This window comes from Rhodoferax sp. (assembly GCF_044236835.1).
In the GTDB taxonomy this organism is placed as follows: Bacteria; Pseudomonadota; Gammaproteobacteria; order Burkholderiales; family Burkholderiaceae_C; genus Allorhodoferax.
This window is the reverse complement of the sequence record NZ_JBIIGC010000011.1, coordinates 1-110,551: the sequence shown is the minus strand read 5'-3', so window position 1 is coordinate 110,551 and position 110,551 is coordinate 1. Positions and strand designations below refer to the sequence as shown.

Here is a 110,551-nt window from a genome sequence, read left to right as displayed (position 1 = left end):
CAGGGCCGTGACGCTGACTTGCTCACCCCTGCCAAAAGCCGTCTTGGCGATCTCGTCGGCATTGAAGCCTTGCAAGGTTTCCATGCAAGTCAGGAGGCGTGACTCCAGGTCCTGCACCCGGTCGGTGTCGGCGAAGTAGCGCGGCAACTCCAAAAACACACCTTTGACCACACCAGGCCCCTTGCCCAGATCGCACTTTTCGAGGCTGGCTTTCTTTGGGCCTCGGGCCTGCTTCCACAGGCCTTCACCCTTCGCTTCAAACAGGTCGGCCGGGTTGCCGTCCTGCAGCAGGGCACGGTACTCTTCAATGCTCTGCACAGCGCTTTTCTGCGCATAGGCCGTCGTCGCGAGCATGCACGCTAACGCAAATCCCACTGCGATTTTTAACTTCATGTTGTCTCCTGTGGCTGTTGGAATAGCGTCTGTTGGCAGACGCCTGCGCTTACGAAACCGTGGCTTCGTCGGTGCGTGTTTCGCCTTTGTTGTCTTTCCAACTAATACCCACCTTGTCGCCCGCTTTGGCTCCCTTGATGGTGAATTGCAGGAAGGGGTTCTTGGAAACGGCGGAGCCCCACTCCGCTGTCATCACCGCTTTGCCGTTGTGGGTGGCGGTCACTTCGCTGATGAACCAAGCCGGCACCAAATTGCCGGCGGAATCACGGCGTTGGCCGGTTTCCATTTCGTGGGCCATCAAAACCCGAACGGTTGCCTTGTCGCCCGCTGCCTGGGCGCGAATGCGCATTGGATCTGCCATGTTGTTTCTCCTGGAATGGTTTCGATTTGTGTGAAAGCACCGGGGTTTCGCAGGCCTAGCCGCCGCAACCACCCAATGTCACTTTGACTTCTTTTTTGGCGAAGAAGGCTTTGCCGTCGTTCATGACCGCTACCGCGTACACATCCGATGACTGGCCCATCTTGGCGCGGGTGACAAAAGTGGGCTCCACGCTGTCGCTCACATTGAAAAGAGCCACCAACACGGAGGGGTTCTTCTCCACCAATATCAGCAAGTGCTTGACACCAGCCAAGGTGGTGCCTGTGGTCAGTGGGACCACCGCGCCGTTTTCGGCGATGTCGGGGCCGGTGATACTGACGTCCTTGCTCTCTACGGGCGCGGAGGCGCCCAGGGCCTTGAGCGCATCGGCGAGGTTCTTCGCCTCGAAGGCGGATTTGTTGTACGCCATTGCGTACTGCGGAAACAGGCCGGTGCCGGCCAGCAGTCCTACCACCGTGGCTGCGCGCTTGAGTGTTTCGCGTCGTGTTTGCATAGCTTTCTCCTTCAAAAAATTGGGTTGTTTTGTTGCGGACTATTTGCCTGCACCGTTGGCGAGCCAGATCGCCAACGTCGCGGCATCGGCCTCACTCAGGGCTTGTGCTGGCATGGGGATGGAGCCCCACACGCCGCTGCCGCCTTGTTTGATCTTCTTGGCAAGGTAGTCGACCTTGCCCGCATGCTTCTTGGCAATGTCGGTGAACGCCGGTCCAACGATCTTTTTGTCCATGCCATGGCAGGCGGTGCAGGTGTGCTTGTTCAACAAAGCCACTGCCACCTTGCTGTCCACACCGCCTGCCGCGGGAGCCTTGGCTTCTGCCGGTTTGGCAGCAGGCGCGGCACTAGTCAAAGTAACTGCTACTTTGGCCGCAGCGCCCGGTCCTTTGGGCTCGGGCTGAGTGGTATCTGCACCGCGCTGGGCACCCACTGGTCGATTTTGCTCAGCCAAATTGCCGTGCGCATTGCGCGCAAAGTCGGGCAACAGAGACGCAACCTTGGCTTCAGGAGCGCAGTCCTTCATGCAAATGACGTTGCGGGTGTCGGGCTTGCTGGTGCCATTGAACTCTCTGCCGGGCCACATGTTGTGGGCCGTGGTCATGCCGTTGCGATTGGGCATGCGTTGTTGAACCTCACGGATGTTTTTGTCTGACAAGGTGAAGTTGTCGGGCACGATGCCATTGAGGTTCAACAAAAACGCGGTGACGGCATACACCTCTTCAGTGGTCAAGGTTTTGGGGGCCGTCCAGGGCATGGCGCGGTTGATGTAGTCCCAGATCGTGGACAGCGAGCTGACCTTCATGAAGGTGGTGCGTCCGGGGAAGCTGGCATCCGTTAGCTTGGCGACTCGACCGGTTTGAATATCTTCCTTGGTCACTCCGCCCACGAGGGGGCTGAACACCTCGCCCGACTCACCAAAAAATCCGTGGCACTGAGCGCACTTGCCCTCCCACACATCCTGTCCAGTGGCGACAGATCCCGACCCGGCTGGCAGACCTTTGAAGTCGGGACGCACATCGATGTCCCAAGCCGTCACTTCCTTGGTAGTAGCGTCGCGCCCGATGCCTGGAAATGGGCTGCCCACCTGGGCAATTGACAGCGCGCTCCAGCAGAGAGCCGAGAGCAATACAAGCGCCCTATGAAACCTGAACATTCTTCACCTCGCCACTCTCTTGAACCAGCCAAGACTGGATCGCGTTGTTGTGATAAATGGACCGTGTGCCGCGCACATCGCGCAACTGCTTGTAGGTAGGCTGCACGTGGCCGGTACTGTCAACCGCGCGGCTTTGGATGATGGCTGGCGTTCCATCCCACACCCAATCGATGTTAAAGCGCGTCAGCGACTTGGAAAGCACTGGCGACTGCAGCCGGGCGGTGCGCCAATTGCGGCCACCATCGACCGACACGTCCACCCGCTTGACCGTGCCACGGCCCGACCAGGCCAGCCCGGTGATGTTGTAGAACCCTTTATCGAGCAGCACCTGCCCGCCCGATGGCGTAGTGACGACGCTCTTGATTTCCTGGATGCTCGTGTACTGGCGGTGCAAGCCGTTGGGCTGCAAATCGATGTAGTGAATCGCTTCGTCCTTGGTGCCATAGGGCTGGTCCCCCACCTCAATGCGGCGCAAGTACTTCACCCAGCTCACGCCTTGCACGCCGGGAACGATAAGGCGCAGCGGATAGCCTTGCTCTGGACGCAGCATTTCACCGTTTTGGCCGTAAGCCACGAACACCTCGCCTGACTTGATGAGCTCCATGGGGATGGTGCGCGTCATGGAGGAGCCGTCGGCGCCCTCGGCCAACACAAACTTGCCATTCTTCAGATCGGCACCTGCCAACTCCAGCAGCGTAATCAGCGGCACGCCAGTGAACTCGCTGCACGACACCATGCCGTGGGTGTACTGCACGGTAGGTACGGCCACATTGCCCCACTCCACTGCCGTGTTGGCGCCACATTCGATGAAGTGAAAGCGCGACACCGCTGGCAAGCGCATGATTTCGTCCACGGTAAACACCTTGGCCGCTTTGACCATGCCATTGACCATTAGCCGATGCTTGGACGGGTCGATGTCCCACCATCCTTGGTGGTGCCGCTCAAAGTGCAAGCCGCTGGGGGTGACGATGCCAAACAGCGACTGCAATGGCGCAAACGACACGGATGCCTGCGTGGTTTGGGTCAAGCCAGGGCTTTGACGGCGTTGCACGTTGAGCTCGTACTTCGATGGCTTGCCGTAACCTTCAACCGCAACGCCTTGGCCGAGCCCGACGCTGTGCTCTGGCAGCGTCAAGATGTTCGGGTCACCGCCCTGCGAAGGTACCGGGTTCGCTTGTGCCAACGCGGCTGGTGCCGCGGCTGCGGCCGCCGCGGCAGCGAAGGCACTGCGCATGAAGTCACGCCGCCCACGCTTTGCCTCTGCCCACACAGTGGCCACATCGGTCCGGCTGAGAAAATTCTCGGGCGCCTTCAACAACCGACCGGACCTGGATTCCTGATGCATTGCACATGCTCCTCTGGCTTCAACCACACCGCCCCTTCCGCATCCCCGAAGGCTGGCGCTGCGAACTAGCAATTAAATTTATATATTTGCACTTGCAAATATATCGATATCACCACCGACATCCATGCGGACATTCCCGCATCGTCGGCATCACTTGAATCGGTAGTGGTCCCGATTCAACACTGCAGCGATCGACGTCACTTCTTCTGGAAACAAGCCCAAATTGAGCTGCATGTTGCAGGCCTCGACCATGCCGCGAAGTGCGCCTAAGTTGGTTACCCGCTCACCTGGCCGGTACATCGCACTGCCATCGCCACCGACCCGCTTTTGATGGCAGGCGGCGCATTGGTTATCGGCAATGAGTTTTTCGCCTAGCGCCAAATCCGCTCCAGCGTACAGGGCCGGAACTTGGGCGCTCACCAAACCAAAGGCTGTCAAACACGCGCCCGCCAGTGCGATCGACGCCAGCCAACGCGGATACAGCTTGAACTTGGTGTTCACCGTGCAACCTTTGCCGGCAACCACTACTTGCCGCCCGCAAGCACCCACGCGGCCAAGGCCTTGGCGTCGGCGTCGCTCAGCGCGGCTTGTGCAGGCATGGGAACCGGACCCCACTTACCAACACCGCCCTTCTTGATGCTTGCAGCCAACAAAGACTCAGCATCCTTTTGGCCGCTGTATTTTTTTGCAACATCCTGGTAGGACGGCCCCACCAGTTTGCGCTCGCTCGCGTGGCATGCGAGGCATGCGTACTTTTGCGCCAATTCCTTGCTAGCAAATGCCGGGGAGGTCAATGTGGTCAACGCCACCGCAGCAGCCCATACGAGTTTCATAAAGCAGTCTCCTCTGTTTGTTATCAGTACATAACCATACACGAATATATGCGCGACAAGCAACACTTAACTTACAAGATGCCTCAAGAATTCCTTAGCCCCAGCGCGACAGCGCGGCGCGCGCCGCAGTGATCCGCTGGTTCAAGTAGGTGCCGTAGTAGTCCGCGTTGGACACGCCTTGCAATCGGTCCGCCAGCTCGACGCCGCCGGGCCCGAAGAACATCACCGTCGGAGCCACCCGCACGTTCCACTGGCGCACCAAGGCGTCATGGTTGGTCGCCAGCGCCTGGAAATCTTGCACCGGCGTGGCAGTGCGCATGTCGATCTGAACCACGGGCAGTCCCTCGCGTTGCAGCGGCGCTAGGTAATGGCTGCGCGCCACTTTGCAGAATGCACAACCCTCCAGACTCACCATCACCACCAATGGCTGACCCAGGCGCAGCGCCAAGGTCAAGCTCTCGGCCAGGGACTTGGGAACAGGCAAGCTGGCAGTCGTTGCCGCCAACGCAGGCACGGCACCCCAGGCCAGCGCACCCCATGACGACAGGCATCGCAATGCCTGTCTTCGGGCGAGCTTGAACGCATGATTGGTTTGCACAGGTTTGCGAAGCATCAAAGTCATTGGCTTAGGTCACAGGTACCGTCGGCGCATTCGAATTGGCCGCCTCTATCACTAGGATTCTATGGACCTCACTGCCCTTTTGGAACGTTTTGGCGAGCCTACCGTGCTGGGCATGGGCGGCCTGCTCATTGGCGTGCTGTTTGGCTTCTTCGCACAGCGGTCGCGCTTTTGCCTGCGCGCCGCAGTGATCGAGTTCTGGCGGGGCCAGAGCGGTGAGAAGCTGGCGGTCTGGCTTTTGGCGTTTTCAGCAGCGGTGGTGGGTGTGCAGTGGCTGACCTTGGTGGGCGCTCTCGATGCCAGCGGCAGCAGGCAACTCGCCGCACGCGGCAGCATCTCCGGTGCACTCATTGGTGGGACGCTCTTTGGCGTCGGCATGGTCATGACGCGGGGTTGCGCCAGCCGCTTGTTGGTGCTGTCAGCCAACGGCAACCTGCGCGCGCTGCTCTCCGGACTGGTGTTTGCGGTCGCTGCACAAGCCTCGCTGTCGGGTGCAGTGGCACCCCTGCGCACGGCCTTGTGGGGCTGGTGGACGGTTGACGCGGGTGCGGCCCGCGATGTGCTGGCCCTTGTGGGCATGGACCACCGGGGCGGGCTGGTGGTGGGCTTGGTATGGATGGCGGCGGCGTTGTATTTTTCGATGCGCAGCACGCACAGTGTTTGGAAGTGGCTGGGAGGCTTGGGCACGGGCTTGGCAGTGGCCGCTGGCTGGTGGTTTACGTATGCTGTATCTACCGCAACGTTCGAGATCGTTCCCGTGCAAGGACTGACGTTCAGCGGCCCATCGGCCGAGTGGCTGATGCGTGTGTTGGTGCAGTCGACAACCGCAGTGGGTTTTGACTTCGGCTTGTTGCCCGGCGTGTTCCTTGGCTCGTTGATGGGCGCGCTGTTGGGGCGCGACTGGAAGATCGAGGGCTTCAAGGATGGCTACAGCATGGGGCGCTACACCATGGGGGCGGTATTGATGGGCTTTGGCTCGATGCTGGCGGGCGGTTGTGCGGTCGGAGCCGGGATGTCGGGCGGCGCGGTGTTTGCACTTACCGCGTGGCTTGCACTGATTGGCATGTGGGGTGGCGCGGGCCTGGCCGACCGGTTGCTCGATCGGGTTGCGCCGACCAACGGGCCACTGAAAGCACACAGCGCACCCGCGCCTTAGGGTCTACCGAGACCAGGCTGCGCTCACTTGCCGCTGAGGTACTCGGCCACAGCCGCCATCTCAAGTTGCGACATGCTGCTGACGATGGCGTGCATCACGGCGTTGTCGTTGGTGCGCTCACGCTTTCCAAAACTCTTGAGTTGCGTTTCAATGTACGAAGCGTACTGGCCGGCCAGCCGTGGCAGTTGCGAAGTGCCCAGGCCATCTTTGCCGTGGCAACTCGCGCACGCCGCCACTCCGCTGAACTTGTTGCCACTGTGAAAAATGTAGCGCCCCACCAAAGCCAGCTCAGTATCCTTGGGCGGCTCGGTGGGCACGGACATTTTTTCAAAGTACTTGCCCAAAGCCACCATTTCGTCCGGGGTCAGCTTGGCGGCCATGTCCGCCATGGCGGTGCTTTTGCGCTTGCCCGATTTGAAGTGGTCTAGCTGCTTGGCGGTGTACTCCCAATGTTGCCCGGCCAAACGCGGAAACACTTCACTCGACGACTCGCCTTCCATGCCGTGGCAGATGAAGCACACGCCGGCCACAATCTTTTTGGCGCGCGCTTCGTCCGCTTGGCCCCATGCCGGCGCCGCCAGCAAGCACGCTGCCAGCAGCCAGGTTTTTTTGCCCAACGCTCCCATAGCTCAAGCGAGGGTGTCAGCCCAAATGTTGCGCGCCCAAGCCAGGGCGTAGCGACCTTCGAGTTCGTTAGCGGCGCTGGAGACGCCACCTGAACCGGCGACGGTGACCATGGTTTTCTTCTCCGGGTCGTAGCGGTGAACACTGGCAACGTGCACCACATCTTCCTCGCTAACAAAGCTGTAGCAGGTGTTGTTGTAAACCGGCATCGGGTTGGGCTCCTTGCCAGTCAACAGAGCAACCACCGCCGCGGCACAGGTTTTGCCATGTTGGTTGGCCATGTGTCCCGATTTGGGCATGGCCGGTGCGATCTGGATAGAGTCGCCCAGCACGTGTACGTTCTTGGCCGCCTTCGATTCGAAGGTAAGAAAGTCCACTTCACACCACCGCTTATTGGCGGTTGCCAAACCGGCCTTGACTGCGATATCGCCCGCACGCATCGGCGGAATCACATTGAGAACTTGCGCTTTAACATCGTCGTTGAACTCGAACTTGAGGGTATTGGTCTGGGCGTCGACATCGGCCACGGCATGCTTGGGCCGGTACTCAACAATGCCCTTGTAGCGCTCGGCCCACGCCTTTTTGAACAGCGGACCTTTGGACGTGACGTCTTCGTTGGCATCCAAGATCAAAACCTTGCTCTTCGGTTTGGACTTGCTGAAGTAGTTGGCCACCTGGCACGCACGCTCGTAGGGCCCGGGCGGGCAGCGGTACGGCGCCAATGGAATCGACATAGCGTACACACCACCGTCTGGCATGGCCTCAAGCTGTTTACGCAGGGCCACGGTTTGGGCGCCTGCCTTCCATGCATGCAGCACCTTCTCCTTGGCCGCTGCACTGGCCATGCCGGGCAAGGCCTCCCACATGAAATCAACACCAGGAGACACCACCAATCGGTCGTATGGCAGGCTGGCTCCGCTGGCCAAGGTGACAGTACGCTTCTCGACGTCGATGGACGCCACCATGTCCTGCACCATTTGCACGCCGTGGCGTTTGCCCAAATTGTCATAAGGGGTGGTGATGTCTGCCAGTGTCTTGACGCCACCGACCACCAAGTTGGAAATGGGGCACGATATAAAGCTGGGATTGGGCTCGACCAAGGTCACCTGGATGGTGTAGTCCGACCACATACGGATGTACTTTGCGGCCGTGGCGCCAGCGTAACCGCCACCAATGACCACCACCTTGGGGCCCTTGTTGGTGGACATGCTTGCGCAGCCGGATAAAAAAGCGCTTGGGCCAATCAGCGCGCCTGCACTGACGGTTTGGATAAGTTGGCGGCGGTCCATAGCTGCTCCTTACTTTTTGAGGGCAGCAAAGTAGCCTGCCATTTGTTCGAGTTGTTCGTCGGTGTAGCCCTTGGCAAGCTGGTGCATGAGCGTGGCGGGCTTTTTGCCTGTTTTGTAGTCCAACAGCTTGGTGAGCAGGTCATCTTTGGACTTGCCCGCCAAAGATTCCATGCCGGGCTGCGCAACACCGTTGGTGCCGTGACAGGCTGAACACGATGCCGCCAAGCTGCGCACCTGCAGCGCGTCGGCCTGCGCAAAACCACAGGCCAGGCCCAAGGCCCCGGCCGCTATAGATCGAATGAACTGTTTCACAAAAACTCCTCAGTTAGTGACACATGGGGCGCGCTGGCTGGCCTGCGCGCCAGTCCAGATATCCGTCAATACTTATATGCTGAATGATACGGTGCCCCTTGCGGGCCCCGCACGGTACAAACCCGGAGCTTGGGGGTCGATGCGCAGCCCAGGCTCAAGGCGAAACCCAGACCGGCTCCTCATCCTGCACCTGCTGGCACACGGCTTTGCACACGGCGACGATTTGGGCGTTGGCGATCCGGTAGTAAATCTGCACGCCATCGCGGCGCTTGGCCAGTACACCTGAGCGGTACAGCGTGTTGAGGTGCTGTGACATATTGGGCTGGGTGGTGTTGATCTTGCTGAGCAAGTAGTTCACGTTTTGCTCGCCGTCGCACAGGCAGCTGATGATCTTCAGGCGCATGGGCGCCGCCATCACGCGAAACAACTCGGCTGCCTTCACGAAGACATGCTCGGGCTTGTCAAGTTCGGTAAGGATCGGCGGTGCACGCTTAGGCATGGGCGGGGTTGGAGAGCAACGAGGTGCGAGAAACTCAGAGTCTACCTAAGGGGCGAAGGCACACGGTGAGCACGGCGTGCCTAGAACGCCACTTTCTCGGCCTCCAAGTACGCCAGGCTAACGTACTTGCCGATATTGCTGGCAAACCCCTGCATGGAGGCCGCACGCTTGCGCACGCGCGGATCGGCCAGCACGGCTGCTTTGGCGTCGGACTCCGGCATACCGTCGGCCACCGCCTTGAGGCACGGCTCCCAGATGCCCGCCATAAACACCCCATAGGTTTGCAGCAGATCGCTGGCCCCCTCGCCATGGCCGGGAACCCAGAGCTGCGCGCCCGCGGCAGCACGCAACGCGTCGTAGTACTTGAAGGTTCCGGCAAAGGAGCCGTCGTCCATGTTGGCGATACGGTTGGTCATTGCGATATCGCCTACGGCGGTGAGGCGGTCCTGCACCACCTGCACACACAAGTCCGACGGCGTGTGGCAAGTGCCGTAGTGGTGCAATGCCAAGGTGACGTCACCAAACTGCAGAGTCTGCCCGCTTTGTACGGTCTGGTTGGGCGCCACCACTTGGGTTCCCAGGGTGGCTTGGTTGGTCCAGCGCTCCATGAGGCTGCGCCACAGATTGCCCTCGGCGCCTTGAATGCGGTCTCTTGTTTCGCGCAGCGCGTAGATGGGGAGTTGGCGTCCAAACGCCGCGACGAAGGCATGGTTGCCAAGCCAATGGTCACCGTGGTAGTGCGTGTTGAACACGGCGACAACCGGCTTGGTGGTCACCCGCCGAATCATGCGGATCGCCATTTGACCGATCTGCAAAGACCCTCCTGAGTCAATCACCACCACGCCCGCGGTGGTCACCACAAACAACACATTGGCCATCATGCCTTGGTTCTGTGGCGTTGGAAAACCCTCTGGCGCGTACACCACCCACACGTGCGGCGACAGCTGCACAGGCGCAATGTCGGGAACCGGCGGACCCTCGATGAAATCGCCAATCTGCTGCGCCCAACCCATTTGCCCTACCCCACCGGCCAGCGCCCAGCCAGTGACACCCACGCCCGCAGCTAGCTGCAAATACTTACGGCGTGTCAACGCACGGACTGGCGTGGAGCGTGGGGAGATTGGGGTCACGGGCGCACCTGGTAGTTTTATAAGTAAGCGCTGATATTACGATCAGCGCCTGTTCTCGTCCAGCACCCCGTCGGGGCCGCGCAAGTGCGTGCGCTTTCTAACGCGCCAGCAATTGCTCTGGCTTTTGGATGCGGTAGGTGCGCCCGGCCTTGTCCGCCGGTGCCAATACACCAGCGCGCAACAGCTTGCCGAGTTCGCGGCTCACGGTTTCGAGTTTCAAGTCGAGCATGGCACCCATGTCCCCGCGCGAAAAAAGAGTGCAAACGCCTGGGTCCGTTGGCTGGCGCATTTTCAGCACCAGGCCAGCTACGCGCTGGCTTGCGGTGCCGAAGTTGAGGTAGGCCAGCCAGTCGTCGGCTTCCTTTAATGTGCGTTGCCACTTTTGCATTAGCTGCTTGTGCATGTGCTGGCTGTTGGTGCTCAAGTTGTGCATCACCTCCAGCGGAATGCGGCATACGCTGACCTGGGTCAAGGCCACCGCTTCACTGTCATAGCGGTGCGCCGCCAAGGCCTCTAGCCCGGCTACATCACCGGGTCGCAGGATGCGCACAATGCGCTGGCGGCCATCTTGGGTCAGCCGCTGCAGCTTTACCACACCACTTCGCACGGTAAAGATCCCCACGGCCGTCTGGCCCTCTTGGTACAGCACCGAAGCAGGCCGGTACTCCAGATCGTCGATCGGGGTGTGAATCAGCCCGAAATCCGCTTCGGTCAGGTCCGCAAACAGAGCCGTTTCGCGAATGCCGCAGTTGCGGCAATCCGAGGTGCCCTGCCAAGCGGACTCGGTCTTGATAGGAATCATGCAGTGCCCTTCTCTCGATGGATTGGACGCGCACCATTCCGGCTCCCGCCACGGCACGGTGGCTGGCAGCGCGGTGGCGTGAACATGGGATGGCATGTTCCTTTGGGTTGTAGCGTAGATGCGTGGGGGCGTTTGGGTTTCTTCATACGTGGTGACTTTACTGGGCGCAGGCGCGCAATCCAATTGCGCTGCGTGGCCCGTTTGGCCCGAGTACCCACTGCGCCCCCCCCCGCCTTGCCAGCATGGCAGGCGCAGGCTATGTGGCCTGCACAGCCTACATGGCACGAAAGCGGTGCGCGTACAGGCGGCTCACCTGCCAGCGTTCGCTGCGTCCGCGTAACTCAAGACTGAGTTTTCCCGCCTCGTCGCGTTGCACGCTGTCGATGGCGTTGGCGCGCACCACCGTGCCCCGGTGCACCTGCCAAAAGACCTCCGGTTCCAAACGCGGCAGCAGTTCCTTGAGCGGCGTGCGAATCAAGAACTCGGCATCTTGGGTGAGCACCCGCAGGTACTTGTCAGCCGCCTCGAACACCAGTACGTCTTCTACCGGCACCAGCCGGATGTGCTTGCCCACGCTGGCTTGGATCACCCGCAAAGGCTCAGCAGCTGGGGCGTTGGGCACGCCTAGCGCCACCAAGGCGCGCAGTTGCGCCAAGGCTTGTTCCAAGGGTGCAGCCTGGGCTGCGCTGCCAACAGGCTGGATGCGCTGGGCTAGCCGATGTTGCAGGCGCTGCACCGTTTGGTCCAGGCGCGCGCTTTGGACTGGCTTGAGCAAGTAGTCCACGGCCTGCGCTTCAAAGGCCTGCACGGCGTACTGGTCGTAGGCGGTGACAAACACCAGCGCGGGAAAAGGCGCAGCAGCCAGCCCAACACCCTGCGCGTCGGTGGGCCATTCCTCGGCCAGCGTGGCGGCAGCCTCCAGCCCGCTTTGGCCGGGCATGCGGATGTCCAAAAACAAGACATCGGGCCGCAGTGCCAACGCCTGTTCGACGGCCTGTGTGCCGCTGGCCACCGTGGCCAGGATGCGCAGCGTGGGCCAGGCGCGGGCCAGCTCGGCTTGCAGCGCGGCGGCCAGCAGGGGCTCGTCTTCGGCAATGAGCGCGGTGGCGACCAAGGGTTCGTCGTTGGCAGTCAAGGCAGTGGCATCCATCGGAGGGTGAACTGGAGGGTGAACTTTAGGCGCTCGTGGCGGGCAGGAGCGGCAGCCAGACGCGCACGGTGGTGCCTTTTTCTAACGCAGCGACCAGGTCAACGCGACCTCCAGCATACGTGGCCACGCGCTCGCGTACCTGCGCCAAGCCAAAGCCATCGCCTGCCGGGGCTGCGCTGCTGTCCATGCCTACGCCCGTGTCGCTCACCTCCAGCACCAGCCAAGGCCCATCGGCGCGCGCGTCCACCGTGATGCAGCCGCCACCGAGCTGCGGCTCCAGACCATGGCGGATGGCGTTCTCCACCAGCGGCTGCAGCAACAAAGGCGGCACCGGGTGGTGCTGCAACGCTTCGGGTAGCTGCAAGCGGTGCTCCAGGCGCGGCCCCATGCGCACCGCCATCAGCTCCAGGTAGTCACCCAGCCGCATGAATTCTTTTTGCAAGGTGTGCTGGCCGCTGCCGCCCTCGGTGCGCGACGCTGTGAGTGTGGCGCGCAGGTAGTCGTTGAGCCGGTCGAGCATCTGCACGGCGCGCGGCGGGTCGGTACCGATCAGTGCGCGCAGGTTGGCCAAGGTGTTGAACAACATGTGCGGCTCCAACTGGGTTTCCAGCAGCTTCAAGCGCGCTTCGGTGGCCTGCAGCTCCAACGCGCGGGCGCGGTCACGGTGGTAGAAAAAGAACAGAAAACCCGCGCTGATACCCGCCGACCCCAGCAAGAAGCCCCAAAACTGTTGCGGCGCAATCGTCAGCAGCTCCCAGGTCGACCGGCCCGCATAAGCGTCGCCGACGCTGGTGCCGATGGCATAGCCGAAGACGACCCCGGCCAGCAAGACCCAGGTGTTGCGCCACGAGTGCTGCCAGTAGTGCGGCGGCTGCGCGCCCAACCAACGGCGCAGTGCGATGCGCACCGGATCGGTGAAAAACCAAATGCTGGTGCTGATGGCATAGCTGTAAACCAGCGAATAGTCGAGCCGGTGCTGCGCGGGGTTGGCAAAACTCTGCAGCAGCGCAATCACCGCGGCCACGCCCCAAACCACCACTGCGCGGCGCATGACACCCGCGCGGCTCTCGGCGGGCAGCCAGCGCAGCCACCAAGGGCCGGGATTGGAAGTCATGGCAGGTACGGGCGGGTGCGCGATAGGGGGATGCAAGGATTCTGGCATGTGCATCTCCTTACAACAGTCCCAGCCACTGCCCCCAGACCAGCTGGCCCAGGTAGCGGTGCGGTAACAAAGTGAAGGCGCCAGCGGTGATACACGCCCCTACGTACAGACCCACCATATGCTTGCGGTGGCCGGTGATGTTGCCGCGCAGCAGGTGGCGAAACGCCAGGAACAAACCGCCCAGCGTGTAGGGCACAAAGAGATGGATCGGCGTGTAGCCGCCAATGTTGGGCAAGCGGAAATCGTGGATGAACAGGGCTGAAATGGCGCTGGCCAACATCAGGGTGGTCCAGGCGTAGCCTGCTGCACGATGCAGGCGAGCGCGCGTCGGCTGCCCTGCAGCGTGGCCACGGCGCGCCCACAGCACCACGGGCCCGATGGCCAAGGCGGCCAGGGACGCGCTCAGGTGGATGGCAATTACAGGGGTCATTTGCATGGGCGCTCCAGTTAACTTGTGGTGGGGCGCACTGTGCCGGGCCGCTTCGCGACGCACCAGCGGTTTGCGACGAGATTGCGGATATGGGGAGCGAAACGGTATGCGAGGAGTGGGAATGGGGCAATGGCGTTGAACAAGCGTGTGGGCATTTGGCAAACTCGGAGGCAGTGGGCCAATCCATCAACGCACATTGGGGGGTAGCCACTGGTATGCTGGGAAAGACGTCCACGGCGCCCATCGAAAATGCACGACACCGCTTGGTTTATGTTTGATTTGGTTGGCTGAGTCCTCCATAGATCTCACCAAGTTGAAACGCAACCCACTGCGAAGGACTAAATCATGTCGATGAAATCACTTATCTGCTGGCTCAGAAACGGTGGCTGGGGGTTGCCAGAAAGAACCATCGCATTGATGGTTTGGATGGGTATTGGAATAGCACATAGTCAGCCAGTTTTCGACATCAGCCTCGAGGGCAAATCGGCAGGCGTCATCGCAGGCAGTTTTCACTCCCCTGGTATTCAAGTATCGAAAAGTGCGTACGACAGAATTGATCGCGTTATTGGTTCAGTCGATGTTATTTATATGGAGTCCACCGGACCGTTACCCACGGTCCCGCAAGTTGTCGAAATGTTCAATGCGCGCAGTGAGCTCCGAATGCGCACGATGATCACAAAGCACAAGCCACCATGCCTTCGAGAACTTGCAACGCGTTTGGATCGAGGCGGCGTGTTCAGCTCGCACTTGCTTGATCTTCCCCCGTATGCATTCTTTCTCAGATGGTTTGCTCCCATCACAATCCCATCAAGAAAAGGGGCTGTCAGCGCCATTTCCCTTGATGACCACCATCAATACAAGGCGCTACTCAAGGAAATAAAAGTAATTCGAATGGAGGAAGGTGCAGCATCCGCGGATTTCATGCGCAGAATGGACAACGAGGAACTGTTTTGGTTCGCCGAGGCTGCGTGCTTGAAAGTTTCTCAGACTGGTTATCTGACAAATCCTCGAAACTTCGATGATTTTGATTTAGTCGTCAACGCATTTGAGGAAGGAAATGTAGACGAGAGCAGAAGGTTGGTAATCAAGGCTTTTTCAGCGGGGGGTTGGCCAGAGAAACTGCTGTTCGCTTTTCTTCAAGAGAGAGATCGTAGGTTTGCAAGCCAAATTGATAGCGTCATTCGGTCAAAGGATGCTCAGCGCCCGCTCTTTGTTCTTGGCGCCGCACATTTGGGCGGTGCAGACGGTGTTCTTAACTTGCTCAAGAAAGATGGATACACCATAACGCCGAGTAATCAGTAACTCGTGTGGAGCGTATCGCGAACCTATTGGAGCAATTGCGTGGCGATGACACCTTCTTCCATACAGACACTCTTATCGAAGACTTGAGGCTGCTGCGGGATTGCTGCAACAAGTGTTGCGCACCTTACAGCCCCGGTCGACTCATGCGCCTGCGCCAAGCGAACACCGCCGCTTGCGTCCGATGTGCTAGCTGTAGCTTCGCAAGGATGCTGCTGACACGGTTCTTCACAGTCTTTTTGCTGACTGCAAGGCGTTGTGCGATAACCGCATTGGGAAAGCCCGCGTCGATTAGGTGCAGCACCTCGGCCTCGCGTCCGGTCAAAGCATCGACTGCTGACTCACTGCCAGCGGTCGACACTGAGAGAGCGTGCACCATCGCTGCAGCGGCTCTCGGGTGCAATGCCGACTCGCCGCGCGCGGTGCGCTCGAAGGCCAGCACCAGCTCGGACGGCGACGTGCCCTTCAGCAAATAGCTGGTAGCACCGGCCAGCATGGCCTCGATCAGGCGCTCGTCACCTTCGTGGCGGGTCAACAGCATTCAACACAAAATCCACCTCCAAGCCATTGAAATCCCGTCGAATGCCAGTATCATTAGCACTCGATGGAGTTGAGTGCTAGCACCAGCCCCACACATTTGAAAGCCAACCGCCTGGTTGGCTTCGTCTTTGTTTCAAAACCTAGGAGATTCCTCATGAAACTGCGCCCATTGGCAGACCGCGTGATTGTGAAGCGCGTTGAAAGCGAAACCAAAACCGCCTCCGGCATCGTCATTCCTGACAACGCAGCCGAAAAGCCCGACCAAGGCGAAGTCCTGGCCGTTGGTCCCGGCAAGCGCAATGACAAGGGCGAGATCGCCGCGCTGACCGTGAAGGTGGGCGACCGCGTTCTGTTTGGCAAGTACAGCGGCCAGACCGTTAAGGTCAACGGAGATGAGCTGTTGGTCATGAAAGAAGACGACCTGTTCGCGGTTGTTGAGAAATAAAGCCCCCTTTTTGAATTTACTGGAGTCATAAACATGGCAGCAAAAGACGTAGTTTTCGGCGGCGAAGCCCGCGCACGCATGGTTGAAGGCGTGAACATCTTGGCCAACGCGGTCAAGGTAACCCTGGGCCCCAAAGGCCGTAACGTGGTGTTGGAGCGCTCGTTCGGCGCCCCCACCGTGACCAAGGACGGTGTGTCCGTGGCCAAGGAAATCGAACTCAAAGACAAGCTGCAAAACATGGGCGCGCAGATGGTCAAGGAAGTCGCTTCCAAGACCTCTGACAACGCTGGCGACGGCACCACCACCGCGACCGTGCTGGCCCAAGCCATCGTGCGCGAAGGCATGAAGTACGTGGCCGCCGGCATGAACCCCATGGACCTGAAGCGCGGCATCGACAAGGCAGTGACTGCCCTGATCGAAGAGCTCAAGAAAGCTTCCAAGCCCACCACCACCTCCAAAGAAATCGCCCAAGTGGGTTCCATTTCTGCCAACTCTGACGTGTCGATCGGCGAAATCATCGCCAATGCCATGGACAAAGTGGGCAAAGAAGGCGTGATCACTGTGGAAGACGGCAAGAGCCTGCAAAACGAACTCGATGTCGTCGAAGGCATGCAGTTTGACCGCGGCTACCTGTCGCCCTACTTCATCAACAACCCCGAAAAGCAAGCTGCTTTGCTGGACAACCCGTTTGTGCTGCTGTTCGACAAGAAGATCAGCAACATCCGTGACCTGCTGCCCACGTTGGAGCAAGTCGCCAAGGCTGGTCGTCCGCTGTTGATCATTGCTGAAGATGTCGAAGGCGAAGCCTTGGCAACTCTGGTGGTCAACACCATCCGCGGCATCCTGAAGGTGGTGGCTGTGAAGGCACCTGGCTTCGGCGACCGCCGCAAGGCCATGCTGGAAGACATCGCCATCCTGACCGGTGGCAAGGTGATCGCAGAAGAAGTTGGCCTGACCCTGGAAAAAGTGACCCTGGCTGACCTCGGTTCTGCCAAGCGCATCGAAGTGGGCAAAGAAAACACCATCATCATCGACGGTGCTGGCGCTGCTGCTGACATTGAAGCCCGCGTCAAGCAAGTGCGCGTGCAAATCGAAGAAGCCACTTCCGACTACGACCGTGAAAAGCTGCAAGAGCGCGTGGCCAAGCTGGCTGGCGGTGTGGCAGTGATCAAGGTCGGTGCAGCCACCGAAGTCGAAATGAAGGAAAAGAAAGCCCGCGTGGAAGACGCCCTGCACGCCACCCGCGCTGCAGTGGAAGAAGGCATCGTGGCTGGTGGCGGTGTTGCACTGCTGCGCGCCAAGCAAGCCGCCGGCGTCATCAAGGGTGACAACGCGGACCAAGACGCCGGTATCAAACTGGTGTTGAAAGCCATTGAAGCGCCGCTGCGCGAGATCGTTTACAACGCAGGTGGCGAAGCCTCTGTGGTGGTAAATGCAGTTTTGGCCGGCAAGGGCAACTACGGCTTCAACGCCGCCAACGACACTTACGGTGACATGATCGAGATGGGCATTCTGGACCCCACCAAGGTGACCCGCACCGCGTTGCAAAACGCAGCATCGGTCGCATCCTTGATGTTGACCACCGAAGCCATGGTGGCCGAAGCCCCGAAGGACGATGCTCCTGCGGGCGGCGGTATGCCTGACATGGGCGGCATGGGTGGTATGGGCGGCATGGGCATGTAAGTGCTCCGGGCCTGAGACGCCATACCGGCGTTGCCAAAAACAAAAAACCCCGCAGGGCTGGCCTTGCGGGGTTTTTTTGTTGTGGGCGCGCAATGCCTCTGTGCGCTCATCGACAGGCCTACAGCTTGTTCAAGTCCAGCGCTTTGCGTGATGCCAGCGCGGCAGCGCGCACAAAACAGTCTTCCTCGTGGTCGTTGACTAGGCCCATGGCCTGCATGAATGCATAGATGGTGGTGGGACCAACGAACTTCCAGCCACGCTGTTTGAGGTCTTTAGAAAGGGCCACCGATTCCGGACATTGCGTCATTGCGCGCAAGGTTTCGCGGGTGACTCGTTGGGGGCGTGCGTGGGGTGGAGGTTCGAACTTCCAGAAGTAGGCCGCAAGTGAACGCTCGGATTCGAGCAGCTTTTCGGCACAGCGGGCGTTGTGGATTGCCGCTTCAATCTTGCCGCGGTGGCGCACGATACCGGCATCAGCCAGCAAGCGCGCAATATCAGCGTCGCCAAAGCGGGCCACCTGGCCCAGGTCGAAGTTGGCAAATCCGGCGCGGAAGTTCTCGCGCTTTTTCAAAATGGTGATCCAGCTCAAGCCGGACTGGAACCCCTCGAGGCAGATTTTCTCGAACAGCCGGCGGTCGTCTGTCACCGGGAAGCCCCATTCGTGGTCGTGGTAGTCGCGGTAGATCTGCGACCCATCCACCCAAAAGCAGCGAGCGGGTTCGGACTGGGGCTCGCACCCCGACTCAGAAGGTGATGTGTTGGGCTTGGTCATGGCAACAATGTAATCAGGTCTTTGCGCAGCTGCGCAGCCGAGGTGAACTGCAATGCGTTCCACCCGAGCGCCTGGGCTGCCTCCACGCTATCGACCAACGCAGTCACACGCTGCAAATCCAGCGATAGGCGATGCGCGGTGCGTGCGGCAACGCGGTGCCGGTCGAGCACGCCACGGTCAAAGTCCATCCAATCGGCGTTCGCGGCCTGCCGCTTCAGGGCATGTTGCGCAAACACCTGCGCCACCAATTCCAGAGGCCGCCACTTGAACAGCACAGCACCAAAATCAAACAGCACATTCATCGTTAGGCGCTTTCCACAGCAGCACAACGCAGCGCACGTTGGAGGGCCGCCGCCAGTTTGGCGGGCCGGGTTTGCTTGACTTTGACGGTGGTGGTTGCGTGCCAGTTTGCGCAGCGTTGAATGGCATGTGCAACATCAACAATTTGAGACGCGGTCCACGCCGCGCCCGTTTGCACATGCAAGGCTTTGACTTCGAAGATGCCTTGTGCACGGTGCGCTTTGGCGTCGAGCCGGCCGATCAGTTCGCCACGACACAAGATGGGCAGGACAAAGTAGCCGTGAACGCGTTTGGCTTCTGGCGTATAGCACTCCAGCCGGTAATCAAAATTGAACATCGCCAGCGCACGCTCGCGGTCCCAGACGATGGGGTCAAAGGGTGACAGCAGCGCGGTGTGGGTGGCAGCTAACTGGTTGGCAAGCGCCTGCCTCAGCAAGCGCATCTGGCTTGCATGCACGTAGGCGCAAGCTTGCCAACCTTGCACACGCACGCGGTGTAAAACGCCCTGCTCCACCAGCGCGTCCAGGCCCGCATCGTTCAGACGCGGTTTGCTACGGTAATAGTCATGCACCCAGCGCGCCTGCGTGACGCCCAGCGCAGCCACGGACTTTTCAATGAACAACTGCTGCACTTGCCCGGTCGTGCGTACTTCGGCACTTTCAACAAGTTGTGGTGCAACACGCTCGGCCAAATCGTAAACACGCTGAAACTTCTCGCGCCGCGACACCATGAGTTCACCCGTGGCAAACAGTGCTTCCAGCCAGCGCTTTTCGTCCTTCCAGCCCCACCAAGGTGAGCCTTTGCCTCCTGTGCGCTCAAAGTCCGACGCCTTTACCGCGCCGTTTTCGCGGATGTGCTCGAGGAGTTTGTCCAGCTCGGTGCGCTGTTGGGCGTTGGACTTTTGGGCGTGCTCCAGACCCCAATGTTTGCGCACCTCGCGGTTAAACACGCGGTGCGCTTGCAGGTCATCTATGGGTGCAAAGCAAGCCTCATGGGCCCAGGTTTCAAATACCTCACCGTGGTCCAGCGCCTCGTCCAGCCAACTTTGTGGATAGGCGCCCAATCTAGAGAACAGCACCAGGTACGGGCTGCGCGCCACCACGTGAATGGTGTCGATTTGCAGCAGGCCCATGCGTTCAATGCAGGCGCGCACGGCGCTGCGCGTGGCCGCCCGGACGGACGTCCGCAACAGGCCCTGCGCTGCCAGTTGCAGACAACGCGCCTGTTGCAGCGTCAGCTCCATGTTCAGACGCGCAGTTTTGCCAACAGACCTGCTGTCGAGCTGTCCAATCCGCTGACATCGCCGCTGGACAGACGTGCCTCGATGTTTTTGGCCAGCACCTTGCCCAACTCCACGCCCCATTGGTCAAAGCTGTTGATGCCCCACAGGCTGCCGCTCACAAACACACGGTGCTCTTGCAGGGCAATCAATGCGCCCAGAGAAGCTGGTGTCAGATCGTCGAGCAGCAAAAAGGTGCTGGGACGGTTTCCAGAAAAGTGCTTGTGCCCGCCCCCGTCGCTCTTGCCCACCATCAGGGCCTGGGCTTGTGCAAGTACGTTGGCCAACAGCAGTGCTTGGTGCCCTGTCAAGTTGTGCCGTGCCTGTCTGACGGCCACAAACTCCATGGGCACCACGTCGGTACCCTGGTGCAGCATCTGGAAGTAGGCGTGCTGACCGTTGGTACCCGGCTCACCCCACAACACCGGCGAGGTGCCGAATGGGAGCGCCGCGCCCTCGCTGTCCACACGTTTACCATTGCTTTCCATTTCCAGCTGCTGCAGATACGCGGGCAGGCGACGCAGCGCGCTGTGGTATGGCGCGATGCTGCGGCTGGTGAAACCGTGGAAATTGCGATACCAAACATCTAGCAACCCTAAGCGCACCGGCAGGTTGTGTTCCAGCGAGGCTGTGCGGAAGTGCTCGTCCATGGCATGGGCACCGGACAGAAAGTCTTTGAAACCGTCAGCGCCAATGGCAATGGCAATCGGCAAACCGATGGCTGACCACATGGAATAGCGCCCTCCCACCCAGTCCCAAAAACCGAAAGTCGTATCGATGCCAAACGCGTTCGCCGCCGCCACATTGGTCGTCAACGCCGCGAAGTGGCGGGCAATGTCGCTGCCGCCCTGCGCCTCAAACCACGCCTTGGCCGAGTGCGCGTTGGTCGTGGTCTCGATGGTGGTGAAGGTTTTGCTGGCCACCAAAAACAGGGTGCTGCCAGCGCTCAGGTTCTTCAAGGTCGCGGCAAGCTCGTGGCCATCCACGTTGCTGACAAAGTGCAGCCGTTTGCCGCTGGTGGCAAAGGCGTCCAGCGCAAGCACCGCCATTTGCGGCCCGAGGTCCGAGCCGCCTATGCCGATGTTGACCACATCGGTAATGCCGGCGTCCGCACGCACCGTCTCCGCATAGGCCAGCATCCTGTCCAGCGTGGCATGGACCAACTCCTGGTCTGGAGTGCTGCGGTGCGGGTCGCGTAGCAGTACATGCTGCACCGCACGCTCTTCGGTGGTATTGATTTTTTCGCCGGCAAACATGGCGTCGCGGTGGGACGCAAGACCGCACTGGCGGGCCAGTGTCATGAGCAAGCCTTCTGTGGCCGCGTCGATGCGGTTCTTGGACAGGTCCGCGAACACATACGGCGCCTGCTGACTCAGGGTCTGGAAGCGCTGTGCATCGTGTGCGAAGGCGTCGCGCAGGTCGAAGGCTTGCCCGACCGCGTCATAGCGCGCTTGCAAGGCCGCCCACGCGGGCGTGCGGTCACAGCGGGTGCGCGCTGGGAGTGCGGTTGTCGCGGTCGCGGTGGTGTGTGTGGTCGCAGCATCCATGGCTCAAGCCGCCAGGATCAGTTGCTCAAGCTTCACGGCGTCCACGCAAAACGCGCGGATGCCCTCGGCCAGCTTCTCGGTGGCCATGGCGTCGTCATTGAGCGCCAATCGAAATCCTGGTTCGTCATAGGCCACATGCTCCAGCGGTAGCTGCGCGGCAGCGCTGGCGTCCAGTGCCCGCTGCAGTGGCGTTTCGGTGGCGGCCAAGGTGGCCAGCAGTTCGGGGCTGATCGTCAACAGGTCGCACCCGGCCAGCGCGGTGATTTGGCCCACATTGCGAAAGCTCGCGCCCATCACCTCGGTGGCGATGCCGAATTTCTTGTAGTAGTTGTAAATCTGCGCCACCGACTGCACACCGGGGTCGTTGGCACCAGACCGCTCGGCCTCCACCCAAGCTGCGCCAGCAGACTTTTTGTACCAGTCGTAAATGCGGCCGACAAAGGGAGAAATGAGCTGCACCTTGGCCTGCGCGCACGCCACCGCTTGGCAGAACGAAAACAGCAGGGTCAGGTTGGTGTGGATGCCTCTGCGCTCCAGCGCCTTGGCCGCCTCAATGCCCTCCCAGGTGGCCGCTACTTTGATGAGCACCCGGTCGGTCGGGATGCCCTGGCCCTGGTACAGCTCGATGAGCCGCTCGCCGCGGGCCACGGTGGCTTCGGTGTCAAAGCTCAGGCGCGCATCCACTTCGGTGGACACCCGCCCCGGAATGATGGACAGGATTTCGCAGCCAAAGCGCACCAGCAAGCGATCTACCACCTCGTCGAGCGGCTTCCCACTGAACTGCTGGACCGTGGCCTTCAGCAAGGGCGCGTACTCAGGCTTTTGCACCGCCTTGAGGATGAGCGACGGATTGGTGGTGGCGTCTTGCGGCAGAAAAGCGCCGAGTTGCTTGAAATCACCGGTGTCGGCAACCACGGTAGTGAACTGTTTGAGGGCGTCGAGTTGGTGCATATTGGGGGCCGATCGCTTCGGATCGCTTCAGTTGAAAGGTACAAAAAGGCGCTTGAATTATCGATGAAACAAAGTTACATTACAACGTCCTAATTTATGTAACTTTGAACCATGGGCTTTGATCTCGTTCTATTCGGCGGCACTGGCGATCTGGCTTGGCGCAAACTGATGCCGGCTTTATTCCAGGCGTTTCGCCACGGTACCCTGCCCGCTGGCGGCCGCATCATTGGCGTGGGCCGCGACCCGCTCAGCCACGACCAGTACCGCGAACTGATCCGCTCGCGTTTCGAGAAAGTCGAACTCGCTAAACGGCCCAGCGCCGAGGAATTTGCACGGTTTGCCGACATTCTGGAGTTTGTCCGGATGGACCTCTCCAAACCCGACGACTACGCCACCCTCGCCGCATCGCTGCGCGCGCGCAATGCCGACACCGTGGTGATGTACGTTGCCACCGCACCCAGCCTCTTCACCACCGTTTGCGAGCAGTTGGCAGCCGCCGGGCTCAACACGCCGCAAACCCGCGTGGTACTGGAAAAGCCCTTGGGCAACGACTTAGCCTCCAACCGTGCCATCAACCACACGGTGCGCCGGTTTTTTGAGGAAAAGCAGGTCTTTCGCATCGACCACTACCTGGGCAAACCGGCGGTGCAAAACTTGTTTGCGCTGCGCTTTGGCAATGCGCTGTTCGAGCCGCTGTGGCGGCGCGAGCACATTGCCAACATCCAGATCACCATTGCCGAAGACCTGGGCGTGGAAAGCCGCGGTGCGTTCTATGAAAACACCGGCGCGCTGCGCGACATGGTGCAAAACCACGCCCTGCAGCTGCTGTGCGCCATCGGCATGGAGCCGCCCATCAACTCACACGCCGACGCCATCCGCGACGAGAAACTCAAGGTGCTGCGCTCGCTCAAGCCCTGGACACAAGAGTCCTTGGCGCATGACGCCATCCGGGGCCAGTACGCGGCAGGCGCCATCGCTGGCACCAAGGTGCCAGGCTACCGCGAGGAAGCGGGCGTCAGCACGACCAGCCAAACCGAAACCTTTGTGGCGCTGCGCACTGAAATCGCCAACTGGCGCTGGGCGGGCGTGCCGTTTTACATCCGCACCGGCAAGCGCCTGGCCAGCCGGGACGCGCGCATCGTGGTGAATTTTCGGCCCACACCGCATGCCATCTTCAACTCCAACGTCGGCATGGCCAACCGCTTGGTCATCAACCTGCAGCCCAAAGACGGGCTGGAATTGCACCTGCTCGCGCAGGGCCAGGCCAACCGCAAAGCGGCGCAGTCGCTGGCGCCGGTGCAGCTCGACCTGGACTTTGACAAGCGCTTTGGCACCGAGCGGGTGGGTGCCTACGAGCGGCTACTGCTCGATGTGATCGACGGGCGACTGAACCTGTTTGTACGCAGCGACGAGCAAGAGGAGGCCTGGCGCTGGGTCGAGCCGGTGCTCAACTTCTGGGTCAACGATGCGCAGGGCCCTCGCCCCTACGCTGCGGGCACCTGGGGCCCCAGCGCATCCAGCGCCATGATTGCCCGCGACGGCTTTTGCTGGAGCGAAGAATCTTGAAAGCGCAGCGCCCGCATGCTTGAACGCATCACCGCCTCGCTGCCCTCGTTGGCGCCCGCTGAGCAGCGGGTGGCGCGACTGTGCCTGGCGGACCCGCGCGCCTTCGCCAAGCTGCCAGTGAGCGAGCTGGCCGACCGCGCCCATGTGAGCAAGCCCACCGTGGTGCGCTTTTGCCGCAGTGTGGGCTACGACGGCCTCTCGGATTTCAAACTCAAGCTGGCGGGCACGGTCAACGAAGGCGTGCCCTTCATCCACCGCAGTGTGGACGCCGACGACAAAACCGGCGACGTCATGGTCAAGGTCATCGACAACACGGTGGCCGCCTTCTTGAAGTACCGCAACGACGCCTCCACCGCCGCCATTGAGCGCGCGGTCAACGCCATCGTCGAGGCTTACAAGAATGGCCGACAGATCCAGTTTTTTGGCGTGGGCAACTCCGGCATCGTGGCGCAAGACGGGCAGCACAAGTTCTTCCGCCTGGGCGTGCAGTCCGTGGCCTACAGCGACGGCCACATGCAGGTAATGAGCGCCTCCATCTTGCGGCCGGGCGACTGCGTGCTGGTCATCAGCAACTCCGGGCGCACCCGCGACCTGATGGACGCCTGCGACATCGCCCGCAAAAACGGCGCAACCACCATCGTCATCACCGCCAGTGGCTCACCGCTGGCCAGTGCCGGCAGCATCCACCTCAGCGCAGACCACCCCGAAGGCTTCGACAAATACAGCCCCATGGTGTCGCGCCTGCTGCACCTGATGATCCTCGACATCCTCGCCACCTGCGTGGCCTTGCGCATCGGCAGCACCACGCTACAGCCCTTGCTGAGCGACATGAAGCACAACCTGCGCAACAAGCGCTACGCTTGAGCGGCTACCTGAGCGCAAGCGCGGTCCAACCGCACGCAAAACCACCATAGAAAAAGCCCGCTGTGTTACCACAGCGGGCTTTTAAAACTTGCCAATCTCAAGCTGACGCAAGGTCAGCCATCGATTAGAAGTTGTAACGCAGGCCAGCGGCGTACTTGGTGGTCAGGGATTCGGTAGTGGTGCCAGCAGCAGTCACCTTGGTCTGGAAAGCGCCACCGTAGATAGCAGCTTGCTTGGTCCAGTTGTACACGGCTTGTGCACCGAAGCCGGTGGACTTGCCATCGCTCAGACCAGCACGGGTGGTGGTTTCAGAGGCATAGCCCACAGCCACGGTGGTGGTTGCGCTAACAGGCACGCCCACGCTCAGGGTGTAGCCAGCGTCCTTCCAACCAAAACCGTTGGCATCCACGTTGGCCTGCTGGTAGCCGGCACCGACAGTGGCTACGCCCAGGTTGTACGAAGCGCCAATGATGGAAGCGGTGGTCTTGTCACCGGCCAAAGCGGCACCACCGAGATGTGCGGTGGAAGCAACTTGCTCGAAACCAAAGTTCACGCTCAAAGGACCTGCGGCGTAGTTAGCGCCCAGTCCAACGTAGGGTGGGGGGCTGGTGGTCAGGGTCTTGTCTGCGCTGGCAAACAACACGGTGGCGTTGAAGCCGCTCATGTCAGGGGTGGTGTAGGAAATCGACTTCTTGGCGTTGCCGTTGCCGGTGTTGCCGTTGTCGCCATGCGCGCCCTTGTACCAAGTCTTGTTGGCCGCGGAGAACCCGTTGTACTCCATTTGGTCGAAGCCCCATGCGCTGTCATAAGGAGTCCACTGCAGGCCCATTGCAACGGTACCAAAACCGCCGGTCAAACCCAAGGTCGCCACGCGGTTGGAAGTGATAGCGTCGCCATAACCAGCTGCATTCACGCCAAACTCATACTGAGCAAGTGCCTTGATACCGCCAGACAGGTCGTGGCTGGCTTTGACGCCAAAACGGCTGCCTTCGTAGTTGCCGCTGCCGACTTCCAGGCCTTGGTCAACGCCGCCGGTGGTGGTGGTGCTGGAAACACCCAGATCCACTTTGCCGTACACGGTCACTTGCGCAGAAGCGGCACCAACAGCGGCCAGAGCGGCCAGAGCAACGAGAGTCTTTTTCATGTTCATGTAAACCTCAAAAAAAAGTAGTCCAAACGGGGTTGGAGCGCTTGGGGATCAAGCTGGAGTTATTGAAGCACAGTCGGCACCAGAACCAGCCACGCGCACCGTGTAAACCCTGTGAATTCACCTTTTTTTACTTCGGTTGTTACAAAAAACTGACAGTCGCAAACACTGCAAACGCAAAAAAAGCCCGCTGTGCAAGCACAGCGGGCTTTATGTTCAAACTTTTCGCGCTGGCTTACACCAGCTGGAAATTAGAACGAGTGCATCAAACGAACACGGGTAGACGTTTGTTGCTCAGCAGCGCCAGCAACGTCAACCGAGCGGTAAGACGCGGCAACAGCGGTGCGCTTGCTCAGAGCGTAGTTCACGCCCATTTCGTAGCCCTTGTTCTTGGCAGACGCGCCGGTTGCCAAAGTCTTGGTGTCACGCTCAGCGTAGTTCAAGCCCAAGGAGAATGCGCCCATGGGAACGGACACGCCAGCAATCCACTGCTTCACGTCGGTGGTCGTGTTGTCGTTGGTTTGGTATCCGAAGCCCAGGTTGGCCACGCCCAAGTTGTAGCTACCAGACAGACGCACACGCTCTTTAGCGGTGAATGTTGGGTTAGCTACGTTGGCGTTGCGATCGTAGGTGGTGAAGTCCACATTGGCGCTGATGGGGCCAGCAGCGTAGTTCACGCCCACCACGGTGGCAGAGCTAAACAAGGAAGCAGACTCGAGGCCACCGGCTCCAGGGTCGCCGATGCTGTCAACGATTTGCAGATACACGTTTGCGCCGGAGAACGACGGGCTGGTGTACTGGAACAGGTCAACACCGTTCAACTCGGCATCAACCAGGGTGGAGTCATGGTCCAGACCTTGGAAGCCAGCTGCACCTGCGCTGCCACGGGCAACAATGCCGGAACCGCTTGCCACTGCGCCAGCAGTGATCGAGCCAAATGGGCCGGCCAAGGTGATGCGGGAGTCACGGGCACCGATGCCGTCAGAGGCGCCATCGGAATTGATGTCACGGCCGCGCAAACGGATGCCCATGAAAACTTGTGCCGACATACCTGCACCCAGGTCTTCGGTCATGGCGAAGTTCACGTCACCGTCCGAGGTGTTGAAGCCATTGGCCTTGGCGCCTGCTTGGCTCTTGGTGTCCGAATACTGGTAACCGAACTTGCCGGAAATAGTCACGGTCGACTGTGCGAATGCAGTGCCGGTAGCTGCCAGGACAGCCAAGGCTACGAGGGTCTTTTTCATATGGAAAATCTCCAAAGTTGTACAAAGGGCGCCAAGACGGTCTTGGAGCCAACCTCCTGTTTGGAAGCTCCGGCGATTCGAACAGAGGCGGCTGACGTTTGCATGAAACTGCTCGAAAAAAAGGGATTTATGTCGGTTTTCGTTGCATGAGTGCAACACGTTGTCGCGTGCTTGAAAATGCAAGTCCCGCCTGAAAGCGCAACGAGAGTGAAAACCCTGCCATGGACGCCCTGATCAAAGCCGCCGATTCCGCGCTGCGCACCTTGTTTGCCACCCCCCACGCATCGCATGCCTGCCCCACCGTGCCCGAGACCCATGTGCCGCTCACCGATGACGAACGGCGGCTCTCGGTGGGCCTGATGCGGGTGAACCACGTGGGCGAGGTCTGCGCCCAAGCGCTTTACACCGCGCAGGCGCTGACCACGCCCAACGCGGCGCTGCGGCGGCACTTTGAGAAAGCGTGCGCTGAAGAGACCGACCACCTGGCCTGGACCGCCGAGCGGCTACAGGCCTTGGGCGGTCGGCCCTCTTTGCTCAACCCGCTGTGGTACGCCGGCGCATTTGGGCTGGGCCTGCTGGCGGGCCGGATGGGCGACCGCATCAGCCTGGGCTTTGTGGAAGAAACGGAGCAACAAGTGGGGGCGCACCTACAAGGGCACCTTCACACGCTGCCGCAAAACGACCACGCCTCACGGGCCATCGTGGCGCAAATGCAGAAGGACGAACTGCGCCACGCGAATGCCGCCAAATCGGCGGGCGGCGCCGACCTGCCTGCACCGGCCAAGGCGTTGATGCGCGCAGCGGCCAAGGTGATGACCACCGTCGCGCACCGCATTTAGCGTACCAAGCCGCAGCGACTCGGCCCGGGTGTTACTGCCTACGAGCTGGGGCCTGGGCTAAGCCTCGAGGACTTCGAAGCTGGTCGTGATCTGCGCCGTCTTGGCCAGCATGATGCTGGCCGAGCAGTATTTGTCGTGGCTCATGGCAATAGCCCGCTCGACTGCAGAGGCGGCCAGTGCTTTGCCAGTGACGGTGAAGTGCATGTGGATTTTGGTGAACACCTTGGGGTCGGTGTCGGCGCGCTCCGAGGTGAGCTTGACGCTGCAGCCCTGCACCGCATGGCGGCCACGCTTGAGGATGAGCACCACGTCGTAGGCGGTGCATCCGCCGGTGCCTGCCAGCACGGTTTCCATGGGACGCGGTGCCAAGTTTTGTCCGCCATTTTCCGGCTTGGCGGCATCGGGCGCGCCGTCCATGGTCAAGGTATGGCCGCTGCCGGTTTCGGCGATAAAGCCCATGCCCGAGCGTGCGCCGGTGTGGCCGGTCCAGCTAACTGTGCATTCCATGGTGGTGCTCCTTCAGTGTCGGCCCCACGCGATACACAGAGGCCAGGGTTCAGCGTTGCAAGGGCGCCGATTATCATCCGCGCTCTGCCCTTGACCGCCATGAAGACATCCACACCCCCACGCAAGAAGCCCCTGACCCCCGCCGACTACCTCAAGAAAATTCTGACCGCCAGGGTGTACGACGTCGCCACCGAATCGGCGCTGGAGCCGGCGCGCGCCTTGGGTATGCGCTTGCACAACACGGTGTTGCTCAAGCGCGAGGACCAGCAGGCGGTGCGCAGTTTCAAGCTGCGTGGGGCGTACAACAAGATGGCGCACCTTTCTGCGGCGCAACTGGCCAAGGGTGTGATTTGCGCGTCCGCTGGCAACCACGCCCAGGGCGTGGCGCTGAGTGCTGCCAAGCTGGGCGCGCGCGCCATCATCGTCATGCCGACCACCACACCGCAGGTAAAAGTGGATGCGGTGCGCGGCCTGGGCGGCGAGGTGGTGCTGTTTGGTGACAGCTACACCGATGCGTACAACCACGCCATCACGCTGGAGAAAAAGCAGGGCCTCACATTTGTGCACCCCTTTGACGACCCGGATGTCATTGCCGGCCAAGGCACGATTGCGATGGAACTGCTGCGCCAAGTGCAAACATTGGATGGAGCATCCGGCAAGTCCGGTGGCACGCGCTTAGACGCGGTGTTTGTGGCAATTGGCGGCGGCGGCTTGGTGTCGGGGGTGGCCAACTACATCAAGGCGGTGGACCCGCGCATCAAAGTGGTGGGCGTGCAGATGAACGACTCGGACGCGATGATGCAGTCGGTCTCCGCCAGAAAACGGGTGACGCTTTCTGATGTGGGCCTGTTCTCCGACGGCACGGCGGTCAAGCTGGTGGGCGAAGAGACCTTTCGCATTGCGCGCGGGTTGGTGGATGAGTTCATCAGCGTGGACACCGACTCGGTGTGCGCAGCGATCAAAGACATTTTTGTGGACACGCGCTCCATCGTGGAGCCCTCGGGGGCGCTGGCGGTAGCGGCCATCAAGCAGTATGTTGCCAAGCACAAAACGCGGGGCGAAACCTACGCCGCCATTCTGTGCGGTGCCAACATGAACTTCGACCGCCTGCGCTTTGTCGCCGAGCGCGCCGAGGTGGGCGAAGAGCGCGAGGCGCTGTTTGCAGTCACCATTCCCGAAGAGCGCGGCAGCTTCAAGCGCTTTTGCGGGCTCATTGGCGAGTTGCCCGGCGCGGCCCGCAGCGTGACAGAGTTCAACTACCGCATGAGTGATTCGGCCAAGGCGCACGTGTTTGTGGGCCTGACCACGCACGGCAAAGGTGAATCGAAAAAGATTGCCGCCTACTTCAACAAGCACCGCTTCCAAACCCTGGACCTCACGCATGACGAACTGGCCAAAGAGCACATCCGCCACATGGTGGGCGGGCACTCGGTGCTGGCGCAGGACGAGCGGATCTTGCGCTTTGTGTTCCCCGAGCGGCCCGGCGCGCTGATGAAGTTCTTGAGCCTGATGCGCCCGGGCTGGAACATCAGCTTGTTCCATTACCGCAACCAAGGCGCCGACTACGGCCGCATTCTGGTGGGCTTGCAAGTGCCTAAGGCCGATGACAAAGCATTTGCCACCTTCCTCAAAACCCTGGACTACCCCTACGTGGAAGAAACCCACAACCCGGTGTACCAAATGTTTTTGCAGCAATAGCGCTGCGCGCAGGCCTTTCAATACCACCGACCGCAAGCATCACCACGCACCGCAAGGCAAACCCATGGCAATGACCTTAGACGGCAAACTGGTGGTGGCGATATCGAGCCGCGCTCTGTTCGATTTCGAGGAGGAAAACCAAATCTTCGAAACCGGCGACGACCGTGCCTACATGGAGTTGCAGCGCGCGCGCCTGGACCTGCCAGCCAAACCAGGCGTGGCTTTTTCGCTGGTGAAAAAGCTGCTCGCGTTCAACGAAACACCGTCGCAGCGGGTGGAAGTGGTCATTTTGTCGCGCAACGACCCGGTCAGCGGCTTGCGGGTGATGAAGTCGGCGGCGCACTACGCGCTGCCCATCATCCGCTGCTCTTTCACCCGAGGCGAGCCGCCGTGGCGTTACCTCAAGCCGCTGCGCGCCAACCTGTTTTTGAGCACCCACTTGCGGGACGTGCGCAGCGCACTCGACGCCGGCGTGCCCGCCGCCCAGGTGTACCCGCACTCTGCGCACGCCAGCGACGCGCACCCGACCGAGGTGCGCATTGCGTTTGACGGCGATGCGGTGTTGTTCAGCGACGAGGCCGAGCAGGTTTACCAAAGCCACGGGCTCAACGCCTTTCAACAGCACGAGATGGACAAGGTCGCACTTCCGCTGCCAGATGGCCCGTTCAAGCCGCTGCTGGTGGCGCTGCACCACTTGCAACAGGCGTCCAGTGCGCAGATGCGCATCCGCACCGCGCTGGTCACCGCACGCAGTGCCCCGGCGCACGAGCGCGCCATCCGCACACTGATGGACTGGAAGATCGAGGTCGACGAAGCCATGTTCTTGGGCGGACTCGACAAGGGCGAGTTTTTGCGCGAGTTCGAGCCCGACTTTTTCTTTGACGACCAGACCGGCCACATCGAGTCGGCCGCGCGCCATGTGCCCTCCGGCCATGTGGCCAGCGGCGTGCGCAACTAGCGCCACATCCAAGGCGCCCTTGGCGCGAAAGGCCCTCGCAATGACTCAGCCCCAGCCCACAACACCAACGATCAGCAAACTGCAGGCCACCAAGTTACAGGTACGCCGGGTCTGGGCCCTCTCCAAGCCCTATTTCCAATCCGAAGAAAAGTGGCGTGCCCGCCTGTTGTTGGCTGCCATCGTCACGCTCAACCTGGCGCTGGTGTACATGAACGTGCTGTTCAACGACTGGAACCGCCTGTTCTACGACGCATTGCAAGAGAAAAACAGCGCGGTGTTTTGGGAGCAGCTGGGCCGTTTTACCTACTTGGCATTCGCCTTCATCGCGATCGCCGTGTACAAGTTTTACCTGACCCAACTCCTGGAAGTGCGCTGGCGCGCCTGGATGACACGGCAGTACATGGGGCGCTGGCTGAGCAACCAGTCCTTCTACCATTTCGAGCTGGCCCGTTACGCCAGTGCGGCCCAGAACACCAACAGCCTGGCCAATCCGGACAACCCCGACCAACGGATTCAGGAAGACGTGAGCCAGTTCACCGGTTTGACACTCTCGCTGAGCATGGGGTTACTGAACTCGCTGGTCACACTGGGCAGCTTTGTGGGCATTTTGTGGACGCTCTCGGGTTCGTTTTCCTTCAGCCTGATGGGCAGCGACTACAGCATTCCAGGCTTCATGGTCTGGATGGCCGTGCTGTATTGCGGCGTAGGCAGCGTGCTGACGCACTTGATCGGTCGGCGCCAGATCGGGCTGAACTTCCAGCAACAGCGGGTGGAAGCAGACTTTCGCCACCGCATGCTTCGGGTACGCGAATACGCGGAGTCGATTGCACTGGACAAGGGCGAATCCGTTGAACGCTCGCAGCTCGAATCGCGCTTTGGCAAGGTGCTGACCAACTACCTGGCTTTGTTGTCAGCGCAAAAGCAGCTGGTCTGGTTCACCAGCTTTTTCGGTCAGGCAGCGGTGGTGTTTCCCTTTGTGGTGGCGGCACCGCGCTTTTTTAGCGGAGCGATTCAACTGGGGCAACTCACGCAGATCGCCGGTGCGTTCGCACAGGTGCAAGGCGCGCTCAGCTGGTTTGTGGACAACTTTCCCAACATTGCGATCTGGCGCGCCACCACCGACCGGCTGACCGGATTTGAAGCAGCGTTTGGCAGCGTGGGCTCGGTGGGCTACGCCAACGCAACAGTGCAGGACAGCACGCCCGGCGTTACCGACCTGAATTTGTCCTTGCCCAATGGTGCATTGCTGCTCGCCCACACCGGCTTGCAAACCGCCAACGGCGACCGGATCTTGCTCAAAGGTCCCTCAGGTAGTGGCAAGTCCACCCTGTTTCGGGCGATCGCGGGCATTTGGCCATTTGCTACCGGAGCGGTGCAACGCCCGCACGACGTGATGTTCTTGCCGCAGCGCGCCTACTTTCCGGAGGGCAGTCTGCGCGATGCGCTGGCCTACCCTGCTCCGGCCAATCAGTACACCGACGCGACCCTGCAGGCCGCATTAACCCATGCCTTGTTGCCCCACCTGGCCGACCAGCTCGACACCTCGGACGCTTGGGGCCAAAAGCTCTCTGGCGGCGAGCAGCAGCGCTTGGCGATGGCGCGCGTGTTTCTGAAAAAGCCCGCTTGGGTGTTTGCCGACGAGGCCACCAGCGCGCTGGACGAAGCCGCAGAGGCCACGCTCTACGAGCGGCTGACGGCTTTGGTCGCAGCGCAAAACGGCGGCTTGGTCTCCATTGCCCACCGGCCGGGCGTGGTGGCCTTTCACAACCGGCAATGGTTGCTAGAGCGCCAAGACGAGATGGGCACTCAGGCGCCGGATGGCGCGGCGCCGGTATCGCCCTTGTTCAAACTATCAGAGAAAGCGCTGTAACCCTTGGCCCGCAGCAGGCAGGCCGGGCAGGTGCCGCAACCATAACCCCAGGCATGGCGCTGGCTGCGGTCGCCCAGATAACAGGTGTGGGTGTGCTCCACGATCAGATCCACCATTTTCTGGCCACCACCGGGTTCGCCACTGGCATCGCCCAGACGGCGGGCCATGTCCCAGGTGGCGGCTTTGTCGATCCACATCAGCGGCGTCTCAATCAAAAAGCGCTGGTCCATGCCCAAGGAGAGCGCCAGCTGCATGGCCTTCATGGTGTCGTCGCGGCAATCGGGGTAGCCCGAGAAATCGGTCTCGCACACACCCGTCACCAACACCTGCAAACCACGCCGGTAAGCCAGCGCCGCAGACAGCGTCAAAAACAGCAGGTTGCGGCCGGGAACGAAGGTGTTGGGCAGGCCGTTGGCCTCCATCTTGAATGCAGTGTCGCGGGTGAGCGCGGTCTCGCTGACTGCCCCCAAGACCGAGAGGTCCAACAGATGGTCCTCGTCCAAAGCAGAGGACCAGCGCGGGAACTGGTGGCGCAGCTCACGCAGCACCGACTGGCGTGCCGCCAGCTCGACGTGGTGGCGCTGGCCGTAATCGAAGGCGACGGTTTCCACCCGCTGGTAGCGCTCCAAGGCATAGGCCAGGCAGGTGGTGGAGTCTTGGCCGCCGGAAAACAGTACGAGGGCAGAGGTATGCATTGCGCAATGGTAGACCAGCGCAACCGGCCCAACGCGGCCCGACAGGGCCGTCAGATGCCTTCGTTCTTCCTGACTTTGCTGGGCTGGTAGAGCATCACCTCCTTGGCCAAGTCGCCTGGCACCTGGGATGCTGCGTTCGGGGTGGGCGGCTGCACCTGGTTCTTGACCTGCTCAATCTGCACCGCGCTGGCACTGGCAGTCCACACCGTTTTGAGGTGGTCCATCAGCACTTGCGCCATCGGCTTGGGCGGTGGGTCCTCGGTCTTTTCGGGCGCAGGTCGGCGAATCGTCCAGTCCTTGGGGGCGGCATCTTCGGTGCTACGTTTGCGCATCGGGTCGGGCACGCTGGTGTGCACCGGCTCCCCCTCGTTGGGCGCTGACCGCTTCAGGGCTGGGTTGACCAAGTCGATCACGCTGGGACCAGGGACTGCTTGCGCGGCCGAACTCACCGAAGGATTGACCGGCGCAGTGGGAATCACCCTGTTGGCTCCAGACGAGACCGCCTCGACGCCACTGGGGCGTACGTTGGGGTTTCGATCTATAGAAGGCAACTGCATTTTGGTTTGGGCTCGGTTGGCCCCTCCAGTGACAATGAGTGGTTAACGTACGGTTCTTAACGGCAGATTTGGACGGGGATTTAGGGCTATTTTTAAAAATTTAGAAAAATTTTCGCCACCTTCTCAAAAAAAATGCACCACGAGGGTGCATTTCGAAGAATGGGCCATGCCCAAGGGGGGGTTAGTCAGCTTTGATGCCGTTGTCTTTGACCACCTTGGCCCAGATTTCCATCTGGCGCTCGATGAAGGCACGTGCCGCCTCAGGCGTGCCGCCCATGACGTCTATACCTTGGCTGTCCATGCGCTTGGCAAGTTCCGGGCTGCGGATGGCCTTGTTAATCTCTTCGTTCATGCGCTTGATGACCTCAGGTGGCGTTTTTGCTGGTGCCAAAACCGCCCACCAAGCCGGGGCTTCAAAGCCAGCGAATCCGCTCTCAGCAATCGTAGGCACGTTGGGCAAATCGGGCGATCGCTTGGTGGTGGTCACTGCCAATGGGCGCATCAGTTTGTTATCAATATGCGGCTTGACCAAGGCCACCGAGCCAATTGCCAGCGGAACGTGGCCGGCCAGGGCGTCGTTCATCAGCGGACCGCCGCCTTTGTAGGGAATGTGCTGAAAGTCCAGGTTGTTGTTGCGTCCCAGCAAGGCCATGGCCACGTGGCCCAGGCTGCCCGAGCCGATGGTGCCGAAGCTGGGACCGGGCTTCTTCTTGGCGGCGGCCACCACATCGGCAAAGGTCTGGTACTCCGACTTGGGGTTGGTCGCCAGCACCATGGGTGAGGTGCCGACCAAAATCACAGGGGCCAAGTCTTTTTTGGAGTCGTAGCTCAGATTGGGGATGAGGCTGGGGTTGACGGCAAAAGTGTCAAACACCACCGCAAAGGTGTAGCCGTCTGGGGCGGAGGCTGCCACCGCCGCTTCTCCGATCGAACCCGATGCGCCGCCTTTGTTCTCGACGACCACGTTTTGGCCGAGTTGCTGCTGCAACACCGGCGCCAGCATGCGGGCCACCTGGTCGACCGAGCCGCCCGGCGGAAACACCGCGACCAGCTTGATAGGTTGTTTGGTGGGCCATGCTTGTGCCAGCACGTGGCCTGGGACGATCGCAGCCGCCGCCAATGCGGCAACAGACAGGGTACGCAGGAATGGAAGTTTCAAGTCAGTCTCCAAAGTTAATCGCAGGAGTATGTCGCCAGGGCGTTCGATACGGCACTGCGGAAAGCACCTAGACCCCAACGCGCACCCCGGCTTGCGTAGTCCTACAGACCCGGCGCGCAAGCAAGGGCTGCCCGGCCGCGCGGCAGCACCCCACGCGAGCTGAAGGTGCGCAACGCGAGCCAGAACGGTGCCACCGTGCAAACTAGCCCCCGCAAAGGGATACGCTTGGCACCGCTTTTGCTTGAACTAACATAGCGTTCCCTTCCACCCTGTCCCCATCCCACGGAAACCAATATGCAAAAACGTTCGCTGCTCATTGCCACCGCCGCCCTGGTATGCGCCGGTACCTTTGGCTCTGCCATGGCCCAAACTACACCCATCAAGTTCCAGCTGGACTGGCGCTTTGAAGGCCCGGGCGCCTTGTTTTTGACGCCCGCTGCCAAAGGCTATTTCAAGGCTGCCAACCTCGACGTCACCATCGACTCGGGCAACGGCTCGGGCGGTACCGTCACCCGCGTGGCCTCGGGCGCCTACGACATGGGCTTTGCCGACCTGTCGGCTTTGATGGAGTTCCATGCCAACAACCCCGATGCGCCGAACAAGCCCGTAGCCATCATGATGGTCTACAACGACACGCCCGCATCGGTCATGGCTTTGAAGAAGTCCGGCATCAAAACGCCAGCCGACCTCAATGGCAAGAAACTCGGCGCACCGGTGTTTGACGCCGGCCGCCGCGCCTTCCCGATTTTTGCCAAAGCCAACAATATTTCCGGCGTGCAGTGGACCTCCATGGACCCGCCGCTGCGTGAAACCATGCTGGCCCGTGGCGACATTGATGCCATCACTGGATTCACTTTCACCTCGGTGCTCAACCTCGAAGCCCGCGGCGTGAAGCCCGAAGAGATCGTGGTGCTGCCCTACCCGGCCTTTGGCGTGAAGCTGTATGGCAACGTGGTGATCGCATCGCCCAAGCTCCTCAAGGACAACCCCGCCGCCGTCAAGGCGTTTTTGGCAGCCTTTGCCAAGGGCGTGAAGGACGTGGTGGCCAACCCGGCTGCCGCAGTGGCGGACGTGAAAGCGCGTGACGGCATCATCAACACCGAGCTGGAAACCCGCCGCCTGAAGATGGCCATCGACAGTGCGATCAATACGCCCAATGCGCGCAGCGAAGGCTTTGGTCAGGTCAGCGGCCCGCGCCTGAGCTTGATGGCCTCGCAGGTGTCGGATGCGTTCAACACCAAGACCCGCGTCAACCCCGACGCGGTGTGGAACGGCAGCTTCCTGCCCTCCAAGGCCGAACTCAACGTGCTGCCTGCGGCCAAGTAAGCCACGCGGTAGCGCCACCTTCCGAAACCACCTGGAAACTCCCCATGCAGGACCACGCAGAACCCTGGTTTGTCGACTTCAAAGACGTCTGGTTGGCCTACAACGAACAGTTGCTAGCGCAGAACCACTTTGCCGTCGAGGCCATTGATCTGCAGGTCCGCAAGGGCGAGTTCATCGCCATCGTGGGGCCTTCGGGTTGTGGCAAGTCCACCTTCATGAAGCTGGCTACCGGCTTGCAAAAGCCGTCCAGCGGGAAGATCGTGATCGACGGGCAGCCCGTGACCGGGCCACTGAAAATTTCGGGCATGGCGTTCCAGGCACCCTCCCTGCTGCCGTGGCGCACCACGCTGGACAACGTGCTGCTGCCCCTGGAAATTGTGGAGCCCTACCGCAGCCAGTTCAAGGCCAAGCGCAAAGAGTACGCCGAGCGCGCCCGCAGCCTGCTGCAAAAGGTGGGCCTGGGCGGCTATGAGGACAAGTTTCCTTGGCAGCTCTCGGGTGGCATGCAGCAGCGCGCCAGCATTTGCCGCGCGCTGATACATGAGCCCAAGATGCTGCTGCTCGACGAGCCCTTTGGCGCGCTGGACGCATTCACCCGCGAGGAGCTATGGTGCATCTTGCGCGACCTGTGGACCGAGCAGCGCTTTAACGTCATCTTGGTCACGCACGACCTGCGCGAGTCGGTGTTTTTGGCCGACACGGTGTACGTCATGAGCAAGGGCCCGGGCCGCTTTGTGGTGCGCCGCGAGATCGACCTGCCGCGCCCGCGCGAGCTGGAACTCACCTACACCCCGGCCTTTGGCGAAATCGTGCAAGAGCTGCGCTCGCACATCGGGGCTATCCGCAAAACATCGCCTGGCGCCAGCACCGCACCGGCAAGCACCTGAAGGCAAAACATGAACAAACGTCAGGTTGAAATCTGGTCGCCGTGGATATTGCTGGCGGCATTCATCGTGCTGTGGCAAATCATCTGCTCGGCATTCAATGTCTCTGAGTTTATTTTTCCCAGCCCCTGGCGCATCTGGACGCAGTTTGTGGAATACAAGGCGCTGATCGCGGGCCACGCTTGGCGTACCTTTTGGGTGACGATGGCGGGCTTTGGCATCGCCATCGTGGTGGGGGTGTTACTGGGCTTTGTCATTGGCAGTTCGCGCTTGGCGTACGCAGCGGTGTACCCGCTGATGACGGCATTCAATGCGCTGCCCAAAGCGGCGTTTGTGCCGATCCTGGTGGTGTGGTTTGGCATTGGCATCGGCCCGGCCATCCTGACCGCGTTTTTGATCAGCTTTTTCCCCATCATGGTCAACATCGCCACCGGCTTGGCCACGCTGGAGCCCGAGCTGGAAGATGTGCTGCGGGTGCTGGGTGCCAAACGCTGGGATGTGCTGATCAAAGTTGGCCTGCCGCGCTCCATGCCCTACTTTTACGGCTCACTCAAGGTCGCTATCACGCTGGCCTTTGTGGGCACCACCGTGTCCGAGATGACTGCCGCCAACGAAGGTATTGGCTACCTGCTGATCTCAGCAGGCTCGGCGATGCAAATGGGCTTGGCGTTTGCCGGTCTGGTGGTGGTGGGTGCCATGGCCATGGCGATGTACGAGCTGTTCAGCGCCATCGAAAAGCACACCACTGCCTGGGCCCACCGCGGCAGCCAGAATGCTTGAAGCGCAGGTGCTGCGGCACCTGCGCCACGCCAACGCGGTCGCCCGCCGCGCTAGGGACCTGGGCAAGCACCCTTTCGGCGCGGTATTGGTGGCACCCGATGGCGAAACGGTGCTGGCCGAGCAAGGCAACATCGACACCGTCAACCACGCCGAAAACACGCTGGCGCGTACCGCCGCCACCAACTTCTCTCCCGACTACCTGTGGCAGTGCACGCTGGTGACCACCGTAGAGCCCTGCGCCATGTGCGCTGCGACCCAGTACTGGGCCCACATTGGACGGTTGGTGTTTGGCATCACCGAGGCGCGGCTGCTGGAACTCACCGGCAACCACGGCGACAACCCCACCATGCACCTGCCTTGCCGCACGGTGCTTGCTGCCGGCCAAAAGCACTTTGAAATCACTGGCCCGGTGCCCGCGCTGGAACCGGAAATCGCCGCGCTGCACAGCGGGTTTTGGAAGTAGCGCCACGCACTGGGGGTTGCGGCCGCGTACTCACTGCGGCGCTGGAAACATCTCTCCCAGCAGCTGGCGGGCGATCTTGGAGCTGGCGTAGTCTGAAATATGGTCGCCGTAGCTGTACAAGAAGTTGCGGCCTTCGGTAATGGTGCACACATTGGCGGGGATGTCGCAGAGCAAGGGCGTTGGGTCGAACACCAGCACGTCGGGGTTGCGTGCTTTAAGCCGCTGCACAAACTCTTGGTAGGCACGCGTGCCCTGCAGGTGGTCGGTGTAGCGCACCGTGCAGTACGGGTTGGCCCTGCGCACCAGCAGCTCTTTGAGCAACGGGATGTCGGTCATGGTGCCGCTGACGCAGCTGTTGGGGTCGGGCAGCGACGGGTTGTCCACCACAAACACCGAGCGCTTGCCAGCGCGGGCAAAGCGTGCAAAGGCTCGGCTGTAGGTATCCACATGGCGCTCAATCTCCGCATCCAACACCTCACCTCGGATGAAGCCCGACTGGGGATCGAGCGCGAACATGCCGCGCAGTGCGTTGGCAAACACCACCACCTCCACATTAGGGTCTTGCTCCACCGCCCGGTAGGACTCCAGGCTCAGCGGGGCGGCATCTCCCAGCACGTGCTGCACCGGGCCCAGCAAGCGCCAGCCGCGCGGCCCAGCGGTTTCGCGCGAGAGCCCAAAGAACAGCGATTCGCCCTTGCTGTCGCCCAACACCACGTAAGCGCTGACCGGTTTTTTGTCGCGCGCGCACCACTCAAACAAAGCGTGCTCGGCGGGCGAGAGCAGGCAATCGGCCAGCAATTGGCTGCGGTCGGCACCGTTGACCATGGTGGCGGGATCGGCGTTGAGAAGCGCGTGGTGGCGCGCCTTGAATCCGTGGTTGGCCGTCAGCCCATAGCCCGCCAAAAACACCAACACCATCACCGCGCTCAACGCGGGCACGGTCCAGCGTGACGGCCCACCCGAGTGCACGCCCATGTGTCCGCCAGACCGACCAGCAAAGCTCCCTCCAAACCGAATGGGTCGCTCCAGCCAGCGGTAGGTCCCCCACGCCAAAAGCACGCTGACCAACACCAGCGCTGCACGTACCTCAGCGGGTGGCGTCTCGGCCATCACAATGCGCGCAAAAGACAACATGGGCCAGTGCCACAGGTACAGCGGGTAGCTGATCAAGCCCACGGCAACAAAGGTCTTGCTGGCCAACAGGCGCCGACCCAGCCAGGCAGCATCGCCCGAAAAAATCAGCAGCGCAGTGCCCAGGGTGGGCAGCAGCGCCCACCAGCCAGGAAACGCCGCGCCCTTGTCCAACAGCGCCATCCCCAGTGCAACCAGCAGCAGCCCCAGGTACGCCGCCGCCGGGCGAAAGCGCTGCAGCATCTGCGGATGGCGCCACAGTGCGTAGGCCAACAGGCCGCCCACACCCAGCTCCCAAAAGCGCGGCAGCGGCGAATAAAACGCCATCACCGCATCCACCCGCACCGCCCACAGGCTGTACGCCAGTGACGCCAGCACACAGGCCCCCATCCACAGGCCCACGCGCTGCGGCTTGCGAAACCACCACCACAACAGCAGCGGCCACACCAGATAGAACTGCTCTTCGATACCGAGTGACCACAAATGCAGAAGCGGCTTGGTATCCGCAGCGGTGTCAAAGTAACCGGATGCGCGCCACAGCAAGAAGTTGCTCAAAAACGCAGCGCCGCCCGAAGTAAAAGTGCCCAGAGCCGTGAGCTCCTCGGCGGTCAGCACCAGCCAGCCTAGGCCCATGCACGCCGCCAACACCAAGGCCAAGGCAGGGAAGATGCGCTTGATGCGCCGGGCGTAAAAGTCGCGCAGGGAAAAGGCACCACGGGCATGGTCGCGCAGCAGCACGCCGGTGATCAAGAAGCCCGAGATGGTGAAGAACATGTCCACCCCGGCAAACCCGCCGGGCAGACTGGATGGAAACGCGTGGAACAGCACCACCGCCACCACCGCAATGGCGCGCAGCCCGTCGATGTCGGGGCGGTAGGCAGGGACAAGCGGGGGAGCCAACACGCGCCGGATTTTAATGAGCCACCCGCTGGTGGCTCAGGGCGCGTTGGTGTGCGTGGTAAAGCGCAAAGCCTCGAGTCCAAAGCCCTGGGCCCTCGCCGATGTCAAGGCGGCGTCCAGGAGTTCGGGCGGCAATTGGGGCGTGCGTGACAGCACCCACAGATAGTCGCGACCCGGGTTGCCCACCACCGCCCAGCGGTAATCTGGGTCCAGCCCAATCACCCAGTAATCGGCCCGAAAGGGCCAGAAGAAAGACACCTTCAGCCGCGCATTGCCCGAACCCTCCACCACCGTGGCCTTGCCCGTGGCCGAGATGAAACCGGCGTCGCTGCGGCAGCGGTTGTGCACCCGAATGCCGCCATCGGGCAGCGCGCTGTACTCGGCCGTGGTGTCGCCTACACACTTGCGCTGAAAAAACATCGGGTAGCTGGCGATCTCAAACCAGGTACCCGTGTACCGACCCAGGTCCACCGCGGCCACGCTGCGCACCTGCGCTGTGGCAGGTTCCGCCGCCGCCACAGGCACCGCCGCCTGCAGTGCACACATTCCCGCCAGTACAGGCGCCACCCACGCGCTTGGCAGCCACACCTTTTGAAACCAAGCCATGCCCAACACCTTTCTTTCGTATGACGAGCGCACCGCGATTCGATCCAGGTGCCCCACCGCGCTGCACAATCGGGCACCGCCACCGTTTCACCACGCCCCATGCGCTTCGAAAAACTCTCTGCACAAGGCCTGCGCGACCTGGCCTTGGGCGCCAGCCAGACGCCCTGCAAACACTGCAAAGCCTTGCATTGCCCCGGTTGGGACTCGCTACCTGCTGGCTTTGACCGTGCCGACCTGCGCCAAGTGGCTACCCTGCGCGACGAAGAGAGCGAACACGCCACACTGCTGGAGTACCACCCCGAAGGCACCACCGGCTGGTCGGAGAACGCTCCGATTGCGCCCACGCACTTTCCCTACAACCGCTGCGAGGTGTGGCAGTGCGCGCACTGCACCCGCCTGTTTTTGCGCTACACCGAGTACGGCGGCTACTACGTGGACGAACGCATCCGCGCGCTCAACCCGGCTTGGATCGTAGACGCGCCCTGAACCGGAGCGTCAACCCGGCACCTTCCGCTCGGAGCGACCCAGCATCCATACCAAGCCCAAACCCATCGAGGTGCCGCTGGCCTGCTGGTGCAAAGGGCTATCGCGGTTGGCACCGACGCCGTAGGTGTCTTGTCGCACAAAAGCAAACACCCGCAGATCGGGCGTTAAAGATTTCGACGTGTTGAGCCCCATGCGCATGGCAATCAAGCCGGGCTGCGCGTCATAGGCCGGGCGTGCCGCAGTAGCGTACTCGGGCGTCACGCTGTAGAAAAAGCGATTGAGTTGCGCATCCCCCCACACCAGACCGGCCGAGGCACCTAGGCTCCAGCCGCCACCCACATCGCGCACCTCGTAGGCCAGCTTGGGCTCAATCGCATAGCCCTGGCCGCGCACTCCGCCATTGAGCTCCAGCACCGAACGCACCGGTACCTCCAACTGCCAGCGCGTGCCGGGTGCGGGCCGCGCCAGGGTCAGGTTCAGGCGCGGGCCAAACTCTACCAAGGTCCCCAAGTCCGGCATGCCTTTGCGAACAGCGCTGTCATCGGAATTTGCCGGTAAAGAGGCGGCAAAGCCGACGTCGAACTGCATGTTCTCCGAGCGGTAAAGCCGGGCACCTACGCCGTCGCGGTCAGCGCGAAAAATCTCGCCACGGTAAATGAACACCGGCGCCACCAGGATCCGGGACGCCCGGTCCGATGAGGCCGGGTAGGCCGGTGTGGACACGCCACCGGCAAACACACCGGCTTCCCACAGGGGCTGGCCGGCATCGCGGTCTTGTGCCAACCCGGGGCTGGCTACGCCCAGGAGGGAGAACGCAGCAAAGAAAACGGCCAGGCCAGAGAAAGGGTGCCGCAGAGGTGCAGCATCCAATTCGGTCAGCTTCGCAGGTTGGGTGGCAGGGAGGGTGCGATCGGTGCCGCACACCGGGGGCATTGAAAGAGTGGTTTGGGTCTTCATGGTGCGCCGTATTACGCCACAAACGCCAAAGCCCCACGACAAAGCCAGGCCCTCTCCATAGGCCTAGCGAAACGGCGTGGAAAACTTGGCGTCGGCGACCAGCGCGGTGTCGGTCAAGGTTTGCATAAACGCGACCAGAGCCGCCTTCTGGGCGGTGGTGAGGTTGAGCCGGCGCGGTTGTCCACCCGGGCCGATGAGGCGGTTGTCCAGGGCGGGACCGGCTTGCACGCCGCTGTTGTAGTGCTCCACCACCTCGGTCAAGGTGGCAAAACGACCGTCGTGCATGAAGGCTCCGCTTAAGGCGACGTTCTTGAGCGAGGGGGACTTGAACACGACAGTCTCGCCGGCGTCGAGCCCGTTGGAGCGGGAGTTGGCCGCCAGAGAGAAGGTGGGTGCCACATGGCAGCCCACGCAGCCCGCGCCACCAGCGTTCGGCGGGTTCATGAACAGGGCGCGGCCCTGGTTTTCTTCGGCGGTAAAGCTGGCAATCGGTGTGCCCAGCCCACGGTCGGGGGCGGCAGGCGCGTAGTTGGCGCTGTAGCCGGCGTCCCAGCGGCTGCCGGTGGAGACCATGGCGCGCTCAAACTGCGCCAGCGCGCGCTGCACCCTGGCCTCGGTGATGGCCGCATCGCCAAAGGCAAAGCTGAACAGCGCGGGGTAGTAGCTGAGGTTTTGCAGTTTGGTGATCACCGCCGCAAAGCCGCCGTGGGCGGCGTCAAAACCCATCTCGATGGCGTTTTGGATGGGCTGACTGGCTTGTGCTTCCAGGCTTTCTGCGCGCCGGTCCCAAAAGGTATCGCCTGGCCGGTAGTAGCGGCTGTTACCCAGGCGCATGGCATGGGCGGTGGTGAACGCGTTGCCTTCAAACCCCACACTGAAGCGCTGGGAATCATCGAACCCGTTGGCCTGGCTGTGGCAGGAAGCGCAAGACACGGTGTTGTTGAAGCTGAGCTGCTTGTCGTAAAACAGCACCCGGCCCAGGGTGGCGATCTTGTCGTCCACCGGGTCTTGGGGCGGGGTGTTGTCTAAAGCGCTGACGGTAGCGTCGTAGTACGCGGGCAGCGCGGGCGCAGCATAGTTGGACAAGCTGGCGAAGTCCACGGTAAGCGCCTGGGTGACCGCCACCGGGGTGGTGGTTGTAGAAGTGGCGGGCGCGGTGCTGGACGACCCGCCGCCGCCGCAACCGGCCAGCAATGTGAGCGGCAAGGCCCATGGCAAAGCAAACAGCGAGTAAGAAAGGCTGGAGTTTTTCGGCATTGGCGCACCCAAGATTGTTGTGTTTGGATTTTTGCGGCGCATGCGTCAATCGCGTGTGTGCTTGTGTAAAGTTTTGCGTCGGTCCGGGTTTTGGAGTGGTGCCGATGGCCGCACCGCCCGAACCAAGGGTTTTGCCTAGGTGCACATCGTGGTCAATGAAAAACAATGCCAAAGGCTTCTTTTTCATCCATGGCGACGGAGACACGCGCAATGCAGATTCAACTCAAGATCAACGGCAAAGACACGTCGGTTGACGTGGCGCCCAACACGCTGCTGGTGCAGCTGCTGCGGGAGCACCTCAATATGACCGGCACCCACGTGGGATGCGACACCGCGCAGTGCGGCGCTTGCACTGTCATGAAAGACGGGCATGCCGTCAAGTCCTGCAACATGCTGGCGGCACAGGCGCAGGGCGCTGACATCACCACCATCGAAGGCTTGGCGCAAGCCGATGGAACGCTGCACCCGATGCAAGCGGCGTTCAAAGAGTGCCACGGCCTGCAATGCGGCTTTTGCACACCGGGCATGGTGCTGAGCTCGATTGACCTGTGCAACAAACACCCCAACGCCAGTTCCACCGAAATCCGCGAGCTGCTGGAAGGCAACATCTGCCGCTGCACCGGCTACCAAAACATCGTGAAGTCCGTCCAGCAAGGTCGTGCTGGCATGGCCTCTGCCAAATAAGGAGAACAGCAATGGGTGCCTCAGATTTTTCCAAACTCCCGCACATCGGTGAGTCGGTCCGCCGCAAAGAAGACTACCGATTCCTCACCGGCGCCGGGCAATACACCGACGACATCACCATGCCGGCGCAGAGCTACGCGGTGTTTGTGCGCAGCCCCTACGCGCATGCGGTGATCAAGAGCATCGACACCAGCGCAGCAGCAGCCATGCCCGGCGTCATCCGGGTCTTCGTCGGCACCGACCTTGAAGGCAAGATGGGTGGCCTGCCCTGCGGCTGGCTCATCAACAACCCCGACGGTTCGCCCATGAAGGAGCCGCCGCACCCGGTGCTGGCGCTGGGCAAAGCCCGCCATGTGGGCGACCAAGTCGCCATGGTGGTGGCTGAAACACTGGAGCAGGCGCGCAATGCGTCCGAAGCCGTGGTGGTGGACTACGAGGTGCTCGACGCCGTCACCGATGTGCGCGATGCAGCCAAAGGCACTGCGCTGCACGAGGTGTCGCCCGACAACCATTGCTACAAATGGACCCTGGGCGACAAAGGCCAGGTCGACGCGGCGTTTGCCAATGCGGCGCACATCACCAAGCTGGACCTGATCAACAACCGCCTGGTGCCCAACGCTATGGAGCCGCGCTGCGCCATTGGCAACTACAACCGCGCTACCGAAGAATATGTGCTGTATGTGGCCAACCAAAACCCGCATGTAGAACGCTTGCTGATGACCGCCTTCGTGCTGGGTCTGCCCGAGCACAAGGTGCGCGTGATTGCGCCCGATGTGGGCGGCGGCTTTGGATCCAAAATTTATCTGTACGCCGAAGACGTAGCGCTCACCTGGGCGTCCAAACAGATCAACCGGAGCATCAAGTGGACCAGCGACCGCTCCGAGGCGTTTCTGACCGACGCGCATGGCCGCGACCACGTGAGCCACGCCGAAATGGCCATGGACAAAGACGGGAAGTTTTTGGCCATGCGGGTGCACACCGACGCCAACCTGGGCGCCTACCTGTCGACCTTCTCTACTGCGATTCCCACCATCCTGTACGCCACGCTGTTGGCGGGCCAGTACACCTGCCCGCAGATTTACGTGGAAGTGGACGCCTGGTTTACCAACACCGTGCCGGTAGACGCCTACCGCGGCGCAGGCCGCCCCGAGGCCACTTACCTGCTGGAGCGCCTGGTGACCCGCTGCGGCTGGGAGTTGGGTCTCTCGCAAGACGAGATCCGCAAGCGCAACTTCATCAACACCTGGCCGTACCAGACGCCGGTCGCCCTGCAATACGACATCGGCGACTACCTCGGCTGCATGACCAAAGCGCAAGAGCTGGCCGACGTGGCAGGCTTTGAAGCGCGCAAAGCCGCCAGTGCGGCCAAGGGCCTGCTGCGTGGCATCGGCTACTCCAGCTACATCGAAGCCTGTGGTTTGGCACCCAGCAACGTCGCAGGTGCCTTGGGTGCCCGCGCCGGCCTGTTCGAGTGCGGCGAAGTGCGCGTGCACCCCACCGGCAGCGTGACCGTGTTTACCGGTTCGCACAGCCACGGCCAGGGGCATGAGACCACCTTTGCGCAGGTGGTGGCAGCGCGCCTGGGCATTGCGGTGGAGGCGGTGGACATCGTCCACGGCGACACCGGCCGCGTGCCCTTCGGCATGGGCACCTACGGCTCGCGCTCCATCTCGGTGGGCGGCGCGGCCATCATGCGCGCCCTCGACAAGATTGAGGCCAAGGCCAAGAAGATCGCGGCCCACTTGATGGAATCCAGCGACGCAGATGTCGACTTTGCCAACGGCGAATTCACCGTCAAAGGCACCGACAAAAAGGTCACCTTCGGCCAGGTTGCGCTCACCGCTTATGTGCCGCACAACTACCCGCTCGACAAGCTCGAGCCCGGCCTGGACGAAACCGCGTTCTACGACCCCACCAACTTCACCTACCCCTCAGGAACCTATATCTGCGAGGTAGAAATCGACCCCGCCACCGGCACCACCCGCGTGGACCGCTTCAGCGCGGTGGACGACTTTGGCACCATCATCAACCCGATGATTGTGGAAGGCCAGGTGCACGGCGGTATCGTGCAAGGCATCGGCCAGGCGCTGCTAGAAAACTGCGTCTACGACCGCGAAACCGGCCAGCTGCTGACCGGCTCGTTCATGGACTACACCATGCCGCGGGCAGACGATTTCCCGGACTTCAAAATCGACAACATCTGCACGCCCTGCACCCACAACCCGCTGGGCACCAAGGGCTGCGGCGAGGCCGGAGCCATCGGTTCACCACCCGCCGTGATCAATGCGGTGCTCGATGCCTTGCGCGCAGTCGGTGTCAAAGAGTTCGACATGCCGGCATCGCCGCACCGTGTCTGGGAAGCCATCCAAGCGGCCAAAGCCTAAACCTCAAGGAGTCGACATCCATGTACGCATTCACGTATGAACGTCCCACTTCGGTGGACCAGGCAGCGCGGCTCGCTGCGGGCGGTGCCAAGGTGCTGGCCGGCGGGCAAACTTTGCTGGCCTCCATGAAGCAGCGCCTCTCGCAGCCCAACACGCTGGCCGACCTGGCTGGTATTCCCGAGCTGTCTGGCATCTGCCGCGAGGGCGATGCCTTCGTCATTGGCGCCATGACCCGCCACCGCGAAGTGGCCGACCACGCCGAGCTGCGTTCGGCCATTCCGGCCCTGGCCGATCTGGCAGCCCACATTGGCGACCGCCAGGTGCGCGCCATGGGCACGCTGGGCGGCTCGGTGGCCAACAACGACCCGTCTGCCTGCTACCCCAGCGCGGTCTTGGCGCTCGGCGCCACCGTGCACACCACCCAGCGCAAGATTGCAGCCGACGACTTTTTTTTGGGCATGTTCACCACGGCATTGAACGACGGCGAACTCATCAAAGCCATCAGCTTTCCGGTCGCCAAAGGTGCGGCCTACATGAAGTTTGTGCAGCCGGCCTCGCGCTTTGCGCTGGTGGGCGTGTTTGTGGCGCAAACCGCCTCGGGCGTGCGGGTGGCGGTCACAGGCGCAGGCCAAGGCGTTTTCCGTCACAAAGGGCTGGAAGACGCGCTCAACAAGAGCTTCACGGTACAGTCGGCGGCATCGGTGGCCATCGATGCTTCGGCGCTCAACGCCGACCTCCACGCCAGTGCGGCCTACCGGGCCAACCTCATCAGCGTGCAGACGCAGCGGGCGGTGGCCAAGATACTGGGCTAAGCCGGGCTGGTGTCCGCAAGGGCTCCGCAGCCTCTGGGCGCGGAGCCTTTTTTCCATGGACCTGTTGTATGACGACATTTGCTTCGATTGACGCGCTGATGGCTGCGCTGGCCTCGGTCGGCTACTTCGCTGAGCGCAGGCTGGCCACCGCCGTGTTTCTGGCATTGAAGCTGCAGCGGCCCTTGCTGCTCGAAGGCGAACCCGGCGTGGGCAAAACCGAGCTGGCCAAAGCGCTGTCGCAGGCCCTGGGGCGCGCCCTCATCCGCCTGCAGTGTTACGACGGGCTGGAGCAGCGGGAAGCCCTGTTCGAGTGGAACTATGCAGCGCAGTTGCTGCACATGCGCGCGGCGCAAACCGGGCTGCAAAGCAACGCGCAGGACAGCACCGAAGCACAGGTGGCCCGCATGGAGCAAGAGGTTTACCAGGAGCGCTACCTGGTGCGCCGCCCGCTCTTGCAGGCGCTGCAGGCCCCGGCACCCGGCGCCTTGTTGCTGATTGACGAAGTGGACCGGGCCGACGAACCCTTTGAGGCCTTTTTGCTGGAGTACCTGGGCGAGTACCAGGTCAGCATTCCGGAGCTGGGCACGGTGTCAGCCACGTACAAGCCGGTCACCATTCTGACCAGCAACCGCACCCGCGAACTCAACGATGCGGTCAAGCGCCGCTGCCTGTACCACTGGCTGGACTACCCCGAGCGCGAGCGCGAGCTGGCCATCATCCGCGCCCAGGTGCCGCAGGCCAGCGAGCAGCTGTCCGCGCAGGTCGCCATGGTGGTGACGCGTCTGCGCCAGCAGCCTTTTGCCAACGCCTTTCAGCGCGCGCCCGGCATCGCCGAGGCGGTGGAATGGGCCCGCGCGCTGATCGCCCTGGACACCTTGGTGCTGGACCCCGAGGTGATCAGCGATACGGCGGGCATCATGTTCAAACAGCGTGACGACATTGCCGCGCTCAACATCGACATGGCACAAGCCCTGCTGGCACCCGAAGACCTATGAACCTGGGCGACGCGCGCAGCGGCAAGCTTGCGCAGAACATCGCGGCGTTTGGGCGCACCCTGCGCCACGCTGGCGTGCAGGTGGACAGTGCACGCATTGTGCTAGCCCACGACGCGGCGCTGCTGGTGGGCCTGGCCAGCAAGGCCGACGTGGGGGCCGCGCTCGAAGCGGTGCTGGTCAGCCGCGAGCAAGACCGCATGGTGTTTCGCGAGCTGTTTGACGTCTTTTTCAAAGACCCCAACATGGCCAACAAGCTGCTGGCCCAAATGCTGCCCAGCGCCGAGGGCAAAGCCGAGCCCAGCAAGCGCAGGCCGCGCGTGCGCGAGGCGCTGACCCCGCGCAAGCACACGCCACAGCAGGCGATGCCCAGCAAAGACGAGCACAAGATCGATTTCGACGCCGCCATGACCGCCAGCGCCCTAGAACGCCTGCGCCATGCCGACTTCAACCAGCTCTCCGCCGCCGAGTACCGTTTGGTGGAAGGGCTGGTGCGCGGCATTCCACTGCCCCTGCCCCGTTTTGCCGGACGCCGCACCCGCAAAGCCCACACCGGGCCACGGCTGCATTGGTCGGGCGTGATGCGGCAAACCGTGCGCTTTGACGGCGACGCCGCCGTGCTGCCGCGCAGGCAGCGCCGCAGCGAGTTGTCACCGCTGGTGTTTTTGGTGGATGTGTCGGGCTCCATGGAGCGGTATGCGCGTTTGCTGCTGGCGTTTTTGCACGCCGCCACCCGGCGCCACCCCCGGCGCGATGTATTTGCCTTTGGCACCCAACTGACCGACCTGAGCGCCAGCTTCCAGCGCGCCGACACCGACGACATGCTGCTAGAGGCCGGCACCACCATCGCCGACTTTGGTGGGGGCACCTGCCTGGGCGAATCACTGGCGACACTGCGGCAACACCATGCCCGCCGCTTTGTGGGCGGCCGCACCGTGGTGCTGGTGGTGAGCGATGGGCTGGACACCGGCGAACCGGCTGCGCTGGGGCAGGAGCTGGACTGGCTCAAGCGCCACTGCAAGCATTTGTTCTGGCTCAACCCCTTGCTGCGCTTTGAGGGGTACGCTCCGCTGGCGCGCGGTGCCGAACAGTTGCACCAGCACGCCGACGGCATGCTGGCGGTGCACAACGTAAGCCATTTGCAGCAGCTCGCTGCCAGCCTGTCGGCGCTGATGCGAAGCCGTTAGCCTGCCGTACTTTTTTGAACCACGCCACCGGAGTAGACCACCATGGAAATGCAAGGCAGCCGCCAACTCGCCATCAACCAGCAACAAACCTGGGATGCACTCAACGACCCGCAGGTGTTGAAGCTGTGCATCCCCGGCTGCGACAAGATCGAGGCCAGCGGCGAGAACCAGTACAGCATGGCGGTGTCGCTCAAGATCGGGCCGCTGGCGGCCAAGTTCGCCGGCAAGATTGCGCTCTCCGACATCAACGCGCCGCACAGCTACACCATCGCTTTTGAGGGCCAGGGCGGCCCCGCTGGCTTTGGCAAAGGCAATGCCAAGGTGCAACTCCACCCCAACGCGGAAGGCGTGGCGCTGGAGTACACGGTGCAAGCCAGCGTGGGGGGCAAAATTGCCCAAGTGGGTCAGCGCCTGATCGACGGCGTCGCCAAGTCCATGGCCGAAGATTTCTTCAAGCGCTTTGACCAAGAGATGCAAAAGCGCTACCCAGAGGCCTACGCCGAACGGCCCGCGGCCGTTGCGCCAGCAGCCCAAGATCCCACAGCAGCGCGGGTTCCCACCTGGGTGTGGGTGGCAGCCGCAGCGGTGGGCGTAGTGGCCTACCTGGTGGTGCGCTAAAGCGCCCGCTCCCACCCAGCGCCCACGCCATGGAAAACCTGGACGTTCTGGTTTTGCGAACCTTGCGCACATGGCGCGCGCAGTCGCGGCGCGCCCTGCTCGCCACGGTGGTGCGCACCTGGGGATCTTCGCCACGGCCGGTGGGCTCCATCATGGCGCTGTGCGAGGACGGCACGGTGGTAGGCTCGGTCTCGGGCGGCTGCATTGAAGACGACCTGATTTACCGCTTTACCCGCGCCTACGCACAAGCCGCAGGTGCCGCGCCCCAAGAGCCGCAAGCGCTGCCCCAAGGCGCGCCGCAGTTGGTGAAGTACGGCATCAGCGCCGACGAAGCCCACCGCTTCGGGCTGCCGTGCGGCGGCACCCTGGAGCTGCTGCTGGAATTTGACCCGGACGTGGCCAACCTGGACGAGCTGCTGGCCTGGCTGGACCAGGGCCGCTTGGTGGAACGCAGCGTGGAGCTTGCCAGCGGCAACGCCAGCCTTGCGTTGTGCAGCAAGCCGTCGGACTTGTCGCTGGATGGCACGCGGCTGGTGAATGTTTTTGGGCCGGAATACCGCTTGCTCATCATCGGTGCGGGGCAAATGAGCGAGTACCTGGCCACCATGGCGCGCTTTAGCGGATTTGCCGTGACCGTGTGCGACCCCCGCCAAGAGTACAGCGCCAGCTGGGCAGTGGAAGGCACGCGCTTGGTCACCGACATGCCCGACGACGTGGTGACCAGCTTCAAACCCGACCGCCGCTGCGCCGTGGTGGCGCTGACGCACGACCCCAAGCTCGACGACCTGGCGCTACTAGAAGCCCTGCGCAGCGACGCGTTCTACATAGGCGCCATAGGCTCGCGCCGCAACAACCAAGCGCGGCGTGCGCGGCTGATCGAACACTTTGGCGAAAGCGACGCATCGCTGCGGCGGCTGCGCGGCCCGATCGGCATTTACATCGGCAGCAAAACACCGCCCGAAATTGCGGTGAGCGTGATGGCCGAAATCTTGGCGGTGAAAAACGGGGTGCAACTTCCCCGCGACCTGGAGGTCGGAGCAGCCAAGGATGACTTGGCGGTGCTGCACAACGACCCCGGTGCGGTGGTGTGCCACGCGCCAGGCGGCAAGACCTAGCCTTGGGGCTGCTTCTCGTAAATGACAAAGCGCTTGGTCGTGGTTTCCACCACCTCCCAAGTGCCCACAAACCCGCGCGGCACCACAAACTCATCACCCGCCACCAGCGTCAGCACCGCCCCCGCCTCGCTGGTAAGAATGCTCTTGCCCTCCAGCATGCGGCAGTACTCCTCCTCGGTGTACCTGACGTGCCACGCGCCCGGCTCGCTGCGCCACAGGCCCACAGAAAACTGGCCGCTTGCGTCGGTGTAATGCGACCACACGGTTTGCTTGGGGTTGCCGCGAATCAGCTTTTCTGCGGGGAGGTGGTAGTCCTCGGGGGGTGTGGTGGTGGGGAGTAGTTGAGGTAGTGGAGTGGGCATGGGTTGAGGACTTGAAAGACGGTCAATTAGGCTGCGGCGATCGTAAGGCCGTTAAGGGTCGTGTGACTGGTCTCGCAGCTCTCAAGTGCTGCCCGAATGACGGTAGGGCCGCGGTTGCTGCCAGTCAGCCACTGCCCGACACCCGTCTGCTTTGGGCCACAACCGGTAGCTGGTGAGGGACTGCTCAGGAGACGCGAAAAAAGCTCGGTCAAGGTTCGCTAGAGATTTAGCAATCTTCGGAGTCGGGCTGTTAGCTGACTTTCACGGCGCTCCGAAGCAGGCAAGAAAGTAGAGCCTACGTTACCTCGCCAACGACCTCCGCGAAATTCAATGCAACTCTGCACGGTAGCGAGCGGCGGCTAAACTAACTCGCATGGGCTCCAGCATCAGACCTGCTGTCACGTCTTATCCTGATTACCGATTTTCTGCGATGGATGACCAACAGTTGGACACTCAGCTTGTGCTCTTCGAGGAGATGGCGAACCGCAGGAAGGTGCTCTCATCTGGAAGCCGGGTAGCAACAGGTCCGGGTGCGCAAACTCGCAGTACAACGAGATGTCATGCATTGCGCCTCTTCCATGTATGGTCACTCAAGCCAAACCACTGCGGCAAGAAATGAATACGAAATATGGTTTCCACTGGAAGCGGTGGGTGTCCACATCTGGCGCCACCTGCCTTGACAGCAAATGGCTGAATCAGACTTATCAACTTCGTCCATGGGACCATCAGATTCATCTCGTCAGGAATTTCCCGCTTGCGAGTGCGTTTTATGACTAGTCCAAATCAGGCGGTGCCGAGTGAACTTTGATTCATCGATATACAACGATGCTTTGCGCTCGGCGGTTGTCTGCGTTATGCAGAGTTTCCCTAGCTGCCTGCTATGTGGTGGTGAATACTGTAATCAGATCTGGTTGTTTCTCGGCGGCACCAGCGAAAGCGTACCTTTCATACGTGCCGAATACCTCACTAAGTACTACGGCGCGCTTATTTGGATGAAAAGGGGATGCACGCTGTGTGTCGCTTGTCAATTGGCAGAGGGAAAGGAGCGATAAAATGAGAAAGAACGCATTAGGTGGTTTTATCTTTCTGTTGTTTGTTGGTTTGCTTGTATTTTTTTTCTGGCGCTCTGAAGAACCAAATTCCCCGGCACAGGCATTGCAGCCTGGGGACGTGAACTATCCAGTGGTCAATCCTGCTCCGGAGCAAGTCGTGAAGTTCACGGCAATCATTCCTGATGGGTGGCCGGCTGAGTTCCGTCTCCTTTATATGGTAACTGTTGATCAACAAAATAAATCCAAAAAACTTATTAGTCCTCCAGGCTGTGCATGGAAGCAGAACAAACAGTTTTATGTTGATGTTCCACTTCTTTTGCAAAGGCAAGACAAAGTTTACAAAGGGGATTTCACCGTAGACTACTTTTTGCCGGGCACATGCCAATGGAGCATGTATAACATCAATTCACCGGTCTTGAGATCAGCCCTTGTATTCAGAATTCATTCGTCACACCCTAACTCGCAACCCGGCCTTGGCCTAGATTTGACAAAGCAGAAATTGCATATCTGGTGCACAAAGCATGGAAAAGGTTTGAAAAAGTCCGCCGCATTGAATGAACAATACGATTGCACCCCTTTCGGCATGGTCGAACTTTTCACCGATTTACCAGTAGGTTTCAAAGAGACTGTCCCCGAAGAACAGCGGGATTGGCCTAACACATTCTCGCAATATCTGCGAGAAATGTCAGTAGAGATCCATGATCTTGACCAGTTGATTCCTGAGTATTTGAGTCGTGCTTCTGGGAAACCGGGCAGCAATTAACCTGCCCCTTATAAACCGTGCCATCGCGCGTCCTTCAATCAAAACCTGAATTGTCAAAAAGTAATTCGTGTCTGGTCATTGTTTATGTATTGCCAAGAGGGATTTTTAAAATCGAAACAAACTGGGGCTTCGTTGTTGGAAGACCGCTTTCGCGCCAATCCAGTCGCTCGCCATCACAACTGGCTGCTGATTTCCAATGTCAGCTTTAGGGTGGCTAATTCGAACAACTGGATTTCTGCTTTGGGTCGGGAGCAGTCGATGTTGTGCCAACACCGGAAGACCGCTTTCAGCCTAAACCTGACTACCCACCAGCATTCGGACACTCGCTCACTTTAGAAACTACCATCCGCCGCAACAAGCCATTTTCAAATCCGCCACGCCTCCTTCGCGTCCCCTCACTCCACCGTCACACTCTTAGCCAAATTCCTCGGCTTATCCACATCCGTCCCGCGCGCGCACGCCGTGTGGTACGCCAGCAGCTGCAGCGGCACCACGTGCAGCAGGGGGGACAGGGCGCCGTAGTGCTCGGGCATGCGGATGACGTGCAGGCCTTCTGCGCTGTCGATGTGGGTGTCACCATCAGCCAGCACGTACAGCACGCCGCCGCGCGCGCGCACTTCGTGCAGGTTGCTTTTGAGTTTTTCCAGCAGGGCGTCGTTGGGCGCAACGGTAACCACGGGCATGTCACTGGTGACCAGGGCCAGCGGGCCGTGTTTGAGTTCGCCTGCGGGGTAGGCCTCGGCGTGGATGTAGCTGATTTCCTTGAGTTTGAGGGCGCCTTCTAGGGCAATGGGGTAGTGCATGCCGCGGCCCAAGAACAGCGCGTTTTCCTTTTTCGCAAAGTCTTCGGACCAGGCCATGATTTGCGGCTCCAGCGCCAGCACGGCTTGCAGTGCCGCTGGCAGATGCCGCATCGCTTTGAGGTGCATCGCCTCTTGCGCCTCGCTCAAGTGGCCCTTGCTTTGCGCCAGCGCCAGCGTCAGCAAGAACAGGCCGGCCAGCTGCGTGGTGAAGGCCTTGGTGGATGCCACGCCAATCTCCACACCGGCGCGGGTGACGTAGGCTAGGCTGCACTCGCGCACCATGGCGCTGGTGGCGACGTTGCAGATGGTCAGGGTGTGGCGCATGCCCAGGCTTTGGGCGTGGCGCAGCGCGGCCAGGGTGTCGGCGGTTTCGCCGCTTTGGGTGATGGTGACGACCAGGGTGCGTGGGTTGGGCACCGAGTCGCGGTAGCGGTATTCGCTGGCCACTTCCACTTGGCAGGGCAGCTTGGCGATGCTCTCGATCCAGTACTTGGCGGTGCAGCCGCTGTAGTAGCTGGTGCCGCAGGCCAGGATCAGCACCGAGTCAATCTGCGCAAACACCCGCGCCGCATTGGCGCCGGGGGCGTGGTTCATCTGCTGGTCAAACAGCTCGGGCACGATCCCTTCGACGCCTTCGAGCGTGTCGGCAATGGCGCGCGGCTGCTCGAAGATTTCTTTTTGCATGTAGTGGCGGTAAGGGCCCAGCTCGGCCGCGCCACTGTGGGCGTGCACGGTTTTGACCGGGCGCTGCGCAGGCGTGAGCGCTTTGTGCGCCTTGTCGAGCAGCCAGTATTTGCCCAGCTGCAGGTCTGCCACATCGCCCTCTTCCAGGTACACGATCTGGTCGGTCACCCCGGCCAGGGCCATGGCGTCGCTGGCCAAGAAGTGCTCTTGGCCGTCTTTGCCCACGCCCAAGATCAACGGTGAACCAGCGCGCGCGCCGACCAGGCGGTGCGGCTCGTCCTTGCAGAACACCGCGATGGCGTACGCGCCTTGCAGCTGCGCGGTGGCGGCTTTCACGGCGTCTAACAGATCGCCGTCGTACAAGCTGTCGATCAGGTGGGAAATGACCTCGGTGTCGGTCTGGCTGTCAAAGTGGTAGCCCTTGGCCTGAAGCGCGGCGCGCAGTGCGTCGTGGTTCTCGATGATGCCGTTGTGCACCAGTGCAATGCGCCCCGGCTTGGTGGCGGTGGCCTGCGCGCCGGTGCCGTGGCTGAAGTGCGGGTGCGCGTTGTGCACGGCGGGTGCGCCGTGGGTGGCCCAGCGGGTGTGCGCAATGCCCAGCTGGCCTTCGATTTTTTGGGTGCCCGTGGCCTGCGCAATTTGCTCGGCCAACTCGGCCACCCGCGCGGTGCTGCGTGCGCGGCGCAAGCCGGGCTCGGCGTCGGTGGCATAGATGGCCACGCCACAGGAGTCGTAACCGCGGTACTCCAGGCGTTCGAGCCCCTGCACCAAGACCGGAACGATATTGCGGGTCGATACCGCACCAACAATGCCACACATAACTGCTCTCCCACATCAAAGCGATGGCGGGATGGTAGGTGGCGAGATGCAAAACAAGTGGTCTAAATTTGGTCTTCTTTGGGTTTTTATTTCACAATGTCGCTGCTGTGAATTTTTGTTTAACTTAAGGCTACCTTTATGAACGATTTGTCACTAGATGCCTTGGACCTTCGGTTGCTGGCCTGCTTGCAGCGCGACGCGTCACTGAGCAACCAAGCCCTGGCAACACAGGTAGGCACCTCGGCACCGACCTGCCTGCGCCGGGTGCAGCGGCTGCACACGCTGGGCCTGATTGAGCGGCACGTGGCCATCCTCAACCCGCAACGACTGGCGCAGGCCCTGGGCCACGGGTTGACTGCCATCGTCGAGGTGACGCTGGACCAGCAACACGCGCAAGCGCTGCAAGCTTTTGAGGACAGTGTGGCGGGTGAATCGCGGGTGCAGCAGTGTTACCGGGTGTCGCCGGGGCCCGACTTTGTGTTGGTGGTGCACGCCGCCACCATGCCGGACTACCACCAACTGTCCCAGCGGCTGTTTGGCGCCAACGCGAACGTGCGCAACGTCAAGGCCTACTTCAGCGTGCACCGCAGCAAGTTTGGCGCGGAGTTGCCGTTGACGTAGGTGGTGGGCGATTAGCTAAAAAACGTGGGTTTGGTGGACACCTGGCCTGGCGGCAATCGCGAGACGCATACAGCCTTGGCTGGCCGCATTGACGCGCTAACGGGTGGCAAACACCAGCCGCACGGTGCAGCCCTGGCCCACGGTCGCGTGCACACCGACGCTGCCCTGCATGCGCTGCATGGCTTTGCGGGTTAGCGCCAGCCCCATGCCCAAACCCGCAAACTGCCGCGCCGTGTGCAGGCGCTGAAACGGCTGGAAAAGAGATGCCTGCAAGCTGGGGTTGAAGCCCACGCCGTTGTCCACAATCGTCAGACACACACCACCGTGCGGGCCTGCGCGCTGTGCGGACACGTCGATGGTGGTCTGCGGCACGCCAGCAGTGAACTTGAGTGCGTTGTCCAGCACTTGCTGGAGCGCCAGCTGCACCAGGCCGGGGTCGCCTTGCACCTCGGGCAAAGCGTCTTCGATGCGCCACAGCACGGAGCGGTCGCCAGTCTGCGCAGCGAGTGCAGCGCGCGTCGCCGCGATAGCCGCCTGCAAAGACACCGCCTCGGTGCGCACCGGCTGCGAGCCGATGCGCGAGAGCTGCAGCAGCGCATCCATCTGCACGCCCAGGTGCTTGGCCGATCCCACTACCGTATCCAAAAAGCCGCGCAATTCGTCGTTAAGCTGCGGCCCGGCGTCCTCTTGGACGAGCTGCGCGTAACTGCTGATGTGCCGCAGGCTGGCGCGCAGGTCGTGCGAGACGGCCGAGGTGAAATCCTGCATTTCCTGGCGCTGGGCGGCTAGCTCGGCTTCGAGTTGCGCTATGCGCTCTAGAGGGGTGGGTGCCATGGGTGTGTCCGAGGGCGTCAAGGATATACCAGCCAACTGGCACCCACTGGCTGGCCCAAATCGTGCGCCGCGCCAAAAAACAAGGCGTTGGCGCTTCAGCGCGACAAGCGGCGGCTGCGCATTTTGAGCGCCACCCGCAGGCGCCACACCACCTTGACTAGCAGGTAACCGATGACCGCGCCGCCCACCGCAAACAGGCCCATGCCCAGTAAGGTAGGCACACCATAGGAGCTAAGCCACAGCGCCACTCCGCCACCCGGCGCGATCGCAGCGTCGGTGGCGCTGGCGCTGGCCGGCTCACCCAGCACCCAAGCGCCGAGTTGGTAGGCCAGCAGCAACCAAAAGCCAATGGTCAAGGGGTTGGTCACCATGGTCATGGCCGCCGCCGTGGGGATGTTGCCGCGCCACCAAACGCAGTGCGCTGCGGCCACCACAATTTGTGCCACCGGAATCACAAACGCCCAAAACCAGCCGACTGCCACCCCGCGCGCCACCGCCTCGTGCTGGAAGCGCCACAACTGGGGGTCGAGCACGCGGCGGGCGATGGGCCGCAGCCAAGGGTAAGCCGCCAATGCTTCGCGCGTGGGTAGCGACTCGCGAAAGCGGTCCGTCCAGTGCGGCTCGGGACGGCTCATCGGCGCGCCGCCTTGGCGGCAAACCACAGCGCAGCGTGCAGGCCTATCCCCAAAAGCACCAGCGCTACTGCACCCAGGGCCCAGACAATCCAGGCAGCGATACCCAACCAACCCGAGGTCAACGGCACCCCCGAGAGCATAGATTGCAGCCACGGCACCACTGCAGCGGCGGTGGTTTGAATGTTGCTCACAAGTTCGGCCGGAATCCAGACGGAGATCCAAGCAGGAATTGCTAGCTGGCCCGCCATTTGCGCGGGATTCAATAAGGTGCCGACGTTGACCAAGGACCAGTTAGCAAAGACGTGCAGTAACCACACGCCCGCCGACCAAAACACCAACGCGACGCAGACCACCAACCACGCTGCCAAATACCGCATGTGAGACCCAAAACAGAAGGAGAAGACTGCATGGTGCCCAAGGGCCCTGTGACGGCACAGCAGGGAAATTCGCTGCAATACTCTGCTTTTTTAGAATCAAGTTCCACAGTTAATCAGAATAAACGCGGTCTTACAACCGTACACTGCGCGCCTTGGTGTAACGCAGGTTCGCTGCGCCACACCCATCCAATCCACCCCGGGAGGCCGGGAAAACCCAAGTAAAGGTGTCTATGCAAACAATCGCTCCGCTTTGGCTGTGGGCAACATTTGTTGCCATCGTGCTGGTGTCGCTGTTCGTCGACTTCGTCGTGCTCAAGAAGCAGGGCGCGCATGAGATTGGCGTCAAAGAGGCACTCAATTGGTCCATCGTCTGGGTGGCCTTGAGCTTTCTCTTCAACGGCCTGTTCTGGTGGGCCATCAAGGACACGACCGGCTCCACCGAGATCGCCAACACCAAGTCCTTGGAGTTCCTGACCGGCTACCTGATTGAAAAATCGCTGGCGGTGGACAACATCTTTGTGTTCTTGATGATCTTCACCTACTTTGCAGTGCCTGCGCACTACCAGAAGCGGGTGTTGATGATCGGCATCATCGGCGCCATCGTGCTGCGCACGGTGATGATTCTGGTGGGTGGCTGGTTGCTGGCCCAGTTCCACTGGATTTTGTATGTGTTCGGCGCGTTCCTGATCCTGACCGGCGTGAAGATGTGGTGGGCTGCTGGCAAAGAGCCTGACCTGGACAGCAACCCCGCACTGAAGCTGCTGCGCAAGGTGCTGCCCGTGAGCAAAAACTACGACGGCGAAAAATTCTGGACCGTGGAGAACGGCAAAAAGATTGCCACGCCGCTGTTCATGGTGATCTGCTTGGTGGCGCTGACCGACGTCATTTTTGCGGTGGACTCCATCCCCGCGATCTTCGCCATCACCAGCGACCCGTTCATCGTACTGACCAGCAACGTGTTTGCGATTCTGGGCCTGCGTGCCATGTACTTCTTGCTCGCCGCGATTGCCAGCAAGTTCCATTTGCTGAACTACGGCCTGGCCATCATTCTGATGTTCATCGGTACCAAGATGTGCCTGATCGATATCTACAAGATTCCGGTGGGCATCTCGCTGGGCGTGGTGGTCGGTATCTTGGCGGCGACTATGGTGCTGAGCGTGCGCACCGCGCCAAAGGAACCTGAAACCAAGGGCTGATGGATGGGGCGTGACATGCAAGGTCGCACAACCGAGCCTGGATCACCGAAGTTTGGTAACTAATGGTTGGCCCACCTGCACTACGCGGGTGGGCCACATTCTTTTTGGGGGCGTGAACAGCGCCCGTGGCCTTAGGTTGGCTGGGCAGTCCGCTCCACCGTCGCAGCACGAAAACACCATACAAACTGGCTGATGCGCGCATACACCGCGCAATAGACGAAGGCACACAACAACAAGCCTGCCGCCAGTCCCACGGTGCTGTTACCCACGAAGAGTGCTGTCGACACCGGGAGCAGCGCGGCACCCCACATCACCAAGCCCGTGGCCGAGTTGCGAAACAGTCCGCTCTGGTTGGGAAACCAATGGCGCACCACACGCTTTTTCACCAGGCTGTGCAAATGCAGTCGGTCGGGGTGACCGGTGCTCATGCCACGCCGACGCCGGCGCCACATACTGAAAACCACCTCCAGCACCGGGTAGGCGCACAGCAGCAGGGGAAACCAGGCCGACATCTCGGGGTGGCGGGTGAGCATCAGCACTGCGATCCAGGCGATGCAAAACCCGACAAAGTAGGCCCCACCATCGCCTAAAAAAATCTTGCCCAAGGGCCAGTTGACACACAGAAATCCCAGCACCGCAGCGCCTAGGACGATGCACACCTGGGCCATCTCGGTGTCGCCCACCGACAAAAACGTCCAGGCAAAGCCGCCCAAAATAATGATCACGGTGCCGCCCGACAAACCGTTGAAGCCGTCGATGATGTTGATGGCGTTGGCAATACCACCGACCGTGACCGCGGTGAACAGCACCGAGACGATGGTGAACCCCAACAACCAATCCAGCCCAGGTACGTTCACCCGGTTGATGGCGTACCCCGTGATCGCCCAGCCCAACACCCCACAGCCTATGGTGGCTAGTAACCGGGCCCGCACACTGACGCGCTTGGTGAGGTCTTCAGCTAACCCGAAGACAAAAGCCGGTGTACCGGCAACGATCAAGGGATACAGCAGGCTGTGCAAAGCCTCAGAGGCCAGGTACCACGCCACCAGAAAGCCGCCCGCAATGGGAAGACCACCCACCCGCGGAGTGGGTGCGGTGTGGAACTTCTGAATGCCCACCACGGAGTCCACCGTGAGGTGCCCGTGCCAGCTACGGGACAGCACCAAAGCCAGTGCGCCCAGAAAAGCCACCACAAACGCAGCCAAGGCTGGGGCTCCCGCAAGAGCCCAGGGTGATGAAAGATTCGGCAAATTTCCTCCCTTGGAAGCCTACGCCACCTGCACCTCAGCTCCATCTGCAACGGCTAACGCACCAGCCGAACAAACCACCGAGTGTTCTTGCTTGACACAAAATCTTCGCCATTGTAGGTGTTGACGATCCAGGCGGAATCGACTGCGGCGCGGTTGGGCGAGCCGCTCCAAAACCAACTGGCGGGGTCACCGGGAAACCAGGTGGTGTTGAGCGCTGGCCGGTAGCAAGAGCGGTCGGCCAGCGAGTACAGCTCAGCGTGGCTGGGAAGACGCCAGGCGGTCGCCCCGGCGACCTTACTCGGCACGGCAGCACGCGCCAGATCCAATGCCTGGGTCCAAGTGGCAATCTGCGCCGAAGTCAAGGACCCATCCAATTGGCAGGTTTGTGCCGAATCGTTCCACACCATGCCCAGCGCGCATCGCTGCCAGACCAGCCCAGTGCGTATGTCGCGGACCTCACTGTTGGCAGGTTCCGCGTTTTGCACCACTTCGTAGCGGCTGTCGGGCCGCTCTTTGGGCATGTGGGGCGAACACACCTGTTGCGCTTGCGCAGCCAGAATAGAGAGGCCCAGGCACAGCGCTGCCCCGCCGCGCATCGCAGCGCCTTTGGACAAATCCGTCTGCAAAAACCTCAGGCTGAGTCTCATAGGCCCGTGCGCACAAGTCGAACGGGGTAAGCCACGTTCTTGGGTTCAAAAAAGTCGTCTCCCAGCGTAAAGCTGATGCCCCAGGCAGTTTGCGGATCGCTGGCGTCGGACGAGGCGCTCCAGTAGCGATTGGCTGCGGTATTGGGAAAAAAGACGCTGTCGATGGCCGGAGCCACGGTCGCCCCGGTGTGGGCCACGTTGCGCAACTCCTCCCGCGTGGGAAGCCGCCAATCCCTGAAACCACACAAGGCCTGGCCCGCTGGCAAGCTGTTGACGGCAGCGACATAAGCTTGGGTGTTGCAGGCCGCCCCCCCGAGCCCGGCGCAACTCCCGCCAACCTCGCGGCCCGAGAAGCCGCCGTTGCTAGAAATTTGGGTGTTGTACCAGGTGTATTCGTGAAGCTGGTGGCGCAGGTGCAATGGGTCGTTGCGCTTCACCTCCCAAAACAGGCCGGTGTTGTTGTCGCGCACGCAATCCCAGCGGGTGCCAGTCGCCGCCGAGCCAGTCTCGGACCAAGCGCCGGTCTGGACGGCCAGCGGCTGACCATCTGGCCCCAGCTTGGTGAAGTCAAAACCAGCTGCGCCTGCTCCGGACTTGCCCAGCGTATTGGCCTGCGCCTGCGCATCGCGCCCAAACCACGCGTCTTGCACCGAACCCCACAATTTGGTGAGCCAGGTGACGCTGGAACACACCGCAAAATTCAGCCAGGTGGTACCGGTCAGGTTGGTGCACCAGGTCACGCCGGTGTCGTTCAATAGGCCAGTGGGTGCGTAACTTTGCACCGACACCTGGAACCGGTAAACACCAGTGCCACCCCGGTTGTCTTGAACCACCAACTCCACGGAGTAGGTCCCAGGGGTGCTGTAGCGGTGGCGCTGGACGTCGGGTGTGGTGCTCGACCCCGTGGTTCCGTCCCCCAGGTTCCATGAGAAGAGGATGATCGTTCCATCCGAGTCGGTGCTTCCCGACGGATTGAAAACAATCTCCTGCCCCGTCACCGGCCCAGACAGATTGGCTGCCACCAGGGCCGATGGTGTCGCATTCGGCGGCTGCTGGGCTGCCACGTCCAGCACCAACTCCGCCAAATGGGTGGCACCGTCGTTGTCCACCACCGTCAACTTGGCGGAGTAGCGTCCGGGAGCTGCATAGGTGTGGGTCACGCGGCTGGGCGCGGTGGTTTGCTCAACAGGGGTGCCATCGCCAAAGTCCCACTGGTACAGGGCGATGGCCCCGTCGGAGTCTGCAGAGCCAGTGGGTAAGAACCCAAGCTCTGACTGTGCCTCGCGCACGCCCGACACCGCAATCGACGCGACCGGAGGTGCATTGAGGCGCACCTGAATCTCCTGGGTGGCAGTGGATGTGGCGGCGCGGTCGTCGGTCAAGCTCAGACGAACTGTCTTGCGGCCTGCGCTCTGAAAGGTGTGTGACACCGGCGCAGATGTGGTGCGCTGTAGCTGGATTCCATCGCCAAAGTCCCAATCGAACCGGACGATCGTCCCATCAGAATCTGCACTGCCCTGCGCGCCAAAGGAGATGGGCTTGCCCACGATGGTGGAGGTTTCTGCAGCACTCAGAAGGGCAATCGGTGGGGCGTTGGCCGGAGGGTCGACGGTAATCTGGGTAGTGGCCGACTGCGTCAAGCCTTTCGCATCCTCGGCCGTCAAGGTCAGCGTAAAAACGCCAGCCGAACCGTAGGTGTGCGAGATCGGCCCGGGGTCCGACTGGGATCGCACCGCGCTGCCGTCACCAAAGTCCCAGCGCAGCGCGCGCAACTCTCCCTCTGGGTCGGTCGAGTTGGCGCTGCTAAAGACCAACGCTTGGCCAGACAACATCGCCACCGATGGCAGGTTCAAGATGGCAACGGGCGGGCGATTGGTGGGTGCGGGCATGGCCATCACCGTGGCAAAAGAGAAACTGCTGATTTCGGCCACCAAGGTGTTGCCCACAATTGTGACGGGCGTGATCTCAACAAAGGTCCCGCCGGGCTGCGCCTTGAACAGGCCCACGCTGGCACCTTGCGGAACCAGCGATGCATCAAATGGCACGCGGATGGTGACTGGCACCATGAAAGTCGCGCCGTGCGGCTCGAACTTGAAGATGGTTCCGACTTTGGCCGCGCCGGTGGGCAAGGCCGGCGCGGCAACCTCGGCGACGGGTGTCACAGTAATGGTCTTGGGTTGCTGCATTGCACCGGCTGGCACCGTCAGCTGCAGCCCAGAGCTATTGCTAAGCGTCCCGCCTTTGGCATCCATGGTGGCCGTGACGGTACTGGGTGGTGTGCTGGGCTGCGCGCTTGACCCGCCCGAACCACCGCCGCACCCAGCCAGCAAAACCAACGAGGCCACCCAAAGCAGGCGCATCCGGTTCAACCCAAAAACCCCAAGTTGATGGGGTAGTCGGAGCGCCCAAAGTGCACGATATTGGGCATCACCATCGGCAGGTCTGCGGCAGGGACGCCAAACCAAAGCGCCATGGTGGCGGCCATTTGGTCTACAGAGATGCTGGGCAACAAAACACCAGCCCCTATGTGCCACTGGTCCTCCGCAGCACCGCTGTTGGTGATGCTCACAGGCGGCGGGCGGCCGTAGAAGTTGCGCCCCTGCACTGCTCCACCCACCACAAAATGGTGATTACCCCAGCCATGGTCGGAGCCATCACCGTTGGACGTAAGCGTTCTGCCGAACTCCGAGGCCGTGAACAGGGTGACCTTGTCGGCGATGCCAAGCTGGTTCATTGCGCTTTGAAATGCAGTGATACCAGCGCTGAGCACATCGAGGTTGCTCGATTGCTGGGAAATCAAGTTGTCGTGCAGGTCGTATCCACCTGGGGCAGATACATAAAACACCTGCCGTTTCACGCCCAGAATATCGCGTGCCGCAATCAGCCGAGCGACGACTCGGAGCTGACTAGCCAGCGAGTTGCCTGTGACGGGAAACTGGGAAAAAGGCGCCGTGTTCTCTGGCGCAAAGGCAAGTGCTTGGTCGATGTTGGCCTTCGCATCCAGGGAGCGGGCAGTGACCCGGGTGTACTCGTTTTCAATTGAATGGACGGAGGTTTGTCGCATCAGGGTATTGAAAGCACCTTTGACAGATGCCGACCCGTACATCGTCGCACCGGTCAGGTTCCCAGAAAACGCGAGTCCGGAGGTGCCCACGCGCAAAGGAACGGCGTCGCGCCCCGACAAAAACACCGCATTGCCACTCACGGACATACAAGTGAACATCGCATTGGTGTTGCTGTCCTGCGCCAGGTCGGCGAGGCTGCCACCCCAGCCCACCGTGGAGCCCTCGGGGGACGACGAAAGCCAGATCGACGTCTGGTCGTTGTGGGATTGCAAGCGCGGCGGCCTAGGGTAGAGCACGCGGTTATCGCTGCTGAAATCGCGCCGCGTCAAAGGAACGACCAAGGGCCCCACGTTCAGCAGTACCGCTGCGTCACCCGCGTGAAACAGCGACGCCATGCCCGTCAATTTCGGGTGCAGCGCATACTGCCTGCCCGCTGGCAAGGGTCTGTCGGGGGAGAGCAAAGTCGCCGTGAGAGCATCGCGCGCCAGCGCAATGCCCCCAGCGGTTCGCTCTGGCCCGCCCTCGCGCACCGCGCTGTAGAGGTCGTAGCTGGCGTTGTCGTAGGTGACCACCGTATTCGCATAGTCGGAGCCACCACCCATGTAGACACAAATCAACGCTTTGTAGTCCGTAGCGCCGAACGCCGCAGCTTCACCAATGGCTGCCAAGTTAAGCGCGGTCGGCAGTGCCACGCCAGTCAATGCCAGTTGGGAGCTGCGCCGCAAAAACGCGCGGCGGCTTAATAGATCGGGACGCAAGTAGTGCATAAAAATCCAGGTCCCGCTCTACTTTTGCACCAGATAGTCTGGACTGGCCATGATGAGAAAAATGGCGGCTGCAATCCGGTTGAGTTTGGCGGAGTCACTGCTGGTGGTCGAAACCACTGGCGTGGCCAATGCAGTCAAAATGAGCTGGCGGGTGCTCGCTCTGAGTTGTCCGGCAGTCAACAGCACATCGAGACGATCGAGCAATGCTGGCGCATCGTGGGCCAGCGCGATTTCGGTGGCGTAGTTGGCCTTGATATCGTTGGTTTGGTTGGTGCTGTTCCCAGTCACCGTCTGGGGTAAATGTGCCGACGCAATATTGAACCCATTGCGAATGGGAGCAAACATCGCGCCCAAGTAATCCATCACCTGCTGCTCACTCACGATTTGAAACTCTGGCGCGACCTGACCGCTGGTGGCCATGGCTGTATTGGGCGGAACATAACCAGGCCGGAAAAAGTTGAACACCGAGGGTGCTCGCAGGGGCCCTTGCCCCAATCCCCCACCAAAGTTACCCAACTTCCAAGAACCTGCGGTCGAGGTCACGCCAAAGGTTCTGGCCCACTGAACAAAGCGCAGCATCGGCTCGCGCAATTTTCCAAATGAAGCATCCACGAGGCCCAAGGGCCCGCGCGCCTCGTCGTCCAGCAAGACAGCGCGCCACACTGCAGCAAGGTCGCCGCGGACACCGCTGCCGTTGTTATTGAAAGCGGCTGCTACACGGGCGATGTATGCGGGGCTGGGGTTACTGGTCACCAGCCTTTGGATCATCTGCCGACCAAAGAAGGGGCCCACATTGGGGTGGTTGAATAAGGTGTCCAGCGCGGTCTTTAGGGCCTGGGATGCTGAGGTACCAGCCGGTACGCTCACACCCAAAAACTTGGCCTCTAACTTGGAACGTCGGCTCTCGGTGATATACATCGGCAGGCGCGCGTACTCATGGTTGTAAACAACGTCGGGCGGGATGCTCCTGTCGGCCGCACCACGCACCCGTTCGTCGCGGCGGTATCCGGTAAACACACGCGCCAGATTGCTGACGTCACCGCTGGAATAACTCTCTGTCTGCACACCGTTGCGAACACTACCGTCCTGCTCTAAATCGAACAGGCCGATGGTGAACAGCTGCATCACTTCGCGTGCATAGTTTTCATCGGGAACGCGGCCGGTGGCTGGGTTTTCGCCTTGGTTGCCGTCGGTATTGAGGTACATGCCCATCGCAGGATGCAAAGTCACCGCCTCTAGCAGCGTACGGAAATTGCCGAAGGCGTGCGCACACAAGGTGTCCCACCAGTGGGCAACCAAAAAACTGGGCCAGTGCACCCTGCTACTCAAGCCGGACATTCCCACCACAAAGAACTCCGACAGAGCCAATGCCATGCGCCTGCGCACCGGGTCCGGTGCGGCAATCAACTGTTGCCACAGCATGTTATCAACCGGGTAAAACGTATTTCCCTCGTAGAACTTCGCCGAGGTGATCGCGTAGTAGCCACGCAACTCCAACCAATCCCACCCGGAAATTCCAGGGGCCACCGCGAACTGCTGTGTGAGCCAATCGGAATAACCAAGACCACGCACCGAAGCGATGTCGCTGTCATTCACCCCCAAGCTGGCATGCAGCAAAAACCTGGCCGCCTCCCGCTTGCCAGCCTCGTCGTCTAACTGGGGTGCGCTGTAGGTGTAAGTGGTGCCGCTGGGCGACACACTGGCCGCGCGACTGGTCGCTGGCAGTCGCTGCGTTAACGGACCTTCGCCACCTCCACCACAAGCGCTCAGCCCCGCGGCCACACCGAGGCCGAGCACAGAAGTGCCAGCGCCGGGGCGCGCGCCATCCGTCGGCACCACGGATGCCGAACTAGAGACGCGCTGCAAGGCGCAGGCACCCTCGCACCCGGACGGACTATTTCCCACCAATCGAACCTCTCTACTTGACAACTTTTATTATGTTCGTTGCCGAACAAATCAAAATGTAAATTCCCTACCGGCTAGGCGGAATTAATCACATTTGGGCGCGTATTCAAAGGAGTAGGCAGGAAGGCGTGCAAATACGCGGGCGGAGTTGCCGCGCTTACGGCCTTGGCTGAATAGGCTCATCGCTATGACCAAAGTGTCCGCCGCAGACCACCGCAAACCCGCGCTGCTCCGGGCTCTGCGGCTCGCGCGAGCCGACTTATGTCGTACCGATCACCAAGCCCGACGCGTCCACACGCTGTACGCCTTTGACCTTTTGCGCAATCATCTTCACGAGGTCGACCGCGTCTTGGCTGGGTAATTTGCCTTTAAGCGTCACCACACCGGTCTTGGTTTTCACATGGACCTTGAATGCTTTGGAGATACTGTTTGCCAGAATTTCAGACTTCACTTTGGTAGTGATCCAGCTATCGGACACAACCCGCTCGGCGCTGCTTGCGGCTTTGGATGGAGGCATGGTGGCGTCGTCGGCCGCCGCCAGTGCGATGTTTGAACCAAGCGCCAGGCTTCCAACAAGCAGCATGGCGCCGAAAGTGCTTGCAGGGCGCAAGCTGGTGCGGGTCAGAGATGTTTTGGTCATGGGTCACTTTCGGTTCGATGGCTACCTGTGGCGGCAATGCGACCGAGAAAGCCCCGGCAGCCCACCCTGGACCTCGAGCATGCGATACCGCTTCATGCTGCGTCTGTGGGCCACCGCACAGAACGCTGCACGCTTGACCCGTTGCAGCGTTTAACCCGGAGCAGGACGCTGCCCGATCTCGGGCCAGCGCCTGCGCAAATACATCCATGCGCCCAAGCCCACGCACATCATTCCCAATGATGTCGCTGCCAAGCCCAGTGTGGAATGCATCACCAGCGGCGCGATCAGGCCAGCGACCAAAGCGTTGGCGGTGGAGCCAATACACATTTGCAGGCTCGATGCCATGCCGCGCCGCTCGGGGTGCAAATCCAGCACCAGCAAGGTCACTACCGGCACCATCATGGCCCAGCCCATTGCGAACACGGCAATGGGAACCAAAGCCCAACGTACGTCAGCAGTGAACACCCAATTGGCCGCAAGATTGAGCAGCCCGATCAGCAGCATGATGACAAACCCATTGCGAATTTGCCGCTTGGGCGCGCTGGTACCGGCCACGCGACCACTGATCCACGCGCCGCACATGATGCCCGCGATGGTGAGCAAGAAAAACCAAAAGAACTGCTGTGGCGCCAGACCCAGGTGGTCGCCCAAAAACACAGGCGCGCTCAGCACATACAAAAACATGCCATTGAACGGAATACCACTGGCCAATGCCAGCAACAGAAAACGCGGGTCAGATCCGAGCTGCCAGTAGCCAGCCATCAAATGCTTGACGTGAAAACGCTGGCGCGCGTCCGGGTCCAAGGTCTCCGGCAAGAGCCGAAATATCGCCAACCACAGCGCCACACCCACCAGCGCCAAGAACCAGAAAATCGCATGCCAATTGCTGTGCACCAGCAGCCAGCCCCCCAACATAGGCGCAATCGCAGGCGCCGCGCCAAAAAACAAAGTCACCTGACTCATGACTTTTTGCGCCTCAGACGGTGGAAACATGTCGCGAATCACCGCGCGCGAAATCACGATGCCTGCGCCAGTGGACAGGCCCTGCACCGCCCGAAAGAACACCAACTGCCCGATGCTTTGGGACAGCGCACACCCCACGGAAGCCAGGGTGAACGCCGCCAAACCCCACAACACCACCGGCCGGCGTCCAAAGCTGTCGGAAACTGCGCCATGGAACAAGCTCATAAAAGCGAAGCCAAAAAGATAGGCGGACAGTGTTTGCTGCATTTGCAGCGGCGTGGCGTTGAGCGATTGCGCGATGCCGGAGAACGCAGGCAGGTAGGTGTCAATCGAAAACGGGCCCAGCATGCCGAGCAAGGCCAGCAGAATAGAAAACGTCCAGCGGGGCGCTGTCCACAGGGTGTGCGCATTAGGGTTCATCCCCGGATTGTGGAGGGTATTTGCGGGTGGCGGACCGCCACCCTTCTTTGATAATCGCCCGGCTGAAACCAGAACAAACACGCGGTGCGCAGCCGACGACCGCAACACCAGGAGACCCCCCTATGCAAGCCAAGCTCATGCTGGATTACGTCTATGCCAACGAGGTTGCGCACCGCAACACCATTTACCTCACGCAGCCGCTGGGCGGCGACCGTGTGGCGAATTACACCTGGGGACAGACCCTGGACCAGGCGCGGCGCATGGCGGCCCACCTCAAATCGCTGGGATTCGAGCCCGGTGCGCGGGTTGCGATCCTGTCCAAAAACTGCGCCCACTTCATCCTGGCCGAGCTGGCAATTTGGATGGCGGGCGGTACGACGGTTGCCATTTTTCCGACCGAAACCGAGGACACCGTGCGCTACGTGCTGGAGCACAGCGGCGCCAGCCTGCTATTTGTAGGCAAGCTCGACAACTGGGCGTCGCAACGTGCGGCCGTGCCCAGCACCCTGCCCTGCATCACGCTGCCGCTGGCACCCCCAGACGCCTTGGCGCAAGGAAACCCAAGCTGGGACGAGATCGTCGGCAGCACCGCGCCGCTGACCGAAAACATCCAACGCGGCGCCAACGATCTCTGCATGATTTGCTACACCTCAGGCTCCACAGGCCAGCCTAAGGGCGTGATGCACAGCTTTGGCCGGGCGACCCAGGCGACATTGGCACTGGCTGCGACCTACCGCTCGCAAAAGGGGCTGACCAGCGGACCGATCCGGGCGCTGTCCTACTTGCCCCTGGCCCACATCTTGGAGCGCGCGTGGTTGGGCTACGTTTCGCTGATGGATGGAGAAATCCAACTCTTCTTCGCGGAGTCTTTGGACACCTTTGTGAAAGACTTGCAGCGCGCCCGGCCCACGGTGTTTATGTCGGTGCCACGGCTGTGGCTGAAGTTCCAGCAAGGCGTGTTCACCAAGATGCCGCCCAAAAAGCTGGACCGCTTGCTTGGCATTCCGTTTTTAGGCCGCATCGTCGCGCGCAAGGTGCTGACCGGTCTGGGGCTGGACCAAACCTTGGTGGCCACCAGCGGGTCCGCGCCCATACCGGCCGATCTGATCCGCTGGTACCGCCGATTGGGGCTCAACCTGCTGGAGGGCTACGGCATGACCGAGGACTTCGCCTGCTCCCACGGCTCGACCGCCGAGTTTTGCGAAACCGGCTACGTGGGCATTCCGATTCCTGGCGTCGAAGTGCGCTTGAGCGACGAAGGCGAGATTCTGGTCAAGTCACCGGGGCAGCTGGTGGGCTACTTCAAGCGCCCGGACCTGGATGCCGAGGTGTTCACCGAGGACGGGTTTTTCCGCACCGGCGACCGCGGCGAGCGGCGCGCCAACGGGCTGCTCAAGATCACCGGGCGGGTGAAGGAGCTGTTCAAAACGTCCAAGGGCAAGTACGTCGCGCCCGCGCCTATAGAGAACCTGCTCAACGCCCACCCCTTGGTCGAGCTCAGCATGGTCTCCGGTGTGGGGCAACCGGCACCGTTTGGGATGCTGGTGTTGGCCGAAGGCATTCGCCCGCAACTGGGCGACCCTGCGGTGCGTGCGCAGGTCACCCACGATTTGCAACGCCTGCTGCACGACGTGAACGCCCAGCTGGCCGACTACGAACAACTGGACCGTTTGGTGGTAGCCTCGCAGCCTTGGACCATAGAGAACGGTCTGTTGACACCCACCATGAAAATCAAGCGCAGTCGCATCGAAAAATCTCAAGAACAGGCGCTGGTCGGCTGGTACGCCGACCCCGAGCGCGTCGTCTGGGCTTGAACGCAGTCGCACACCGCCATGCTGTCGTCTGCCAATGGTTTTGACCGCGAAGACTTCGATGCGCAGGTGGCGGTGTTCCAAACCGGTGACTCCGGCGACGCGGCCTACGTCATAGAAACCGGTTGCGTCGAGGTTTTGGTAGGCCCGCCTGAGGCGCCGCGCCGGGTGGCGGTGTTGGCGGAAGGCGCCATGTTCGGCGAGGTGGCACTGCTCGACCGCCAGCCGCGTACCGCCACGGTACGCACGCTCATGCCGACGCGCCTGCTGCGCATTGACCGCGCGCATGTCGAGGGGCTTCTGGAGCGCTCCGACCCCGTCATTCAGTACCTTTTGCGCATCCTGCTGCAGCGGTTTCGCACCACCAGCGGCAACGCCCCCCCAGCCAACACCGACCGCAACGCCACGGCCGACGCGCCAGCGCCCGCTGCCGAGCGCGACGTGCACTCGGCAGCGGTGCGCACCTTGATGCTGGCACACGATCTGGCCAACGCCATCGATGCAGAACAACTCGCGTTGTACTACCAACCCATCGTGACGCTGCCCGCGCGCACCCTGGCCGGATTTGAAGCTTTGGTCCGCTGGCGCCACCCCACCATCGGCATGGTCAGCCCGGACGAGTTCATTCCGGTCGCGGAAAAAACCGGGGTGATCCACCGCATCGGTCAATGGGTGCTGGAGCGGGCCATGCGGGACTGGCCAGCACTGCGCGCCCTGTGCACGGCGCCGCACCAGGCTGCGCCTTTTGTGAGTGTGAATTTGTCAGCCGCAGAGCTGTGCAACCCCGGGACACTGGAGTTCATTTCCGAGCGATTGAAAGCCCATGGCATGGCGCCGCAAGACCTGCACGTCGAACTCACCGAGACCGCAGTGATTGGGAATATCGCCGCCGTAAGTCAGAACCTGCAGACCCTGCGAAGCATGCAGGTGGGCGTTGCGTTAGACGACTTCGGAACCGGCTATGCTGGCCTGGGGTACCTGCAGACGCTGCCGTTTTCGAGCATCAAGGTCGACAAGAGTTTTGTGCAACAGATGCACGAATCCGGGCGGAGTTTCCAAATCATCAAGTCGGCGCTGGAACTCTCACGCACGCTCGACTTGGACACCGTGGCCGAAGGCATCGAAGACCTGCACACTGCCGAAGTGCTGGAGAGCATGGGCTGCAGCTATGCGCAGGGTTACTACTTCGCGCGGCCCATGCCCTTTGACGCGGTTGCCGCCTGGGCCAGCAGCTACGTGCCACGCGAGCAACCCTGAAGACGCGCGCGGCCCAAGCCAGCGCGTGTGCTCACAGCACAAAAGGCAAGGCGCGTTGGCGCTTCTTGGTCAAGACAAACAGGGCGTTAGCCACCGCCGGCGCAATCGGCGGCACCCCTGGCTCACCGACACCGGTAGGCGCTTCTCGGCTGGGCACGATGTAGGTCTGCACCAGCGGCGCCTGCGCCAAGTCCAACATACGGTAATCGGTGAGCTGGGTCTGCTGAACCACGCTGTCTTCGATGTCGATGCGGCCGTACAGCGCTGCGGTCAATCCAAACACCACCGCGCCTTCCATTTGCTGGGCCACCGTTTGCGGGTTGACCACGGTGCCGCAGTCCACTGCGCAGACCACCTTGTGCACCCGTGGCTGGCCACCCTCCATCGACACCTGCGCCACCTGCGCGACGATGCTGCCAAAAGATTTGTGCAAAGCAATACCGTGTGCGTGGCCCGCAGGCAGGGGCTTGCCCCACTCGGCCTTCTGTGCCGCCAAATCCAGCACCGCCAGGTAGCGGGGCGCCTGGGCCAGCAGGCTGCGCCTGAATGCGAGCGGGTCTTGCCCGGTGTGCACCGCCATCTCGTCGATAAAGCTCTCGGAGAAAAAAGCATTGTGCGAATGGCCCACCGATCGCCAAAAGCCCACCGGCACGCCCGAGGTGGTGGCCACATGGGCCATGTGTTGGTGCGCAACGCCGTAAGGCAAATCAAACAAACCCTCAGCGGTCGTTTTATCCGGCATGTCCACGGGCCCCGCCAGCGCGGGCAGTGTGCGTGCCATCCAGCGCGGCGTGATGGCGTCGCCCGCAGACTTGATGCGCAAACTCTGCACCTTGCCTTGGGCATCGAAGGACGCCTTCAAATCAGCCACATGCATGGGTCGGTAAAAGTCATGGCGCATGTCTTCCTCGCGCGACCACGCCAGCTGCACCGGCTGGCCATCGCAGGCCATGGCGACGGCCACCGCCTGGGCCACAAAGTCCACCTCCAAGCGGCGCCCAAAGCCACCGCCGAGTTGCGTGACATGCACGCGCACCTGATCGGCGTCGACCCCGGCAACACGTGCCGCCGCCGCGCGCGTCTGGCCTGGCACTTGCGTGGGCACCCAGACGTCGACCTGGCCCGCCGCAACACGGGCGGTGCAGTTCATGGGCTCCAAGGTAGCGTGCGCCAGATAGGGCGCGGCATAGCGGGCCTGCAAGGTATTGCCCGCCGCCGCCTCGGCCGCTGCCGCATCGCCCTTCTCGTAAAACGCAAAGCCGCTGTCTTGCTCCAGCGCGGTGGAGAGTGCTTTGGCAATGTCCGCCGTGTTGAGCGCACCCTGCGCCCGAGGCCCCCATTGCGCTTGCACGGCGGCGGCGGCTTTGCGCGCATGCCAGGTGCTTTTGGCCACCACGGCAAAGCCCGGTGTTGAGCCGTCCACCGCGGCCAGTTTGACGAGCTTTTTCACACCCGGCATGGCGATCGCCTGCGCCTCGTCAAGGGAAACCAAGCTGCCATCGATCTGGGGACACATCACTGCTGCCGCGTACAGCATGCCGGGCAGACGCACATCCAGCCCGTACACCGCTGCACCTCGGGTCTTGGAGGGAATGTCAGTGCGCGCCAGGCCCTGGCCCATCAGTTTCCAATCTTTGGGGTCCTTGACGGCGACCTCGCTGGGCTGGCTTTGGGCTGCTGCAGCTGCGAGGACACCAAAGTGCGCCTGCTGGCCCGGCCCGCGCACCACACCGTCGGCAATCGACAACTGCGCCACCGCAACGCCCCACTGCTTGGACGCCGCTGCCAACAGCTGCGCGCGCGCCGATGCGGCGGCCAGGCGCAGCGGATCCCAGGCGTCGGCAATGCTGGACGAGCCGCCGGTCACGCTGATGCCCAACTCGCGCGCCACCTTGCCGACCATCCACTCGCCCACGCGCACGCTGGTTGGCGGCTGCTTGCCTTCGGACTCGAGTGGATGAAAGGGCAGCGACGCAACAAACATGGCAACATTGCCGTAAATCTTGTCGTGACCTGCCTGTTCGAGCTGCACCCGATCGAGCGCGACGTCGAGTTCCTCGGCTACCAGCATCGCCAGCGCCGTGTGGACGCCTTGGCCCATTTCACTGCGCGGCATGGCCAAGATCACCTGCCCCTGCGGGCTGATCTTGATCCAGCCATTGAGCCCGATGTCGCCCTGCGTGGGCGGCATGGTCGATGGGCTGCCCAACCGAGAGCGCTGGGGCAACACGCTCCAGCCGACTACCAGCGCACCAGTAGCACCCAGTGCGCTCAGTATCCAGGTGCGGCGCTTCATGTGCTGCTCCCTTGCAAGTTGTTCGCTGCGCGGTGGATGGCCTTGCGTACCCGTTGGTAGGTTCCGCAGCGGCACAGGTTGGTCATGGCAGCGTCGATGTCGCTGTCGGTGGGCCGGGGGGTACGCTCTAGGAGCGCTGCAGCAGCCATCAGCATGCCGCTTTGGCAGTAGCCGCACTGGGGCACCTGCTCAGCGATCCATGCGGCTTGCAAAGCGTGTTGCTTGTCTGCGCTGCCCAGCGCCTCGATGGTGCGGATTTTCTTGCCCTGCGCAGCCGCCACCGGCAGCACGCAGGACCGAACGGCTTGCCCGTCCAGGTGCACGGTGCAGGCGCCGCAGGCGGCAATCCCGCAGCCAAACTTGGTACCCGTCATGTTCAGACCATCGCGCAGCACCCACAACAGCGGCATGTCGGGCTCGGCGTCCACCGTCACGGTGGCTCCATTGATATGCAGTTCCATCCCTTACCTTTCTTCGCGCAAACGCGAGCGCACATAAACCAACACCACGCCCATCGCCGCAACCAGCAGACCGATGGCGTACCAGGCCGTGCCATCAGCGCCCTGGGTGTTCTCCAAAAAATAGCCCACCACCACGGCCAGCAAACCGCCGTAAATCAGTACCCAGACCAGACGCTCCAGGCGCACTAACTTGCGGTTGGTCGTACCTTTGTAAGTCTTGAAAAATGCCATCGGGAATGTCCTTCAGTTGGGGCCAGCCCATGGCCCAAGTGACGCGCGGGGCGCCCACCGCCCAGACCGCGCAGCGGGGACGATTGTGGTGCGTCTGCGCGGCTGCGTCGAATCGACGGCTTACCCCCAGGGAAAAAAGCAACAAAGTGCCAATTTGGCACTCCTACAGGTAGAGTGCTAACATTCGGGCCTGTTTCTTTGGGAGCACTTCCATGAACCTGACGCTTGCCAACTCTACCGCAGTCGCACCTGCCAACCCGTGGGCCGTGATGGCGCCCTTGGGCAACCTTGACGCTTACATTTCTGCGGCCAATCGCCTGCCCATGCTCAGTTTGGAAGAGGAACAACGGTTTGCGCGCAAATTCAAGTTGGAGAACGATCTTGAGTCGGCCAGTAAGTTAGTACTCTCTCACTTGCGGCTGGTGGTCTCGGTTTCACGCCAGTACCTGGGTTATGGCCTGCCCCATAGCGACCTGATTCAAGAGGGCAATGTGGGATTGATGAAGGCGGTCAAGCGCTTTGACCCCGACCTAGGCGTGCGCCTGGTGAGCTACGCCCTGCACTGGATCAAGGCCGAGATCCATGAATACATTCTGAAAAACTGGCGCATGGTCAAAGTGGCCACGACCAAGGCGCAGCGCAAACTGTTCTTCAACCTGCGCTCGATGAAGCAGCGCTTCAAAAGCGACGATGCCGCCGCCGACCTGGGGACCCACCGCGATACCCTCAACCCAGCCCAGGTTGCTGCCATGGCGCGCGAGCTCAAGGTCAAGCCCGAAGAGGTGATTGAAATGGAGGCGCGGCTTTCGGGCGGCGATGTGCTCCTCGATCCCAGCCCCTCTGACGACGGCGAAGAGGCCTTCGGACCCATCGCCTACCTGACCGACACCAACCATGAACCCGTGGCCATGCTGGAGGCGCGCGAGCGCGATGTGCTGGCCACCAGCGGTATCGCCGCCGCACTCGATTGCCTGGACGCCCGAAGCCGGCGCATCGTGGAAGAGCGCTGGCTCAAGGTCAATGACGACAACTCCGGCGGCATGACCTTGCACGACCTCGCTGCCGAGTACGGCGTGAGCGCCGAGCGCATCCGCCAGATTGAAGTTGCCGCGATGAAAAAGATGAAGACGGCCCTGGCGAGCTACACCTGACCGCGGTACGTCCGCAAGGCAGCCAGGTACTTAAGACGCCTGCTTGAGCAGTTGGGCAATGTCCTGGGACAAAGCCGCTGCACCGCTGCCGTAGCGGGTAAAGAGGCGCAACTGCCCCTGGGTGTCAAAGATGTAACTGCCCGCCGAGTGGTCCATGGTGTAGCTGGTGGGCGTTGGGCCCTCGACCTTCTTGTAGTAGGCCTTGAAGTCTTTGGCGAGCGCAGCGAGCTTCTCGGGAGTGGTGTAAGCACCTAGAAACGTCGGGTCGAAGTTGGTGACGTAGGCCTTCAAGACCTCGGGCGTGTCGCGGGCGGGGTCCACGGTGACAAACAGCACCTGCAGGCGCGCGCCATCCTCTCCCAAGGCACGCTTGACTTCGAGCAACTCGGTCATGGTGGTGGGACAAAAATCGGGGCACTGGGTGTAGCCAAAAAACACGACCACAATTTTTCCTGCGAAATCCGGCAAGCGCCGCACTTGCCCGTTGTGGTCGGTCAGCTCAAAGCCCTTGGCGTAGTCGGCGCCGGTCACGTCGATGGACGTGAAGGACGGCTTGGTCTCCGAGCATCCAGGGAGCGCGGCGACCGCGGCCATGGAAGCAGCCAGGAGCACAGTGGTTTTCAGCAGGGTGCGCTTGTGCATGGTGGTCTTAGAAAATGTAGTGGTCTAGCAGCAGGGCCGCAAACAGCAAAGTCAGGTGAATCAGCGAGAACCGAAACGTGGCACGCGCCAGCGCATCCGAGTAGCGCCGCATCAGCACCCACGCGTAGCCGCAGAAAACCAAGCTCAGCCCAGTGGCCACGGCCAGATAAAGCCAGGAACTCATGCCCTGCACAAACGGCAGCAGGCACGCGGTAAACAACAGCAGGGTGTAGAGAAAAATCTGCAACCGGGTGAATTCGCTGCCGTGCGTCACTGGCAGCATGGGCAGCCCGGACTTGCGGTAGTCCTCGACGCGGTACAAAGCGAGCGCCCAAAAATGCGGTGGCGTCCAAAGAAAAATAATCAGAAAAAGAATCAGCGCTTCGGGCCCTACATTGCCGGTCATCGCGGTCCAGCCCAGCACCGGCGGCATGGCGCCCGAGGCACCACCGATTACGATGTTTTGGGGTGTGAGGGGTTTAAGAATCACGGTGTAGACCACTGCGTAACCGACAAACGTGGCAAAGGTGAGCCACATCGTCAAGGGGTTCACCCAGACGTACAGAATGAAAGAACCAGTCAGGCAGAGCACCGCAGAAAACAACAAGGTTTGCCTGTCACTGAGTTCGCCACGCGCAGTCGGTCGCCAAGCCGTGCGCTTCATCTTGGCATCGATGCCTTTTTCCACAATGCAGTTGAAGGCGGCCGCGGCACCTGAAACCAAGTAGATGCCCAAACAGGCCACCGCGCCCAAGCCCAGGTCTGCTGGCGTAGGAATGCCGGGCACTGCCAACACCATGCCAATCAAGGCGCAAAACACAATCAGCTGGATCACGCGCGGCTTGGTCAGCGCATAGAACTGGCGCAGCACAGAAAGCACGCTGGGCGCGGCCATGGTGCTCATTCGCGTACTCCACTGGCGGCAGGGGAAAAACTGGCTTGCGCAGCGCTTGGCACCAGCACGGCAGCGGTGGCGCTGGTGCGGGCCAGCACCCACACCAACACGCCGACCATGGCCGCTGCGCCGCCGGTATGTGCAACGGCGGCCACCAGCGGCCAACCCAGCACGACGTTGCTCAAGCCGGTGGCAACCTGCAAAAGCACCAAGGCCGCCAGCCATTTGGCGGCGGTGCGCATGGTTGGCGTTCTGTACAAACGGGCCGCCAGCGCCAGCAAGACCGTGACCGTCACCACGGCGGCAAGCCGGTGCACAAAATGGATGGCGGTGATGGCCTGAAAGCTGATGGACGCACCTTGCGCGTCCAGCCCCAAGGGCCGCCACCACTGGAACGCTTGCGCAAAGTCCATATCGGGCCACCACACGCCTTGGCACTTGGGAAACTCAGTGCAGGCCAGCACAGCGTAGTTGGTACTGACCCAGGCGCCGGAAGCGGCCTGCAACACCAGCACCAGCACGGCCACGGCGACACCAGCCCGCATCGCGGGCGACAACTCGGCAGGTGCAGCAACCAACCCATACAGGCGGCCACCGCGCACCGACTGCCAAACCAGCAAGGCCAGCAGCGTGTAGCCGCCCAACAGGTGCAGGGTCACAATGGCAGGGAACAAGCCCATGGTGACGGTCAGCGCACCGAACGCACCCTGCACACACACCCAAACCAAGGTGGCAGTTGCCAGCCAATGCATGCCTGGATCACGCCGCCCGTGGGTGCGGCGCATCCACCAAGCCGCACCCGCCAGCAGTGTGATCAAAGCCCCCACGCCCGTGGCCAAGTAGCGGTGCACCATTTCGATCCAGGCCTTGCCGTGGGTGACCGGTCCGCTGGGCAGCGCCTGTTGTGCTGCAGCAATGTGCGCGCGGGCACCCACCGGGCTGGCGCTGCCATAGCAGCCTGGCCAGTCCGGGCAGCCCAGGCCGCTGTCGGTGAGGCGGGTAAATGCGCCAAACAAAATCAGATCAAAAGTCAAAAACAAGGTCACCAAAGTCAAGGCGTGCAGGCGTCCGCCCACCGATGCATGCCGGTGCCTCCAAGCCACCCACAGCACAGGCAGCGCGGCAATGGCCGCACCGACCAGCAGCAGCGGCAAGATGGGCGACAGATCGTAGAGTGAGTCTTCCATGGTGGGTTTAGCGCCCGGATTGGTCCCAGCTCGCTGACGCACGCAGCAAACGGTCCAGATCGCGCTTGAATTTGGAGGCGTTGTCGATCGAGATGCCGGCCGGAAAACGCATCATCCAGTTCGCCATCGGGTCCACCACGTACAAGTGGTCGGGCAAAGTATGGCCCGCATCCGGTGCTAACCACGCTGACAACTCGGCTGACGAGACACGCGCCACGGTCGCGCCCCGCAGTGCAGGCAGCAGCGCCTCGGAAACGGGCGCGTCGTCGGTAATCAGCCAGACCCGGTCCAAGCGGTCTTTCTCGCGACCCAGCGATTCACGCAACTGGCGCTGGAAATACAAGTGGTTTGCGCACTGCGCGTCGCAGGCACCAGACGAGACCGTCACCAGCAGCCACTGCGCTTTGAGCGACTGCAGGGCAAACGGCGTGCCGTCGAGCAGTGTGCCCACCATGGGCGGCATCGGACGCTGTGGCTGGATTAAAGCGCCGTAGTTTCTGCGTCCTTCCGGGCGGATGAGGTAGTAGGTGGTGTACGAGGCGATGACTGGTGCCGCGCAGATCAAGAACACCAACATCATTTTCCAACGGCCCAACACGGTGCGCTTGCGCTCCTGCGCTGGCGGTACGTAGGGCTCTGGCATGGAATGCACCGTCAGCCCCAAGGGGGTGTCGTCTTCAGGGCGGCTGCTAGACATGGGGCGGCAAATCCTTGGTGCGGTGCAAATAGGGTTGAATCACTTGAAACCAGAGGGTCAGGAGGGCAATCAGGGCCGACAAACCAAACCACTGGAAAGCGTAGCCGTAATGCTTGTCGATGCCAGAACCCACGACAGGCCATTGCCGCAACAGGCCCTCGCTATAGCCACCGGTCTGCTGCAAAGTCACCGGCAGCACGGACAAGCCGGTGTGCGACCTGAACTGGTCAAGGTCGAGATTTTGCCGGATGGCACCAGTCGATGCTGGCCCAGGCTCGTAAAGCTTGCTCGGCGGCGGGACTATGCGGCCTTCCACCGTCACCAAGCCATCGGGCGTTTCGATGTTGGGCAGCGCGTTTCGATCTTGAAAGTTGCGCGCCGCCCAGCCCCGCTGCACCCACACGTGGGCGCTGCTGTCTTTGAGCTGCAGTGGGGTCATCACAAAAAATCCGACCTTCGCGTTCATCTGCCGGTTATCCAGAAACACGGTGTACTGGGCCAACCACTGCCCCTGCAGCAGCGCACGCTGGCGGCTAAACACCTTGGCGTCGGGTGCGCCCAGCAACGCCGTCGTGTCAACCACCGGCTTGCGCTCGGCCGCCTGCAGCGATTGCTCCAAATCGCGCTTCTGTGCAGCGCGGTCTAGCTGCCAGTTGCCCAAGGCCAGGGTCACCCCAAAAGCAATGAGAGCCCCCAAGAGCAGCAGCACGGAGCGGTACCGCTTGCTCAATTCATAATCCCATGCATGACATACCTTGTAGCGCTCGCTTTTTTGGCCATTCTCACCAGCCTGGCCGCCGCATTGTTTTTCATGATGCGCGGCAACAAGCCCCAAGACCCCACACAACCCTCGCAGCGCATGGCACGCGCGCTGGCGCTGCGGGTGGCGTTTTCAATTTTGCTGTTTGTTTGCATTTTGGTGTCTTGGCAACTTGGCTGGATCAGCCCAAGCGGCGCTCTGCAGGTCCAATAAACACGCACGCCTAAGCACCCCTGTAAGCGCCTCCAACGCTGCAGCAAAAAAGGCACCGCATGCGGTGCCTTCTGTGCGTGGCGCAGCAGCTTACAGCCAGTACACCAGGATGTAGAGCCCCAACCAGACCACGTCCACGAAGTGCCAGTACCACGCTGCGCCTTCAAAACCAAAATGGCGCTGGGCAGTGAAGTGGCCCTTTTGCAAACGCAGGGTGATGAACAGCAGCATCAGCATGCCGACCAGCACGTGGAAGCCGTGAAAGCCCGTGAGCATGAAAAATGTCGAGCCAAAGATGCCGGAACTGAGTTTGAGATTGAGGTCCACATACGCGTGGTAGTACTCGTAGCCCTGCACCACCAAAAAGACAGTACCCAGCAGCACGGTAAACCACATGAACAAAATCGTGCGGGCGCGGTTGCCGGCCAGCAAAGCGTGGTGGGCGATCGTGAGGGTCACGCCCGAGGTCAACAACAAGGCGGTGTTGATCGTCGGCAAGGGCCAGGGACCCATGGTTTTGAACGGCTCAACGATGCCGGCCGGGGACGCTGTCGCACCAGCCACAACGCTTGGCCAAACCGCTTTGAAATCGGGCCACAGCAGCGAGTTTTCCAGGCTACCCAAAGCAGGAACCGAATGCGAGCGCGCCCACCACAGTGCCGTGAAGAAAGCGCCGAAGAACATCACCTCGGAGAAGATGAACCAGCTCATGCTCCAGCGGTAGGACAGATCGATCTTGTTGCCGTACTGGCCGGCTTGGCTTTCCGCAATGGCGTCGCTGAACCACTGGTACAAGACAAACAACCAACCGACCAAGCCCGCGAAGAGAGCGTACTTGCCCCACTCAACGCCATTGACCCACTGCCCTGCGCCCAGAATGACGAAGAACAGACCCAAAGCTGCCATCGCCGGATGGCGCGATGGGCCAGGCACAAAGTAGTACGGGGTTGTGCCCTGTGTTGTTGAACTCATTTCAGCTCCATTCCTTGCATAACAATCCTTGCCGCCCCAGAACTTGCGCCCTATTTCGCGACAACCCAATTCACCAGTCCGATCAACCCAACCACGATCAGCAGCACCGAGACCAAACCCACCAGCACCACATGCACGGGGTTGACCCGCGACAGGTCGTCTTGGTAACCCTGCTTGCTACGGATGCCCACAAACGACCAGGCAACCACCTTGACACTGTGCATGAAGTCGCCGAACTTACCCCGCGCCATCACGAACCTGACAGACGCGCCGCAGGCGCATCGACTGCCGCAACCGGGGCTGCCGGCGTCTTGCCACCCACCTCAAAGAAGGTGTAAGACAAGGTGATCGTCGTCACATCTTTGGAGAGTTTGGGGTCAATCACAAAGGCCACTGGCCAAGACTTTTTCTCACCCGGATCCAAGGTGTACTGGCTAAAGCAGAAGCACTCCAGCTTGTTGAAATGAGTCTGCGCCTGCTTGGGCGCGTAGCTGGGAATCGCTTGCGCCGCCATGCGGCGGTTTTGGATGTTCTGGAACTCGTACATCACCGTGGCCAACTCGCCAGGATGCACCTGCATCGAACGCATCGCTGGCTTGAAATCCCAAGGACCGCGCGAATTGGCGTCGAACTCCACAGTAATAGTGCGGGTGGTGTCCACCTGGGTGTTGGCTGACAGCTTGGACTTTCCGGTGGCAAAGGTTTGCTCACCAATGGCCAAGATATTGATACCCGTGACTTCGCAAATGGCCTCGTAAAGAGGCACCAGCGCATACCCAAAACCAAACATGCCCACGGTCACCACCGCAAGCTTGCGCAGCATGTATCGGTTCAGGCCGGCCAGATTCATAGCTCAAGTCCCAAAGAGGGCCACCCGGCCAACAAAGCCAGCGAAAAACACTGCCACCACCGAGGCAAGAATCCACCCCAGTTTGGCGTTAGACCGCTTTTGTTCGGGGGTCTTGGTCATGTCAGCCGATCACTTTGGTCGCGGTGGCGTCCAGCTTGGGCGGGTTCTCGAAGGTGTGGAAAGGCGCGGGAGAGGGCACTTCCCACTCCAAACCTTCGGCGCCTTCCCAAGGTTTTTGCGGGGCCTTCTCGCCTTTACCCATCATGGTGGGAATCACGATGAAGACGATGAAGTACACCTGCGCCAAGCCAAACGCAAAGGCACCCCAGGACGCGAGTTGGTTGAAATCGGCAAACTGCATGGGGTAATCGGCGTAGCGGCGCGGCATACCTGCAAGACCCAAAAAGTGCATCGGGAAAAAGGTGACGTTGAAGGCAATCAGCGACCACCAGAAGTGGATCTTGCCGCGAGCTTCGCTGTACATCACACCGGTCCACTTGGGGCTCCAGTAGTAGTAGCCAGCAAACATGGCGTAGAGCGAGCCTGCCACCAACACATAGTGGAAGTGGGCCACCACGTAGTAGGTGTCTTGCAACTGGATGTCAATGGGCGCCATGGCCAGAATCAGGCCGGTGAAGCCACCCATGGTGAACACGAAGATGAAGCCCACCGCAAACAACATGGGGGTCTCAAAGGTCATCGAACCGCGCCACATGGTGGCGATCCAGTTAAATATCTTCACGGCCGTGGGCACCGCGATCAGCATAGTGGCGTACATGAAGAACAACTGACCGGTGACCGGCATGCCCGTGGTGAACATGTGGTGAGCCCACACAATGAACGACAGGATAGCGATGCTCGAAGTGGCGTACACCATGGAGGCGTAGCCGAAAAGCCGCTTGCGCGCGAAGGCTGGCACGATCTGGCTCACGATGCCGAAGGCCGGCAAGATCATGATGTACACCTCGGGGTGGCCAAAGAACCAGAAGATGTGTTGGTACATCACCGGGTCGCCACCGCCAGCCGGATTAAAGAAGCTGGTACCGAAGTGGCGATCAGTCAACGTCATGGTGATCGCGCCCGCCAACACCGGCATCACTGCGATCAACAAGTAGGCAGTGATCAACCAGGTCCACACGAACATGGGCATCTTCATCAGCGTCATGCCCGGCGCGCGCATGTTGAGAATGGTCACGATGATGTTGATCGAGCCCATGATGCTCGACGCACCCAGAATGTGCAGCGCAAAAATGGCCGCATCCATGCTGGGGCCCATTTGCAGGGTCAGCGGTGCATACAAGGTCCAGCCCGCAGCAGGCGCGCCGCCGGGCATGAAGAAGGAACCTGCAAGGATGACCGCTGCGGGGACCATCAGCCAGAAGCTGAAGTTGTTCATCCGTGCAAATGCCATGTCCGAGGCACCGATTTGCAAGGGAATCATCCAGTTAGCAAAACCCACAAAGCCCGGCATGATCGCGCCGAAAACCATGATCAGACCATGCATCGTGGTCAGCGAGTTGAACAGCTCCGGGTTCACGTACTGCAGACCCGGCTGGAACAACTCCGCACGGATGCCCAAGGCCAACACGCCACCGAACATCAGCATGGTCAAGCTGAAAATCATGTACAGCGTGCCGATATCCTTGTGGTTGGTGGCAAACACCCAACGGCGCCAGCCGGTGGGGGCATGGTGGTCATGGTGATCGTCATGGGCGTGATCGTGGTGGCCTAGAACTGCGCTCATAGAGATTTCCTTGTCAATGCACTAATCGGTCGTAGATGGAATGGGCCTGGGCGTCTACTTGCGCATGGCCAACACGTCAGCAGGCTGCACCACTTGGCCGGTCTTGTTGGACCAGTTGTTCTTCGTGTAGGTGATCACCGCGGCAATGTCCGTATTGCTGAGCGTATTCCACGCTGGCATAGCGCCGTTGTTCTGGCCGTTGAGCAGCACCGCGATTTGTTTGGTTTTGTCGGCATCAAGCACCACGGCAGCGCCGTCCAACGCCTTCACGTTGTCTATGGCCTTGCCTTCCGGCTTGTGGCAATTAACACAGTTTTTGGCGTACACCTTTTCGCCAAGCTTGAGGCTCTCCTCCAAGGTGAAAACTTTGCTGGGGTCATCCGCTTTGGCCGCAATCTTCTTCATTTCGGCAGCCACCCATACGGAGTAATCCTCGGGCGAGACCACCTTGACGTGGATGGGCATGTACGCATGCTCCTTGCCGCACAACTCGGCGCACTGGCCGTAGTAGTCACCCACTTTTTCAGCGCGAAACCAAGTGTCGCGCACAAAGCCAGGGATGGCGTCTTGCTTGATACCAAAGGCCGGCACCATGAATGCATGGATCACGTCGTTGGCCGTGGTGATGATGCGCACCTTTTTGCCCACCGGCACCACCAGTGGCTGGTCCACCTTCAACAGGTAGTCGTCCACCGGTTCACCGGCCTTGGGGCCGCCAGCATCCGACAGGGCACGGTGGGCGCTGTCCAAAGTGGACACAAACGCAATGCCTTCGCCCTCGCCCTTGATGTAGTCGTAGCCCCACTTCCATTGCATGCCTGTGACCTTGATGGTCAGGTCGGCATTGGTGGTGTCTTTCATGGCGACCACGGTTTTGGTGGCCATCAAGCCCATCACCACCACGATCACAAAGGGTGCGAGCGTCCAGGCGATTTCAACTGCTACGCTTTCATGGAATTGCGCTGGCTTGTGTCCCACCGATTTGCGGTGCTTCCAGATGGAATAAAACATGACCGCAAAAACCGCAACGAATACCACTGTGCAGACGATGAGCATGAACCAGTGCAACCACTGCTGCTCATGCGCGATTTGGGTGACAGCCGGCGGCAAGTTCAATTGGTTGACAGCGGGCCCACCGGGCAAGTCCTTCACCGCATGTGCCGACGTCAACGCAGCAGACAGCCCCCAAGTGCCTCCTGCCAACATCAATGAAGTCACCCAATTGAAAACGCTCTTCATCGTTCTTACCTCTTTATTGCTTCGAATGTTCTTGTGCTGCGCGTACCGGTTGTCGGCTGCTTTTCACAAACTAGGGGGCTTCGACCCGGGCTGAATCGTGGCCATTGTAGCCGAGCGTTTGGCGCCAAACAGGGCCCAAACAATGCCCCCTCATTTCCTTCCGCGGGCCAATGTTTCGCGCATTTCTTCGAGTGAAAACGCAGTCTGCGGTCCGACCTTGAGCGCGTTTTTTGGCTTGGGCTTGAAGGCATGGCCGTAAATGACTTCAAAGGTCAGCGCCAGACGTCCGGATTCACTGGGCGCAGCCAAACCCTCCTCCAGCGTGGCGCACAAGCGCTCGCGCCAGGCGCGCCCCCGCAACGCAGGAAAGCGCTCCAGATGCAAATTGCGGCCCAAGCCACGCAACTCCGCCAGCAGGTTATGGCCAGAACTGAAGCTCAAGGTGATGCGCTCCATGTCCATCACTGGCTCAGCAAAGCCTGCGCGCACCAGCATGTCGCCCCAATCATGCATGTCGGTGAAAGCATGGCAGGGCGCTGGCCAACCTTGCGTCGCGTAGACGGCTCGCAACTGGCGCAAGGTGTCAGGACCCAAACACGAGAACATCAAAAAGCCATCAACCTCGACCAAGCGATGCCAATGCGACAGCAGCCCCTGGGGATCGGCATCCATGTGCAAGGCCATGTTGGCCCACAGCAAATCCACCGGGGGCGCGTCGGGTCCGAAGTGCAGCTTGGGCCCCATCCACCTGGCCGTGCGCCACCAAGCCGGCTGCAGCCGCTGCTTCGCCAGCGGCACATGCAAGGCGTCTTCGATGACAAAACACGCGGCTCTGGGGTAGCGGCCAGACACCAAACCGTGCGCTTGCGTGCCGCCGTGAAGCGGATGCCAATTGGCCCAGCGCCGAGGCTGTGCGACGATCCATTGGAGCCGGTCTTCCATACGCCGGCCCACTTCCTCGTGCAACCAGGCCGATGGCTGCGGCACCATGCGCTGCCAGCGCGCAGCGGCTTGGGGATCCATGGTGGGCGGTCGCTGGGTGGTCATGGGGCTGCAAAAGGGTGGCCGCGAGTATATTGGTCGCATGCTATTGGCCGCACTCGACCGGGCTCTGAACGGGCTTCCCAGCCAATGCGCGGTCTGCCGCACGTGGCCAGCGCAACCGGTGTGCGAGCGGTGTGTCGCCCGCTTTGCGCAGCCACGCCCGCGCTGTCGGCAGTGCGCCTTGGTGCTGCTCACTGGCGGGCCAGTGTGCGAGCATTGCGCCCACCAAGAACCCAGCGCGACGGACCAAGTGTTGGCGGCGGTGTCCTACGCCTACCCTTGGTCGGCCTTGGTGGTCGACTTCAAGTTCCATCAGCACACCGGTTGGGCTCGCAGCTTTGCCACCCTGATGCGCAGTGTGCCCTGGGTCGAACCAGCGATCGACCGCGCGGACTGGGTGGTTCCCATGCCGTTGGCCGCTAAGCGCTTACAGGAGCGTGGATTCAACCAAACGGCGCTCATGGCCCGCGCACTTGAACCCACCAAAGTGCAATCCGATGTACTTTTGCGCGTGCTTGAGACGCCGCCGCAAAGCGCGCTGGCGCGCCAAGATCGACTGAACAACGTTGCTGACGCATTTGCAATCGAGCCAAGCCGTTACGCCGAAGTGGCCGGCAAGCACATCGTTCTGCTCGACGACGTCATGACCAGCGGCGCGTCCTTGGCCAGCGCCGCACGCGTACTGCGCGGCGCCGGAGCGGCACACATCACTGGCCTGGTGTTTGCACGCACCGAGGCTTGATCCTGTGCCGCGTAAATAATGCGGCATGTTTCACATCGTTTTGGTCGAACCTGAAATCCCGCCGAATACCGGCAACGTCATCCGCTTGGCGGCCAACACCGGCTGCACGCTGCATCTGGTCGAGCCTTTGGGCTTCTCGATAGACGACCGGCACATGCGCCGCGCCGGGCTCGATTACCACGAGTACGCAACCCTGCTGCGCTACCCAAGCTGGCCCGAGTTTCTGGCGAAAGCCCAACCCGATCCCGCGAGGCTTTTCACCCTGACGACCCGGGGCACCCGAAGCCCCTTCGACGTAGCTTTCCAAGGTGGCGACTGGCTGGTGTTCGGCTCGGAAACCCGGGGCATCTCCGACGCGGTACGGGCCAGCTTCGGCCCCGGCCAAAGCCTCAGGCTCCCAATGCGCAGTGGGCAGCGCAGCCTGAATTTGTCCAATGCTGTTGCCATCACGGTCTTCGAAGCCTGGCGCCAAAACGGGTTTGCCGACGGCGCGCAGCGTTAGGGGTACTGCCGGGTAAGTAACTCGGCCACGCACACGGGCTTGCTGGCACCCTCACGTTCCACCGAGACCTCCCACTGCAACTGCACACCCGCCGCATCGACCGGCTCGCAGCCAAGTAAGGTGAGATGCGCGCGCAAGCGGCTGTCCACCGGCACGGGGGCGACGAAACGCACCCGGTTCAATCCGTAGTTCAGTGCCATGCGCACGTTGCGAATTTGTACCGTGGTCTCAAAGAAGTGCGGCAGCAAAGACAAGGTGAGGAACCCGTGGGCAATGGTCGTGCCAAACGGCCCAGAGCGTGCACGTTGGGCATCCACATGGATCCATTGGTGGTCGTCGGTGGCCTGCGCAAACCGATCGATGCGCTCCTGGGAGACCGTGAGCCAGTCGCTGCTGCCCACCCGCTGCCCCACGCAGGCACCCACATCGGCCAGCGATTCAAACACGCGCATCACGGTTCTCCAGCCAGTCGCACAGCGGTTGCCACTGTGCCAAATCGCGCGCTGCTCGGGACGCGGACACATCGAACAGGGTCAGTCCTTGCGCGGCAAGGTGCACGTAGTTCTGGGTATCGCGCAAATAGGTCAGTACGTGCAGGCCAGCGGCATCCACGAAACTGCGCAACTGGTCGGCGGCCAAGGTGCGTGCATCGACGCGGTTTCCCACAATGGCCACCCGCCCTTGCTTGGCGCGCGGGTGTGCGGCCAGGGTATCGAGGAACTCCTGGGTGGCAAAAATGTCAAACACACTGGGCTGCAGGGGAACCAGCACCTTGTCTGCCACTTTCAAAATGTCGGTCAGGCGCCGCCCGTGCAAACCCGCTGGCGTGTCCAGCACCACATGGGTTACCCCTTTGGGCGGCTTGGCAACGCCATCGGTGATATCCCAGCTGGCAATCGGGCGGGCATGCGGCGGTCGCAACCCCAGCCACAGCCGCGAAGATTGCTGGCGGTCGGCATCGCCCAACAGCACCGCATGGCCCTGCGAGGCAAAAAATCCGGCGACCTGGGTGGCGATGGTGGACTTGCCTGCGCCCCCTTTGGGATTGGCGATAACCACAACTGGCATGGCTGACTCCTTGGTATCTGGCTGCGCAAAGACGCGGGCGCTTGCCGCATCTTGCGCTATGTTACGGCCATGCAGATTGACACAACCACACCCCGCAGTACCCAAGACATTTACCTGATTGCGGCCCACAGCCATTGGCGCGAATCCCGTGTCAACCTCCCCTTGCGCAACGCAGCCGCACAACTTGACCGGGTACACCTGTGCGACCTGTACGCGCGCTACCCGGACTACGACATCGACGTGCAAGCTGAGCAAGACCATCTGGCGGCCGCCCAATTGGTGGTGCTGATGCACCCCATCCAGTGGTACGCCATGCCCGCACTGCTGAAGCTGTGGGTCGACGAGGTGCTGACCTATGGCTGGGCCTATGGCGGGGGCACCGCACTGCACGGCAAAGACCTGTGGCTGGCGCTTACCACCGGTGGGCCGCAATCGGCCTACCAACCCAGCGGCTACAACCGCTACCCTTTCGATGCGTTCTTGCCGCCATACGAGCAAACCGCCGCACTATGCGGAATGCGCTTCTTGCCGCCGCTGGTCTTGCACGGAGCCCACAGCGCCGCCCAGCACGACATAGAACAGCATGTACACACCTTCACCGAGCAGCTGCGCAGTTACCCTCACTGGCCAGCGCTGGAAAACCTACCGCCCCGCCCTGCGCACGCCGTACCCTCCACCGACCGCCCTGAGACGCCCTGATCATGGAACACACCCCCACCTGGCTGCTCAACAGCTTGATTTACCTGGGCGCTGCGGTCATCGCCGTGCCGCTGAGCAAGGCCTTGGGCCTGGGTTCCATCATCGGGTACCTGGCCGCAGGCATTGCGATCGGTCCTTGGGGTCTGGGGCTGGTGACGAATGTGGAGGACATCCTACACTTCTCGGAGTTCGGCGTGGTCCTTATGCTGTTCCTGGTGGGCTTGGAGCTAGAACCCAAGCGGCTGTGGAGCATGCGCCGACCCATCTTTGGCGCGGGCAGCGCGCAGGTGCTGGGCTGCACTGTGGCCCTAGCGGCGGTGGCATTGGCCTGCGGAATTGAATGGCGGCTGGCGCTGGTGGCGGCTTTGGGTTTGGCGCTATCCAGCACGGCCATCGCACTGCAGGTGATGGGCGAGCGCAACCTGCTGCCCACCAGCAGCGGCCAGGCGTCGTTTTCCATCCTGCTGTTCCAAGACGTGGCCGCCATTCCGATCTTGGCCTTGCTGCCGCTGCTGGGCGCAGCCACGGTTGCAGCGCACAGCGGCACGCCGGTCTATGTCGAGGTGGCCAAGGTGTTGGGGGTTATCGCCGCCATTGTGCTGGGTGGGCGCTTGCTGCTGCGGCCTGTGTTTCGCTGGATCGCCCGTTCGCGCACGCCCGAGATCTTTACCGCGGCGGCCTTGTTGCTCGTGGTCGGGATTGCGGCCCTGATGCTGTTGGTGGGACTGTCGATGGCCTTGGGTGCGTTTTTGGCAGGCGTGCTGCTGGCCGAGAGCGAGTACCGCCGGGAACTGGAAACAGACATCGAGCCCTTCAAGGGGCTGCTGCTGGGCCTGTTCTTCATCGCGGTGGGGATGAGCATCGACTTCGGGGTTCTGCTGCAATCGCCCGCGCTGGTAAGCGCCATCCTTATGACCTTCATGGTGACCAAGGGCGTGGTCATTTATGCGCTGGCAAGCCGCATCGGGCTGCCTCTGCAAGAGCGACCGGTATTCACCTTGTTGCTGGCACAAGGTGGCGAGTTTGCGTTTGTGGTGTACCAAGCAGCAGCCAGCGCCCGGGTGTTTTCATCACAAACAGCATCGATTCTGATTGGCGCCGTCGCGCTGTCGATGCTGCTGACCCCGGTGCTGCTCGTGGCCATGGACCGCCTGGTGCTGCCACGGTTTGCCAAGCGCAACGGTGCGGCCCTGCCCGAAATTGCCGAACCACAGAACGCACCGACCATCATCGCGGGATTTGGACGCTATGGCCAAATCGTGGCGCGCGTGCTGCTTGCGCAGGGCCTGCCAGCCACGGTGTTGGACCACGACGCCGAGATGATTGAAGCCGCCCGCAAGTTCGGCTACCGCGTGTTTTACGGTGACGCCACCCGGCTCGACCTGCTGCGCACTGCGGGCGCCGAGAGCGCGGCCATCTTGGTGGTGGCGGTCGACGATGTCGAGCAGTCACTCAAGATCGTCGATACCGCACGGGCGCACTTTGCGCACCTGCACATCGTGGCGCGCGCGCGCGACGTGACCCACTGGAACAAGCTGCGCGACCGCGGTGTGGTACTTGTGCAGCGCGAGTTGTTCGAGTCGAGTCTGCGCAGCGCGCGCAGCGTGCTCGAACTTTTGGGCCAGGAACCCTTTGAGGCACGCCGGGCCACGCTGCGTTTTCGTCAGCACAATTTGGCGCTCTTCGAGAAGCAGCATCCGCACTACCGCGATCAGGCTAAACTGATCTCAGTGATCAAGGAAGCCCGCAACCAGCTCGAAAGCCAAATGGCGCAGGAGCGCGAAGACAAGAGCCAGCGCAAGGAAAAGGGTTGGGGTAGCTAAGCGGTGTTCTTGTGCCTTTAAGCCATACCAAGGCTTTCCGATAATGCACCCCAAGTCTTTCCGACCGATACCGATCCAGCGTCCATGAATCTCGTTCCCCTGCCGATCTCATCGATCCGCCTCAACCAGGCTTTGCCCTACCACTTGGTGGACAAGGAGGGCACGCTGCTGGCAAAGAAGGGGTTTGTGATTGAGTCGGAGCGCTATCTGCTTGAAATCGCCAACCGCGGGGGTGGCATCTACATTGATCTGGCCAACCCGGACAACCAGTCTCCCTTCGAGTCACAGCGGGCCTTTGTCGACGAGCTACACACCATGGTGCGCAAAGAGCGTTCGCTTGGGGAAATTGCCAACGCCCGTGCCCCTAAAGATGGAAACCGCAAAGCGGGTGGTGAAACCAGTGATCGCATCGACTGGATGGACCTGCAGGTGCAGTGCAACCTGCTGCTGCGCGGTGGCCCCAGCGACACCTTTGTCGAGCGCCTGGACGCGTTGGTCGCCACGCTGTTGCACCAGATACAACGCAACCCAGATGGCACGCTGTTTGCGCTGTTTTACCTCTCGGCCGGCGAGCTGCGCATGTACAGCGCCACCCACAGCATGTTGGTGGGCGCGATCGGCGTGCTGGCTGCCAAGGAAGTGCTGGCATGGTCCCCTGACGAAGTCGAGGTGCTGCTGCGCTCTGCATTGACCATGAACATTGGCATGACCGCGCTGCAGGACCAACTCGCCCAGCAACGACACCGCCCCGACCCCCACCAACAGGTGCAAATAGACGCCCACGCCGAACGCTCTGTGGAGATGCTGCAAACCACCGGTATCCAAGACACGCTGTGGCTGGAGGCGGTGCGCAACCACCACGCGCAAATTCCAGGCCCGCTGGCCGCGCGCAGCGCACCCGAACGTTTGGCGCGCCTGCTACAACGAGCCGACACCTTTGGTGCGCGTATGGCGCCACGCATTTCACGCCTGCCCTCGCCCTCGGCTGTGGCAATGAAAGCCTGCTACTTTGACGAATTGGGCGGGGTTGACGAAGCTGGCGCGGCGCTCATCAAAGCGGTGGGCTTGTACCAGCCAGGCACCTTCGTGCGCTTGGTGACCGGGGAGATTGCGGTGGTGATACGCCGCGGTGCCAGCACCACCTCGCCCAAGGTGGCGGTGGTGCTCAACCGAAGCGGTATCCCAACCGCAGAGCCTATTTCACGCGACACGGCCGCCAAGGCCTATGCCATTGCAGCCAGCGTGCCCCAGCGCGACGTGAAGGTCAACCTGCACTTGGAACGCATGCTGGCCCTGACCCAAACCACCGGGCTCTGACCACCGCGCTCGTTGAGGGCGCCAGCGCGCGCAGCACTAGGCAAAGGCGTCGCGCAGCTCGGCAATATGCTCCGGTGCAATGCCGCAGCAGCCGCCCACCATCGTCGCCCCTTCCTCCACCCACAATTGCGCCCAACGCAGGTAGGCCTTGGGATGCAAATCGGCGCGGATGTCGAGCAGAACCGCATTGGCCGTGGCCTTCTTGGACTGGGGCGGGAACGCATTGGCATAGACACCAATCTGCACTGGATTTGTGGCGGCCTGCGCCACACGGCGCGCCGCGCGCACCGCATCGAGCATCACTTCAGGTTGGCTGCAGTTGAACAACACCGCCTGGGCTCCCAAGGCCAGTGCCTCCGCGACCGCGTCCGCTACCGATTCACCCGAACGCAAGGTCGCGGGGGCGCTGTCCTCACCGTCGTCGAGAGTGAAGGCAACCCACAACGGCTTGGCGTTGCCAGCCAGCGCACGGCGAGCGGCACGCACCTCCGCAATGGAACTTTGTGTCTCCGCCAACCAAACATCCACACTCTCATCCAGCCCTTCAATCAGGGTCTGGTGGATGCGGATGGACTCGGACTCGACGAACAAATCGGGCCGGTACGACCCCAAGGCGGGTGGCAAGGAGCCCGCCACGAGCACCCGGTGGTCGGCCCGATCAGCGCTTTGTCGCGCCAATTGCCCGGACAAACGGGCGAGCGCCACACCTTCGGCCACAAAGCGGGCTTCGCCAATGTGAAAGGGCACCACTGCGTAGCTGTTGGTCGTGAGAACCTGGGCACCGCTGCGCACAAAAGCGTCGTGCGCCTGCGTCACGAATTGCGGGCCCTCCATCAGCGCCAAGGCCGACCATTCCGGTTGCCGAAAGGGTGCACAGATGCGCTTGAGCTCGCGGCCCATGCCACCGTCCAAAATCGTGAGTTGAGGGGCCATGGCGGTGCATCTCCAAATCAAAAGTTGGTCTGATGGCATGCTAACCTGCCGCCATGTTCAATCCGTCACAAGCCGATGTGCGGCGTTTTTTTTGCTCCGTCTATGGAAAAGCCCGCATTGGCGCACCCTTGGAGGCGATCGAAACCCTGGCTGCACGCTGGATGGACGAGCACCCGGAGTACGCGGCCGAGTGGTCTGACTTGGACGCTGCGCTGACGCGCATGGGCGAGGCCGACCCGGCACGCACCAACGCGTTTTTGCACCTCTCCATGCACCTGTCGATCAGCGAGCAGTGCAGTATCGACCAGCCGCGGGGCATCCGCCTGGCCGTGGAAGCACTGGCAGCGCAGCACAACTCGCTGCACTTAGCGCACCACGCAGCCATGGAGTGCCTGGGCCGCATGCTCTGGGAGAGCCAGCGGGCCGGCCGCCCGCCCGATGGCGAGGCCTACATCGCTTGCGTGCTGCAACATGCCACCCACGACGGGCACAAAAAAAGCCGCTGAAGCAGCGGCTTTTTTTAGGGTATCGCCGCTCAGCGGAAACGGCTTTGGGGCACCACTTTGAGTGTGCCGGGCATCTTGCTCACGTGGTTGGCCAAGAGCTTCAGCTCAGCGTTGGTGAACTGCTTGGCGATGACACCCATCACCGCATTGTTGCGGCCAACTTTTGCGTTGCCCTCAACCTTGTAGGATTTCAGCGCCACAAACAGGTAATCGCCATACTGGCCCGCAATCTTGGGGTACGAGGGTACGCTAGGCGTGTTGAGGTCTACACCATGGCAACCTGCGCAATTGCCTTTGGCCAGCAGCTTCTCCACCGCGTCACTGGCCACAGGGGCTTTGGCCGGCGTGGGTGCTGCTGCGCTTGCACCGCTGGCGGCGTAGTAGGCACCCAGATCGGCCATATCTTGCTCGCTCAGGGACTCAGCAATGCCGCGCATCGACGGGTGCCTGCGCTCACCGGTCTTGTAGGCGCTCAGGGCAGCCACGATGTACTGCTCGTTTTGCCCCGAAATCTTGGGCACTTTGTAGACCTCGGGAAAACTGGCTTGGTAGCCCTCGATGCTGTGGCAGCCAATGCACATCGCATTCTTGGCGGCGCCCGCTTTCGCATCCCCTTTGATGTCCTGCGCTGCAGCGGGCAACACGGTCACACAAGCGACGAGCGCCAAGGAGAGGGTGGAGAGGAATTGGTTCATTTTGCGCGGACAATCAGCCAAGATAGTGGGTAAGCGGACCGGCGCATTATATCGACTGGCCTCCTTGACGAAGACCCCACAGCGAGCCCCTCAACCAGCAAGTCGGCACACCATGCAATTTCACGGAAGTTCACACTACGTCGCAACCCAAGACCTGATGCTGTCGGTCAATGCCGCCATCACTTTGCAACGGCCCTTGCTGATCAAGGGCGAGCCCGGCACCGGGAAAACCATGCTGGCCGAGGAGGTGGCGCAGTCCCTGGGCATGCCGCTCTTGCAGTGGCATATCAAATCCACCACCAAGGCCCAGCAAGGCCTGTACGAGTACGACGCGGTCAGCCGCTTGCGCGATTCGCAGCTGTCCGACGGCGAAGAGGCACAGCGGGTCAAAGACATCCAGAACTACATCGTCAAGGGCGTACTCTGGCAGGCCTTCACGGCAGAGGCACCGGTGGTGCTTTTGATTGACGAGATCGACAAGGCCGACATCGAATTTCCCAACGACTTGCTGCGCGAGATCGATCGCATGGAGTTCTATTGCTACGAGACCCGCGAGCTCATCCGCGCAAAGCACCGCCCCCTCGTGTTCATCACCTCCAACAACGAAAAAGAGCTGCCCGACGCGTTCCTGCGCCGCTGCTTCTTTCACTACATCAAGTTCCCAGACGCCGCCACCATGCAAAGCATTGTGGATGTGCATTTTCCGGGTCTCAAAAAGGAGCTGCTGGCTGCGGCGCTCAAGAGCTTTTACGAGGTGCGCGGCCTGCCTGGGCTGAAAAAGAAACCCTCCACCAGCGAGCTGCTGGACTGGCTCAGGCTGCTGCTGGCGCAAGACATTCCCGCCGAAGCCCTGCACAGCAAAGACGATAAAACCGTGCTGCCACCGCTGGTGGGCGCCTTGCTCAAGAACGAGCAAGACGTCACCCTGTTCGAAAAACTCATGTTCATGCAACGCAACAACCGGTAACACCCATGAAAAACAATTTGTTGATGGAAGGCCTGAGCGACGCCGTCGGCTTTGTAGGGGGTGCGCTGCTGGGCTTTTGGCTGGGGCAGCTCGCTGGCTTGGATGTGTTTGCCGCTGGCTACGGCGGTGCCAGCATTGGCGGCATCGTGCTGGTCGGTCTGGGTGGCGGCGCGGGTCTGCAGCTGGCCCGACGTTGGCGCATTCGGCGCCAGGAATCGAATGGCACCAACCACAGCACAGACAGCGACAGAAAGGGTTGACCATGGCATTTGTCGAAGCAGTTCAGCTCCAGGCGCGCGGCGTACAGCTGGTGCCCCTGGGCCTGGAGCACGAGGCGGGCCTGCGATCAGCGGCGGCGGACGGCGCGCTGTGGGAGGTGCGGGTGACCTCGGTGCCCCAGCCGGAGCAAACCCGCAAGTACATCGAAGACGCGTTAGCGATGCGCCAAGCCGGCAACCGGTTTGCATTTGCAGTGCTGGACGCGCAGGGCAAGGTGCTGGGCAGCACCAGCTTTCACGATATCTTGCCAGCGGTGAAGCGCGTGGAAATTGGCTACACCTGGTACGCCAAAAGTGCACAGCGCACCCACGTCAACACCACTTGCAAGTTGCTGCTGATGACCCACGCCTTTGACACCCTGGGCTGCCATGTGGTGGGCTGGCGCACCGACAATTTCAACTTCGCATCCCAAGCCGCAATCGAGCGCCTGGGTGCCAAAAAGGACGGCATCATCCGCGGCCACGCACTGCGCCGCGACGGCACCATCCGCGACACCGTGATGTACAGCCTGCGCAGCGGCGAGTGGCCCGAGGTGAAGGCGCAGCTGCTGTACCTGCTGGACAAGCGCCGGTAGTCCGATTCAAGCCACAAGCCGCGCTGCGCCCACCATGTTGCTCGACTTCTTCTACACCCTGCGCTCCGCCAAACTGCCGGTGTCGGTCACTGAATACCTGTGCTTGCTTGAAGCCCTCAAGAAAGGCGTCATTGGCCCCAACGCCAACGGCGATGGCCCAACACGCGCCGCTGGAGGCCATGCGATCGAGGATTTCTACCACCTTAGCCGCACTGCGTTGGTCAAGGACGAGAAGCACTACGACAAGTTCGACCGGGCCTTTGGCGCGTACTTCAAAGGCGTGGAGTTGCTCACCGACTTTGGCAAAGAGGTGCCGCTGGAATGGCTGCGCAAGAACCTGGAACTCAACCTCAGCCCCGAGGAGTTGGCCAAGATCGAGAAGATGGGCTGGGACGCGCTGATGGAAACGCTCAAGAAGCGCCTTGAAGAGCAAAAGGAGCGCCACGAGGGCGGCAACAAGTGGATCGGTACCGGGGGCACCTCACCCTTTGGCGCCTATGGCCAGAACCCCCAAGGCATACGCATCGGGCAGGACAAGGGCCGCAACAAGAGCGCGGTCAAGGTGTGGGACCAACGCGCCTACCGCGACTACGACGACACGCAGGAGCTGGGCACCCGCAACATCAAAGTGGCTTTACGCCGCTTGCGCAAGTTCGCACGCGAAGGCCACGAGGACGAGCTCGACCTGGATGAGACCATCCGCAAGACCGCGGCCAACGCCGGCTACCTGGACATCACCATGCGCCCCGAGCGGCACAACAATGTGAAGGTACTGCTGCTGATGGATGTGGGCGGCACCATGGACGAGCACATCGCGCGGGTGGAGGAGCTGTTCAGCGCGGCCAAGACCGAGTTCAAGCACCTGGAGTTTTACTACTTCCACAACTGCGTCTACGATTTCATGTGGAAGAACAACCGGCGCCGCTACGCCGAAAAGTTCGACACCTGGGACATCATCCGCAAGTACAACAAAGACTACAAACTGGTCTTTGTGGGCGACGCCACCATGAGCCCGTACGAGATTCTGCAACCAGGCGGCAGCGTCGAGTACAACAACGAGGAAGCCGGTGCGCAGTGGTTGCAGCGTCTCATCAACGCCTTCCCCAAGTTTGCCTGGATCAACCCCGAGCCCCAGGGCGTGTGGCAGTACCGGCAGAGCATCAGCGTGATTGCGCAAATCATGCAGCAGCGCATGTACCCGCTGACCCTGCGTGGCCTCGAAGACGCGATGCGTCACCTCAGCAAATAGCGCCCAGCCACCTAGAATACGCGGGCCCTCCCGCCTGTGCCGCCGTAGTTCAATGGATAGAACGAGCGCCTCCTAAGCGCTAGATATGGGTTCGATTCCCGTCGGGGGCGCCAGTTGTGCGGGGTGTCCCCGTTGCGTCACCCGCCTAACGCCAACACTTGCTGCGCTCGGTCCCGCTGCACGACTTGTCTCCCAGGCTGGTCAACGAGAGCGTGCCCACCGCAGGATCGGGCTTCACCGGCGTGGCCATCACCTCCACGCAATCCCGAATCGACGCACCCGGGCAGGCCGCTGCAGAGAGCCGGTAGTGGGATTGGGCCAAGCTGTCGCCCGAGTAGTTTTTGAAGGGGACAGCCACCGCCGCCGAGCCCGCACAACTCGGGCCCAGCACGGGTTCGTCAGTTGGCGTGTTCGAAAAACCCAGGTAGCACTGTGTGTGGTATGCATAGTGTTCTTGGGCCTGCATCAGCTCCAACAGCGCGACCCGGCCTTCGGCGCGGCGGCCGCGGAACACAAACTCTTGGTAGGAGGGAACAGCGACGCCCAGCAAGATTCCCAATACGGCCAGAGCAACCAAGAGCTCGGTCAAGGTGAAGCCTGAAGCAATTGGTCTTCGCATCGCAGTACGGCCACGACCCTCAGATTCGGTAGAGCATCTGCAATACCACCTGCACCTCGGTGCGGGACCCAAAGCCGATGGCGGTTACCCGGTACACGACCTCAGAGCCAGGCGTGCCGCTTGTGTCAGGCAACCACTCAATGATGTAGCGGGGCGAGCGCAGCGGCTGAATCCCTGCTGCGCCTTGCGCGTAGCTGCGACCTGTTTGCTCGCCATAGGCAACAGCGGGGCCGTCCGCGTCCTCCAGGTCGACATCGAGCCAAACAGGCTTGGCGCCAGCCGACGGCGCGCATAAGCCTTTGAACTCCGACGTCCTGGCACAGCCCGGCGCAAAGCCAGCGGTGCGGATGCCATCGAACAAGTGCGCGCGAAAGCGGGTTATGTCCAGCTCTGCGTCGGCCAAGGCGGCCTCGGCAGCTTGCAGCGCCAGCTCGGTGTCCCGGTGGCTGCGCGCACTACGCTCGCCCATCAACGCAAGCTGGACTGCGGCCACACCGAGCAACTCGACCAATACCAGCACCAGCAACACCCCCACCAGCGCGGCACCACGGCATTGTCCACCGGGTCGAACGGGCAGCTGAATACAGCGCAGCTGGCACTCAATCGGGCTGGCCATTACGCAGATGCACGGTGAAAGATTCGGCTGCCCGGAGGCGGCCATCGTTGGGCACTGCAAACACGGTGCCCGGGTCGGCGGCAGAAGCAAAGGCTGAGCCAGGTGCTGCCTGGGCCGACGCCCTAGCAAGCCCCAAGGGATACAGCAGCCGAGGTCCTGGTGTGGGCTGCCGCTGGGCCTCGCTGCGCAACACGAAGCCAATGCGCAGGCTGCGCACCAGCCGCCAGTTCTTTTTGGTCGCAGCGCTGCTGGCATCGCCTCCCACTACCAACTGATCGGCACGCAAGTAGGCATATGGCACGCCGTCCTCGCTGCTGGTTAGTGCCGCATTAGCAACAACCGGTGCACGCGCCTGCACGCCATAGAGCACCTGAAACCCCTCAACACCGCGCACCAAAGCCATTCGGTTCTCGAACTGCATGCGCTGGCTATTGGGCAGGTTGTCCAAGGTGTAGCAAAACAGGGCGGGTTCACCACCCACATCAGCGGCGACAAAAAAAACATTGATGGCAGTGTCGTTCCGCGACTGTGAAGCGGTGTCGGGCGCAGAGCCAGAGCAGTCCACCATAGACCCGTCTGAGCGGATGCGCTCAGTGCCCGCACCCACCGGCTGGTAACGCAGCACCAGCACGTCGCTGCCAGCGCCTGCGCTGCCTGCAACCCAGGGCTTGACGTAAAGCGTATCCACGGGGGTGTTGGTACTGCGGATAGTTCCCAGGGCCGCGCCAGCAGTCTGCGTCACGGTGGCATTGTTAAAGCCAAACACCGCCGGCTCGACCATGGCAAGCTCCCATGCAGTTGCTGGCGTGCTGGCAAACGGAATATCCACAAAACCAGCCTGCATGGCCACCCGACTGACCAGGCCGACGGCGAAGGTGGTGTTGTGACGCAGTTGGGAGGCTGCATCTACTAAGGTGTAACCGCGGCTGCTCACCATCAATGCGGCGGCAGCGGCTAACACCAGCACGAGACCAATGGCCATCGCGACCAACAGTTCCACTAAAGAGAAGCCTTGCAACGAACCGCTGCGGCGCGGGACACCCAGACGCCGCTCGGTCACAGTGTCAATGGCAGCACCACAATCGGTGCACTGCCGGGCTGGGTTGCGAATTCGAGAGCGGGCAGTCCAGTAGAAGAGAGACCGAGCGCCAGCCGCCGCCAGCCCATCTTGATGACGAAAGGCGCGCCCACAGGCGGATCTGTCGGGCACGCCCAACGGGGCAGACCACTGGGGTCGTATGGGGCGTCGTCGAAGCAGGTCACCACCCGCGCCGCGGGCAAGACGTGGGCCACCTGGTCCAACCATTGCGTCATGTGTGCGCTTGCAAGCGCCTGAGCCTGAGCGCAAGCCGCACCGACTGCAAGGCAGTACGAAGCCGCCGCTGGCCCCATGCCACCTGACGTATGGGCCACGAAGCTTCCGATATAGGGGTTGTCCAAGGTGCGTGCACCCACGGCACGGTTGTCACGCACCATTTCGGCCAGCTCACGCGCCAATTGCAAACCGGTGGTCTGGTGCTGGGCCTCTTGGTGGGACCGAAGCGCAGCGGTTTGCAGGCCCACCACGCCCAGCACTCCAAAGGAGAACAAGATTACGGCCACCAACACTTCAATCAGGCTAAATCCCGCCGAGTACATACTGGCCCGACGGGCATGGGTCCAACGCGTGAATGCGTTGGCGCTGTAAACAACCGCTCGCATGGTGGCTCCCTTAAGCTATGGGAGCGCAGGTTAGGTGAGCAGCCGTGCTGCGTACCATGCAATCGTCGAGGTTCGAACAGAAGCGGCGGCCACATGCGGCGACGGCGCTTTGGCAAACTTAGCCCACGACACCCACCTGTCATCCGCCTTGTCGCCAGCGACAACACCGGCGCAAAGTCAGCGGCAGTCCAATACGGGTTACGCCCCGTTGCGTTGGTGCATTTGCACGATCTCTGCACGCACATCGGCAGCCCAGACTCGGCGGTCGCGCCCTTCCGCAAAGCGCACCGCGCCAAACTGCAACTCCACGCGCAGCGGCTCAGCACACAAGGTGCGCCAAACAGAGGCCACCAAAGAATCGTCTCCCACATAGCACGGTATTAGGCTGGTGGCGTCGCTTGCGGCTTCAGCGTATCGCAGAGCTACCGCCTGCACTGGCGCACCTGCGGAAACTGCAGCCTGCAGCAAGTTGGCATGGAAAGGCAGTACCTGGGTCCCGTCGCCGGTGGTGCCTTCCGGGAATACCGCCAGGATGTCTCCCTCGCGCAGCCGATCTGCCATGTGGTGCACCACCCGCATGGCATCGCGACGCGATTCGCGTTCGATGTAGAGCGTGCCTGCGCCCGTGGCCAGCATGCCCAGCAAGGGCCAATGCTTAACCTCACTTTTTGCAACAAATCGGCAATGTTGTGCGGCGTGGATGGCCATGATGTCGAGCCACGATACGTGGTTCGCAGCGAGCAGCACCGGGCCGCGGCGGGCGACTTCGCCTCGCACCCGTACATCAACAGACAGGCGCCGCAACATGTCAGCCGCCCAGGCCTGCACCTCGGCGCTGCGCTGTGCTGGTGCCATGCCAGGGAAGTGGCGCCAGATGGTCCAGGCGCCGCGCAGCAAGTGCACAAGCACCCGCAGCAACCGCGCCAGCGCAGTCAAGTTGCGTTGCACTGACCGCAGCACCCGCACGCCCCTGTTATTCGGCGCGGTACGCCAAGTGGCCGCCCACCAGGGTCGCGACCACTTTGCCACTGAGCTCGTAGCCGCCAAAGGGCGTGTGCTTGCCTTGGCTGTGCAAAGTCTCAGGGCAAACCACCCAGCAAGCCTCGGGATCAAACACCAGCACGTCAGCGATACCGCCCACCGCAATGCGGCCCAGGCTGTGCGCCAAACTGCCCAAGGCGCGGTTTGGGACGCCGACTTGGGCGGCTGTGGGAGCTCCAGTCACAACACCCCGCAACACGTCGGCAGGCTGCGCGCAGACGGTGGCCAGCGCCTGCGCCAGCGGCACACCGTCTTGGGCTGCCCACTTGAGCGTGAGGCTTAGCAGCAGTTCCAGGCCGGTGGCGCCGGGCTCGGCCAGCGCGAAAGGCAGAGCCTTTGCATCCTCGTCGACCGGCGTGTGGTCTGACACCAATGCGTCTAAGGTGCCGTCAGCCAAACCCGCACGCAGGGCGTCGCGGTCGCGCTGCTGGCGCAGCGGTGGCGTCAGGCGCATGCGGCTGTCAAAAAAGCCAATATCCATGTCGATGAGGTGCAAGGAATTGATACTCACATCGGCGCTCACCGGCAGCCCCTCGCGTTTGGCAGCACGCAGCAGTTCCACACCGGCTGCGCTGCTGATGCGGCACAGGTGGACCCGGGCGCGGGTGGCGCGCACCAAATCGAAGATCGTGTGCAAAGCAATGGTTTCGGCGAGCACTGGCACACCGCTGAGGCCCAGCCGCGTGGCGAGTGCGCCGCTGGCGGCCACGCCCGTACCCAAATGCATCTCCTGCGGGCGCAACCACACGGTGTACCCAAACGTACTGGCGTATTGCAGGGCGCGCAGCAGCACCTGGGTGTTGGCCAGCGGCACATCGGCCTGGCCAAATCCAACGCAGCCAGCTTGGGTGAGTTCCACCATCTCTGTGAGCGTCTCGCCTTCCAGCGCTCGGGTGAGTGCGCCCAATGGGAAGACGCGCGACTGGTGCAACCGCTCGGAGCGGTAGCGCAACATTTCCACCAAGCCTGGCACATCGAGCACTGGCTCGGTGTCGGGTGGGCAAACCACGCTTGTCACTCCGCCGGCCACTGCCGCTGCAAGCTCCGAGGCCAGCATGCCCTCGTGCTCATGACCGGGTTCACGCAAGCGCACCGACAAGTCCACAAGACCGGGAGCCACGATGCAGCCGCTGGCGTCGATGGTCTGCTCGGGTTGAAACCCCGACGGTACATTGCCGATCGCGAGGATATGGCCATCGGCGATGGCAAGGTCAGCGGTTTGGTCTAGCTGACTGGCCGGGTCAATGACGCGGCCATTGCGAATCAATGTCTTCATTTGCGCCGTCCTGCTTAGGCCTCGTTGCCCGCCACGATGCCCATGACCGCCATGCGCACCGCAATGCCAAAGGTCACTTGCGGCAGGATGACACTTTGGGCGCCGTCCACCACTGCGGAGTCGATCTCGACGCCGCGGTTGATCGGGCCGGGGTGCATCACGATGGCGTCGCTCTTGGCCAGTTGCAGCTTCTCGGGGGTCAGGCCATAGCTCTTAAAAAACTCATGGGTAGACGGCAGCAGGGCGCCACTCATGCGCTCGTTCTGCAGTCGCAACATGATGACCACATCGCAACCGCGGATGCCCTCCTCCAGGGAGTGAAACACCCGCACCCCCATGTGCGACAGGTCAGAAGGCACCAAGGTTTTAGGGCCCACCACGCGCACCTCAGCGCAACCCAAGGTGGTCAGCGCGTGGATGTCAGAGCGGGCGACCCGTGAATGCAGCACATCACCCACGATGGCCACCGTGAGGTTGGCAAAGTCCTTCTTGAAATGCCGGATGGTGAACATGTCAAGCAGGCCCTGTGTGGGGTGCGCGTGGCGGCCATCGCCGGCGTTGATCACATGCACATGCGGTGCCACATGCTGGGCGATCAAGTGCGGCGCACCCGACTCACTGTGGCGCACGACAAAAATATCGGCGGCCATGGCGCTGAGGTTGGCGATGGTGTCGAGTAAGGACTCGCCTTTGCTGGCGCTGGAGCGGGCGATATCAAGGTTGATCACGTCGGCCGACAAGCGAGTGGCAGCGATCTCAAACGTGGTGCGGGTGCGGGTGGAGTTTTCGAAGAACAGATTGAAGACACTTTTGCCACGCAACAGCGGCACCTTTTTCACCTCGCGGCTGCTCACCGAGGCAAAGCTTTCAGCGGTGTCCAGGATGTGGGTCAGTATGCTTTTGGGAAGCCCCTCGACCGACAGCAAATGCACCAGTTCACCGTGCTTGTTGAGCTGGGGGTTACGCTTGGAGAGCATGGTCTAGCGGTCTTTCACGTCAAAGCTGAAGCCGCCGACGTCATCCCGGGCCAGCGACAAAGACTGGTGCTCTGCCAGCACCACGCGCGCCGCCGCAAAGTCTGCCTGCACCGGCAATTGGCGGCCTGCGCGGTCCACCAGCACGGCCAGCTTGACGCTCGCCGGTCGGCCGTAATCAAACAGCTCGTTGACGACCGCCCGGATGGTGCGGCCGGTGTAGAGCACATCGTCAAGGACCAGGATATGCGCGCCATGCACCTCGAAGGGCAGCTTGGTATGGCCACCAGCGGCCAGACCGCGTTTGGCAAAGTCGTCGCGGTGCATGGCCGAGGAGATGCAGCCTGCGCTGGCCGACAGGCCCAAGTCGGCATGCAATCGCTCGGCCAGCCAAGCGCCGCCCGAAATAATGCCCACCAAGTGGGTTTGCGGTGTCGCGAGCTGGCGCACACCGCGGACCAGTTCGGTATAAAGCGCCTCCGCGTCGAGTGCCAACAGGCTCAAACCAAGCTCCTCAAAAACTGCTGCAAGATGATGCAGGCGCTGGCCGCATCGCGGTCGCGGGCACCCTGGGCGATGGCCTCGGTGGTGCTGTAGCGCTCGTCCACCTCAAACACCGGCAAGGCAAAGCGGCCGTGCAATTGGCGGCCAAATTTTTGGGCCCGCACCGTGTTCTCGTGCGGCGCACCATCGGGGTGGTAGGGCACACCCACCACGATCGCATCGGGTTGCCACTCCTGGATGCGCTGCGCCAGCAACTTCCAGCGCGCCTCGCCCTGCGCCTGGATGCTGCCCTGCGGTTGCGCCTGGCCCAGTAGGCGGCTGCCCACAGCCACGCCGGTTCGCTTCTCGCCGTAATCGAATGCAATGAAGGTGCGCAAGCCTTCGGCCACCAGCGGGCGTGCCACCTGGTCACCGGCGGGGCTCATGCGTGGCCTACTTGGGAAGAGATCATCCAGGATTGCAGGCCCAAGAGTGCAAGCGCCTTGTCGTAACGCTGTTCTACGGGGGTGTCAAAAATCACCACGGGGTCCGCGTCCACCGTCAGCCAGGCATTTTCACCCAGCTCGCTCTCCAACTGGCCTTCGCCCCATGAGGAATAGCCTAAGGTAACCAGCACCCGCTTGGGGCCGGCACCGCCGGCCAAGGCCTCCAAGACGTCTTTGGATGTCGTCATCTCCAAGCCACCTGGTATCGCCAAGGTGGATGCATACAAGGTTTCGCCCAATGGCTGCGAAGTGCCCTGCAGAGCGTCATGCAACACAAAACCGCGCTCGGTCTGCACCGGTCCGCCCTGGAATACGGGTGCCTGGCTAAGATCGGGACGCTTGAGTGCCAGATCCACCTTGCCAAACAAGGTTTCCATCTTCATGTCCGCCGGCTTGTTGATGACCAAACCCAAAGCGCCACGCGCACTGTGTTCGCACACATACACGACGCTCTTGCCAAACATTTGGTCGCGTAGCCCGGGCATCGCGATCAAGAAATGGTTTGTGAGGTTGATGGATGCAGAATTGCCGGACATTTTTTCATTTTAGCGACTCACATGCCTGAAAATTTCGACACGGGCTTAGTCTGGTTTCGGCGCGATTTGCGGGTGCATGACAACACGGCCTTGACCTCGGCGCTACAAAGCTGCCGGGCCGTTTTTTGCGTCTTTGTTTTCGATACCGCCATCTTGGAGCCTTTGCCGCGGGCCGACCGGCGGGTGGAATTCATCCGTGAGTCCTTGGTGGAGCTCGACGCCAACCTGCGCACCTTAGCGTGCAAACCTGAAGCAGGCTTGATCGTGCTGCACGGGGATGCCGTCGCATCGATCGTTGGGCTGGCGCAGGCATTGCACGCCCAGGCGGTGTTCGCCGGGCGAGACTACGAGCCCTATGCCGTCGACCGCGACGCCAAGGCAAACGCGGCGCTGCGCGCCGTCAGCAGTACCTTCGTGCTGCACAAGGACCACGTGGTCTTTGAGGGCCAAGAGATCATGACGCAATCAGGCACGCCCTACGGAGTCTTCACGCCATATTTGCGTGCATGGACTGCCAAGCTGCGAAGCGAGCCCTGGCACTGCACAGCGCGAGATGCGCCAGGTCATGCCCTGGCTCCGAGACCAGCGCAATTCCAGCGGCCAGTGCCTAGCTTGGACGATATCGACTTTGCGCCGACCAACCTGCAGGCGCTGGGCCTGCGCGCTGGAGAGTCGGGCTCGGCTGCGCTACTGGCCGATTTTGTGCAACGCGTCGATCAGTACGACACCGCGCGCAACTTTCCGTCTGTCAAGGGACCGAGCTATCTGGGCGTGCACCTGCGCTTTGGCACGGTGTCGGTGCGCCAGCTGGTTCGGCTGGCCACAATGAGTGAGGTCACCCGCAGCACAGGTGCAGCAACATGGTTGACCGAGCTGGTCTGGCGCGACTTTTATGCGCAAGTCCTCGCCAACTTTCCCTTTGTGGCAAGCCGAGCGTTTCGGCCCGAGTACGACAAGATAACCTGGGAAGACGGCGCGTCGGCGCAGACCCTGTTTGTGGCGTGGAGCACGGGCCAAACCGGCTACCCGTTGGTGGACGCGGCAATGCAACAGCTACTGCAGACCGGCTATATGCACAACCGCCTTCGGATGGTGGCGGGCAGCTTCCTGGTCAAACACTTGGGAATCGATTGGCGTTGGGGTGAGCAGTTTTTTGCGCAGCATCTCAACGACTTCGACCTGGCCTCCAACAACGGTGGCTGGCAGTGGGTGAGTTCGAGCGGCTGTGATGCCCAGCCCTACTTTCGTATCTTCAACCCGGTGACGCAAAGTGAGAAGTTCGACGCGCAGGGCAAGTTTATTCACCGCTACCTGCCGGTGCTGCGGGGTCTACAAGGCCCGGCCCTGCATGCGCCTTGGCACGCCAAACCGGTCGAACTTCAGGCCGCTGGCGTGGTGCTGGGCAACAACTACCCCCATCCGGTGGTGGATCATGCAACGGCCCGCGCCCGCACGCTCCAGCGCTACGGTGTGATCAAGAAGTCTGCAGTACCCGAATCCGATTCAGCGCAGTAATCGCGCACCAGCCCCAGCAACTCGTCCTCAGGGTAAGGCTTGCCGAGGTAGTGGTCAACGCCGAGCGCATTGGCATGGTCACGGTGCTTCTGGGCAATGCGCGAGGTGATCATGATGACCGGCAAGCTTGCATACACTGGGTTTGCGCGCAGGTTGCGAACCAGTTCAAAACCATCCATGCGCGGCATTTCGATGTCTGACAAGATCACGGCGGGCAGTTCGTCAGCGAGCATTTCCAAAGCTTGGAAGCCGTCCTGGGCTAAAGCTACCCGAAAGCCCTCGCGAACCAGCAGGCGCTGGGTGACCCGGCGCACCGTCACGGAGTCATCCACCACCAGCACCAAGGGTCGGTGGTCGGTGACTTGGTGCAACGTGGGCGCACCGCTGGCTGCGCTGGGACTGGAAGAGCTGTCCGACTGCGCCGCGCGTGCTGTATCACCGTACACGTTCGCAAGCGCCACGGGGTTGTAGAGCAAAACTACGGCCCCAGACGCCAACACTGAGACGCCAGTCAGTCCAGCCAAGCGGCTGAGCTGGCGTCCCAGATTCTTTACCACCACCTCGCGGTTGCCTAGCACTTCGTCTACATGCATCGCGACCCGTTGACCGGCACTGCGAAACACCGCCACCGGCACGCTCTTGGTGTTGGCCTCTGGGATGCGCGTCGGCTGCTGCTGCAGCAGCGCGCCGGCCCAATAAAAGGGTATCGCTTGGCCAGCCACGTCCAACGTTTTGTCAGCGTAGGCTTGGGCAAGCGTCTGCAGTGGCACGCGCTGCACCGATTCCATCAGGTTGGACGGTACGCCCATGGTGAAATCGCCCAAGCGCAGCATCACCACCGAATGAATTGAAGTGGTTAAGGGCAGCACAAGGACGAACTCGGTGCCTTGACCTGGGGCCGTCTTTGCCTCTATACGCCCTCCCAGCGACTGCACCTCCGAGCCAACCACGTCCATGCCAATTCCGCGTCCGGAAAGTGCAGTGACCCGCTCGGCGGTGGAGAAGCCTGCAGACAAAAGCAAGCTCAGCGCCTCATCGACGTTGAGTGCGTAGCCCGCTGGGATGCGCCCTGCCGCCACCGCCTTGTCCACAATGCGTTGCATTTGCAAGCCGGCGCCATCATCCTTAAACGAGAGCATCATCTCGTTGCGTTCCTGCTGCAGCGCGACGGTGACGGTGCCCACTTCAGGCTTGCCCGCGGCCACCCGCGAGGCTGCGTCTTCGATGCCGTGGGCCACAGCATTGCGCAGCAGGTGTTCAAACGCTGGTAGCAAGCGATCCAGCACGCTGCGATCCATCTCGATAGAGCCACCCAGTACCTCAAGACGCACTTGTTTGCCGAGCTCTTTGGCGGCCTGACGCACCACGCCATGGAGTCGCTCGGACACCGCATCAAACTCAACCATTCGGGTTCGCAAAAGATCACGCTGAAGTTCGCGCGCTTGGTGACCTTGGGCGACAAGATCGTCTTCTGCACCTTGCACAGCGCGGTGCACAGCAAGTTGCACCGTCGCCACGTCGTTGACCGACTCGGACATCATGCGGGTTAGCTCTTGGACCCGCGTAAAGCGGTCTAACTCCAGCGGATCGAAGGGAGTGTGGTGGTCGGTATGCTGGCCCAGACGCGACTGCATCTGCGTCTCTGCCTGCAATTCAAGGTCGCGCAACTGCCTGCGCAAACGATCCAGGTTGGCTGCCATGTCACCTAGGGACGCTCGCAGCTGGCTTACCCGGGAGCCCACGCGTGAGCGGCTGATCAGAATCTCACCAGCTTGGTTGACCAAACGATCCAGCAACTGCGATCGCACCCGCACCGATTGGCTGGCCAGTGGCCGCAAGGACGTGACCACAAGCGCCGTAGTGTTCGCCGCATGCGTCCCAGCCTGCGCCATGGCTTCAGGCGTTGGGAAGACCACTTCACTGGCGGCGTCCAAGGCGTCAAGCGCACTCTGCATGTCATCGCACTGTGACAACAGCGGTTCAAGCTGTGAAGCCCGCAGGTTGACTTGGCCCAGGGACTCAATGTCGGACTCCATACGGTGGGCCAACTCGCCCAAGCCCATTGCGCCCGCTAAACGTGCACTCCCCTTCAGGGTGTGCAACAAGCGCAAGGACTCGCCGCTCGCTTGGGCATCGTCTGGATGTGCCACCCACTGGCGCAACGCCGCGCCCAAGGCAGGCAGCAGCTCTAGCGCTTCTTCCTTGAACACAGCAAACAAATCGGGGGCTAGATCGATAGGCTGTTGTACGACCTCGCCCAACAAAGGTGCTGGCTCAGGCTCAGGCTCAGGCTCAGGCTCAGGCTCAGGCTCAGGCTCAGGCTCAGGCTCAGGCTCAGGCTCAGGCTCAGGCTCAGGCTCAGGCTCAGGCTCAGGCTCAGGCTCAGGCTCAGGCTCAGGCTCAG

115 protein-coding genes and 1 tRNA gene (1 of these 116 cut by a window edge) are annotated in these 110,551 nt (G+C 61.5%); 41 read left to right on the top strand and 75 right to left on the bottom strand.

Translation table 11 applies throughout. The features are described 5' to 3' along the window. The 8 genes from soxA to ACILRC_RS09590 form a co-directional block, all read right to left on the bottom strand. Positions 1-393, bottom strand: partial view of a sulfur oxidation c-type cytochrome SoxA gene (gene soxA, locus ACILRC_RS09625; RefSeq protein ID WP_395669147.1) — the 5' portion only. Its footprint begins 408 nt before the window's first position; 393 of the gene's 801 nt are visible here — the first part of the coding sequence; the start codon lies at positions 391-393; its stop codon lies beyond the left edge, outside the window. A 49-nt stretch (positions 394-442) separates the two neighbouring features. Continuing rightward, complete coding sequence (gene soxZ / locus ACILRC_RS09620) at positions 443-754, bottom strand: thiosulfate oxidation carrier complex protein SoxZ (protein ID WP_395669146.1); 312 nt, start codon at positions 752-754, stop codon at positions 443-445. Positions 755-809: 55 nt separating this feature from the next. Next, positions 810-1,265 (bottom strand): thiosulfate oxidation carrier protein SoxY, encoded by a 456-nt coding sequence (soxY, locus tag ACILRC_RS09615; RefSeq protein WP_395669145.1) that lies wholly within the window; start codon positions 1,263-1,265, stop codon positions 810-812. Between the two features lie 39 nt (positions 1,266-1,304). Next, complete coding sequence (locus ACILRC_RS09610) at positions 1,305-2,420, bottom strand: c-type cytochrome (protein WP_395669144.1); 1,116 nt, start codon at positions 2,418-2,420, stop codon at positions 1,305-1,307. Beyond that, positions 2,404-3,765 carry a sulfite dehydrogenase gene (gene soxC, locus ACILRC_RS09605; protein WP_395669143.1) on the bottom strand — a complete coding sequence of 454 codons (1,362 nt, stop codon included), beginning with the start codon at positions 3,763-3,765 and terminating at the stop codon, positions 2,404-2,406. Before soxC ends, ACILRC_RS09610 begins: the two co-directional genes overlap by 17 nt. Positions 3,766-3,915: 150 nt before the next feature. Then, positions 3,916-4,266 carry a hypothetical protein gene (locus ACILRC_RS09600; protein WP_395669142.1) on the bottom strand — a complete coding sequence of 117 codons (351 nt, stop codon included), beginning with the start codon at positions 4,264-4,266 and terminating at the stop codon, positions 3,916-3,918. A gap of 23 nt (positions 4,267-4,289) precedes the next feature. After that, the gene (locus ACILRC_RS09595) at positions 4,290-4,598 is read right to left on the bottom strand and encodes a c-type cytochrome (protein WP_395669141.1); all 309 of its coding nucleotides are present in this window, start codon (positions 4,596-4,598) and stop codon (positions 4,290-4,292) included. A gap of 94 nt (positions 4,599-4,692) precedes the next feature. Then, positions 4,693-5,211, bottom strand: coding sequence for a thioredoxin fold domain-containing protein (locus ACILRC_RS09590; RefSeq protein ID WP_395669140.1), 519 nt, complete (start codon positions 5,209-5,211; stop codon positions 4,693-4,695). Between the two features lie 70 nt (positions 5,212-5,281). Between ACILRC_RS09590 and ACILRC_RS09585 the strand changes: the two genes are divergently transcribed. Beyond that, complete coding sequence (locus ACILRC_RS09585; protein WP_395669139.1) at positions 5,282-6,373, top strand: YeeE/YedE family protein; 1,092 nt, start codon at positions 5,282-5,284, stop codon at positions 6,371-6,373. A gap of 23 nt (positions 6,374-6,396) precedes the next feature. Here the strand turns inward: ACILRC_RS09585 and ACILRC_RS09580 are convergent, their stop codons facing one another. From ACILRC_RS09580 to ACILRC_RS09540, 9 genes are all read right to left on the bottom strand, one after another. Next, a complete protein-coding gene (locus ACILRC_RS09580; protein ID WP_395669138.1) occupies positions 6,397-6,999 on the bottom strand; it encodes a c-type cytochrome in 603 nt (200 codons plus the stop codon). A gap of 3 nt (positions 7,000-7,002) precedes the next feature. Then, positions 7,003-8,286, bottom strand: coding sequence for an FCSD flavin-binding domain-containing protein (locus ACILRC_RS09575; RefSeq protein WP_395669137.1), 1,284 nt, complete (start codon positions 8,284-8,286; stop codon positions 7,003-7,005). 9 nt (positions 8,287-8,295) lie between these two features. Next, the gene (locus ACILRC_RS09570) at positions 8,296-8,598 is read right to left on the bottom strand and encodes a c-type cytochrome (RefSeq protein WP_395669136.1); all 303 of its coding nucleotides are present in this window, start codon (positions 8,596-8,598) and stop codon (positions 8,296-8,298) included. 154 nt (positions 8,599-8,752) lie between these two features. Further along, complete coding sequence (locus ACILRC_RS09565; protein WP_395669135.1) at positions 8,753-9,097, bottom strand: ArsR/SmtB family transcription factor; 345 nt, start codon at positions 9,095-9,097, stop codon at positions 8,753-8,755. 80 nt (positions 9,098-9,177) lie between these two features. Next, complete coding sequence (locus ACILRC_RS09560; RefSeq protein WP_395669134.1) at positions 9,178-10,227, bottom strand: MBL fold metallo-hydrolase; 1,050 nt, start codon at positions 10,225-10,227, stop codon at positions 9,178-9,180. 97 nt (positions 10,228-10,324) lie between these two features. Further along, positions 10,325-11,029: a Crp/Fnr family transcriptional regulator gene (locus ACILRC_RS09555; RefSeq protein ID WP_395669133.1), complete on the bottom strand. Its 705-nt coding sequence runs from the start codon at positions 11,027-11,029 to the stop codon at positions 10,325-10,327. Between the two features lie 274 nt (positions 11,030-11,303). Next, positions 11,304-12,179: a LytR/AlgR family response regulator transcription factor gene (locus tag ACILRC_RS09550; protein WP_395669132.1), complete on the bottom strand. Its 876-nt coding sequence runs from the start codon at positions 12,177-12,179 to the stop codon at positions 11,304-11,306. A 25-nt stretch (positions 12,180-12,204) separates the two neighbouring features. After that, positions 12,205-13,293, bottom strand: a complete 1,089-nt coding sequence (locus tag ACILRC_RS09545) for a sensor histidine kinase (protein ID WP_395669131.1) — start codon at positions 13,291-13,293, stop codon at positions 12,205-12,207. 58 nt (positions 13,294-13,351) lie between these two features. Next, on the bottom strand, positions 13,352-13,777 hold the full coding sequence (locus ACILRC_RS09540) for a DUF2306 domain-containing protein (RefSeq protein WP_395669130.1): 426 nt from the start codon (positions 13,775-13,777) through the stop codon (positions 13,352-13,354). A gap of 339 nt (positions 13,778-14,116) precedes the next feature. On the opposite strand from ACILRC_RS09540, the gene ACILRC_RS09535 reads away from it, so the two are divergent. Beyond that, positions 14,117-15,073 (top strand): TraB/GumN family protein, encoded by a 957-nt coding sequence (locus tag ACILRC_RS09535; protein ID WP_395669129.1) that lies wholly within the window; start codon positions 14,117-14,119, stop codon positions 15,071-15,073. A gap of 124 nt (positions 15,074-15,197) precedes the next feature. Here the strand turns inward: ACILRC_RS09535 and ACILRC_RS09530 are convergent, their stop codons facing one another. Further along, a complete protein-coding gene (locus ACILRC_RS09530; protein WP_395669128.1) occupies positions 15,198-15,611 on the bottom strand; it encodes a LuxR C-terminal-related transcriptional regulator in 414 nt (137 codons plus the stop codon). A 153-nt stretch (positions 15,612-15,764) separates the two neighbouring features. Between ACILRC_RS09530 and groES the strand changes: the two genes are divergently transcribed. Continuing rightward, positions 15,765-16,055, top strand: a complete 291-nt coding sequence (gene groES / locus ACILRC_RS09525; RefSeq protein WP_395669155.1) for a co-chaperone GroES — start codon at positions 15,765-15,767, stop codon at positions 16,053-16,055. A 33-nt stretch (positions 16,056-16,088) separates the two neighbouring features. Beyond that, the gene (gene groL, locus ACILRC_RS09520) at positions 16,089-17,738 is read left to right on the top strand and encodes a chaperonin GroEL (RefSeq protein WP_395669127.1); all 1,650 of its coding nucleotides are present in this window, start codon (positions 16,089-16,091) and stop codon (positions 17,736-17,738) included. A gap of 118 nt (positions 17,739-17,856) precedes the next feature. Here the strand turns inward: groL and ACILRC_RS09515 are convergent, their stop codons facing one another. The 5 genes from ACILRC_RS09515 to tal are packed head-to-tail and all read right to left on the bottom strand — an operon-like array spanning position 17,857 to position 22,587. Next, entirely contained in the window at positions 17,857-18,510 is a 654-nt protein-coding gene (locus ACILRC_RS09515; RefSeq protein WP_395669126.1) for a DNA-3-methyladenine glycosylase I, read from the bottom strand. Beyond that, entirely contained in the window at positions 18,507-18,812 is a 306-nt protein-coding gene (locus ACILRC_RS09510; protein WP_395669125.1) for a hypothetical protein, read from the bottom strand. Before ACILRC_RS09510 ends, ACILRC_RS09515 begins: the two co-directional genes overlap by 4 nt. Before the next feature lie 2 nt (positions 18,813-18,814). Then, positions 18,815-20,053 (bottom strand): winged helix-turn-helix domain-containing protein, encoded by a 1,239-nt coding sequence (locus ACILRC_RS09505; protein ID WP_395669124.1) that lies wholly within the window; start codon positions 20,051-20,053, stop codon positions 18,815-18,817. Positions 20,054-20,055: 2 nt separating this feature from the next. After that, on the bottom strand, positions 20,056-21,636 hold the full coding sequence (pgi, locus tag ACILRC_RS09500) for a glucose-6-phosphate isomerase (RefSeq protein ID WP_395669123.1): 1,581 nt from the start codon (positions 21,634-21,636) through the stop codon (positions 20,056-20,058). Between the two features lie 3 nt (positions 21,637-21,639). Next, entirely contained in the window at positions 21,640-22,587 is a 948-nt protein-coding gene (gene tal, locus ACILRC_RS09495) for a transaldolase (RefSeq protein WP_395669122.1), read from the bottom strand. Between the two features lie 111 nt (positions 22,588-22,698). Between tal and zwf the strand changes: the two genes are divergently transcribed. Beyond that, positions 22,699-24,153, top strand: coding sequence for a glucose-6-phosphate dehydrogenase (gene zwf / locus ACILRC_RS09490; RefSeq protein ID WP_395669121.1), 1,455 nt, complete (start codon positions 22,699-22,701; stop codon positions 24,151-24,153). Between the two features lie 15 nt (positions 24,154-24,168). Continuing rightward, the gene (locus ACILRC_RS09485; protein WP_395669120.1) at positions 24,169-25,017 is read left to right on the top strand and encodes a MurR/RpiR family transcriptional regulator; all 849 of its coding nucleotides are present in this window, start codon (positions 24,169-24,171) and stop codon (positions 25,015-25,017) included. A 124-nt stretch (positions 25,018-25,141) separates the two neighbouring features. Here ACILRC_RS09485 and ACILRC_RS09480 read toward each other — a convergent pair whose 3' ends face one another. Together ACILRC_RS09480 and ACILRC_RS09475 are read right to left on the bottom strand one after the other, a co-directional pair. Further along, a complete protein-coding gene (locus ACILRC_RS09480) occupies positions 25,142-26,161 on the bottom strand; it encodes a porin (RefSeq protein ID WP_395669119.1) in 1,020 nt (339 codons plus the stop codon). A 254-nt stretch (positions 26,162-26,415) separates the two neighbouring features. After that, complete coding sequence (locus tag ACILRC_RS09475) at positions 26,416-27,408, bottom strand: porin (protein ID WP_395669118.1); 993 nt, start codon at positions 27,406-27,408, stop codon at positions 26,416-26,418. A 221-nt stretch (positions 27,409-27,629) separates the two neighbouring features. Between ACILRC_RS09475 and coq7 the strand changes: the two genes are divergently transcribed. Beyond that, positions 27,630-28,247: a 2-polyprenyl-3-methyl-6-methoxy-1,4-benzoquinone monooxygenase gene (gene coq7 / locus ACILRC_RS09470; RefSeq protein ID WP_395669117.1), complete on the top strand. Its 618-nt coding sequence runs from the start codon at positions 27,630-27,632 to the stop codon at positions 28,245-28,247. A gap of 57 nt (positions 28,248-28,304) precedes the next feature. Here coq7 and ACILRC_RS09465 read toward each other — a convergent pair whose 3' ends face one another. After that, positions 28,305-28,754, bottom strand: a complete 450-nt coding sequence (locus ACILRC_RS09465) for an OsmC family protein (RefSeq protein WP_395669116.1) — start codon at positions 28,752-28,754, stop codon at positions 28,305-28,307. Between the two features lie 99 nt (positions 28,755-28,853). Between ACILRC_RS09465 and ilvA the strand changes: the two genes are divergently transcribed. The 3 genes from ilvA to ACILRC_RS09450 all read left to right on the top strand — a co-directional run bounded on the left by ilvA (position 28,854) and on the right by ACILRC_RS09450 (position 33,280). Next, on the top strand, positions 28,854-30,452 hold the full coding sequence (gene ilvA, locus ACILRC_RS09460) for a threonine ammonia-lyase, biosynthetic (RefSeq protein WP_395669115.1): 1,599 nt from the start codon (positions 28,854-28,856) through the stop codon (positions 30,450-30,452). 64 nt (positions 30,453-30,516) lie between these two features. Next, positions 30,517-31,410 (top strand): 5'-nucleotidase, encoded by an 894-nt coding sequence (locus tag ACILRC_RS09455; protein ID WP_395669114.1) that lies wholly within the window; start codon positions 30,517-30,519, stop codon positions 31,408-31,410. Positions 31,411-31,450: 40 nt separating this feature from the next. After that, a complete protein-coding gene (locus tag ACILRC_RS09450; protein WP_395669113.1) occupies positions 31,451-33,280 on the top strand; it encodes an ABC transporter ATP-binding protein/permease in 1,830 nt (609 codons plus the stop codon). Here ACILRC_RS09450 and queC read toward each other — a convergent pair. The 3 genes from queC to ACILRC_RS09435 all read right to left on the bottom strand — a co-directional run bounded on the left by queC (position 33,217) and on the right by ACILRC_RS09435 (position 35,691). Next, positions 33,217-33,975, bottom strand: a complete 759-nt coding sequence (gene queC, locus ACILRC_RS09445) for a 7-cyano-7-deazaguanine synthase QueC (RefSeq protein ID WP_395669112.1) — start codon at positions 33,973-33,975, stop codon at positions 33,217-33,219. The two genes, ACILRC_RS09450 and queC, sit on opposite strands and share 64 nt — an antisense overlap. 50 nt (positions 33,976-34,025) lie before the next feature. After that, positions 34,026-34,532 (bottom strand): hypothetical protein, encoded by a 507-nt coding sequence (locus tag ACILRC_RS09440; protein WP_395669111.1) that lies wholly within the window; start codon positions 34,530-34,532, stop codon positions 34,026-34,028. A 181-nt stretch (positions 34,533-34,713) separates the two neighbouring features. Next, positions 34,714-35,691: a tripartite tricarboxylate transporter substrate binding protein gene (locus ACILRC_RS09435; RefSeq protein WP_395669110.1), complete on the bottom strand. Its 978-nt coding sequence runs from the start codon at positions 35,689-35,691 to the stop codon at positions 34,714-34,716. Between the two features lie 294 nt (positions 35,692-35,985). Here ACILRC_RS09435 and ACILRC_RS09430 point away from each other — a divergent pair, with 294 nt between their 5' ends. From ACILRC_RS09430 to ACILRC_RS09415, 4 genes are read left to right on the top strand one after another with little or no spacing between them, the layout of a single operon-like run. Next, the gene (locus ACILRC_RS09430; RefSeq protein WP_395669109.1) at positions 35,986-37,017 is read left to right on the top strand and encodes an ABC transporter substrate-binding protein; all 1,032 of its coding nucleotides are present in this window, start codon (positions 35,986-35,988) and stop codon (positions 37,015-37,017) included. 44 nt (positions 37,018-37,061) lie between these two features. Beyond that, entirely contained in the window at positions 37,062-37,904 is an 843-nt protein-coding gene (locus ACILRC_RS09425; protein WP_395669108.1) for an ABC transporter ATP-binding protein, read from the top strand. 9 nt (positions 37,905-37,913) lie between these two features. Further along, positions 37,914-38,681 carry an ABC transporter permease gene (locus tag ACILRC_RS09420; RefSeq protein WP_395669107.1) on the top strand — a complete coding sequence of 256 codons (768 nt, stop codon included), beginning with the start codon at positions 37,914-37,916 and terminating at the stop codon, positions 38,679-38,681. Then, on the top strand, positions 38,674-39,144 hold the full coding sequence (locus ACILRC_RS09415; RefSeq protein ID WP_395669106.1) for a nucleoside deaminase: 471 nt from the start codon (positions 38,674-38,676) through the stop codon (positions 39,142-39,144). Before ACILRC_RS09420 ends, ACILRC_RS09415 begins: the two co-directional genes overlap by 8 nt. Before the next feature lie 30 nt (positions 39,145-39,174). Here ACILRC_RS09415 and ACILRC_RS09410 read toward each other — a convergent pair whose 3' ends face one another. Together ACILRC_RS09410 and ACILRC_RS09405 are read right to left on the bottom strand one after the other, a co-directional pair. Then, a complete protein-coding gene (locus ACILRC_RS09410) occupies positions 39,175-41,178 on the bottom strand; it encodes an acyltransferase family protein (RefSeq protein WP_395669105.1) in 2,004 nt (667 codons plus the stop codon). Between the two features lie 33 nt (positions 41,179-41,211). Beyond that, positions 41,212-41,721 (bottom strand): lipocalin family protein, encoded by a 510-nt coding sequence (locus ACILRC_RS09405; RefSeq protein WP_395669154.1) that lies wholly within the window; start codon positions 41,719-41,721, stop codon positions 41,212-41,214. Positions 41,722-41,880: 159 nt separating this feature from the next. Between ACILRC_RS09405 and ACILRC_RS09400 the strand changes: the two genes are divergently transcribed. Continuing rightward, positions 41,881-42,267 (top strand): hypothetical protein, encoded by a 387-nt coding sequence (locus tag ACILRC_RS09400; protein WP_395669104.1) that lies wholly within the window; start codon positions 41,881-41,883, stop codon positions 42,265-42,267. A gap of 9 nt (positions 42,268-42,276) precedes the next feature. Here the strand turns inward: ACILRC_RS09400 and ACILRC_RS09395 are convergent, their stop codons facing one another. Together ACILRC_RS09395 and ACILRC_RS09390 are read right to left on the bottom strand one after the other, a co-directional pair. Continuing rightward, a complete protein-coding gene (locus ACILRC_RS09395; RefSeq protein WP_395669103.1) occupies positions 42,277-43,224 on the bottom strand; it encodes a MipA/OmpV family protein in 948 nt (315 codons plus the stop codon). A gap of 63 nt (positions 43,225-43,287) precedes the next feature. Further along, positions 43,288-44,481 carry a cytochrome-c peroxidase gene (locus ACILRC_RS09390; RefSeq protein ID WP_395669102.1) on the bottom strand — a complete coding sequence of 398 codons (1,194 nt, stop codon included), beginning with the start codon at positions 44,479-44,481 and terminating at the stop codon, positions 43,288-43,290. Positions 44,482-44,691: 210 nt separating this feature from the next. On the opposite strand from ACILRC_RS09390, the gene ACILRC_RS09385 reads away from it, so the two are divergent. From ACILRC_RS09385 to ACILRC_RS09355, 7 genes are all read left to right on the top strand, one after another. Next, the gene (locus ACILRC_RS09385) at positions 44,692-45,165 is read left to right on the top strand and encodes a (2Fe-2S)-binding protein (RefSeq protein WP_395669101.1); all 474 of its coding nucleotides are present in this window, start codon (positions 44,692-44,694) and stop codon (positions 45,163-45,165) included. A gap of 11 nt (positions 45,166-45,176) precedes the next feature. Next, positions 45,177-47,549: a xanthine dehydrogenase family protein molybdopterin-binding subunit gene (locus tag ACILRC_RS09380; RefSeq protein WP_395669100.1), complete on the top strand. Its 2,373-nt coding sequence runs from the start codon at positions 45,177-45,179 to the stop codon at positions 47,547-47,549. Positions 47,550-47,569: 20 nt separating this feature from the next. Next, positions 47,570-48,361 (top strand): FAD binding domain-containing protein, encoded by a 792-nt coding sequence (locus ACILRC_RS09375; RefSeq protein ID WP_395669099.1) that lies wholly within the window; start codon positions 47,570-47,572, stop codon positions 48,359-48,361. A gap of 68 nt (positions 48,362-48,429) precedes the next feature. Continuing rightward, positions 48,430-49,356 carry an AAA family ATPase gene (locus ACILRC_RS09370; protein WP_395669098.1) on the top strand — a complete coding sequence of 309 codons (927 nt, stop codon included), beginning with the start codon at positions 48,430-48,432 and terminating at the stop codon, positions 49,354-49,356. Further along, positions 49,353-50,540: a VWA domain-containing protein gene (locus ACILRC_RS09365; protein WP_395669097.1), complete on the top strand. Its 1,188-nt coding sequence runs from the start codon at positions 49,353-49,355 to the stop codon at positions 50,538-50,540. The genes ACILRC_RS09370 and ACILRC_RS09365 overlap by 4 nt, the downstream gene beginning before the upstream one ends. Positions 50,541-50,582: 42 nt before the next feature. After that, entirely contained in the window at positions 50,583-51,158 is a 576-nt protein-coding gene (locus ACILRC_RS09360) for a CoxG family protein (RefSeq protein WP_395669096.1), read from the top strand. 29 nt (positions 51,159-51,187) lie between these two features. Next, positions 51,188-52,273, top strand: a complete 1,086-nt coding sequence (locus ACILRC_RS09355) for an XdhC family protein (protein WP_395669095.1) — start codon at positions 51,188-51,190, stop codon at positions 52,271-52,273. Here ACILRC_RS09355 and ACILRC_RS09350 read toward each other — a convergent pair. After that, the gene (locus ACILRC_RS09350; protein WP_395669094.1) at positions 52,270-52,635 is read right to left on the bottom strand and encodes a cupin domain-containing protein; all 366 of its coding nucleotides are present in this window, start codon (positions 52,633-52,635) and stop codon (positions 52,270-52,272) included. The genes ACILRC_RS09355 and ACILRC_RS09350 overlap by 4 nt on opposite strands. Positions 52,636-53,688: 1,053 nt before the next feature. Between ACILRC_RS09350 and ACILRC_RS09345 the strand changes: the two genes are divergently transcribed. After that, complete coding sequence (locus ACILRC_RS09345; RefSeq protein WP_395669093.1) at positions 53,689-54,450, top strand: hypothetical protein; 762 nt, start codon at positions 53,689-53,691, stop codon at positions 54,448-54,450. A gap of 395 nt (positions 54,451-54,845) precedes the next feature. Here ACILRC_RS09345 and glmS read toward each other — a convergent pair whose 3' ends face one another. Then, positions 54,846-56,756, bottom strand: coding sequence for a glutamine--fructose-6-phosphate transaminase (isomerizing) (gene glmS / locus ACILRC_RS09340; RefSeq protein ID WP_395669092.1), 1,911 nt, complete (start codon positions 56,754-56,756; stop codon positions 54,846-54,848). Between the two features lie 138 nt (positions 56,757-56,894). Between glmS and ACILRC_RS09335 the strand changes: the two genes are divergently transcribed. After that, entirely contained in the window at positions 56,895-57,377 is a 483-nt protein-coding gene (locus ACILRC_RS09335) for an Lrp/AsnC family transcriptional regulator (RefSeq protein ID WP_395669091.1), read from the top strand. Positions 57,378-57,473: 96 nt separating this feature from the next. On the opposite strand, the gene ACILRC_RS09330 is transcribed toward ACILRC_RS09335, so the two are convergent. The 3 genes from ACILRC_RS09330 to ACILRC_RS09320 all read right to left on the bottom strand — a co-directional run bounded on the left by ACILRC_RS09330 (position 57,474) and on the right by ACILRC_RS09320 (position 59,223). Next, positions 57,474-58,211: an ATP-binding protein gene (locus ACILRC_RS09330; RefSeq protein WP_395669090.1), complete on the bottom strand. Its 738-nt coding sequence runs from the start codon at positions 58,209-58,211 to the stop codon at positions 57,474-57,476. A gap of 95 nt (positions 58,212-58,306) precedes the next feature. Further along, the gene (locus ACILRC_RS09325) at positions 58,307-58,846 is read right to left on the bottom strand and encodes a DUF2062 domain-containing protein (protein WP_395669089.1); all 540 of its coding nucleotides are present in this window, start codon (positions 58,844-58,846) and stop codon (positions 58,307-58,309) included. Next, entirely contained in the window at positions 58,843-59,223 is a 381-nt protein-coding gene (locus ACILRC_RS09320; RefSeq protein WP_395669088.1) for a hypothetical protein, read from the bottom strand. Before ACILRC_RS09320 ends, ACILRC_RS09325 begins: the two co-directional genes overlap by 4 nt. A gap of 230 nt (positions 59,224-59,453) precedes the next feature. On the opposite strand from ACILRC_RS09320, the gene ACILRC_RS09315 reads away from it, so the two are divergent. Beyond that, entirely contained in the window at positions 59,454-60,419 is a 966-nt protein-coding gene (locus ACILRC_RS09315) for a TerC family protein (RefSeq protein WP_395669087.1), read from the top strand. 131 nt (positions 60,420-60,550) lie between these two features. Here ACILRC_RS09315 and ACILRC_RS09310 read toward each other — a convergent pair whose 3' ends face one another. The 7 genes from ACILRC_RS09310 to ACILRC_RS09280 form a co-directional block, all read right to left on the bottom strand. Then, positions 60,551-61,624 (bottom strand): glycosyltransferase, encoded by a 1,074-nt coding sequence (locus ACILRC_RS09310; RefSeq protein WP_395669086.1) that lies wholly within the window; start codon positions 61,622-61,624, stop codon positions 60,551-60,553. A 98-nt stretch (positions 61,625-61,722) separates the two neighbouring features. Beyond that, positions 61,723-62,316 carry a DUF1566 domain-containing protein gene (locus tag ACILRC_RS09305; protein WP_395669085.1) on the bottom strand — a complete coding sequence of 198 codons (594 nt, stop codon included), beginning with the start codon at positions 62,314-62,316 and terminating at the stop codon, positions 61,723-61,725. Beyond that, positions 62,313-64,676: a PKD domain-containing protein gene (locus ACILRC_RS09300; protein WP_395669084.1), complete on the bottom strand. Its 2,364-nt coding sequence runs from the start codon at positions 64,674-64,676 to the stop codon at positions 62,313-62,315. The genes ACILRC_RS09305 and ACILRC_RS09300 overlap by 4 nt, the downstream gene beginning before the upstream one ends. Before the next feature lie 5 nt (positions 64,677-64,681). After that, positions 64,682-66,148 (bottom strand): DUF1501 domain-containing protein, encoded by a 1,467-nt coding sequence (locus ACILRC_RS09295; RefSeq protein WP_395669083.1) that lies wholly within the window; start codon positions 66,146-66,148, stop codon positions 64,682-64,684. Positions 66,149-66,166: 18 nt separating this feature from the next. Further along, positions 66,167-67,945 carry a DUF1800 family protein gene (locus ACILRC_RS09290; RefSeq protein WP_395669082.1) on the bottom strand — a complete coding sequence of 593 codons (1,779 nt, stop codon included), beginning with the start codon at positions 67,943-67,945 and terminating at the stop codon, positions 66,167-66,169. A gap of 367 nt (positions 67,946-68,312) precedes the next feature. Further along, positions 68,313-68,693 (bottom strand): BON domain-containing protein, encoded by a 381-nt coding sequence (locus ACILRC_RS09285; RefSeq protein ID WP_395669081.1) that lies wholly within the window; start codon positions 68,691-68,693, stop codon positions 68,313-68,315. A 150-nt stretch (positions 68,694-68,843) separates the two neighbouring features. Then, a complete protein-coding gene (locus tag ACILRC_RS09280; protein ID WP_395669080.1) occupies positions 68,844-70,076 on the bottom strand; it encodes a multidrug effflux MFS transporter in 1,233 nt (410 codons plus the stop codon). 122 nt (positions 70,077-70,198) lie between these two features. Between ACILRC_RS09280 and ACILRC_RS09275 the strand changes: the two genes are divergently transcribed. After that, a complete protein-coding gene (locus ACILRC_RS09275) occupies positions 70,199-71,890 on the top strand; it encodes an AMP-binding protein (protein ID WP_395669079.1) in 1,692 nt (563 codons plus the stop codon). Between the two features lie 18 nt (positions 71,891-71,908). After that, complete coding sequence (locus ACILRC_RS09270) at positions 71,909-73,144, top strand: EAL domain-containing protein (protein ID WP_395669078.1); 1,236 nt, start codon at positions 71,909-71,911, stop codon at positions 73,142-73,144. A 31-nt stretch (positions 73,145-73,175) separates the two neighbouring features. Here the strand turns inward: ACILRC_RS09270 and ACILRC_RS09265 are convergent, their stop codons facing one another. Genes ACILRC_RS09265 through ACILRC_RS09255 form a run of 3 tightly spaced genes read right to left on the bottom strand, consistent with a single transcriptional unit; the run spans position 73,176 to position 76,132 of the window. Further along, entirely contained in the window at positions 73,176-75,440 is a 2,265-nt protein-coding gene (locus tag ACILRC_RS09265) for a molybdopterin cofactor-binding domain-containing protein (protein WP_395669077.1), read from the bottom strand. Beyond that, a complete protein-coding gene (locus tag ACILRC_RS09260; RefSeq protein WP_395669076.1) occupies positions 75,437-75,901 on the bottom strand; it encodes a (2Fe-2S)-binding protein in 465 nt (154 codons plus the stop codon). Before ACILRC_RS09260 ends, ACILRC_RS09265 begins: the two co-directional genes overlap by 4 nt. Positions 75,902-75,904: 3 nt before the next feature. Beyond that, the gene (locus ACILRC_RS09255; RefSeq protein WP_395669075.1) at positions 75,905-76,132 is read right to left on the bottom strand and encodes a hypothetical protein; all 228 of its coding nucleotides are present in this window, start codon (positions 76,130-76,132) and stop codon (positions 75,905-75,907) included. 212 nt (positions 76,133-76,344) lie between these two features. On the opposite strand from ACILRC_RS09255, the gene rpoH reads away from it, so the two are divergent. Beyond that, complete coding sequence (rpoH, locus tag ACILRC_RS09250; RefSeq protein ID WP_395669074.1) at positions 76,345-77,283, top strand: RNA polymerase sigma factor RpoH; 939 nt, start codon at positions 76,345-76,347, stop codon at positions 77,281-77,283. 30 nt (positions 77,284-77,313) lie between these two features. On the opposite strand, the gene ACILRC_RS09245 is transcribed toward rpoH, so the two are convergent. Genes ACILRC_RS09245 through ACILRC_RS09225 form a run of 5 tightly spaced genes read right to left on the bottom strand, consistent with a single transcriptional unit; the run spans position 77,314 to position 81,413 of the window. Continuing rightward, the gene (locus tag ACILRC_RS09245; protein ID WP_395669073.1) at positions 77,314-77,925 is read right to left on the bottom strand and encodes an SCO family protein; all 612 of its coding nucleotides are present in this window, start codon (positions 77,923-77,925) and stop codon (positions 77,314-77,316) included. A gap of 7 nt (positions 77,926-77,932) precedes the next feature. Continuing rightward, positions 77,933-78,829, bottom strand: coding sequence for a heme o synthase (cyoE, locus tag ACILRC_RS09240; RefSeq protein WP_395669072.1), 897 nt, complete (start codon positions 78,827-78,829; stop codon positions 77,933-77,935). Further along, positions 78,826-80,007 (bottom strand): heme A synthase, encoded by a 1,182-nt coding sequence (locus ACILRC_RS09235; protein WP_395669071.1) that lies wholly within the window; start codon positions 80,005-80,007, stop codon positions 78,826-78,828. The genes cyoE and ACILRC_RS09235 overlap by 4 nt, the downstream gene beginning before the upstream one ends. 7 nt (positions 80,008-80,014) lie before the next feature. Beyond that, positions 80,015-80,704, bottom strand: a complete 690-nt coding sequence (locus ACILRC_RS09230; protein WP_395669070.1) for a hypothetical protein — start codon at positions 80,702-80,704, stop codon at positions 80,015-80,017. Next, entirely contained in the window at positions 80,697-81,413 is a 717-nt protein-coding gene (locus ACILRC_RS09225; protein WP_395669069.1) for an SURF1 family protein, read from the bottom strand. The genes ACILRC_RS09230 and ACILRC_RS09225 overlap by 8 nt, the downstream gene beginning before the upstream one ends. Positions 81,414-81,449: 36 nt before the next feature. On the opposite strand from ACILRC_RS09225, the gene ACILRC_RS09220 reads away from it, so the two are divergent. Next, positions 81,450-81,677 carry a twin transmembrane helix small protein gene (locus ACILRC_RS09220; RefSeq protein WP_395669068.1) on the top strand — a complete coding sequence of 76 codons (228 nt, stop codon included), beginning with the start codon at positions 81,450-81,452 and terminating at the stop codon, positions 81,675-81,677. A 90-nt stretch (positions 81,678-81,767) separates the two neighbouring features. Here the strand turns inward: ACILRC_RS09220 and ACILRC_RS09215 are convergent, their stop codons facing one another. The 7 genes from ACILRC_RS09215 to ACILRC_RS09185 form a co-directional block, all read right to left on the bottom strand. Next, entirely contained in the window at positions 81,768-82,649 is an 882-nt protein-coding gene (locus tag ACILRC_RS09215; RefSeq protein ID WP_395669067.1) for a cytochrome c oxidase subunit 3, read from the bottom strand. Positions 82,650-82,699: 50 nt separating this feature from the next. Next, on the bottom strand, positions 82,700-82,873 hold the full coding sequence (locus tag ACILRC_RS09210; protein WP_395669066.1) for a DUF2970 domain-containing protein: 174 nt from the start codon (positions 82,871-82,873) through the stop codon (positions 82,700-82,702). Between the two features lie 26 nt (positions 82,874-82,899). Continuing rightward, entirely contained in the window at positions 82,900-83,499 is a 600-nt protein-coding gene (locus ACILRC_RS09205; protein ID WP_395669065.1) for a cytochrome c oxidase assembly protein, read from the bottom strand. A 3-nt stretch (positions 83,500-83,502) separates the two neighbouring features. Continuing rightward, positions 83,503-83,619 (bottom strand): cytochrome oxidase small assembly protein, encoded by a 117-nt coding sequence (locus tag ACILRC_RS09200; RefSeq protein ID WP_395669064.1) that lies wholly within the window; start codon positions 83,617-83,619, stop codon positions 83,503-83,505. A 1-nt stretch (position 83,620) separates the two neighbouring features. After that, positions 83,621-85,243 (bottom strand): cytochrome c oxidase subunit I, encoded by a 1,623-nt coding sequence (ctaD, locus tag ACILRC_RS09195; protein ID WP_395669063.1) that lies wholly within the window; start codon positions 85,241-85,243, stop codon positions 83,621-83,623. A gap of 54 nt (positions 85,244-85,297) precedes the next feature. Then, on the bottom strand, positions 85,298-86,482 hold the full coding sequence (coxB, locus tag ACILRC_RS09190) for a cytochrome c oxidase subunit II (protein WP_395669062.1): 1,185 nt from the start codon (positions 86,480-86,482) through the stop codon (positions 85,298-85,300). A 150-nt stretch (positions 86,483-86,632) separates the two neighbouring features. After that, on the bottom strand, positions 86,633-87,529 hold the full coding sequence (locus ACILRC_RS09185; protein WP_395669061.1) for a biotin synthase: 897 nt from the start codon (positions 87,527-87,529) through the stop codon (positions 86,633-86,635). A 37-nt stretch (positions 87,530-87,566) separates the two neighbouring features. Between ACILRC_RS09185 and ACILRC_RS09180 the strand changes: the two genes are divergently transcribed. Then, on the top strand, positions 87,567-88,268 hold the full coding sequence (locus tag ACILRC_RS09180) for a ComF family protein (protein ID WP_395669060.1): 702 nt from the start codon (positions 87,567-87,569) through the stop codon (positions 88,266-88,268). A gap of 25 nt (positions 88,269-88,293) precedes the next feature. Further along, on the top strand, positions 88,294-88,770 hold the full coding sequence (locus tag ACILRC_RS09175) for a tRNA (cytidine(34)-2'-O)-methyltransferase (RefSeq protein WP_395669059.1): 477 nt from the start codon (positions 88,294-88,296) through the stop codon (positions 88,768-88,770). On the opposite strand, the gene ACILRC_RS09170 is transcribed toward ACILRC_RS09175, so the two are convergent. Together ACILRC_RS09170 and ACILRC_RS09165 are read right to left on the bottom strand one after the other, a co-directional pair. Further along, positions 88,767-89,222 (bottom strand): MaoC family dehydratase, encoded by a 456-nt coding sequence (locus tag ACILRC_RS09170; protein ID WP_395669058.1) that lies wholly within the window; start codon positions 89,220-89,222, stop codon positions 88,767-88,769. The genes ACILRC_RS09175 and ACILRC_RS09170 overlap by 4 nt on opposite strands. Further along, entirely contained in the window at positions 89,209-89,838 is a 630-nt protein-coding gene (locus tag ACILRC_RS09165; RefSeq protein WP_395669057.1) for an AAA family ATPase, read from the bottom strand. The genes ACILRC_RS09170 and ACILRC_RS09165 overlap by 14 nt, the downstream gene beginning before the upstream one ends. Positions 89,839-89,907: 69 nt before the next feature. On the opposite strand from ACILRC_RS09165, the gene ACILRC_RS09160 reads away from it, so the two are divergent. From ACILRC_RS09160 to ACILRC_RS09150, 3 genes are all read left to right on the top strand, one after another. Next, on the top strand, positions 89,908-90,537 hold the full coding sequence (locus ACILRC_RS09160; RefSeq protein WP_395669056.1) for an NAD(P)H-dependent oxidoreductase: 630 nt from the start codon (positions 89,908-89,910) through the stop codon (positions 90,535-90,537). Positions 90,538-90,539: 2 nt separating this feature from the next. Then, positions 90,540-92,360: a glutathione-regulated potassium-efflux system protein KefC gene (gene kefC / locus ACILRC_RS09155; protein ID WP_395669055.1), complete on the top strand. Its 1,821-nt coding sequence runs from the start codon at positions 90,540-90,542 to the stop codon at positions 92,358-92,360. A gap of 84 nt (positions 92,361-92,444) precedes the next feature. Continuing rightward, positions 92,445-93,677 (top strand): HD-GYP domain-containing protein, encoded by a 1,233-nt coding sequence (locus ACILRC_RS09150; protein ID WP_395669054.1) that lies wholly within the window; start codon positions 92,445-92,447, stop codon positions 93,675-93,677. 36 nt (positions 93,678-93,713) lie between these two features. On the opposite strand, the gene ACILRC_RS09145 is transcribed toward ACILRC_RS09150, so the two are convergent. Further along, on the bottom strand, positions 93,714-94,610 hold the full coding sequence (locus ACILRC_RS09145) for a homocysteine S-methyltransferase family protein (protein ID WP_395669053.1): 897 nt from the start codon (positions 94,608-94,610) through the stop codon (positions 93,714-93,716). Positions 94,611-94,663: 53 nt separating this feature from the next. On the opposite strand from ACILRC_RS09145, the gene ACILRC_RS09140 reads away from it, so the two are divergent. Next, positions 94,664-95,116, top strand: coding sequence for a DUF1841 family protein (locus tag ACILRC_RS09140; RefSeq protein ID WP_395669052.1), 453 nt, complete (start codon positions 94,664-94,666; stop codon positions 95,114-95,116). 29 nt (positions 95,117-95,145) lie between these two features. Here ACILRC_RS09140 and ACILRC_RS09135 read toward each other — a convergent pair whose 3' ends face one another. Beyond that, a complete protein-coding gene (locus tag ACILRC_RS09135; RefSeq protein WP_395669051.1) occupies positions 95,146-95,811 on the bottom strand; it encodes a c-type cytochrome in 666 nt (221 codons plus the stop codon). 112 nt (positions 95,812-95,923) lie between these two features. On the opposite strand from ACILRC_RS09135, the gene ACILRC_RS09130 reads away from it, so the two are divergent. The 5 genes from ACILRC_RS09130 (at position 95,924) to ACILRC_RS09110 (ending at position 98,993) form a co-directional block, all read left to right on the top strand. Beyond that, positions 95,924-96,778 (top strand): AAA family ATPase, encoded by an 855-nt coding sequence (locus ACILRC_RS09130; RefSeq protein ID WP_395669050.1) that lies wholly within the window; start codon positions 95,924-95,926, stop codon positions 96,776-96,778. A gap of 5 nt (positions 96,779-96,783) precedes the next feature. Then, on the top strand, positions 96,784-97,038 hold the full coding sequence (locus ACILRC_RS09125; RefSeq protein WP_395669049.1) for a hypothetical protein: 255 nt from the start codon (positions 96,784-96,786) through the stop codon (positions 97,036-97,038). A gap of 2 nt (positions 97,039-97,040) precedes the next feature. Further along, the gene (locus ACILRC_RS09120; protein ID WP_395669048.1) at positions 97,041-97,631 is read left to right on the top strand and encodes a GNAT family N-acetyltransferase; all 591 of its coding nucleotides are present in this window, start codon (positions 97,041-97,043) and stop codon (positions 97,629-97,631) included. Positions 97,632-97,665: 34 nt separating this feature from the next. Next, positions 97,666-98,880, top strand: coding sequence for a VWA domain-containing protein (locus tag ACILRC_RS09115; RefSeq protein WP_395669047.1), 1,215 nt, complete (start codon positions 97,666-97,668; stop codon positions 98,878-98,880). Between the two features lie 38 nt (positions 98,881-98,918). Then, positions 98,919-98,993 (top strand) — tRNA-Arg (locus tag ACILRC_RS09110). A 32-nt stretch (positions 98,994-99,025) separates the two neighbouring features. Here ACILRC_RS09110 and ACILRC_RS09105 read toward each other — a convergent pair. From ACILRC_RS09105 to ACILRC_RS09060, 10 genes are all read right to left on the bottom strand, one after another. Beyond that, positions 99,026-99,499 carry a type IV pilin protein gene (locus ACILRC_RS09105; RefSeq protein ID WP_395669046.1) on the bottom strand — a complete coding sequence of 158 codons (474 nt, stop codon included), beginning with the start codon at positions 99,497-99,499 and terminating at the stop codon, positions 99,026-99,028. A 19-nt stretch (positions 99,500-99,518) separates the two neighbouring features. Then, positions 99,519-100,115: a pilus assembly protein gene (locus ACILRC_RS09100; RefSeq protein ID WP_395669045.1), complete on the bottom strand. Its 597-nt coding sequence runs from the start codon at positions 100,113-100,115 to the stop codon at positions 99,519-99,521. Further along, a complete protein-coding gene (locus tag ACILRC_RS09095; RefSeq protein ID WP_395669044.1) occupies positions 100,099-101,175 on the bottom strand; it encodes a PilW family protein in 1,077 nt (358 codons plus the stop codon). The genes ACILRC_RS09100 and ACILRC_RS09095 overlap by 17 nt, the downstream gene beginning before the upstream one ends. Next, entirely contained in the window at positions 101,172-101,816 is a 645-nt protein-coding gene (pilV, locus tag ACILRC_RS09090) for a type IV pilus modification protein PilV (protein WP_395669043.1), read from the bottom strand. Before pilV ends, ACILRC_RS09095 begins: the two co-directional genes overlap by 4 nt. A 198-nt stretch (positions 101,817-102,014) precedes the next feature. Next, complete coding sequence (locus ACILRC_RS09085; protein WP_395669042.1) at positions 102,015-102,764, bottom strand: lysophospholipid acyltransferase family protein; 750 nt, start codon at positions 102,762-102,764, stop codon at positions 102,015-102,017. 25 nt (positions 102,765-102,789) lie between these two features. Further along, complete coding sequence (locus tag ACILRC_RS09080) at positions 102,790-104,133, bottom strand: dihydroorotase (RefSeq protein WP_395669041.1); 1,344 nt, start codon at positions 104,131-104,133, stop codon at positions 102,790-102,792. Positions 104,134-104,147: 14 nt separating this feature from the next. Beyond that, positions 104,148-105,110 (bottom strand): aspartate carbamoyltransferase catalytic subunit, encoded by a 963-nt coding sequence (locus ACILRC_RS09075; protein ID WP_395669040.1) that lies wholly within the window; start codon positions 105,108-105,110, stop codon positions 104,148-104,150. A gap of 3 nt (positions 105,111-105,113) precedes the next feature. Continuing rightward, positions 105,114-105,611, bottom strand: coding sequence for a bifunctional pyr operon transcriptional regulator/uracil phosphoribosyltransferase PyrR (gene pyrR, locus ACILRC_RS09070; protein WP_395669039.1), 498 nt, complete (start codon positions 105,609-105,611; stop codon positions 105,114-105,116). Next, positions 105,608-106,036: a Holliday junction resolvase RuvX gene (ruvX, locus tag ACILRC_RS09065; protein ID WP_395669038.1), complete on the bottom strand. Its 429-nt coding sequence runs from the start codon at positions 106,034-106,036 to the stop codon at positions 105,608-105,610. Before ruvX ends, pyrR begins: the two co-directional genes overlap by 4 nt. Further along, complete coding sequence (locus ACILRC_RS09060; RefSeq protein WP_395669037.1) at positions 106,033-106,632, bottom strand: YqgE/AlgH family protein; 600 nt, start codon at positions 106,630-106,632, stop codon at positions 106,033-106,035. Before ACILRC_RS09060 ends, ruvX begins: the two co-directional genes overlap by 4 nt. A gap of 21 nt (positions 106,633-106,653) precedes the next feature. Between ACILRC_RS09060 and ACILRC_RS09055 the strand changes: the two genes are divergently transcribed. Continuing rightward, the gene (locus ACILRC_RS09055; protein ID WP_395669036.1) at positions 106,654-108,147 is read left to right on the top strand and encodes a cryptochrome/photolyase family protein; all 1,494 of its coding nucleotides are present in this window, start codon (positions 106,654-106,656) and stop codon (positions 108,145-108,147) included. On the opposite strand, the gene ACILRC_RS09050 is transcribed toward ACILRC_RS09055, so the two are convergent. Next, entirely contained in the window at positions 108,096-110,357 is a 2,262-nt protein-coding gene (locus ACILRC_RS09050) for a response regulator (protein ID WP_395669035.1), read from the bottom strand. The two genes, ACILRC_RS09055 and ACILRC_RS09050, sit on opposite strands and share 52 nt — an antisense overlap. Positions 110,358-110,551 lie beyond the last annotated feature (194 nt).

What these genes read in the sequence shown, in the direction of transcription:
- ACILRC_RS09580 (WP_395669138.1), bottom strand. Translation starts at nt 6,999, where the DNA reads ATGGGAGCGTTGGGCAAAAAAACCTGGCTGCTGGCAGCGTGCTTGCTG.
- ACILRC_RS09200 (WP_395669064.1), bottom strand. Translation starts at nt 83,619, where the DNA reads ATGACCAAGACCCCCGAACAAAAGCGGTCTAACGCCAAACTGGGGTGG.
- soxC (WP_395669143.1), bottom strand. Translation starts at nt 3,765, where the DNA reads ATGCATCAGGAATCCAGGTCCGGTCGGTTGTTGAAGGCGCCCGAGAAT.
- glmS (WP_395669092.1), bottom strand. Translation starts at nt 56,756, where the DNA reads ATGTGTGGCATTGTTGGTGCGGTATCGACCCGCAATATCGTTCCGGTC.
- coxB (WP_395669062.1), bottom strand. Translation starts at nt 86,482, where the DNA reads ATGAAGAGCGTTTTCAATTGGGTGACTTCATTGATGTTGGCAGGAGGC.
- ACILRC_RS09610 (WP_395669144.1), bottom strand. Translation starts at nt 2,420, where the DNA reads ATGTTCAGGTTTCATAGGGCGCTTGTATTGCTCTCGGCTCTCTGCTGG.
- ACILRC_RS09565 (WP_395669135.1), bottom strand. Translation starts at nt 9,097, where the DNA reads ATGCCTAAGCGTGCACCGCCGATCCTTACCGAACTTGACAAGCCCGAG.
- ACILRC_RS09055 (WP_395669036.1), top strand. Translation starts at nt 106,654, where the DNA reads ATGCCTGAAAATTTCGACACGGGCTTAGTCTGGTTTCGGCGCGATTTG.
- ACILRC_RS09235 (WP_395669071.1), bottom strand. Translation starts at nt 80,007, where the DNA reads ATGGAAGACTCACTCTACGATCTGTCGCCCATCTTGCCGCTGCTGCTG.
- ACILRC_RS09385 (WP_395669101.1), top strand. Translation starts at nt 44,692, where the DNA reads ATGCAGATTCAACTCAAGATCAACGGCAAAGACACGTCGGTTGACGTG.
- ACILRC_RS09455 (WP_395669114.1), top strand. Translation starts at nt 30,517, where the DNA reads ATGGCAATGACCTTAGACGGCAAACTGGTGGTGGCGATATCGAGCCGC.
- ACILRC_RS09345 (WP_395669093.1), top strand. Translation starts at nt 53,689, where the DNA reads ATGAGAAAGAACGCATTAGGTGGTTTTATCTTTCTGTTGTTTGTTGGT.
- ACILRC_RS09135 (WP_395669051.1), bottom strand. Translation starts at nt 95,811, where the DNA reads ATGAACCAATTCCTCTCCACCCTCTCCTTGGCGCTCGTCGCTTGTGTG.
- ruvX (WP_395669038.1), bottom strand. Translation starts at nt 106,036, where the DNA reads ATGAGCCCCGCCGGTGACCAGGTGGCACGCCCGCTGGTGGCCGAAGGC.
- ACILRC_RS09390 (WP_395669102.1), bottom strand. Translation starts at nt 44,481, where the DNA reads ATGCCGAAAAACTCCAGCCTTTCTTACTCGCTGTTTGCTTTGCCATGG.
- ACILRC_RS09480 (WP_395669119.1), bottom strand. Translation starts at nt 26,161, where the DNA reads ATGAAAAAGACTCTCGTTGCTCTGGCCGCTCTGGCCGCTGTTGGTGCC.
- pilV (WP_395669043.1), bottom strand. Translation starts at nt 101,816, where the DNA reads ATGCGAGCGGTTGTTTACAGCGCCAACGCATTCACGCGTTGGACCCAT.
- ACILRC_RS09305 (WP_395669085.1), bottom strand. Translation starts at nt 62,316, where the DNA reads ATGAGACTCAGCCTGAGGTTTTTGCAGACGGATTTGTCCAAAGGCGCT.
- ACILRC_RS09360 (WP_395669096.1), top strand. Translation starts at nt 50,583, where the DNA reads ATGGAAATGCAAGGCAGCCGCCAACTCGCCATCAACCAGCAACAAACC.
- ACILRC_RS09355 (WP_395669095.1), top strand. Translation starts at nt 51,188, where the DNA reads ATGGAAAACCTGGACGTTCTGGTTTTGCGAACCTTGCGCACATGGCGC.
- ACILRC_RS09415 (WP_395669106.1), top strand. Translation starts at nt 38,674, where the DNA reads ATGCTTGAAGCGCAGGTGCTGCGGCACCTGCGCCACGCCAACGCGGTC.
- ACILRC_RS09140 (WP_395669052.1), top strand. Translation starts at nt 94,664, where the DNA reads ATGTTCAATCCGTCACAAGCCGATGTGCGGCGTTTTTTTTGCTCCGTC.
- ACILRC_RS09265 (WP_395669077.1), bottom strand. Translation starts at nt 75,440, where the DNA reads ATGAAGCGCCGCACCTGGATACTGAGCGCACTGGGTGCTACTGGTGCG.
- soxY (WP_395669145.1), bottom strand. Translation starts at nt 1,265, where the DNA reads ATGCAAACACGACGCGAAACACTCAAGCGCGCAGCCACGGTGGTAGGA.
- ACILRC_RS09060 (WP_395669037.1), bottom strand. Translation starts at nt 106,632, where the DNA reads ATGTCCGGCAATTCTGCATCCATCAACCTCACAAACCATTTCTTGATC.
- ACILRC_RS09425 (WP_395669108.1), top strand. Translation starts at nt 37,062, where the DNA reads ATGCAGGACCACGCAGAACCCTGGTTTGTCGACTTCAAAGACGTCTGG.
- ACILRC_RS09370 (WP_395669098.1), top strand. Translation starts at nt 48,430, where the DNA reads ATGACGACATTTGCTTCGATTGACGCGCTGATGGCTGCGCTGGCCTCG.
- ACILRC_RS09405 (WP_395669154.1), bottom strand. Translation starts at nt 41,721, where the DNA reads ATGTGTGCACTGCAGGCGGCGGTGCCTGTGGCGGCGGCGGAACCTGCC.
- ACILRC_RS09540 (WP_395669130.1), bottom strand. Translation starts at nt 13,777, where the DNA reads ATGCAAATGACCCCTGTAATTGCCATCCACCTGAGCGCGTCCCTGGCC.
- cyoE (WP_395669072.1), bottom strand. Translation starts at nt 78,829, where the DNA reads ATGAGCACCATGGCCGCGCCCAGCGTGCTTTCTGTGCTGCGCCAGTTC.
- ACILRC_RS09205 (WP_395669065.1), bottom strand. Translation starts at nt 83,499, where the DNA reads ATGAATCTGGCCGGCCTGAACCGATACATGCTGCGCAAGCTTGCGGTG.
- ACILRC_RS09165 (WP_395669057.1), bottom strand. Translation starts at nt 89,838, where the DNA reads ATGCCAGTTGTGGTTATCGCCAATCCCAAAGGGGGCGCAGGCAAGTCC.
- kefC (WP_395669055.1), top strand. Translation starts at nt 90,540, where the DNA reads ATGGAACACACCCCCACCTGGCTGCTCAACAGCTTGATTTACCTGGGC.
- ctaD (WP_395669063.1), bottom strand. Translation starts at nt 85,243, where the DNA reads ATGAGCGCAGTTCTAGGCCACCACGATCACGCCCATGACGATCACCAT.
- ACILRC_RS09325 (WP_395669089.1), bottom strand. Translation starts at nt 58,846, where the DNA reads ATGAGCCGTCCCGAGCCGCACTGGACGGACCGCTTTCGCGAGTCGCTA.
- ACILRC_RS09590 (WP_395669140.1), bottom strand. Translation starts at nt 5,211, where the DNA reads ATGCTTCGCAAACCTGTGCAAACCAATCATGCGTTCAAGCTCGCCCGA.
- ACILRC_RS09275 (WP_395669079.1), top strand. Translation starts at nt 70,199, where the DNA reads ATGCAAGCCAAGCTCATGCTGGATTACGTCTATGCCAACGAGGTTGCG.
- ACILRC_RS09550 (WP_395669132.1), bottom strand. Translation starts at nt 12,179, where the DNA reads ATGGATGCCACTGCCTTGACTGCCAACGACGAACCCTTGGTCGCCACC.
- ACILRC_RS09080 (WP_395669041.1), bottom strand. Translation starts at nt 104,133, where the DNA reads ATGAAGACATTGATTCGCAATGGCCGCGTCATTGACCCGGCCAGTCAG.
- pgi (WP_395669123.1), bottom strand. Translation starts at nt 21,636, where the DNA reads ATGGATGCTGCGACCACACACACCACCGCGACCGCGACAACCGCACTC.
- ACILRC_RS09515 (WP_395669126.1), bottom strand. Translation starts at nt 18,510, where the DNA reads ATGACCAAGCCCAACACATCACCTTCTGAGTCGGGGTGCGAGCCCCAG.
- ACILRC_RS09365 (WP_395669097.1), top strand. Translation starts at nt 49,353, where the DNA reads ATGAACCTGGGCGACGCGCGCAGCGGCAAGCTTGCGCAGAACATCGCG.
- ACILRC_RS09170 (WP_395669058.1), bottom strand. Translation starts at nt 89,222, where the DNA reads ATGCGCGTGTTTGAATCGCTGGCCGATGTGGGTGCCTGCGTGGGGCAG.
- zwf (WP_395669121.1), top strand. Translation starts at nt 22,699, where the DNA reads ATGGGCTTTGATCTCGTTCTATTCGGCGGCACTGGCGATCTGGCTTGG.
- ACILRC_RS09175 (WP_395669059.1), top strand. Translation starts at nt 88,294, where the DNA reads ATGTTTCACATCGTTTTGGTCGAACCTGAAATCCCGCCGAATACCGGC.
- ACILRC_RS09335 (WP_395669091.1), top strand. Translation starts at nt 56,895, where the DNA reads ATGAACGATTTGTCACTAGATGCCTTGGACCTTCGGTTGCTGGCCTGC.
- ACILRC_RS09105 (WP_395669046.1), bottom strand. Translation starts at nt 99,499, where the DNA reads ATGCGAAGACCAATTGCTTCAGGCTTCACCTTGACCGAGCTCTTGGTT.
- ACILRC_RS09180 (WP_395669060.1), top strand. Translation starts at nt 87,567, where the DNA reads ATGCTATTGGCCGCACTCGACCGGGCTCTGAACGGGCTTCCCAGCCAA.
- ACILRC_RS09295 (WP_395669083.1), bottom strand. Translation starts at nt 66,148, where the DNA reads ATGCACTACTTGCGTCCCGATCTATTAAGCCGCCGCGCGTTTTTGCGG.
- ilvA (WP_395669115.1), top strand. Translation starts at nt 28,854, where the DNA reads ATGAAGACATCCACACCCCCACGCAAGAAGCCCCTGACCCCCGCCGAC.
- ACILRC_RS09300 (WP_395669084.1), bottom strand. Translation starts at nt 64,676, where the DNA reads ATGCGCCTGCTTTGGGTGGCCTCGTTGGTTTTGCTGGCTGGGTGCGGC.
- ACILRC_RS09320 (WP_395669088.1), bottom strand. Translation starts at nt 59,223, where the DNA reads ATGCGGTATTTGGCAGCGTGGTTGGTGGTCTGCGTCGCGTTGGTGTTT.
- ACILRC_RS09100 (WP_395669045.1), bottom strand. Translation starts at nt 100,115, where the DNA reads ATGGCCAGCCCGATTGAGTGCCAGCTGCGCTGTATTCAGCTGCCCGTT.
- ACILRC_RS09125 (WP_395669049.1), top strand. Translation starts at nt 96,784, where the DNA reads ATGAAAAACAATTTGTTGATGGAAGGCCTGAGCGACGCCGTCGGCTTT.
- ACILRC_RS09530 (WP_395669128.1), bottom strand. Translation starts at nt 15,611, where the DNA reads ATGCTGTTGACCCGCCACGAAGGTGACGAGCGCCTGATCGAGGCCATG.
- ACILRC_RS09555 (WP_395669133.1), bottom strand. Translation starts at nt 11,029, where the DNA reads ATGATTCCTATCAAGACCGAGTCCGCTTGGCAGGGCACCTCGGATTGC.
- ACILRC_RS09575 (WP_395669137.1), bottom strand. Translation starts at nt 8,286, where the DNA reads ATGGACCGCCGCCAACTTATCCAAACCGTCAGTGCAGGCGCGCTGATT.
- ACILRC_RS09130 (WP_395669050.1), top strand. Translation starts at nt 95,924, where the DNA reads ATGCAATTTCACGGAAGTTCACACTACGTCGCAACCCAAGACCTGATG.
- ACILRC_RS09595 (WP_395669141.1), bottom strand. Translation starts at nt 4,598, where the DNA reads ATGAAACTCGTATGGGCTGCTGCGGTGGCGTTGACCACATTGACCTCC.
- ACILRC_RS09585 (WP_395669139.1), top strand. Translation starts at nt 5,282, where the DNA reads ATGGACCTCACTGCCCTTTTGGAACGTTTTGGCGAGCCTACCGTGCTG.
- ACILRC_RS09075 (WP_395669040.1), bottom strand. Translation starts at nt 105,110, where the DNA reads ATGCTCTCCAAGCGTAACCCCCAGCTCAACAAGCACGGTGAACTGGTG.
- ACILRC_RS09545 (WP_395669131.1), bottom strand. Translation starts at nt 13,293, where the DNA reads ATGACTTCCAATCCCGGCCCTTGGTGGCTGCGCTGGCTGCCCGCCGAG.
- ACILRC_RS09465 (WP_395669116.1), bottom strand. Translation starts at nt 28,754, where the DNA reads ATGGAATGCACAGTTAGCTGGACCGGCCACACCGGCGCACGCTCGGGC.
- ACILRC_RS09115 (WP_395669047.1), top strand. Translation starts at nt 97,666, where the DNA reads ATGTTGCTCGACTTCTTCTACACCCTGCGCTCCGCCAAACTGCCGGTG.
- ACILRC_RS09285 (WP_395669081.1), bottom strand. Translation starts at nt 68,693, where the DNA reads ATGACCAAAACATCTCTGACCCGCACCAGCTTGCGCCCTGCAAGCACT.
- ACILRC_RS09315 (WP_395669087.1), top strand. Translation starts at nt 59,454, where the DNA reads ATGCAAACAATCGCTCCGCTTTGGCTGTGGGCAACATTTGTTGCCATC.
- ACILRC_RS09450 (WP_395669113.1), top strand. Translation starts at nt 31,451, where the DNA reads ATGACTCAGCCCCAGCCCACAACACCAACGATCAGCAAACTGCAGGCC.
- ACILRC_RS09510 (WP_395669125.1), bottom strand. Translation starts at nt 18,812, where the DNA reads ATGAATGTGCTGTTTGATTTTGGTGCTGTGCTGTTCAAGTGGCGGCCT.
- ACILRC_RS09420 (WP_395669107.1), top strand. Translation starts at nt 37,914, where the DNA reads ATGAACAAACGTCAGGTTGAAATCTGGTCGCCGTGGATATTGCTGGCG.
- ACILRC_RS09210 (WP_395669066.1), bottom strand. Translation starts at nt 82,873, where the DNA reads ATGCACAGTGTCAAGGTGGTTGCCTGGTCGTTTGTGGGCATCCGTAGC.
- tal (WP_395669122.1), bottom strand. Translation starts at nt 22,587, where the DNA reads ATGCACCAACTCGACGCCCTCAAACAGTTCACTACCGTGGTTGCCGAC.
- ACILRC_RS09395 (WP_395669103.1), bottom strand. Translation starts at nt 43,224, where the DNA reads ATGAAGACCCAAACCACTCTTTCAATGCCCCCGGTGTGCGGCACCGAT.
- ACILRC_RS09185 (WP_395669061.1), bottom strand. Translation starts at nt 87,529, where the DNA reads ATGACCACCCAGCGACCGCCCACCATGGATCCCCAAGCCGCTGCGCGC.
- ACILRC_RS09330 (WP_395669090.1), bottom strand. Translation starts at nt 58,211, where the DNA reads ATGGCACCCACCCCTCTAGAGCGCATAGCGCAACTCGAAGCCGAGCTA.
- groES (WP_395669155.1), top strand. Translation starts at nt 15,765, where the DNA reads ATGAAACTGCGCCCATTGGCAGACCGCGTGATTGTGAAGCGCGTTGAA.
- soxZ (WP_395669146.1), bottom strand. Translation starts at nt 754, where the DNA reads ATGGCAGATCCAATGCGCATTCGCGCCCAGGCAGCGGGCGACAAGGCA.
- ACILRC_RS09245 (WP_395669073.1), bottom strand. Translation starts at nt 77,925, where the DNA reads ATGCACAAGCGCACCCTGCTGAAAACCACTGTGCTCCTGGCTGCTTCC.
- ACILRC_RS09220 (WP_395669068.1), top strand. Translation starts at nt 81,450, where the DNA reads ATGACATACCTTGTAGCGCTCGCTTTTTTGGCCATTCTCACCAGCCTG.
- ACILRC_RS09400 (WP_395669104.1), top strand. Translation starts at nt 41,881, where the DNA reads ATGCGCTTCGAAAAACTCTCTGCACAAGGCCTGCGCGACCTGGCCTTG.
- ACILRC_RS09260 (WP_395669076.1), bottom strand. Translation starts at nt 75,901, where the DNA reads ATGGAACTGCATATCAATGGAGCCACCGTGACGGTGGACGCCGAGCCC.
- ACILRC_RS09375 (WP_395669099.1), top strand. Translation starts at nt 47,570, where the DNA reads ATGTACGCATTCACGTATGAACGTCCCACTTCGGTGGACCAGGCAGCG.
- ACILRC_RS09150 (WP_395669054.1), top strand. Translation starts at nt 92,445, where the DNA reads ATGAATCTCGTTCCCCTGCCGATCTCATCGATCCGCCTCAACCAGGCT.
- ACILRC_RS09120 (WP_395669048.1), top strand. Translation starts at nt 97,041, where the DNA reads ATGGCATTTGTCGAAGCAGTTCAGCTCCAGGCGCGCGGCGTACAGCTG.
- ACILRC_RS09270 (WP_395669078.1), top strand. Translation starts at nt 71,909, where the DNA reads ATGCTGTCGTCTGCCAATGGTTTTGACCGCGAAGACTTCGATGCGCAG.
- rpoH (WP_395669074.1), top strand. Translation starts at nt 76,345, where the DNA reads ATGAACCTGACGCTTGCCAACTCTACCGCAGTCGCACCTGCCAACCCG.
- ACILRC_RS09485 (WP_395669120.1), top strand. Translation starts at nt 24,169, where the DNA reads ATGCTTGAACGCATCACCGCCTCGCTGCCCTCGTTGGCGCCCGCTGAG.
- ACILRC_RS09255 (WP_395669075.1), bottom strand. Translation starts at nt 76,132, where the DNA reads ATGGCATTTTTCAAGACTTACAAAGGTACGACCAACCGCAAGTTAGTG.
- ACILRC_RS09475 (WP_395669118.1), bottom strand. Translation starts at nt 27,408, where the DNA reads ATGAAAAAGACCCTCGTAGCCTTGGCTGTCCTGGCAGCTACCGGCACT.
- ACILRC_RS09380 (WP_395669100.1), top strand. Translation starts at nt 45,177, where the DNA reads ATGGGTGCCTCAGATTTTTCCAAACTCCCGCACATCGGTGAGTCGGTC.
- ACILRC_RS09215 (WP_395669067.1), bottom strand. Translation starts at nt 82,649, where the DNA reads ATGAGTTCAACAACACAGGGCACAACCCCGTACTACTTTGTGCCTGGC.
- ACILRC_RS09505 (WP_395669124.1), bottom strand. Translation starts at nt 20,053, where the DNA reads ATGGAGCTGACGCTGCAACAGGCGCGTTGTCTGCAACTGGCAGCGCAG.
- ACILRC_RS09230 (WP_395669070.1), bottom strand. Translation starts at nt 80,704, where the DNA reads ATGTCTAGCAGCCGCCCTGAAGACGACACCCCCTTGGGGCTGACGGTG.
- ACILRC_RS09350 (WP_395669094.1), bottom strand. Translation starts at nt 52,635, where the DNA reads ATGCCCACTCCACTACCTCAACTACTCCCCACCACCACACCCCCCGAG.
- ACILRC_RS09280 (WP_395669080.1), bottom strand. Translation starts at nt 70,076, where the DNA reads ATGAACCCTAATGCGCACACCCTGTGGACAGCGCCCCGCTGGACGTTT.
- ACILRC_RS09440 (WP_395669111.1), bottom strand. Translation starts at nt 34,532, where the DNA reads ATGCAGTTGCCTTCTATAGATCGAAACCCCAACGTACGCCCCAGTGGC.
- queC (WP_395669112.1), bottom strand. Translation starts at nt 33,975, where the DNA reads ATGCATACCTCTGCCCTCGTACTGTTTTCCGGCGGCCAAGACTCCACC.
- ACILRC_RS09160 (WP_395669056.1), top strand. Translation starts at nt 89,908, where the DNA reads ATGCAGATTGACACAACCACACCCCGCAGTACCCAAGACATTTACCTG.
- ACILRC_RS09535 (WP_395669129.1), top strand. Translation starts at nt 14,117, where the DNA reads ATGTCGATGAAATCACTTATCTGCTGGCTCAGAAACGGTGGCTGGGGG.
- coq7 (WP_395669117.1), top strand. Translation starts at nt 27,630, where the DNA reads ATGGACGCCCTGATCAAAGCCGCCGATTCCGCGCTGCGCACCTTGTTT.
- ACILRC_RS09145 (WP_395669053.1), bottom strand. Translation starts at nt 94,610, where the DNA reads ATGGCCCCTCAACTCACGATTTTGGACGGTGGCATGGGCCGCGAGCTC.
- ACILRC_RS09430 (WP_395669109.1), top strand. Translation starts at nt 35,986, where the DNA reads ATGCAAAAACGTTCGCTGCTCATTGCCACCGCCGCCCTGGTATGCGCC.
- groL (WP_395669127.1), top strand. Translation starts at nt 16,089, where the DNA reads ATGGCAGCAAAAGACGTAGTTTTCGGCGGCGAAGCCCGCGCACGCATG.